The following is a 90,830-nucleotide window of genomic DNA, read 5'->3' as shown; positions in this document are numbered from 1 at the left end:
CTTAAGGTGGTTATTGCGGCGGGGCTCACCTCTTCCCATCCCGAACAGAGTAGTTAAGCCCGCCTGCGCAGATGGTACTGCAGTTATGTGGGAGAGTATGTCGTCGCCTTTCTTTTGAAAAACCCTTCATCATTCGATGAAGGGTTTTTTGTTACCAATATGCCATCCCTATGGGATTGAAAAGAGGATTACTATTTAGTAATCCTTTTTCAATTTTTAATTAACTCCGCTAGGAGTTGAATTTTGGTAGAATATTCATGAATGATATAGAGAAGTCCCGTAGGGACGAGATTATAGTTTTGCAGAGTAATTTAAGTTAATTAAAGCACGAGCAAGATGCTCGTACTAGCAGAGGAAAATTTGTTTGATATGCAAATTTTAGTTTAGAAAATAAAAGTCTATTCTAGCCCCGATAATAGCGACATCCTTTTTAGGCTTCCAGCCTTTTAAAGGCTGGAAGCCTAAAAAGATAAAGCGGATAGCGGGACAACTAGTGTTTAGCAAGTAAAATAGCTGCTACCAAAAATAATAAATACAAAATCCTCAATTAGCAGTAATTGAGGATTTTGTATTTATTGTCTAGTATAACTATTTTAGTCATTCACAATGACCCATTGGCCTGAAGATACTAAGCTTTCGGCTTTTTTGTACTTCATGGTTTCTGTTTTTCCAGTAGCTACTTCCTGAATCGTTACGGTATCGTTACGATTGATTTTAGGCATGTCTCTAACGATGGTTTCGGTTACTTGACGTTGTTGCGTTTGCTTCGCCTGTTCGCTAAAGCTCGAGCCACCTGCTTCATGGTTTAAACTTTCGCTGTTTGGACCCGAGGTCGAAGACCGAATAGGCGAAGCAATTTCGTCTTTGCTTAATTTATAGTTTTCTTTTTGACGAATTTCTTTGGCTTCTTCAATCTTAGGCGCATTTTGTTGTGCCGGTAAATCGCCTTTGAATAAAAACGAAATCACTTCTTTATTGACATTGTCTAACATCGCTCTGAACAAGTTGAAGGCCTCTAATTTGTAGATTAGCAACGGATCTTTTTGTTCGTGAACGGCCAATTGAACCGATTGTTTCAATTCGTCCATTTTACGTAAGTGTTTTTTCCAAGCTTCATCTACAATAGACAAGGTGATGTTTTTTTCAAAATCAGCTACTAATTGCGCTCCTTGGGTTTCGTAGGCTTTCTTCAAGTCAGTCACTACGTTCAAGGTTTTGATTCCGTCAGTAAAAGGCACTACGATACGCTCAAACTGATTGTTTTTGTCTTCGTATACTCCTTTAATGATAGGGAAGGCTTCTCTGGCACTTCGTTCTGTTTTTTCGGTATAGAATTCTAAAGTGGCTTTGTAAATTTTACCCGTCAATTCCATTTCGGATAATTTCGCAAACTCGGCTTCGGTTACTGGTGAAGTAATCGAGAAATAACGAATTAATTCAAATTCAAAGTTTTTGAAGTCATTAACGGCTTTGTTTGCTGACACAATTAGTTCGCAAGTGTCATACATCATATTCGCGATGTCTAGTTTTAGACGCTCTCCAAACAAGGCATGACGACGACGTTTGTACACTACTTCACGTTGTGCATTCATCACATCATCATATTCTAACAAACGTTTACGCACTCCAAAGTTGTTTTCTTCTACTTTTTTCTGTGCACGTTCAATGGATTTGGTCATCATTGAATGTTGAATTACTTCTCCTTCTTGCAATCCCATTCTGTCCATTACTTTGGCTACTCTTTCTGAACCAAACAAACGCATTAGGTTGTCTTCTAGCGAAACGTAGAATTGAGAACTTCCAGGGTCTCCTTGACGTCCTGCACGACCTCGTAACTGACGGTCTACACGACGTGAATCGTGACGCTCTGTTCCAACGATAGCTAAACCTCCAGCCGCTTTTACTTCGGGAGATAATTTAATATCCGTTCCACGACCCGCCATATTGGTAGCAATAGTTACTACACCTGGTTTACCTGCTTCTTCAACGATTTGTGCTTCTTGTTTGTGCATCTTAGCATTCAACACATTGTGGTTGATACCTCTCATTTTCAACATTCGGCTCAATAATTCCGAGATTTCAACAGAAGTAGTTCCAATTAAAACGGGTCTTCCTGCTTTTGATAATTCGGTTACATCTTCGATAACGGCATTGAATTTTTCACGAGTCGTTTTGTAGATGAAATCATCTTTATCGATTCTTGCAATTCCTCTATTAGTTGGAATTTCGACTACGTCTAATTTGTAAATTTGCCAAAGTTCGCCTGCTTCAGTAACGGCTGTTCCGGTCATACCTCCCAGCTTGTTGTACATTCTGAAGTAGTTTTGTAAAGTAACGGTAGCAAAGGTTTGCGTTGCCGCTTCAATTTTTACATTTTCTTTAGCTTCAATGGCTTGGTGCAATCCGTCAGAATAACGGCGACCATCCATAATACGACCTGTTTGCTCATCGACAATCAGGATTTTGTTATCCATAATAACGTACTCAACATCTTTTTCGAATAAAGTGTAGGCTTTTAAAAGCTGAGTTAACGTATGGATACGCTCGCTTTTTACTCCGAAATCTTGGAACAAACGTTCTTTGGCTTCCGCTTCTGCATCCGCTTCTAATTTTTGTTTTTCGATAGCGGCAATCTCAGTTCCAATGTCTGGTAAAACGAAGAAATCAGAATCAGTATCTCCGGATAAGAATTGGATTCCGTTATCTGTTAATTCCACTTGATTGTTTTTTTCCTCAATCACAAAGTACAAGGCTTCGTCCACCAAATGCATTTCGCGTTTGTTGTCTTGCATGTATTGGTTTTCTGTCTTTTGAAGCAATTGTTTTACTCCTTCTTCTGATAAAAACTTGATTAAAGCTTTGTTTTTAGGTAAACTTCTGTAGGCTCTTAACAATTGGAATCCTCCGTCTTTGGTGTTACCTTCTTTGATTAATTTTTTGGCTTCTGCCAAGAAACCATTCGCTAATTGACGTTGTAAGTTAACTAAATTTTCAATTTTTGGTTTTAACTCGTTGAATTCATGGCGATCTCCTTGCGGAACCGGTCCAGAAATAATCAATGGTGTTCTGGCATCATCGATCAAAACAGAATCCACCTCATCGACAATGGCGTAGTTGTGTTTGCGTTGCACTAAATCTTCTGGCGAATGTGCCATATTATCTCTTAGGTAGTCAAAACCGAACTCATTATTGGTTCCATAAGTGATATCGGCGTCATACGCTCTTTTTCTTTCTTCTGAACTTGGTTGGTAATTGTCAATACATTCTACTGTTAAACCGTGGAATTCAAACAAAGGTGCTTTCCAAGTACTATCACGTTTGGCCAAGTAATCATTCACAGTTACCAGGTGTACTCCGTTTCCAGTTAAAGCATTTAAGTAAATAGGAAGGGTAGCTACCAAGGTTTTTCCTTCTCCAGTTTGCATTTCGGCTACTTTTCCTTCGTGCAATACCATTCCACCAATTAACTGAACGTCATAATGAATCATGTCCCAAGTAATTTGTTTACCCGCAGCATTCCATGAATTAGCCCAAATGGCTTTCTCACCCTCTAAGGTAACGTAGGTTTTTGTAGCAGAGAATTCTCTGTCTTTTGGAGTAGCGGTTACTTCAATTTGAGTATTTTCTTTGAAACGTCTTGCTGTTTCTTTTACTACTGCAAAAGCTTCCGGCAAAATTTCCATTAAAGTTTTCTCCGAAATATCGTAAGCTTCTTTTTCTAAAGCATCAATAGCCACGTAGATATCTTCTCTTTTGTCGATATCTTCAATAGTTTCTACTTCTTGTTGTAAGGATGCAATTTTAGCATCTTTTTCAGCGCGTGCTTGTTTGATTTTTTCTTTGAAATAAACCGTACGCGCTCTTAATTCGTCATTAGACAATGCCATTAAGCTACTCTCGAATCCTTTGATTTTAGTAAGGTATGGTTGTAATGCCTTAACGTCATTTTGTGATTTATCACCGACAAAAATTTTAATAATGCTATTGATGAAACTCATAATTGTATTTGTATTGCTATATTTTGTGTAAATGTCTAATTTAACCAAAAAAAAAGCCTCTTTTGAGACTTTTTCTTTGGTTTATTTTTTAATATTCATCCTCATTCCAAAGGTAATCTTCGTCTGTAGGATAATCTGGCCAAATTTCTTCCATTGATTCATATATCTCGCCTTCATCTTCGATAGATTGAAGGTTTTCTACTACTTCTAATGGAGCTCCTGCTCTAATAGCGTAGTCAATAAGTTCGTCTTTGTTAGCAGGCCACGGCGCATCACTTAAATAAGATGCTAATTCTAATGTCCAATACATCTTTTGTCGATTTAGTTTAGTGCAAAAATAAATTTTTTACTGAAAAAGGCAAGTAAAAAATGATTTATTTTTATTAAAAGTTAAGAACGTTTTTTTATCTGTTTTATAATTTCATTTTTACCGAAAAAAAGGAAAAGAAAATAAGGGCTTACTTTCTCGGAATCCATTGTATTTCCTCGGCGTTTAAATCTTTAGACAACTTTCGTGCCAATACAAAAAGGTAGTCAGAAAGTCGGTTCAAATATTGGATTGCAATTTCAGAAACGGGTTCGTTATGACTTAAATGTACCGCAAGACGTTCGGCTCTACGGCAAACACATCGTGCAATATGACAATATGACACAGAAGTATGTCCGCCAGGCAATACAAAATGCGTCATTGGCGGAAGCGATTCTTCCATACTGTCAATTTCTTTTTCTAAAAATTCAATATCTGAATCAATGATGCCTAATTTTTTCAAGCGAGGCTCTCCGTTTTTCAACAATTCTTTTTCTGGTGGAGTAGCAAGCATAGCGCCCACCGTAAACAGTCGGTCTTGTACTTCAATAAGAATGGTTTTGTAATGCGAATGAATATCTTGGTCTCTAATCAAACCAATGTAGGAATTTAACTCATCAACAGTTCCGTAGCTTTCAATTCTGTCGTGATCTTTTGGAACTTTTTTCCCTCCAAAAAGAGCTGTAATCCCTCCATCTCCTGTTTTAGTGTATATCTTCATCGAGTTATTGCAGTTTATTTAGAGGTGTCGCTTTCAATTAATCCGTCTCTCAAACGAATAACGCGATTAGCATAAGCAGCAATTTCTTCTTCGTGAGTAACCAAAATAACGGTATTGCCACTGGCGTGAATATCGCTAAACAATTTCATAATTTCTACAGACGTTTTACTATCTAAATTTCCGGTTGGCTCATCAGCCAAAATGATTGAGGGCTTGTTAACCAAAGCTCTTGCTACGGCTACACGTTGTCTTTGGCCTCCTGAAAGTTGGTTGGGTTGGTGGTCCATTCGGTCCGCAAGATTGACTTGTTTCAATACTTCGGTAGCTCTTTCGTTTCTTTCGGATTTGGAATATCCTGCATAAATCATCGGTAAGGCTACGTTATCCAAAGCAGTTGTTCTTGGCAAAAGGTTGAAGGTTTGAAAAACAAAACCGATTTCTTTGTTGCGAATTTCGGCCAATTCATCGTCTTTCATTTGACTCACATCTTTTCCATTCAAAATATAGGTTCCAGAAGTAGGCGTGTCCAAACAACCTAAAAGATTCATTAAGGTTGATTTTCCGGAACCAGAAGGTCCCATTAACGCTACATATTCTCCTTTATTGATTTGTAAATCAATGCCTTTTAAAACATAAACAATTTCGTTACCGAGAACAAAATCGCGTTTGATGTTGGTTATTTTGATTAATGGATTTGCCATTGTTGCTATTGGAATTAAAATTCGTTGAATTCGGATTTAAAAGTACGAAAGACTTTTGAATAAATCCATAAGTAGTGGTAAAATGAATTTTGTTACACTATATAGAAATTAAGCTCGAAGAATAAAATGCTCTTCGACTTGTTCTTTTCTAAAAAAGACCAATCCAAAATGATAGGTGTCAATGGTTACGGTTACTTTTGGATTTTGTTTTAGTTTTTCCCAAAGTGTTTCTGTAGCTGCATTAGAATGAATGTTTTCTACAATCCAAAAACTATCGTTTTCCGTTGTGTTTAGCAATTGCTCAATAGTTGTATCGGTTATGGAAGGAAATAGTTGCGAATGGATATAAATGCAGTTGTAAATAGCAATATCAATATCAATGGTTGCTTTTGGATTTCCTAATGCAATGATTTCTTTTTCAAATGGGTTTGCACCAATAGTCAAAATAGATTTTGGTTCAAAATAACGAATGATTTTATAAAGTAACTGCTGTTTTTTTGAAACCCGTTCGTTCTGATTTGATAAATCATTTGCAGTCAATCGTATTTTTTTGTTGTACAAACCTTGCGTCAACAAAAGAAATACAAAAGGGGAGTGGACTCCATGTTCGTTTTTGGAGTGCCAAAGGAATTGTAAATACGATTGGATGCGGAATATCATTTTTTGTGATTATTACGATTCTATTTTGGCAGAAAGTTCAAACCAACGTTCTTCTTTTGTTTCTATTTTTTGGATGATTTCTTCTAAATCTTTTGCTTTTTTCTCAATGTCAGCATCGGCTACTTTTCCGTCAGAAAATAACTGTTCGATGGTCGCTTTTTGAATTTCTAACTCTTTGATTTCTTTCTCGATTTTTTGATATTCTTTTTGCTCGTTAAAGCTCAAATTACCGGTTGGATTATTTTGTTTCCAATCTTTTTTCTCTGCTTTGTTTTCTTCTTTTTGAGCTACATCCGCGCTGTCTTCATACGCTCTAAAATCGGAGTAGTTACCTGGAAAATCCTCGATAACACCATCGCCTCTAAATACAAATAAATGGTCCACAATTTTGTCCATAAAATACCTGTCGTGAGAAACTACCATCAAACAACCAGGATAGTCTAAAAGGAAGCTTTCTAAGACATTTAAAGTAACAATGTCCAAGTCGTTGGTAGGTTCGTCCAAAATCAAAAAGTTCGGATTTTGAATCAAAACGGTACATAAATACAAACGTTTTAATTCGCCACCGCTCAATTTTTCTACATAATCGTGTTGCTTTTTTCGGTCAAAAAGGAAGCGTTCTAACAGTTGTCCCGCCGAAATAATTTTCCCTTTTGCTAGCGGAATGTATTCGCCATATTCCTTGATGATGTCAATTACTTTCTGCCCCGGTTTTGGATTGATTCCGCTTTGGGTATAATAGCCTATTTTGATGGTGTCGCCTTTAATTACTTTTCCACTATCCAAAGGCAACGTGCCTGTCAATAGATTCAGAAAAGTGGATTTCCCAGTTCCGTTTTTACCAATGATTCCGATGCGTTCGCCACGTTGAAAATCAAAACTAAAATTATCTAAAATGACATGGTCTTTGAATTTTTTTGAGATTTTGTGTAGTTCGATAATCTTACTACCCATGCGCTCCATATTGATTTCGAGTTCTACTTTGTTTTCTCGGCGTCGGTTTTGCGCTTTTTCTTTGATGATGTAAAAATCATCTTGACGGGATTTTGATTTGGTAGTTCTTGCTTTTGGTTGACGGCGCATCCATTCCAATTCTTTTACAAATAGATTTTGCGCTTTGTCTACACTGGCATTTTCAGAAGCGATACGTTCTTCTTTTTTCTCTAAATAATAGGAGTAATTTCCTTTGTATTGGTATAATTTTCCATTGTCCAATTCAATGATTTCGTTGCAAACACGCTCCAAAAAGAAACGGTCGTGCGTCACCATAAATAAGGTAATGTTTTCTTTGGTAAAATAGCTTTCTAACCATTCAATCATTTCTAAATCCAAATGATTGGTTGGCTCGTCGAGAATCAATAAATCGGGACGATTGATTAGAATGATAGCTAACGATAAACGCTTTTTTTGCCCTCCCGAAAGATTCTTTACTTTTAGTTTGAAGTCTTCTAATTTTAGCTTGAATAAAATTTGCTTGTATTGGGTTTCAAAATCCCAGGCATTAAATTGATCCATTTTATCGAACGCTTTTTGATAGGCTTCTTCGTCTTCTGGATGTTCTAAGGCTTTTTCGTATTGTTCAATTACTTTCAAAATTTCGTTATCCGAAGCGAAAATACTTTCCTCAATGGTCAACTCGTCTTGCAAATTATGGTCTTGTGACAAAAACGCCATTTTGATTTCTTTTCGTAACACGACTTGTCCAGAATCGGGTTCGTCTTCGCCATTGATTATTTTCATAATACAGGTTTTTCCAGAACCGTTTTTGGCAATAAAAGCAATTTTTTGGTCTTTGTTGATACCAAAAGAAATGTTTTCAAAAAGAGTGCGTTCTCCAAAAGATTTAGAGATATTTTCGACTGATAAATAATTCACAAGTGTAATTTTTTTGCAAAAGTACTCTTTTGAAATGAAACAATGATTTTTGATTTGTTTTTCGCTACAATAATAGCTGTTTTGAAAAGTGTGTTTATTTGATTTAATCGTACCTTAAACTAAAAATATTTCCTAATTTTGCAATCAGAAAATCAAAATCACCTTTTACGTTAAGATTATGGCAAGATTTGAATTGAAACTTCCAAAAATGGGAGAAAGTGTAGCAGAGGCAACAATTACTAATTGGTTAAAACAAGTTGGTGATAAAATTGAAGCTGATGATGCTGTGCTTGAAATTGCTACAGATAAAGTAGATAGCGAAGTGCCAAGTGAAGTTTCGGGTGTTTTGGTAGAACAATTATTTGCTAAAGATGATTTGGTTCAAGTAGGGCAAACCATCGCCATTATTGAAACAGATGCGACTGCTGAGTCTACTCCTGCACCTGTAGAAAGCGTGACAATTCCTGTTGCCGTTGCTGAAATCGAAAAATCAGTTGAAGTCGCTCAAGCTATTGTTGCTCCAGCGGTAGATTTTAAAGGGACAGAAAAATTCCTTTCTCCATTGGTAAAAAATATTGCGAAAGAAGAAGGTGTTTCTGTGGCCGAATTAGAAAGTATTCAAGGTTCTGGAAAAGAAGGTCGTGTGACCAAAGAAGATATTTTAGCCTATGTAGCTGGAAGACAAAAATCACCAGTTGTTAATCCATCCACTCCAACGCCAACCATCGTTCCAAGTACGCAAGCAGTACCTGTATCTGTTAATGGCGAAGATGAAATTGTGGAGATGGACAGAATGCGCAAGTTGATTTCAGGGTATATGACGGCTTCGTTGCAAACTTCGGCACACGTTCAATCTTTTGTTGAAGTAGATGTGACTCATATTGTAAAATGGAGAGATAAAGTGAAATCAACTTTCGAAAAGAGAGAAGGAGAGAAATTGACTTTTACACCTATTTTTATGCAAGCAGTGGCAAAAGCCTTGAAAGATTTTCCAGGAATGAATATTTCGGTAGATGGAAATTTCATCATTAAAAAGAAAAATATCAATTTAGGAATGGCTACGGCTTTGCCTAATGGGAATTTGATTGTTCCTGTGATTAAAAATGCCGACCAATTGAATTTGGTAGGTATGGCAAAAGCGGTAAACGATTTAGGTAATCGCGCTAAAAATGGAAAATTAAAGCCAGACGATACACAAGGCGGTACGTACACGGTAACTAACATAGGTTCTTTTGGTAGTGTTTTTGGTACGCCAATTATCAATCAACCCGAAGTAGGAATTCTAGCTTTAGGAGCTATTCGTAAAGTACCTGCGGTAATTGAAACTCCTGAGGGTGATTTTATCGGCATTCGCCAAAAAATGTTCTTGACTCATAGTTATGATCACCGTGTAGTGGATGGTGCTTTAGGCGGAATGTTTGTAAAACGCGTTGCTGATTATTTAGAGGCTTTTGATGTAGATACAGATATTTAATTAGTACAACATACTATAAAACAACCCTTTCAGAGCAGGACTTTGAAAGGGTTTTCTTTTTTAAAATACATTCGCCACAAATTGATATATTTGTAATCTTATAAAATTATTAGATGGAACTTAAACTCAATAGACCAATTTGCTTTTTCGATTTAGAAACCACCGGAATTGACATTGGAAAAGATCGAATTGTAGAAATTTCAATTTTCAAAGTCTTTCCGAATGGGAACAAAGAAAGCAAAACCTGGTTAGTGAATCCTACAATTCCAATTCCACCACAATCTACAGCGGTTCATGGTATTGATGATGCAAAAGTAGCTAACGAGCCTACCTTTGCGCAATTGGCTAGCCAAATTCAAAATATGATTAAAGACAGTGATTTGGCTGGGTATAATTCAGATCGTTTTGATATTCCGTTGTTGGCTGAAGAAATGTTGCGTGTTGGAGTTGATTTTGATATGAAAAATAGGGTGTCGGTTGATGTACAAACTGTTTTTCATAAAATGGAAGAACGTACATTGAGTGCAGCACTTAAATTTTATTGTGGTAAAAGTCTTGAAAACGCTCATTCTGCTGAAGCTGATACCATGGCAACTTATGAGATTTTAAAAGCGCAATTGGACCGTTATCCTGAATTGGAAAATGATATGAAAACGCTTTCTGAGTTTACAACTCGAAAAAAGATTGCTGATTTTGCTGGCATGATTGCTTTTGACAAAGATGGAGAAGAGATTTTTACTTTTGGAAAACACAAAGGAGCCAAAGTGGAAAAGGTATTGGAAACTGAACCAGGTTATTTCAGTTGGATTCAAAATGCTGATTTTCCTTTGTATACCAAAAAAGTATTGACTGCTATTAAGCTTAGAAAATTAAATACTAAGTAATTTCATCAAAGACAAATTACTTAATTATAGTTCAATTTAAATTTTAAAACATGAATAAACACATTGTAGTATTGTTATTTATATTATTGTTTAACAGCAAAAATTATGGTCAATTAGTTGACACCTTTGAAAAAGGAAATGTTGAATTGTTGAATGGAGAAAAATATGAAGGGTTAGTAAAATTGGGCGATAAATTTGACATGTCCAAACAAATAATCTTTAAAAAGATTGGTTCTGTATCTGAAGTCTTGTACACTCCAATGGAAATAAAAAAACTAACTCTGAATAATGGAGAGATTTATGTAGCTTTAAATGTTAAGGTTAATAAAAATAAAACAGAATTAGCGCTTTTTGGGAAGCAACTAATTGATGGAAAAGCTTCTTTATATCAAGGAGTATATGAGGGTGATGATATTTTTATCATTAGGAATAATGACATAAATTATGTTCTTCAAAATGACAAAATTAAACAAACGGAATTAGCTAAATTTAATTATGAAGGCTATTTGAAATTAGCTTTAGAAGATATTTATGGTACTCAAAAAAAAATAAATTTTAATGAGTCAGAATTTGTTAAATTAGTTTTAGAATATAACAAGTCGAAAGGTATAGATAGTAAGATAGCCGATTATAAGACTAAACCTATTCACTATTATTTAGGTTTTTTAGGTATGGGAATTCCAAATAGAATGGGAGATAGTGAATTTTTTGTTCAAACTATGTATAGAACGTATTTTCCAAATTTTAGTAAAAGCACTTCATTGAATATGGGCTTCAGTTATTATAATTATAAATATTCAGAAGAATATTATAATATTTATGGTAATAAATTTCCTGTTGATTACAAAACTAGTTTGTTTTCACTTCCAATTCAAGTGCAGCAGAATATTCTTAATAAAAAAATCCGTCCCTTTTTCTATTTAGGAATCAATTTAAGTTATGTTAAGAGCGAAGATCAATTTGGTAATTCGCAAGTAAGTAATGGTTTGCAGAATAATTTTGGTATTGGATTGTTATATGGTGCAGGTTTAGAGTTTGATGTTTATAGAAGGTTAATGGTTAAAAGTGAATTAAGAAATGAAATTTTTGGGCATTTATTATTAGTAGGAATAGGGTATAATTTTTCAAAATAATATTTATAAATCAGATGAAAATAATTTGCATCGGTAGAAATTATACCAATCATATAGCCGAATTACAAAACGTGCGCCCTACGGAGCCAGTGGTTTTTATGAAACCAGATTCGGCAGTGTTGTTAAAACAACATCCTTTTGTGCTTCCTGAGTTTTCTAATGAAGTGCATCACGAAATTGAATTGGTTGTAAAAATCAACAAAGTGGGGAAATATATTGAACCTAAATTCGCGCATAAATATTATGACGAAATTAGTGTTGGAATTGATTTTACCGCCCGTGATTTGCAAGACCAATTGAAATCCAAAGGATTACCTTGGGAAAAAGCCAAAGCTTTTGATGGTTCGGCAGTAATTGGAGAATTTGTTTCCAAAGAACAATTTACTTCTTTAGACGATGTCAATTTTGAATTGCTCAAAAATGGCCAAGTGGCTCAAAAAGGGAATTCGAGTTTGATGTTGTGGAAAATAGATGAACTAATTGCTTATGTTTCTCAGTTTTTTACCTTAAAAATTGGCGATATTATTTTCACAGGTACGCCAGAAGGAGTGGCGGCAGTACAACCCAACGATGTTTTGGAAGGATTTTTAGAAGGACAACAATTATTTAGAATACAAGTAAAATAATGGCACTACACTACAACCTTTCGAAAGTGTACGCGCTTTCAGATAACGATACCGAATTTGTAAATCAAATACTGGTTTTGTTTGTCAATGAAGTCCCTAAAGATTTGTCGAAAATCAAAGCTGGAATCAAGGCGGAAATGCATAAAGAAGTGTATGCTTATGCTCATAAAATAAAGCCTACATTGGATTTGATGGGAATGCACGTAGCTTTTGAAGAGTTAGTGCTGATTGAAGCCTGGGCAAAAGCCGAAGGAAAAACAAAGAACATTAAAGAGACCTACAAAAGCGTAAAATCACAAGTTAAGGAAGCCATCAAGGAAATTAAGAAAGACTTTAATTTGTAAATCAATTCAAAAATGAAAGCAGCTATAGTTACTATTGGAGATGAGATTTTAATTGGTCAAATCGTTGATACGAATTCGGGTTTTATAGCCAAGTCATTGGATAAAATTGGAATTGAAACTCACGAAATGCTTTCTATTTCAGATAATAAACAGCATATTCTAGATACGTTTGCTTTGCTTCAAAACAAATTAGATGTTGTAATAATCACAGGAGGTTTAGGACCAACAAAAGACGATATTACCAAACATACACTCTGTGAGTATTTTGGAGATACTTTGGTTCGAAATACTGAAGTTGAAAATCATGTAATTGATTTGATAGAACGTGCTTTGGGTCGTGTGGCTTCTCAAATTAATAAGGACCAAGCTTTGGTGCCTTCAAGATGTACGGTACTACACAATCAGGTAGGAACGGCTCCGGGAATGTGGATTAAGAAAGAGAATACAGTTTTTATTTCCTTACCGGGTGTGCCTTATGAGATGAAATATTTGATAGAAAATCAAGTTATTCCTAAATTGGTTCACGAATACCAACGACCATATATAATTCACAAAACTATTTTGACTTACGGTCAAGGAGAAAGTCATGTGGCAGAACGAATTGAAGATTGGGAAAATCAATTGCCTGAATGCATTAAGTTGGCTTATTTGCCAAGTCCAGGGCGAGTGCGTTTGCGCTTGACGGCTAGAGGTGAGAACAAACACCAATTAGAAGAGGCGATTGCATTGAATCTGAAATCATTGGATGCAATCATTCATGATATTATAGTAGGGTTTGAAGAGGATGACACTATAGAAGTGGTACTTGGACGAATTTTAAAAGAAAAAAAACAGACTATTGCTACGGCAGAAAGTTGCACAGGAGGTAAAATAGCACAACTAGTTGCTTCTGTTCCTGGCGCTTCGACCTATTTTAAAGGAAGTGTAGTGGCGTATGCTACCGAGGTAAAGGTAAATGTGTTGGGAATTTCAGATGCATTTATAACAGAGCATTCTGTAGTTAGTAAAGAAGTGGCTTCGGCAATGGCTTTGAGTGTGCAGAAAATGATGCAAACTGATTATGCTATCGCAACGACAGGAAATGCAGGTCCGACAAAAGGAGATGCAGATGCCGAAGTGGGAACCGTTTGTATTGCTTTGGCAACACCTAATGGTGTAATTATTGAAGAATTTAATTTTGGTCAACCCCGTGAAAAAGTGATAGATAGAGCAGTGATTAAGAGTTTGGAAATGCTGCAAAAAGAAATTTTAAAAAATGTGCCTTAATTTTTTTGTTTGATCCGTTTATTTTTCTTTTCTTTGCACCCTGATTTTGAATAACGATAAAAGATAAAGAATAATGTCAAGAGTTTGTGACCTTACAGGTAAAAGAGCGATGGTAGGAAATAACGTTTCTCACGCTATGAACAAAACTAAGAGAAAATTTTCTGTGAACTTAGTTAAAAAGCGTTTTTATCTTCCAGAAGAAGATAGATGGATTACTCTTAGAGTAGCAGCATCTACGATAAAAACAATTAATAAAAATGGAATTGCTGCTGTTTTGAAAAAAGCACAAGCAGAAGGATTTATTAAATAATCTTTTCCTAAATAAATATACAGCAAGATGGCAAAGAAAGGTAACAGAATCCAAGTGATTTTAGAATGTACTGAGCACAAAACAACAGGTGTTGCAGGTACTTCAAGATATATTACAACTAAGAACAAAAAAAATACTCCAGATAGATTAGAGATTAAAAAATTTAATCCAATCTTGAAAAGAGTAACAGTTCACAAAGAAATTAAATAATAATTAGAGATTAGATACAATCTGTAGATAGTATTAATTTCAAATAACATTTGAATCATGGCAAAGAAAACCGTAGCATCGTTACAAACAGCTTCTAAGAGATTATCAAAAGCCATTAAAATGGTGAAGTCTCCAAAAACTGGTGCATATACATTCGTTGAATCTATTATGGCTCCTGAAGCAGTTGATGAATTCTTGAAAAAGAAATAATTTACTTTAACAGTATATAGAAAAGCTACTTTCAGTCGGAAGTAGCTTTTTTATTTTCTATATTTACCATTAGAAAATGCGTTCCATTTTCTGATCCTAAATCATTCATATATAATACTATTACAACATGAGTTTTTTCAAAAGAATATTTTCTTCCGAGAAAAAGGACGAAAGTCTTAACGAACAGGAGAAGCAATCCTTAGACAAAGGTCTTGAAAAGTCAAAAACTACTTTTTTTTCCAAGTTATCCAAAGCGGTAGCAGGTAAATCTAAAGTAGATGACGAAGTTTTAGATAATTTAGAAGATATCCTTATTTCTTCTGATGTGGGTGTGAATACTACGTTAAAAGTAATACAACGTATCGAAGCTCGTGTAGCTGCCGATAAGTATTTAGGTATAGGTGAATTGAACCAGATTCTTCGTGAAGAAATAGCAGGTTTACTTTCTGAAACCAATTCAAGTGAGGCTACAGAATTTGTTACACCAATACAAACTAAGCCTTATGTTTTAATGGTAGTGGGTGTGAATGGAGTAGGAAAAACGACTACTATTGGAAAATTAGCTTACCAATTTAAAAAAGCGGGTCATAAGGTAGTGTTAGGTGCAGCGGATACGTTTCGTGCAGCAGCTATTGACCAATTGCAAATTTGGGCCGATCGAGTTGGGGTACCAATTGTAAGACAAAATATGGGAAGTGATCCAGCTTCGGTAGCTTTCGATACTTTACAATCAGCCGTGGCACAAGATGCTGATATTGTGATTATTGATACAGCAGGACGTTTGCATAACAAAGTGAATTTGATGAACGAATTAACCAAAGTAAAACGTGTCATGCAAAAAGTGGTTGGAGATGCTCCTCATGATGTTTTATTAGTTTTGGATGGCTCAACAGGACAGAATGCTTTTGAACAAGCCAAACAATTCACAGCAGCTACAGAGGTGACTTCGTTAGCTGTAACCAAATTAGACGGTACAGCCAAAGGTGGAGTAGTTATTGGAATCTCAGACCAATTTCAAATTCCAGTAAAATATATTGGCGTAGGAGAAGGAATTGAAGATTTGCAAGTGTTCAATAAATTCGAGTTTGTAGATAGTTTTTTTAAATAATATACGATGAGTTCTTTTGGCAAATTAAGCCCAATGGCTTTTTATTTTATAAGTGTAATTGCTTTTGTTTTGGCGAATGTGATTCGGGAACAAAGTGTACCTGTTTATTATTTATCTCTAGTAATAGGCTTGGTGTTTTTCTTTTTGGGTTTGTATAAAAGAGTGAATACTAAAAAATAGCGGTATGAAGAATTTAGTTAAAGTAGTATTGTTTTCGTTCCTTTTTGTAAGCTGTAAGCAGCAAATACAAACTGCTGATATCCCTAAAATTAATGGGTATTGGGAAATCGAAAAAGTAGTTTTTGATCAAGGCGAAGACAAAGAATATGGTGCCAATCAAAATTATGATTACTTCCAAATCGATACGAATAATCAAGGTATCCGAAAAAAAGTAGCTCCTCAGTTGGACGGCACTTTTTTAGTAGATGATACGTATGAAAAGGTGCGTGTTCGTTTTCAAGATGACAAAGCCTATTTGGATTACGCGACACCTTATATGAAATACACTGAAGAGATTGTTGCTTTGACAGCGGATGAATTAGTGGTGTTGAATGCACAAAAAAAAGAATACCATTACAAGAAAGCAACGGCTATAAATATTTTGGGTGATGGCAAAAAGACTAAGTAATCAAAGTACTGTTGGCGATGTTTTAAAGCAAATTATCCAAGTGAATAAATTGCAACCCGGAATGGATCAGATTGATGTCAAAGAGGCGTGGCAAAACCTAATGGGCAATGGTGTTAACAGTTATACCAAAAATGTTGCCTTGCGAGGAAATACTTTATATGTTGAGTTAAGTTCTTCTGTTCTACGAGAAGAATTAATTCACGGAAAGTCCAAAATCATTGCAATGATTAATGAGGAATTGCAACGAGAAGTGATTAAGGATGTAGTGTTACGATAGATTATTTAGATAGTTAGACTTTTTTAGAAAATTAGATAATAAAAGAAAACCCATTTCGATTGAAATGGGTTTCTCTTTTTATAAAATCTAAGAAGTCTAATTTTCTAATAATCTAACTGTCTAGATTAAAATTGCTCTCTTCCAGCAAAGTGAAAAGCACCTTCAATAGCAGCATTTTCATCACTATCTGAACCGTGAACTGCATTTTCTCCCGTAGAAGTAGCATACAATTTACGAATGGTTCCTTCGGCAGCTTCAGCAGGGTTAGTAGCTCCAATTAAGGTTCTGAAATCACTTACTGCATTTTCTTTTTCTAAGATAGCAGCAACAATTGGTCCGCTTGACATGAACTCTACCAATTCTCCGTAAAAAGGACGTTCGCTATGTACTGCATAAAATGCTTGTGCATCAGCTACAGTTAATTGCGTTAGTTTTAAAGAAACAATTTTAAATCCGGCATTGGTAATCATTGCCAATATGTTTCCAATATGTCCATTTTTAACCGCATCGGGTTTAATCATGGTGAAAGTTCTGTTTGTTGCCATTTTTTATGTAATTATTATTTTGGAATTCAAAAATACTGATTTTTTGTTATTTATATAACAAAAGTGATAAAAAAATAGATTTTTTTAAATACGTAGATTAAACAATTAGTGTTTCAAAACATTGTTCCAAAGGTTGTAGTTTTGCTATTAAAGCGGGAATCAATGCTTCGCCATTTTCTAAATAAAACTCTGAGAAATTAGTCTGTCGTTCTTGTAAACTTTGGTTGGGAAATAATTCGTTTTGTAATTGAATAATTCGGTTTAATATGTCTGCCAATTTTTGTTTTTGTGCTTTGAGTAATCGTTTTTCTAGGTGTTCGATTCCTTTGGTCTGTTTGGTTTCTTGGGCTTTTAGTGCTCCAATGAAGGAATCGTCAGTTTGTTTTGCAATGCTATATAATGCTTCAAATTGTTTTTTTAGCTGTTCTTTTATATTCGATAAATCCAAGTCGATTTCAGAAAGTACTTTTGTTTTTTGGTTGACCAAATCATTCTGCTTACTGAACAAATCAGCCCAAGAAAGGTGTAAAGCATCTGCTTTTTTGATTTGCTTTTCAGTGGCCAATACAACAGAGTTACGAACCAACAACATAGGAAAACTAACTTTTGCAGCATTGAAAAAAGACTGTAATTCTAACCAATAGGCAATCTCGCCTCCTCCGCCAATATAGCATAGATTTGGCAAAAGAACTTCTTGGTACAAAGGGCGCAAGATAACATTCGGACTGAACTTTTCTGGATGGGTTTCGACCAATTCAAATAGCGCTTCTTTGGAAAAAGATAAATTAGTATGGTTGATTTTATAACTGCCATTTTCTAAAATAATTCGCTCCCGCAAGTTGTTTTCAATGTAAAATAAGTTGATTTCACGGGGGGTGACTTGAATGGAATATCCGTTTAGTTTTTCAATAGTTGCAGTAACTTCTTGGAAAGACGTTTGATTTTCTAGTTCGTCTTTGATGTATGGAATTAAAATGCGTTTCAACTCGGCAGCATCAGCGTCGATGATTACTAAGCCGTAGTCGCTAAAAAGTTCATTGGCTAGAAATCGAGTGGCCTCAGCCAAATTAGGGTGTTTTAAATACGATTTTTGAAAGAGTTCTTTGATTTTTTGTGCATGGCTACTTGAGCCTAATTCTTGTGCAAAAACTTCAAATACGGCATCCAATCCTTCAGTTGATAATCGGCCAACAGGTCCAGAACTGTCTTTGTTCCAATGGAATTTTTTGCCTTTGAAATTGAAATAGTTGATTTCTTCAAAATCATGGTCTTCGGTTGCCATCCAATAGATAGGCACAAAATTATAGTTGGGATATTTTGTTTTTAGTTCCGAAGCCAAATTGATAGTGGAAATGATTTTGTATAAAAAATACAAAGGACCGCTAAATAAATTGAGTTGATGTCCTGTTGTAATTGTAAACGTATTGGATTGTTCTAATGCAGCAATGTTATTTTGAGTAGCCTTAGAAATTTTGATGTTTTGATATTGCTTTTGTAAAACACTAACCAATAATTTTCGATTGTCATGATTGTAGTTTCCCTCTTTTTCAGCGATTTGCCCTTCGAAGTTTTCCATTGTTGGAAACCGATTGTATAGAGAATTTAGACTGGATTTTTGATCTAAATAGTCGTTGATTAAAGAGGAAAAATAGCCTGAATTTTGATAGGATATACAGTCAGTTGGCATGTTGGGTTTTGTTTGGAGTAAAAATACTAAAAAAATATTGGAACTAAATAGTTGCGGCTTTCGAAAAATAGTAGCATTTTTATACTCGTTTGAAAATATATTAATACCCAAAAATAAATGAACACAACACGGCAACCTGAGAATTCCTTACAACACGTACTCTTCGGAAGCTTAATTGGAACTACAATTGAGTTTTTTGATTTTTATATCTATGCTAATGCAGCCGTATTAGTGTTTCCACAATTGTTTTTTCCGGGAACGGATAGTACCACTTCAGTTTTACAATCTTTAGCGACTTTCTCTATTGCTTTTTTTGCACGTCCAATAGGGTCGGCAGTTTTCGGGCACTACGGAGATAAAATTGGGCGTAAAACAACATTAGTAGTGGCTTTACTGACGATGGGAATTTCGACAGTGAGTATAGGTTTTTTACCCAGTTATGCAAGCATCGGGATTGCGGCGCCTATTTTATTAATGTTGTGTCGTTTTGGACAAGGTGTTGGTCTTGGAGGCGAGTGGGGAGGAGCGGTGTTGTTAGCAATCGAAAATGCACCACCTCACAAACGTGCTTGGTATGGGATGTTTCCGCAATTGGGTGCGCCAATTGGTTTGGTACTTTCGGGAGGAACCTTTTTACTGTTGACAAATTCCATGAGTTCTCAAGATTTTTTAGAGTATGGATGGAGAATTCCTTTTATTGCTAGTTCGTTATTAGTTTTGGTTGGCTTTTATATTCGTTTAAAAATTACGGAGACCGCTGCCTTTGAAACTGCCAAAAAAGAGCAAGAAGAAGTGAAGTTGCCTTTTGTAACTTTATTGAAGTCGTACCGAAAAGAACTGCTATTCGGAACCTTTGCTGCAGTAACTACTTTTGTGGTTTTTTATTTAATGACGGTATTTATGCTGAATTGGAATACAAAAGAATTGAAATTCTCCAACAAAGAAGCCCTTTTGATTCAGCTGTTTTCAGTATTGTTTTTTGCGGCATTTATACCTGTATCTGCAGTAATTGCAGATAAAATTGGACGTAGAAAAATGTTGATTTATGCTTCCTTAGCGATTGCTGTTTTTGGTTTGTTCTTTTCTCCATTTTTAAATTCGGGAAGTACTATTTTAGTCACGTTCTTTTTGTGTTTGGGAATGGCATTAATGGGATTTACGTATGGCCCTATCGGAACCTTTCTTTCCGAATTGTTTCCTACTACGGTTCGTTATTCGGGAGCATCATTGACTTTTAATCTAGCAGGTATTATTGGGGCTGCATTTGCTCCTATGATTGCCATATGGATTGCTACTAACTATGGTTTGAACTTCGTTGGGTATTATCTTTCAGCGGCTGCCGTTATTTCTGTGATTTCTCTTTTGGTGATTAGCAAAAAAGAACATCAGTTTTAATGTAAAGACACAATATTAAACGATATTTGTTCTCCAAAATAATCCCCTTGAAAACAAAACTATTCCTTGTTACGCCACCGTTTACCCAGTTGAATACTCCGTATCCAGCAACGGCTTATATCAAAGGATTTTTGAATACCAAAAATATAGCGTCAGAACAAGCCGATTTAGGGATAGAAGTTATTTTAGCTTTGTTTTCGAAAAAGGGATTGCAAGATTTGTTTCAAGTCTCCAATTCCAAATTTCAAGAAGAAACATTTTCAGAAAATGCACAACGTATTTTTGCGCTTCAAGACGAATATATAAAAACCATAGATTCGGTTGTTGCTTTTTTACAAGGAAAGAATCCTACTTTGGCACTCCAAATTTGCCAAGAAGATTTTTTGCCAGAAGCGTCTCGATTTGCACAATTGGAAGAATTAGATTGGGCTTTCGGTACTATGGGAACACAAGATAAGGCAAAGCATTTGGCGACCTTGTACCTTGAAGATATTTCAGATTTTATTGTAGAATGTATAGATCCTAATTTTGGTTTCAGTCGCTACGCTGAACGTTTGGGGAGAAGTGCTAATTCATTTGATGAATTGTACGGAGCCTTACAAAATCAACCTACTTATATTGATTATATTTTGCTTTCGATTTTGGCAGCAAAAATAGAAACCATTCAACCTACAGTATTTTTAATTTCAGTTCCTTTTCCAGGGAATTTATACTCGGCTTTTCGTTCAGCACAATGGATCAAAGAAAATCATCCCGAAATTAAAATTTTGATGGGAGGTGGTTTTGCGAATACCGAATTACGTTCACTTTCGGATGAACGAGTTTTTGAGTTTTTTGACTTTATTACGTTGGATGACGGCGAATTGCCGATTGAATTGATTGTAGAAAATTTAGAATCCGGGTCAAATGCCGAATTCAAACGCACTTTTTTGCTGGAAAATAGCAAAGTGGTATATAAAAATGATTCCTCTCGACACGATTACAAACAGTCACAAGTGGGAACGCCAGATTATTCAGATTTACTGTTGGATAAATACATTTCAGTAATTGAAATTGTGAATCCGATGCATCGTATGTGGAGCGATGGACGTTGGAATAAATTGACCATGGCACACGGTTGTTATTGGGGGAAATGTACTTTTTGCGACATCTCTTTGGATTATATTAAAGTGTATGAACCGATTGCCGCTGGAATTTTGTGTGACCGAATGGAAGAAATGATGACCCAAACAGGTCAAACAGGGTTTCATTTTGTTGACGAAGCTGCTCCGCCAGCCTTAATGCGTGAACTGGCTTTGGAAATCTTGCGCCGTAAATTAGCAGTGACATGGTGGACGAATATTCGTTTTGAGAAAAGCTTTACCAAGGATTTGTGTTTGTTGCTAAAGGCTTCAGGTTGTATTGCGGTTTCGGGCGGACTCGAAGTGGCTTCCGACAGATTGTTGCAATTAATTGATAAAGGTGTAACAGTGGAACAAGTAGCCAAAGTAACGCGCAATTTTACCGAAGCAGGAGTAATGGTTCATGCTTATTTAATGTATGGTTATCCCACACAAACCATTCAGGAAACGGTGGATAGTTTAGAAATGGTACGCCAATTGTTTGAAGCTGGCGTGTTGCAATCCGGATTTTGGCACCAATTTGCTATGACCGCCCACAGTCCTGTAGGAATGTATCCAGAGAAATTTGGTGTTACCAAGGATACAAACGCAGTTGGGACTTTTGCCAACAATGATCTCACGTATACTGATAGTACAGGCATAGATCACGAACAATTTAGTTTTGGCTTAAAAAAATCATTGTTTAATTTTATGCACGGCATCTGCTTGGATTACGATTTGCAAGATTGGTTTGATTTTAAAATTCCCAAAACCACCATTCGTCCTGATTTTATTTATGATGCCTTAGAAGAAGAAACGAATTTTAATAGCAAACCCAATGCTAAAGTAGTTTGGTTAGGAGGGAAGCCTACTGTAAGGAGTTTTATAAAAACTAAAAAAGGAAACTCTTGGGATATGATGAGTTTGACATTTCACGACAAAAAAGAAACGTTTGTTATTCAAACCAATCAAAAAGAAGGGGAGTGGCTTGTTAATATTCTAGATATAATTTCGGTTTCCAATTCAAAAACGATACAATTTCAAGAACTAAAAGCTGATTTTGAAAGTGAATTAGCTGATTTTGAATTATTTTGGTTTTCAAAACCGATGAATTCACTAAAGGAATTTGGATTGTTGATTTTGTAGTATCTTTTTTCATTGTAGTAGCATACAATTTATAACCACCTTAATAGAGGTGGTTTTTTTATGTTCTAAAATCTGAATCTTGGTTTGTTGTGAATTTAATTATTTTTAAAATGTTAAAAAAAAACACGGGGGTATTTGTAATTTATGTGTGAAAAAATAGCTTAAAATAGGTCTTTTTAAGTTTTAAAAAATATAATACCCTAAAAAAATAGGGGTATTGTGTATTTTTATGTTATTAATGTCTTAATTAAACGGTGTTTTGAATTATGAATCTGTATTTTTTGCGAATTTTATTTTGAATTTGATAAAACTGCTTGAAATATTGAATAAAATTTATGTTTTTATCTTTTACGTTGATAAAAGTTGATATTTTTGCTTCAGGAAAAAGAAATAATTCAGTCTTTAATTGAAGATGATATTTCATCTGATTTCGATAAGCTGACTTGATTCTATTTCTTACAATAAATTAAATATTAAATTAAAATCGATTAAACATGAAAAAAGTAATTGCCATTTTAGCTTTAGTACTATCAAGTACATTTACATTTGCACAAGACACTCCATTAGAAATTTCAGGATCTGCTGATGCGTATTGGAAATATGATTTCGCAAAAACAGCTAATATCCCGACAAGTTTTGCTACAGATCAGAATTCACTTTCTTTAGGTATGATTGATGTAGTTTTGAAAAAGAAAACAGGAAAAACTTCATTTGTAGGTGAGGTCTCTTTCGGTCCTAGAGGAGCTGGACAATCTATACCAGACGTTGATGGACAGTCTTTTCACATACAAAATTTATATGCGACCTATGCGGCTTCTGAAAAGTTAAGTTTGACAGCAGGGTATATGGGGACATTCATTGGGTATGAAGTAATTTCTCCTTTGGCTAACTTTCATTATTCAACTTCGTATTTGTTTACAACGGGTCCATTTCAAAATGCTGGAATAAAAGCAAATTATGCTGTATCTAGCAAAGTGGGGTTAATGGTTGGTTTATTTAATGATCAATGGAATACCTATAAAGCTGTTCCGGAATTTGGATTGAATGCTTTTGGAGCACAATTGTCAGTAACTCCAGCTGAAGGATTAACAGCTTATTTTAATTTATTGACTGGGTCTGAAAGTGGTACTATTGTTGATTTGACTGCTGCTTACCAAATATCACCAAAATTCAAATTAGGTTTAAATGCAGCTGATTTTTCAGGACAGGTAACTGGTACAGGTTATTCTGGAGTAGCACTATATCCATCAGTTACCATTTCAGACTCTTTTGGTTTGGGATTACGTGCAGAATCATTTAAGTCTAAAACTACCGATACCTCAGTTTCAGCTTTTACATTATCAGCGAACTTAAAATCAGGAGGTTTGACTTTTATACCTGAAATCAGATTGGATAGCGCTTCTGAAGAAGATTTTTATACATCTAATGGGAATCCAACAAAATCAGCATCTCAATTTGCCTTAGCAATGGTGTATGGTTTTTAATAGAAAATAAAGTTGTGTGTTTATTGTTTCCTAGAAACAATGTGTTTTAAATAGTAAGGAACTGCTCAAATGCAAATAGTGTTTGGGCAGTTTTTTTAATAAATAACGGAGAGGAATTTATTGTTTTTTATAAATGGAATAAATCGTGTTGATGGTTTTCTCATTTAATACATCATCTACTTCGGTTTGAATATAATGTAGTTTAAATGCTTTAATAGCCGATGATAGATTACGAGTATCGTAACCAATAATTCGCAATCCTTGTTCAATATTGAAATTTTCAGAGGCTTTTTCTAAATTGGTGTCAGGCCAAAGGCCAAATCCTAATTCAGCTAAGTTTTTCCAAGGGAAGAAAGCGCTTGGGTCTGATTTACGTGTAGGTGCAATATCAGAATGCGCAATTATATTTTGAGTAGGGATATTATAATCCTTTTTTAATCGGGATAGCAAAGCCAATAGACTGTTGATCTGTGCTTCAGAAAAAGGTTCGCTACCGTTGTTATCCAATTCAATTCCAATTGAAGCAGAATTAATATCGGTATTTTTTCCCCAACTAGCATTTCCTCCGTGCCAGGCTCTAAGATAATCATTAAGCATTTGGACTACTGTTCCATTATCACTAATAACATAATGAGCGCTTACTTGTGTTTTTGCTAAGGTAAATGTTTTTACTGTTTGTTGTAAAGAATCTTGAGCGGTGTGGTGAATTATAATAAAATTCGGTTTGCGAAGATTGAAATTAACAGTACTAATCCATTGTGGTTCAATTCCGTTTTGCAAAGGTGTTGTATGGGTAATTGCAAGTGTTTTTTGGAATTTTTTCAGCTGTTTTTTATAAGATTTGTCGCTTAATCGATACGGATTAGAGCCGCATGAATAAATAGTTGTAATTACTAATAAATGAAACAAATATTTTTTCATGGTTTTCTAATTAGAATCGCTATCGTCTTTCTTTTTCTTTTTCGATTTTTTAGGATTTTTGGCGTCTTCCTGCATCGCTTTGTATTTGTCTTTTTGTGTTTGGGTCAATAATTGTTTGATTTTAGAATCAGTAAGTTCAGATAGTGTCTGTATTTCTTTAACCTTGTCGTCCTGACTAATTTCTTGTTTTATTATGGCGCCTTGAGATTTGATACTCTCTGTTAATATATTGGCAATAGCAATTTCTTGGAGTGCATCTAGTTTTAATTCTGGTTTTAATTGTTCCATAATTTTACCTACGGTAACTTCTACAGGGATTTCTTTTGGTTTTTCTTGGTGTTGATTCATGCCTCCCATACTTCCCATTTGACTCATTCTTCCACCGTATCCACCGTATCCACCTCCATATCCACCATAACCACCACCGTATCCGCCATATTGTGCAAAAATGGTGTTACAAGCAAATAGTAAAAAAAGGATGCTAAAAATGTGAAGTTTATTTTTCATAAAAGATTAATTTAGAATCAAATATAATAAAAGATGTGTAATTTAAACAGGTTCTCCGTACAAATCAAATTCGGTTGCTTCAATGATTTTGATAGTTGCAAACTCTCCTGTTTTTAGATAATGTTGAGTAGCGTCAATTAATACTTCATTATCTACATCAGGGCTGTCAAATTCGGTACGACCCACAAAGTGACCGCCTTCTTTTCTATCAATGATACATTTGAAAGTTTGCCCTACTTTTTCTTGGTTCAAATCCCAAGAAATTTGCGATTGTAATTCCATAATTTCGTTGGCGCGTTCTTGTTTTACAGTATCTGGAACATCGTCTTCAAGTAGGTAAGCCGAAGTGTTTTCTTCATGAGAATAAGCAAAACAACCCATTCTATCAAACTTCATTTCCTGAACAAAATCTTTTAAGATTTCAAAATCTTCTTGAGTTTCTCCAGGATACCCCACAATCAAAGTGGTTCTAATAGCCATTCCAGGAACAGCAGCTCTAAAATCCTTAAGTAATTGAGTCGTTTTTGCTTGAGTCGTTCCGCGTTTCATAGATTTCAAGATAGAATCGGAAATGTGTTGCAACGGAATATCGATATAATTACAAATTTTTGGCTCCCGTTTCATAATTTCCAAAACATCCATTGGAAAACCCGTAGGGAAGGCATAATGCAAACGAATCCATTCAATTCCTTCCACCTTTACCAAGGCTTCTAATAGCTCGGCTAGATTTCTTTTTTTGTAAATATCAAGACCATAATAGGTCAAATCTTGAGCAATCAAAATTAATTCTTTTACACCATCTCGGGCCAAACCTTCGGCTTCTTTAACTAATTTTTCAATAGGTTGCGAAACGTGTTTTCCTCGCATTAACGGGATAGCACAGAAACTACAAGGTCTATCGCATCCTTCGGCAATTTTTAAATAAGCATAATTTTTAGGTGTGGTAGTCAAGCGTTCGCCTAATAATTCGTGTTTATAATCAGCACCTAATGCTTTCAATAGTTGAGGTAATTCCGTGGTGCCAAAAAACTGATCTACATTCGGAATCTCTTTTTCTAAATCGGGCCTGTAACGTTCCGATAAACATCCAGTTATAAATACTTTATCTACTAATCCACGCTCTTTTTTATCAGCATACTCTAAAATCATATTTACTGATTCCGCTTTTGCATTGTCAATAAAACCACAGGTGTTAATTACAATAATATTACCTTCTTCTGCTTCAGGAGCTTCGTGTTCCACTTCTTTTCCGCTGGCACGAAGTTGGCCCATTAAAACTTCACTATCGTAGATATTTTTGGAACATCCAAGGGTAATCACGTTGATTTTATTTTTCTTTAAAGATTTCGTTCTCATAGTAGTAAACTTTCAATAGTTTGAAAGGTGGGCAAAATTACGTTTTTTATTTTTAGGAGCACAAATCTTTTGGCTTTTTATGGCGTTTACTCCCGCTGTCCGCTCTATCTTTTAAAGCTTCCAGCCTTTTGAAGGATAGAAGCTTTAAAAGGATGCCGCTTCCATCAGGGCTAAAAAAAACACCTTGTTTTTCAGTACAAGATGTTTTATTGAGTTTTTATTTTCTATCGTTTATAATTCAAACAAAAGAGTCAACGTGACTGTGCTGTTTTTTGTGTTGATAGCTGCACCATCAGTAAGTCCTTGTTCAAAGAATCCTTGTTTGGTATCTCTTTTGAATGTAGCATAGGAAAGGTCAAGTTTAGTTCCTCCAAAATTATATCCGATTCCTCCTGAATATCCTGTTGCATCTCCAATAGTAGTTTTGTTTTTATACGGGTTTTGTTCTTTGCGGTATCCTGATCGTAGGCTCCAAGCTTGTATTTTGTATTCGGCTCCAATTCGTAACTCATTAGTTTTGTCTAATAAATTAGTAAGGTTGCTGTTTAATCCTCTATAATAGGAATCGTTTGATGGCTTGAATTGGGTGCTGCTATAATCTTTTATAACATAGTCAAAACTGATCAGTCCTTTCTTGCCAAAAACATACGCCATACTTCCAGTCCATTTACTGGGAGTTTGTAATTTATATGGTTCGTAATAATTGGTTATATTTGGATTTACTACATCAGGAGCTAATTCACCTGAAGTGTTGGCGCTAACACCTACAAGTTGTTGTGTAAGTTCGTCGTTAAGTCTGTACCATGTAGGCGATTCGTAAGCTAATCCTAATCGTAATTCATTGGTAATCTTGGCAATTGTTCCAAATTGAAAAGAAAAGCCAGTACCATAAGTGTACAAATCATTATCAAATTGCACTCGTGAAATTGTATAGTTTGAAGTTAGCGGAGCATTATTGTCTTCATAAAACCGAGAAGATTGTCTAAAATCTACAAAATGTGAATTTAAGTTAAACCCAATATATAATTTGTCTTTGTAGGAAGTAGCAGCATTAAAAGATAATTTTCCGTTATATCCTTTTGCTGTAATAGTATTTTCGTGGTAGTAATTACCTCCTGATGGTATATTAGAATTATAAACTGTATTCGTTGAATTAGTACTTGCAGGGTTGATCACATAAGCTTGGTAGCCCAAAAAGGCTTGCTGTGCGGCATGACCTAAATCTTCATAATAAGAGTTCTCTAAAACACTCAAAGGGATTCCATTAGCATACGATAAGAAATAAGAATCAATTGAATGTGTTGGATTGGTTCCAGCAGAAAAAATAGAATTGTTTAAGTTATTTGTATTTTCAAAATTGATAGCGATAGAAAACTTTTTCCAATTACTTGAGCTGTTTTGATTTTTAAAAACAAAAACACCTCCCGCTTGATTCAAATCAAATGAATTGTCGGTTTCTTTTGTTGTATCTCCAAAATAGGTTGCATTGTTTGTTATGGAAGTGTTATTTAAAGTAAATCCAAGTTGATTGTTAGCAAAAATTACAGAACCTGCAGGATTTACATTAATAGCAGATAAATCACCACCAAGTGCTCCAAAAGCGCCACTCATAGCTCTAAAACGTGCTGTTCCGTTGGTGTTGTCTTGTGCGTAACGCAATGCGTCTCTGATTTCTTGTGCGCGAAGCTGACTCACAGAAAATGAAATTAATATAAGGAATATGTATTTTTTCATGATATAAGGTTTGAGATTTCTATTGATTAAATTCTTAGTAGGTGTAATTGGATTATCTTCCGCCTCTTCTTCCACCACCACCTCCTCCATAAGAGCTGCCACTACTAGAACGCCCATAGCTGGAGTCCGAAGAAGATCGAGAAGGAGAGTAGTTGTCATTATTAGTAGGAGTATAAGACCTAGATGGACTAGTATCATTATTGGTTCGGTTGTAAGTTCGTGTAGGAGTAGAGTTGTTATTAGTTGAATTTACTCTTGATCTACCGATGTTATTGTTCAGAAAATTTTGGTTTTGGGTGTTAATTGAATTCCTGCCGAAAGTAGGTGTTGAGCTACTTCGGTTATAGGTATTTCTGATAGAATTTTCAGAGGTGTTTTGAAGTGATGTTCTTCCGATGTAATTTGCAGAAGGATTTGCATTATTGTTATAGTTGGATCCTCTTCGGCTACTGTTATGAGAATAGTTTGTGCCTCTGTATGTTGCCCCGTAATTATAGTTATAACCTGAATATCCCCATCCGTAAATAGGATAATAATTGTAGCCATAGTAATCTAAATACCCCCATCCATAGTAAGGATTGTTCCAATAACCGTAAGGTGAATTCCAACCGTAGTATGAATTCCCCCATCCGTAGTTATAATAAGGATATCCAAATCCAAAAGATAATCCCCAATTGCTTGGGTAATAGTTAATGTTTATGTCTTGTGAGTTGCTTCCCCAACTAGCATAGCTTGAGCTGTTTTGTTGGTTAGCTTGACTGTTATAGTTGTTGTAATTATCTACATCTGTAAAAATAGCAGTGCTATCATTGGCATCTTGTAGTGAACTAAAGTAATTTTGGTAGGCTGTTGCTGATTCGTTAGGAATGACTCTTCTCTGAATTTTAGAATCAGTAGTACCGTAAATACCATCAGTATCGTAATACGAACTATTTTGGTACGAACCGCAAGAAGTTACAGCAAAAATGCTTAAAAAACCAATTATGGAATTAAGAGAGGGCTTTGGGAAAGAAATAAAATTAGTTTTCATATCTGTAGGTTTTTTTATTGTTGCACATTACAAAAATAGTTAGTTTTGCCAAACTATTGAGTTAATAATGAAGAAAACAAAATTTGTGCCAAACTATATAATATGAGTAAGAACCTTACTACACGATCAGAAGATTATTCAAAATGGTATAATGAGCTAGTTGTTAAAGCTGATTTAGCCGAAAATTCAGGAGTTAGAGGATGTATGGTAATCAAACCCTACGGCTATGCAATTTGGGAAAAAATGCAAGCAGAATTAGATCGAATGTTTAAAGAAACAGGACATCAAAATGCGTACTTTCCTTTATTTGTTCCTAAAAGTATGTTTGAGGCTGAAGAAACTAATGCAGAGGGGTTTGCTAAAGAATGTGCTATCGTTACTCATTATAGATTGAAAGCAGATGAAAGTCGCCCTGGAAAACTAATGGTAGATCCTAATGCTAAATTAGAAGAAGAATTAATTGTTCGTCCTACAAGTGAGGCCATTATTTGGTCAACTTATAAAGGTTGGGTACAGTCGTATCGCGATTTGCCGTTATTGATTAATCAATGGGCAAATGTAGTTCGTTGGGAAATGAGAACGCGTTTGTTTTTAAGAACTGCCGAATTTTTATGGCAAGAAGGGCATACAGCTCACGCTACACGTCAAGAAGCCATTGAGGAGTCAGAAAAAATGATGAATGTGTACGCTGATTTTGTTCAAGATTTTATGGCGATTCCGGTTGTAAAAGGATTGAAAACAGAGACCGAACGTTTTGCAGGAGCTGATGAGACGTATTGTATTGAAGCTTTAATGCAAGATGGTAAGGCGTTGCAAGCGGGAACTTCTCACTTTTTAGGTCAAAATTTCGCTAAAGCGTTTGATGTTAAGTTTGCTAATGCCGAAGGAAAACAAGAATATGTTTGGGGAACTTCTTGGGGAGTTTCAACTCGATTGATGGGAGCTTTGGTAATGACCCATTCGGATGATAATGGTTTAGTTTTACCTCCAAACTTAGCTCCAATTCAAGTAGTAATTGTTCCTATATATAAGTCAGATGAAGAGCTAGAGAAAATTACTTCGGTAGTGAATGATTTGATGGTTCAATTCAAAAAGTTGAAAATTTCAGTGAAGTTTGATAACAGAACTACTCAGAAACCAGGATTCAAATTTGCTGAATGGGAATTAAAAGGAGTGCCAGTTCGTATTGCTGTGGGGCCAAAAGATTTAGAAAACGGTACTTTTGAAGTAGCAAGAAGAAATACTTTAAGTAAAGAAGTGGTTTCAAAAGACGGAATTGTAAATTATATCAATGACTTATTAGAAACGATTCAGAATGATTTGTTCCAACGCGCATTCGATTACAGACAAAATCATATTACCGAAGTAAATTCTTTTGAAGAATTTAAAGAGGTATTAGAAAATAAAGGTGGATTTATTTCAGCACATTGGGATGGTACTCCAGAAACAGAAGAAAAAATTAAGGATTTGACTAAGGCAACTATCCGTTGTATTCCTTTAGATAGAGTAGAAGAGCAAGGGAAATGTGTTTTTACAGGATCGGAATCTGCTGGTAGAGTGTTATTTGCAAAAGCCTATTAAAAAAAATATTTTTTTTTCGCATCTACTCTTGTGCGTCTAAAAAATAGTTGTATTTTTGCATCCGCATTACAGAATTGAGGTCCGTTCGTCTATCGGTTAGGACGCCAGGTTTTCATCCTGGTAAGGGGGGTTCGATTCCCCCACGGACTACAAAATCTGATTAATGCTATAGTTATCCTGAACTTAGAAGGAAAATGGTCCGTTCGTCTATCGGTTAGGACGCCAGGTTTTCATCCTGGTAAGGGGGGTTCGATTCCCCCACGGACTACAAATTAGTTTTGAAATGGTTTTATGAAACAAATTTTGGTGTCTCCTTATTTGTTTTGTTAGTTAAAACTGAAGTGATTAATAATGATTAATTGTGGGAGGTTTTTCTAATTTTATTTCTAATATATTAATTAGTTATTTACATTTTAAAATATACACCAAATGGCAAATCATAAGTCAGCTTTAAAAAGAATTAGAAGTAACGAAAAGAAAAGAGTATTAAACAGATACCAACACAAAACTACTCGTAATGCGATTAAAGCTTTGCGTTTGGCTACTGATAAAGCAGATGCTTCATCTAAATTATCTGCTGTTATCTCTATGATTGACAAGTTAGCTAAGAAAAATATCATTCATGATAACAAAGCATCTAACTTGAAATCAAAGTTAACTAAACACGTTGCTAAATTGTAATTAAATACAATTGAAGATAGTAAAAGCCTCCTTTTTTAGGAGGCTTTTTTTATTACGTATTATTTTGGTGTTAAGTAATGAATAGAAACAATTTTTTATCTCAAAATAAAGTGTACCTTTGCACCCATTAAAAATCACAGATGGAATCTATTAGAAACATTGCAATTATTGCCCACGTTGACCACGGTAAAACGACTTTGGTTGATAAAATTATGTATCACTGTCAATTATTTCGTGATAACGAAAATACAGGTGACTTAATCCTTGACAACAACGACTTAGAGCGTGAAAGAGGAATCACGATTACTTCAAAAAACGTTTCTGTTGTTTATAAAGGAACAAAAATCAATATTATTGATACTCCTGGTCACGCCGATTTTGGTGGTGAGGTAGAGCGTGTATTGAATATGGCTGATGGAGTTTGTTTATTGGTAGATGCTTTTGAAGGACCAATGCCACAAACCCGTTTTGTTTTGCAAAAAGCAATTGATTTAGGTTTAAAACCATGTGTGGTTATTAATAAAGTAGATAAAGAAAACTGTACTCCTGAAGAAGTTCATGAGAAAGTATTCGACTTAATGTTTGAACTAGGAGCTACCGAAGAACAATTGGATTTCCCAACAGTTTACGGTTCAGCTAAAAATAACTGGATGTCAGATGATTGGAAAAATCAAACCGAAAACATTGAGCCTTTATTAGATATGGTAATTGCAAATGTGCCAGCTCCTAAAGTTTCTGAAGGAACACCACAAATGTTGATTACTTCTTTAGATTTTTCTTCTTTTACAGGACGTATCGCAATCGGTCGTTTAGAAAGAGGTGTTTTAAATGAAGGAATGCCAATCTCTTTGGTAAAAAGAGATGGTGCTATTTTGAAATCAAGAATTAAAGAATTACATACTTTTGAAGGATTGGGTCGTAAAAAAGTACAACAAGTAATTGCAGGTGATATTTGTGCTATTATTGGTGTTGAAGGATTTGAAATTGGAGATACTATCGCTGATTTTGAAAATCCAGAAGCATTACAAACTATCGCTATTGATGAGCCTACAATGAGTATGTTGTTTACCATTAACGATTCGCCTTTCTTTGGTAAAGAAGGAAAATTTGTTACCTCTCGTCATATCCGTGAAAGATTAACAAAAGAATTAGAGAAAAACTTAGCAATGAAGTTAGGTGAAACTGATTCAGCTGATAAATTCATGGTTTTTGGACGTGGAGTATTGCACTTATCGGTTCTTATCGAAACGATGAGAAGAGAAGGGTATGAGTTGCAAATTGGTCAACCACAAGTTATCATCAAAGAAATTGATGGTAAAAAATGTGAGCCAATTGAAGAATTAACAATCGACTTACCTGAGAATCTTTCTGGGCGTGCAGTAGAATTTGTTACTATTCGTAAAGGAGAAATGCTTTCTATGGAAGCTAAAGGGGAGCGTATGATTATTAAATTCAATATTCCATCACGTGGAATCATCGGATTGCGTAATCAATTATTAACTGCTACAGCGGGTGAGGCCATTATGTCACACCGTTACATTGGATATGAGCCTTATAAAGGTGAAATTCCAGGTAGAAATAATGGTTCATTGATTTCTATGGAAAATGGAAAAGCGATTCCTTATTCTATCGATAAATTACAAGATCGTGGTAAATTCTTCGTTAATCCAAATGATGAAATTTACGAAGGTCAAGTAATTGGAGAGAATTCTCGTAGCGATGATATGTGTATCAACGTAACGAAGGCGAAAAAACAATCAAATGTTCGTTCTTCTGGAAATGATGAGAAAGCTAGAATTATTCCACCAATTATTTTCTCTCTTGAGGAAGCGTTGGAATACATTCAAAAAGATGAATATGTTGAGGTTACTCCAAAAAGTATTCGTTTGAGAAAAATTTATTTGACAGAAACAGATAGAAAGAGATTTAAAATCTAAGGATAAAAAAATCTTAATTATAGAAAAAACCACCAATGAAAGTTGGTGGTTTCCTTTTTGAATTGATTATCGCTTCAAACTAAAATGTCCTTTAGCTTCTCTTCCGTCTTCTAATTTTACACTAAACCAATAATCATCAGCAGGCAAAAGTTCTCCATTGATTGTTCCGTCCCATCCTTGGCTAGAAGGTAAAATTTGTTTCATTAATTTTCCGTAGCGATCAAAGATGTAAATATTAGATTGTATTGTGACAGTTCCATTGTTACCCTTTAAATTCCAATAGTCGTTGAAACCATCTCCATTTGGGGTAAAGAAAATAGGTGCTTCTAGAATTACTAATTCTGAATCGATCTGACCACAACCATCAATATTTTTAATAATCAGTTGATGAAGTCCTCCGGGTATATTTTCAAATATGGGATTATTCTGAAAAGCTGTTTCTGTTCCGTTTTCGAAAATTATTTTGTAAAGATACCCTGTTGGGTTTTCGAGTAGTACAATAACTTGATTGTTTTTTTGTAAATCTTTAATTTGTAATGAATTGATTCTTGCAAGTTTAGATAAAGTAAGAGTTATATTTCGAGTTGCTTTACAGCCTAAATTATTAGTGACAGTTACATTATAATTTCCCGCTTTAGTTGTTCTGATTGTAGGAGAAGTTTCATTAGTATTCCATAAATAGGTGAAATCATTTTCAGTTGCAGGAAGAATGATACCTGAATCCAAAATAGAAAAGTTGTTAATACCTTCACAAAGTATTTTAGTCTCTTTTAGTTCGATTGCAGGACTTTGATCTACTATAATGTCAAATTGACCAGTTCCAAAACACCCTTCTGCATTTTCGGCTCTAATAAATAGAGTTTTTGAATTAGATAAGTACCTTTTACCTAATGGATTAGTTCCTAATTCTGCATCATTTTTAGTGTCGAAAAAGGTGAAGATTATATTTTGAGGTAAATTGAGTTCTGTTCGTATTTGAATTGTCTTTTTTTCTAAATCAAATTCAGCTTTGTTACTTGAAGTAGCACATTCATGCAAGGGACTTGGCAAAATTGAAATATTTGGATTTGCATGTAAAATAACTGTTTGTATGCTGTAACAAGAGCCTGAAGGAAGGACTAATTTGGCATATATAGTTTCATTAGGTACGGTATTTTGATAGATTAGTTCTAATGAATTTAAATTATTAATATCATTATTAGCATCAATAACGGATTTATAATAATAGATTTCAACATCTTTTTGACCTGCAAGTAATGTTTCTTTAGCTAAGTCTAAATTAAATTTTGCTAACCCATCTGTTGAATTACTATCTTCGGTATCGCACTGAATTATCTTGTATGGTGTAATGGATGTTTTTGGGGTTTCAAATATTGTAATATTTTTTTCAATAGGTTCTTTTTCTTCTCCATTAACTGTTTTTATTAAAGTTACTTTGTAATTTCCCGGTAATAAATAAGTATGAAATGTGTTTTTTTCTGTTGAACTGGATCCATCCCCAAAATCCCAAATTACAGAGTCAACCGTTTCGGAGGAGTTAAAATAAAAATGAGTTGGACTTCCTATGCAATTGGATTCATAATTGAAAGAATACAAGAATAACGAAGTAATAAACGGTGGTAATCCGAGAAAGACTTTATACCCCTTTAAATCTACTTGATTTTGAATAAAATTACAATCGGTCCCATTTAATTCAGGATTATTTATTACAGACAGTTTGTTAAACCCATTTTGAGAAGTAGGATAACCTGATCGATATATTTTTTCGTCTATACCTAATTGTAGTGCTCCAGCTACATTCGATGAAGTTAAAATTTCTGTTTTAGAACTGATAATATCATTGCTCTTTAAATTGTACTGTAATAAAGTACTTCCTTGACTAATACCTTCTATGTCAAACAGATTAGAAGTTATATATAATTTTTTTGATTTTGCTGAAAATTCTAGTCCATAAGGATTAATACCACTTATAATTGAAATTCCATTGAAAATTCTACCTGTGGTTGAATTAAAATCAAATAACCACACATTACCTGTATTTCTTCTAGTTTCACCTTTAGGTCCTAATTCATTACTAGTTTTTGATGAAGAATTTGCTATTGCTAATTTTGTTCCGTTTGGGGAAATTTTTAAGTATCCAATTGCGTTACTAAGATAACCACCAATAGGAACATTCAGTGGAGTAGAAGATAAAATAGGAGTTTTACTAACTCCATTATTACTAATTTTAAAAGCATAAAAATTATTTAAAAAATGGGTTATTACCCAATAAGAAATACCATCTCCATGTTGAACGGCTGTAATCTTTTCAGAACACTTGAAATTAACCTCTTCACTATTTTCTGTATTGTATGTAATTAAATGGATGTTTTTTTCATTAGCTGAAATATCTCCTAATCCATTATCTAATCTTAAATCAACTTGTGAGTAGTTTAGTCCATTATTAGGGGGGTCTTCATCGTTTAATAAATTATCATCTACATTGTCTGGTAGTGGTTGGTCTACTGTGAAAATATAATATACGTAAGGATTGTTTGGTTTTGGGACAATAATTGCAGATTGTGTACTCGATTTATGTCCTAAAAGACCGCTCCCATTAGGCATTATTTGGTGTAATTTATTATAAACAACAGAACCATCTGTATAAAAAAGAATATTACCATTTTTGTCGGAAATTGATGCACACCCTTCATTAGTAATAATTTTACCATTAGTTATACTTACAGGACTGCCTGAATTGAAATCTAGTCCTGCTTTTTCTCCAAAGTACCATATTGCAGCTTCTTTTTGACTAAAAGAAGTATTGTAAATTAGAATTGTAACTAAAAGTAAAAACTTTGCTTTCATATATTAAATAGAACTCAAATTTATGGAATTAGTTTAAGTATTACGGATAAATGCTATTATCGTTTCAAACTAAAATGTCCTTTAGCTTCTCTTCCGTCTTCTAATTTTAAGGTAAACCAATAATCATCAGCAGGCATTGGCTCTCCATTGATTGTTCCGTCCCATCCTTGACTGGAAGGTAAAATTTGTTTCATTAATTTTCCGTAGCGATCAAAAATATAAATAATAGATTTTGAACTAAAAATGTTATTTACTCCTTTTATATTCCAATAATCATTGTATCCATCTCCATTTGGGGTAAAAAACTTTGGAACACCAATCACAGCAACTTGTTTTGCAATTGTACCACAACCATTTGTATCTATAACGTATATGTCATGAATTCCAGCAGCTACGTTTTCAAACAAATTTGATGTTTGGAAAGGGCCCGAAGGGGCATCTAAACTATATTCGTAGAGACCTTTTCCAGAAGCGTTAACTGTAACAGAATTTACATCTGTTAAATCAATAATGTCAACGCTATTAATTGTTGCCACATCAGAAGCGGTTACTTGAACAGTTCTAGTTCGGAAACAGCCTGAATTTGTATTCACTGTAACAGAGTAGGTTCCTTTTGTATTTACATTTAGAGTAGGGTTGCTCTCTGTAGGTAAAACAATACCATCTTTTGTCCAAGTGTAGTTATAATTAGTTGTTGGTGATCCATCAGTAATTCCGGCATTGAGTTCCACAAAAAATGAAGGTAAATTAGAACATACCAATTTATTGTCATGCCCGTCTGCATTAGTGTCAATATTAGGTTTTGGATTTACGATTAATTTAATATGTGGTCCTAATCCGTAACAGGCATTATCTAAAATACTTTCCACTCTTACCCAGATATCTTGCTGATTAGGATAACCTGTATTTCTATAGCCGGAGGTATTTGTAATTTCATTAGTTTCGGCTAAAGCATCTACTTCATTAGGATAATATTTGATGGTATAATTTGTCAAAGGTGGAATTAAAAAACTTTGGATATCTGACGTAACACTACTAAAGTCGAATTTCGAAAATCCGTCTGTATCGGTACTTACAGTAGCAATATCATCATCACAATTTTGAAATTCTCTTTTAAACGTTGCTGGTATTTGAGTAGAAGAGACAATTAAATTGATTTCTGAAATGCTATAACATCCGTTTGTATTCTCCACTCTAACCCATATTTTTTTTGAATTGGTCGTAAATGCTAATGGATTAGCAATTAAAGTAGCCGTGTCTTTTGTTTGTGCTCCAATTAATGAAGTGTAATAGTTGAATGTTTCCGAAGTAGAATTAGCCGAGATAAAATTATTTTTTTCGGTTAAATTAAAATCAGAAATACCATCTGAATTATCGTCGCATTGTTTTAAATCTATTGATGTTACTAGAGTAGGGAGGGCATAAATAGTTAATGTAGCAGGGTTAGAAATCAATCCGCAACTATTTCCTGCTTTATTCAATTGAACACGATACTGAAAACCATTCATGGAATTACTAACTTGATGAATACTTAAGGTGTTTAATGTAACTCCAGAATAAGTAGTGTTATTAGTGATGTTGTTCCAATTAGTACCGTCTGTAGATAACTGCCATTGATAGGAGTTGCCACCATTGTCAGTTATTGTAACGGAAGTATTTTGAAGTTCACAAATTGGAGTTATTTGAGGTTGCGTACCGATGCTAATTGGGGCTGCTATGGTATAATTTATATTGGGATTGATATATCCGTTACCGCTGATTACTATTCCGTTAGAATTTACTATAGGAGGGATAGTACTACCAAGAGTGGCATTTGTATTGCCTAAATACCCTGCTTCAATTACATCAGAACAATAATCATTATCACTATCTAATTCTCTAAAATTTTTAATTCCATCGCTATCAATATCAATATTAGTGGCATTAGTTCCTGACTCATCTAGATCATAAATACCATCATTGTCAGAGTCTAAATCTAAGTAATCAGGAACACCATCGTTATCGGTATCTTGCGGAACGATTCCTGTGCTATAAACATCATAGATACCATCTTTGTTATTGTCCAAACTAGACGAGCTAACTACTGTGTTTTGCTGTGACTCGATTATATCTGTAATACCATCATTGTCACTGTCCAAATCGAGTTGATCAGCAATAGTATCATTGTCGGTATCTTTTGGAATACAAGTAGCTTTTATTGTGAAAGTAGCTTTGTTATCATTGGTATCCGACAAGTTTGTATGAACAAAAGAGAAAGAAGAGGTTAAGTACGATTGAAAACTAAACGTTCCTGTTCCGGCTGTAAGTGGAGTGGTACTATTTAATCTGAAGCGTATTTCGAAGGAAGAATATTCAGTGACCCCACTTTCAAAAATACCATCATAATTAGTGTCGATTAATAATTGATTGTTTGGATTTAATATAGTTATCGTTTTGTCAATATCCGACTTTACCATAAATTCTCCATCTGAATTAATTAAATCGGTACTATTAGCTGTACTTGTATATTCTAAAGCCAAGGAGATGGGATTAGTAAAATTGATTTTATATTCTAAACTATTTCCTTTTCCAGCAGGAACTTCACTGATGAAATCCCCATTTGTTTTTCCAATAAAAGGAGTAATGACAGCAGAATTATTTATAGATGTAGTTGTAATATTAGTTGAAAAAATATTGGAATAGGTTTGTTTAGTAATATTTGTGGAAGTAAGGTCTAAAGCCGAATTTCCAAATGATTCTGTACAATTTGTAATTCCATCATTATCATTATCTAAATCAATATTATCAGCTGCTAAATCATTATCGATATCTGTGGGACAATTACTAATTGGAATTTTATCGGATAAAGTATTTGTACTACAGCTTGGAATACTTCTTTTTACTTGATAATAGCCGGGTGCAGTTGGTAAATAACTGTTTCCTGTTTCACCAATAATATCAACTCCATTTTTAAGCCATTGATAGGTATAATCTACATCTGGTTCAGTTTTAAGTGTAATATTTGGAATACAACTACCTGATATAGAAGTTGAATTTTTTATTGTTAATTCAGGTTTTAAATCAAAACCAGAATAATATCCTCCGTAAGTTGCTGCAGAATTGGTTCCATAATAGGAAACATAAACCTGCTTTGTCGACTTAATACTAACATCTCCAGATAAAGAATTTACTGAATAGTATACAAATTTTGAGTTCCCATTGATTGCTATTGGTGTCATTCCAACCGGACTATCATTAATCAATAATGTTGCTCCATTTTCGGTTACTATATTGACGGTACCATTATAGTTTACATTTCCTATTTTGTTAATTTGAGGTATATTGTCAACAATTTTGGGTGTTGAACAATTGATTGGGGGAACAAAAAATAGATTTTGATTAGCATTGGAAGTTGTGCCTCCTATACTTTGATATGCAAAAACTTTTTTAGAACTAGTGATGTATAAATTATTATTGATAAATGCACTACCATCAAAAATATAATTTTGTCCAGCCTGAATTATGATTGGTGTAGTACTCCCATTGGCATAAATTTCGGTATTGTCTTCATCCGCTATTAATAAAACACGTTCGAGTACAGCTGAACCAAGTCCTTTTATAAATATGTATTCATTCCCAATTTTATCAGCTCCTACAATTTGATCAAACCCCACATCTCTACCGCCAGAACTAGAAGGGTCATTTGTTCCCCCAAAAGAACCGCTATTAACTACAACGTTCTTGCTAGATTCTATTAAAGCACCTATAATATTACCACCGATATTGCCATTTATTGCTAATATATAACTCTCGTTTTTATTTAAATTGATAGTAATTGGACCATTAAAGGTTGTGCCGTTCGCTAATAAAGTTCCAATTGGAATATTAGAAATGGTAACACTAGTATTGTTTTCTGTAGCTAAAACAGAGATAAAATTAAGTAATCCTGCAATAGCGGAATTATTTAGCATAGCACCAGCTCTAAATCGCTTTCCTAAAGCACTAATTCCTTTCGTAACCAATCCTCCTGCTTGCGCTCCACCTCCTGCATTGGTTCTTACACTAGTATAAATTAGTCCTTCACTTTCAATAATATACCCTTTGTTTGAAAGAATCCCAGTATTTAAACTTGGAGTGAATAGTTGAGTGTTTCCTCCTGAACCTATAGAATGAATATAAGGAGTGTTTTTGTTTACTGTGCGATTAATAATAGTTCCGCCAATTTCAATAATTTTAAAATTTACATCTGTAATACTAGGAGTTGAAATATAAATATAGTGATCTTGAGGATTTGTAGTTGATGCATTATTCCAAGTAATAGGTGGAATATAGTGTGTTTTGCTAAATTGAGAAAAACAATTCAGCGCAAATAGTAAAATGAAAAGGAATAGTATTTTTTTCATTTGTTAAAAATAGTAAAAATAGTTTACCTTTTTAAGCTAAAATGACCATTAACAATTTGATTGTCATTCAATACTAATCGAAACCAATAGTCATCTGCGGGAAGAGGGTAGCCATTAAATATACCGTTCCATCCGGTAGCACTTGATTCCATTTGCTTGAGTAATTTTCCAAAGCGGTCAAAAATTGAAATTGCAGCTTGTGGATACAAATCTAGTCCATCAATTTTCCACATATCGTTAGAGCCATCTCCGTTTGGAGTAAAAAAAGTTGGATAATCTAAAATGGTAAATGGGTACGTGGCATATTCACAATTAGCTGTGTTTCTAATGTAGGCAATATAATTTCCTTTAGGTATTCCGGTAAAAAGTGAACTGTTTTGGTAATTGATACCGTCAATAGAAAATTCATAGTTAATATTTGTTGAAGGAGTAATCAATTCAATCGAGTTTTTTCCTCCGGCAAACTCTTTTATAATTGGTGTGGGTAAGCTACCCAAATTTTGACTACTCGGTAATGTCCGTAATGTGATTTGAGCCGTTTCGGAACAGCTTAATTTTGAATTGATTCCTTTGGCAAATACTATTTGGTCTCCAAAATTGGTTTTTTCGAAAGCTGTTGGGTTGGTTATTTCAATAGTTTGGTTCCTATCTTCATAGTAATTGGAAATTGTAGTGCTTGAATCGTTGTTAGTAATGATAGATTGTACAGCCGTTAAATCGAAAAATGCGGTTCCTGTTCCATTATCATCGCATTTAGTAAGTTGTACGTCTTTTAAACCCATTCCTGTTGTGTATTCAATTTTGATTTCTCCAATATAATTACAACCACTAGAATCGGTAACTTCAACTTTATAACTACCCGCTTGAGTTACTATGAGTGAAGAATTTGTTTCTCCAATTAAAGGAATAGTTGCCCCATCTTTATACCATTTGTACGTATATGCTACAGGCATATTGGTTTGTATTTCAAATGTTTCTCCATTACAAATGGCAGTATTGTCTGCTACTAATCGATCTTTCCCTAAGTCAATTTTGGAAGTAAAACTGCCTGCTTCAACAAAGACTGCAGAATTATTGTCGTTATCTCTGTCATTGGCAATAACTAATTTAATATGGTAGGTATGACCAGCAATTAAAGTTGATTTTGCGGTTAATGGAATGGTTTGCCCTGCATAATTTATAGGACTTGAGCTTGGAGTGGAGGAGTTGAATTGGCCAAAAAAAGATTCGTTTTTCGCATCACATTTTGTGGTGGTAAATGTATCAGAATAATTAATTGCTGGATGAATGTTTTTTGAAGAAACAGTAGTCCCGTCAGGTAAAACAGCTAAATTAGTATAAGGACCTGCTAATGTTACATCTTTAATCAATAAAGCTAATCCATCTGAATATTTACAAGGATTGTCTTTGATGTATTCATTGGATGCAAAAATGTAATTGAAACTCAAAAAAGTAGTCTGGGCAATAAAATCAAATTCTAAAGAACTTGCATTTCTTGAACTTATTCCTAGAACTGAGTTAATATCTGAATCACCGTTCCAATTAGTACCTCCCCCAAGATTGGAGTAGGGACCTTCAGAATTTTTACTACTCCATGTACTTAAAACGATTCCTGAAGAAAAGGGAAAACTACTGTTGTTTTTAGTAAAAATACCATAACTGTTTTGGATTAGGTTCAAAGGATCTCCTTTGGCGGTTTCTCCTGAAACACTGATGCAAGAAGTATTATTCGTTAATTTTTGAACTAATGCGGTAGCATTTTTAGTATCGTCCACACTAATAAATTGTGCTGAAATCGCTAAAGGAAAACAACAAACGAATAGTACAAATAATATGGTTTTTATCCAACTCATAATGAAACAAAGATACTATAATTCTCTTTTGAGATGTACTAACGGAAAAGGAAACCAAAAATTATTTCCCAGTATATTTTTCAGTAAATTTGTTGTAAATACATTCCCAATGAGCGAAGAACCTTTGATGATATTTAAAAAACCGTCTTATCCTATTAATGAGGCGTTATTGGATTATCTTGAACGATTTGATCGAATTTCTAAATTCCCTATTTCGTATGACGATTTGTTGCGTTTTTCAGGATCTATTAACGTGTATGACAAAGAGGACCAAGATACACTATGGGTTAGAGTGTATTACAACGAATTTGAGCGTGAAGAAATTGATTTAACCTTAAAAAAAATCTATTCCTTATTGCACTCTGACGGTAATTTGGAGATAATCAAATTCTTGAATGTCGACTCTATTGACTATTGTACTTTTGGGAATTCAAAGCCTTTCAGAATTAAGGTTAGAAATATTCTTAACGACAATTACACGCATTTTTATATTAAAAAAGCTGATGCCTCAAGGGTATATGGGTTGGAACTGGAACATATTTTATCGCCTGATAAAATTAACTTTTTAGTTCATCAGGATACTTTGATTGAGGAACATATTATGGGGATTGCTGGGGATGTTTTTATTAATAATCATTTGAAGAATTGTACCGAAACGGAGAAGTCTCAAATAGCTAAGGAGTTTGTAAAGTTCAACGAACGTTCTATGATTCGGTTACTTGGCGATATGCGCGCTTATAATTATGTGGTGATTCCTATTCACGATTTTGACCAAGTAGTGTATCGAATAAGAGCCATTGATTTTGACCAGCAATGTTACGAAGGTAATTTTAAAGTGTATCGTCCTCAGTTTTTTAAGGAGAATTATCCGATGGTGAAATTGGTAAAAGATAAATTACAAGAAAGTTCTATTAACCAATATAAAAACGAAGAACGTTCCGTTTTGGCTAAACGAATCCATTCTGCTGAAAACAGAATTAAACGTTTGTTGAAAATTATGGGAGAAGATACGTTATCAACTTCTTCACATTTGGAACAATTGAAACTCGAATTGTATCGGTACACGAATGATTTGAATTTTAAGAAAGCCAAATCAATGGGTAATATTATGAGTGCGTCTTTTCAGTATATCACGCGAAATTTCAAAAACGTCAATCCATTTAAATCGTAGTAAGCAAAAATAAAAGCTTCTAAAAAAAGAATCTTGTCATTCCGAATTTATTTCGGAATCTATAAATTTTTATATGTCAATCTATTAATAGAAACTGAAACAAGTTCAGTTTGACAAGATTTTGACTTTCAAGTGTATTCTTATTTTAATTTTTCTCTTCTTTGTTGAAGTAGACCAAGTAATAATACATTTGTTTTTCTTCGTCCCAGCCTTTTTCTACAAATTTTTCGGCACTTTCTGGGTTGATGAAATCCATTTTAATTTGGATGTGCGTATCCAAATTAATCACGTTTTTGATGGACTTTCTAGCATCAGAAACCGCTGCGTTTGCAATAGGGAAGGTGGTAATGTCTTCAATACTGTATTTGTCTCCCTTGTCTACTTTATAATTTTTAAATTCAGGAATCAAATCAGGATTGTCCAAGACTTCGTTTAAGAAATTAGTTTCCTCAAACTGGTCGTTTTTGGCAAAATAATTCACAGAACGATTCATAAACATCACTTCTTCTTTTTTGTCTTCAGCAGGGAAAACTACGTCTTTTGCGAAGCCTTGACAGAATTTCAAGTATTTTTTAGTGATGTAATTTTCATCTTCAAAAGCATCTACAGATAAGAAGTGTTCTAACCAATACCGTGCATCGTAACGGTTACTGTCAACCGTTAAGATTTTATATCCTTCTTCTTTTTTGTAATTGAAGATTAAGCAGCCTTTGTCTAATTTATTTAAGCTAACTCCGTGTTGTAAAATCATTTCAAGGTGGGTATCTTTTTCTTCAAATTGTAGAAAATCAGCTTGGATTTCGCTTTTAAAAATTCCAATGGCATCGACTATATTGTTATCAATAGCAAGGTTGGTTAAATACGTAACATACACTTCACCATTCTTAATGTGTGGGTGATTGGATTGTTCAAACAAATGTTTGGTGATTTGCTTTGAAACCTCATGAACATTAGACGGATTCTCAAATATTTGAGAAGCAAATTTGTACATTTCATTGTAATCCAAATCCACTTCGTGCGCAAACTGAAAGTAATTTTCTTCTTTCTCTCTGAAAGGCTTGAAGAAAAATTCTTTTATCAAAGGAACAATTTCATCATTTAGATTGAATGGTTGTTCGGATAAAAAAATAGCTTCGTTACGGCTTTTATTTCCTACACGATGAATAGAAAGCGAATCAATATGGGTGTTGAATAAGTTAATCATAATTTTAGCCCCTCCCGTCCTCCCCAAAAGGGAGGTGCCAAGAATTGGGAAGTATTTTAGTTAATTTTTATTTAGAAATAGAATTTTTTAATCTTATTTTTAATCTAGTTTATGCTCCCTCTCCTTTGGAGAGGGTCGGGGAGAGGCCTAATTCCAATTTTCTTCGTAGCCAAAGTCTTCAAAGCTATCGTCTCCTTCAAACATATCTAGATCGTCTTCGTCTAAATCGTCTTCAAATTCGCCATAGATATCATCATGCATATCCGCCTCAAAGTTTTTTTCAATAGCTTCATCAGGCATTTCTCCATGAGAAAACAGCGTTTCAGGATAAAGAGCACCTGCTTGAGGTTCTTCAACAGCAGCTAATTCTACCAAGAAAGTCCACATATTGATAAAGTCATATACGTAGATGATTTTTGTATTTTCTTTGTCTAAAAGATCCGATAATTTGTAATCGCTCATGATGGTTTGTTCTCCAGGAACATCTCCTGCGTCAAACATTGGAATTTCATCTTCTTGATTCCAAGTATCATCACAAGTATAAAAAGAAGCCACTTCCATTCCGTCAAATCCAAAAGAATTGAAGATAGCATTGTGTAAATCTTCTAAAGTGTCTTCGGCAAGGATAGCAATATCTCTGAAAATATCTTCTTCTGCGTCTAGAATTACTCTGAATTTATAAACCATAATCGTTGTTTTTATAGAAAGTTCAAAGGTAAATTATTAATTACTAATTACGAATTGTGAATTACGTTTTGTTGAAAAGATTTTAAAATAATGACATTGAGGTTTTTATTCTAATTTCTTAATCACTTTCGCAGGATTTTCCACTGCCATAGAATAATCGGGAATATCTTTTGTAACTACAGAACCCGCACCAATGACACAGCCTTTGCCAATAGTTACTCCGGGACAAATAACAGCATTACCTCCAATCCAGCAATCGTCTCCAATACTAATGGGTTTAGAAACTTTATGGGTACGACGCATTTGCGATTCCAATGGATGCGATGCGGTATACAATTGAACGCCCGGACCAAAAAGCACATGAGAGCCAATAGTTACTTTATTTTCGTCGAGGACGACACAGTTTACATTGAAAAAGACATTATCGCCACAGCTAATATTGTATCCATAATCGCAGAAAAAAGGCGGTTCAATGTACAAGTTGTTGCCCGCATTTGGAAGTAATTCTTCTAAAATCAAACGTGCATTTTTTGTCATTCGGTATTCAGTTACATTGAGCCGATGCAACAAATTTTTTGCTTTTCGTCTGTCTTTTTTAAGCTCTAAATCGCCCAAAAGATAGGGTTCGCCATTAATTATTTTTTCTTTTTCGGGTTTCATTATTACTAAATTTAATAGATGTAAATATACACATTCTACAATTCATCTATGTTTTTTGATAATTTGATAATGAGTATGATGAATGGTTGGGTTAATTAGTTGAAATAGGTTTTTCGAATCCCAATCAAAATAAGTATCAGAACTGAATACGCTATAAAAAATGGAATGATCCATTCTATTTGTCCCAAAGGTAAAAGCACGGCAATAATCAGTAATTGGAATCCTAAACCATACAAGGAAACCAGTGTCATGAACCAGTTAGGGAATGTTTTAACTCGGTAAGCATCGCTATCTAAAGTATGTATGATTTTATCAAAACCACCATACACGATGGTGTAAATTTTAAATAGAATATTGACTGAATATTGAGTTTCTCCTGGCAAAGCTCTAGGTGTTTTGTATTCAAAAACCTTGCTGGTAGTATCCCCTCCAATAGACTTATTTCTCAAAATGACATAGTAATAATTGTATAGTGTGCCTTGCAATTGAATGCAAAAAAATGCGATTAAAGTAAGCCAAAACGAAGTTCGAGAAACATAACAAATTGTTATTAAAAATAGAAAATTTAAAACAATGTCAAACACACTATCAAGGTACCTGCCTACATAAGAAGGCGTGTTTTTTAAACGAGCCAACTCGCCATCAGCAGCATCAATTCCTGATTTTAGTACAATGAAAAAACCTGCCCATACATAGCTTCCGTTAAAAATACAATAAATCGCGATTAGTCCAGCAATCCCAAACAATAAAGTAACATGTATGGGAGTAAAGCGGGTGTTTTTTAAGTTATTGGCAAGCAATTTTCCAAAAGGTCTTCCATAATCGGATAAATCTAAAAATTTATCTTGTGCGGCCAGTTTAGACATTTATTATGTTTAAGACGATATTGTGACATTATAGTCGGGTATTATTGTTTATTTTTTTGAAGTTTTCCAAAACTAAATAGAATTGTAAGCCAAATAGAAGGGTAGCCATTACGATATGAATCGTTTGAGATCCAAATGGGAAATTAAAATAATACATCGCAATTCCAGAAAGAATTTCAATACAGATTATAGCAATTACCCCATTCATTTTAGTAAAACCTAAATCTAGTTTTCTATTTCTCCAAAACAAAAAGGAATTGGCACAAACAATTATGATTGAAAAACTTCGGTGGGTGTAGAAACCTCCTTTAGGGTTTTGCAACCAAACTTCTTTAGGTAAACCTGCTTCTACAATTGTATCAACTGATTCTCGAACTTGAGTTCCAAAAATGATTTGTATTATGGTTAAACCTAATGCTGCAATTAAAACCCATTTGAATTCAGCATCCAATGATTTTGTTTTTTGTTTTTCTTGAACAGAATAAATAACAGACAATTGAACAGCAACTATAAGTAAGGCTGCCAGCATGTGTGTTGTTATTTTATAAGGATTTAATACTGAGTCTACCACTGTTTTTCCTAACCAAGCTTGAAATCCCATTAAAAAACAAATGAGTAAACTATAGAAAAATAATTTTTTATTTTCTTTCCAATATCCTAAAGAGAAAAAAAGCGCAATGATACAAGCAATACCAGCTAATGCACCAACTAATCGATTGATATATTCTACCCAAGTATGGAATGGATTGAAAATGGCATAATCATGTTTGGTATATTTTTCCCAGTGTGTATTTTCAAAATTTGTGGGAGCTACAAAATGGTCTTTGGCAACTAAAAGTGCTTCATCTTTAATTATAACTTGTCCTTTTGAATATTCTTTTCCAATTGTGTAAAGCAGTTCTTTCTCTTCAGTAGGAGGGATGTAGTATCCAAAGCATTTCGGCCAATCTGGGCAACCCATACCCGAACCTGTCATTCGAACTAAAGCTCCAGCAACGATTACTAGATAGACTAAAACTAAAGCTGCTTTTGCGGAGGGTAGAAAATATTTTTTCATTTTTTTATTTAAGTTTCAAAGTAACTGAGTTTCAAGGTTACAAAGTATCTTTTATTTTGTTCATAAAAGAAGTTAACATTCTCTCAAGTTCTCGACTATCCTCATAAAGTTTATTGAACTTTTCTAAAGAAATGTATTTTAAATTATACGCAATTTCTATTTGTGTTTGAAATTCGAAAAGAGAACCCAAAGAAATGGTTAAAAATCTGTAATAATCTTTATTAGTTCCTCTTCCAAATCCCTCTGAAATATTACTTGGAATTGAGATTGAACATCTTCTAATTTGAGAAGTTAGTCCAAATTGTTCATTATTAGGAAAATCAGCTGATATAGTATAGCAATTTGTAACTAAAGCCATAGCTTTCTGCCAAATAAGTAGGTCTCTAAATGTCTTCATTGTATTAGTTTATCAAAATAACACTATTTAACTCAGTAACTTTGCTACTTTGCAACTTTACTTAATCCTAATTTTTCAGCTCTTTTCAAAACGAAATCATAAGCGGCTTGGTATTCATTTGGGATTTCTCCTTCCAAAATAGCTTCTTTTACCGCTTCTTTCAATACCCCAATTTCACGAGACGGTTTCAAATCAAAAATAGCCATAATCTCTTCACCAGAAATAGGAGGTTGAAAATTCCGAACGTGATCTCGAGCTTCTACTTCAATAATTTTCTTTCGAACAATATCAAAATTATTGTGGTATTTTTTGAATTTAGCTGGATTTTTAGTAGTGATATCGGCTTCGCAAAGGGTCATTAAATTATCGACATCTTCACCTGCATCAAAGACTAATCTTCGCACTGCTGAATCGGTTACAATCTCTTCTGCCAATACAATTGGTCGGGAACTCATCATGACCATTTTTTGAACAAATTTCATTTTTTGGTTCAACGGCATGTGCAAGCGTTCGAAGATTCTTTTAACCATTTTTCCGCCTAAAAATTCATGTCCGTGAAAAGTCCAACCTTGTTTTTTGTTGAAACGTTTGGTAGGTGCTTTGCCAATATCATGTAATAAAGCAGACCAACGTAACCATACATCATCGGTATTGGGACAAATATTATCCACCACCTCTAGTGTATGATAAAAGTTGTTTTTGTGCGTATGACCTTCTATTTCTTCTACCTGATTCAAAGCAGTCAGTTCAGGTAAAATAATATCCAAAAGTCCTGTTTTGTACAATAATAAAAATCCAATAGAAGGTTTTTCGGTAGATAAGATTTTATTCAATTCATCTACAATTCGTTCGCCAGAAATAATAGTGATACGTTCGGCATTTTTAGTAATAGAAGCCAAAGAATTGTTTTCAATTTCAAAACCCAATTGGGTTGCAAAACGAATAGCACGCATCATTCTCAATGGATCGTCAGAGTAGGTAATGTCTGGATCAAGAGGTGTTTTTATAGTTTTGTTTTCTAAATCCAATACACCATTAAATGGATCAACTAAATCACCATAAGTATCTGTATTTAAGGATAAAGCTAGTGCATTTATTGTAAAATCACGACGGTTTTGATCATCTTCTAAAGTTCCGTTTTCTACGACAGGATTCCGACTTTCAAAATGGTAGGATTCTTTTCGTGCGCCTACAAATTCGATTTCAGTATCCTCAAAACGAAGCATGGCCGTTCCATAAGTTTTAAAAACCTGAACTTTTGGTTTTTTAGGGAGTAATTCAGATACTTTCAAAGCGAGTTCGATTCCGCTACCTACAGCAACAATATCGATGTCTTTTTTAAAATCTCTTCCTAGAAGAAAATCTCTTACAAATCCACCAATAACATAGCTTTCTACATTAAGTTCTTGTGAAGCTTTAGCGATAACTTCGAAAATTCTATTATTTAAAGCAGATTTGTAATTCATGTTTTTTACCACCGCAGATTCGCAGATTTATTATTTAATTGAATTAACTATTCGTTTATATTCTAATGAAACTGAATTAAAATTTACCAGTAATGCGAGCTCATTATTAGATATTTTTAAATAGTTTAGACATTGATTATAATGATTTGCATTAAAACAATCTACAGTTTTTATTTCTAAAATTATTTTATTGTGTACTACAAAATCAGCATAAAATTTATGTTTTAGTATTGTGTTTTTATAATTAACACTAAATTCTTTTTCTCTTTCAAATGGAATGTTTAGTTGGGAAAATTCAAATTCTATGGCGTCTTTATATACAATTTCAGAAAATCCTTTGCCTAAATTCTTGTGAACTTCAAAAAGAATTCCAATAATTTGATATGTTTTATCTTTATGTAAATAATCTTCCATTGATTATATTTTAATCTGCGAATCTGCGGTAAAATTTAATTACTTCCTAATCACTTTTACCTGAGCATCATTTGTCAATTTTATAATTGTAGAAGGTTTTCCTGCAATTTTTTCGTGTGCCAAATTTACAACATAGTCCACACCTTTTATAATTTCGGGACTAATTTCTTTAAATGATTTTGGAGTAGGTTGTCCCGATATATTGGCCGAGGTAGAAACTAATGGCTTTTTCATGCGCTCCATTAATTTGAAACAAAAAGGCTCTTTAACTAATCGAATTCCTAAGGTTTTGTCAGGTGCAATTAAATTAGGCGCTACATTTCTTGGATTGTCAAGTACTAATGTCGTTGGATTTTCTGATAAATCTAAAATTTGCCAAGCTACTTCTGGAATTTCCTTAAAGACATTGTACATCATTTTTTCTCCATTCATGAGGCAAATCATACTTTGGGTTTCGGCTCTTTTTTTGAGTTGGTATATTTTCGCCACCGCTTCTGGGTTAGTGGCGTCACAGCCAATTCCCCAAACCGTATCAGTAGGATAAAGAATGATTCCGCCATTTTTTATGACTTCAAAAGCATTTAAAATTTCTTGATTGATGTCCATCATAATTTTAGTTTAGTTGATACGATAGCATAATACCCCCTCTATAAGGGAGCCATTCACCACTTTTATTATATTTTACGGCACTCTCGTATCGTTCGTTTGTACCAATGTAATATCCTTTGTAAAAGCCTTGGTGCGAGCCACCTCCTAAAAAACAGTCTAAATGTATTTTTTGATTAATTTTTGCTTTATAGCCCAATGTTATTCCCATAACATAACCTAATCCTTCTTCGTATTTGTTAGTGTTTAAATAATTCCATTTTTGGAAATTGAAAATGGTTGCTCCTAGATGTGCTCCTATGTAAAATCCATTATTTTTTTCTTTAAAATGGTAGCGGTATTCTGGTATAAAAAGATAAAATTCTCTAGGATTGCCTTTAACTGATTTCCAAAATGAGGCTGTAATATCAAATTGAAATGTAGATTGCTTACCAATACTTGTTTCGATACCTACATTTGGAATCGTCAATAATGTAGTAAATACATTTCCTTTTAAAAAGGTCTGGGCATTTGAATGGATACAACTAGAAAAGATTAGGATAACGAAAAATTTTTTCATGAAGTGGGGGGTGATTTGATTACGTTACTTAATTGATTTTAGGTGATTTTTTTTAGTAAGCTTAGAGCGAAACCAAAAAATGATATTATTGTTGTATTCAACAACGTTCTTCATTAACCTAGACTTTGATTTGTATTTGTCAGCAACAAAATGTACTGGGAGGTATTTTATTTTCAACTGATTGTGATATACATAAACATTAAGTAGTCTTTCAGACATAAAACCTAATACTCTTTCTTGATAAGGATTGTTAGAAATTTCAATTCGCTCCTCTACTTTTTCTAAAATTGAAAATAACCAATTGGAATAGTTGTCAATCAGGTCTTTTTTGGCAATGAACATATTAAAAGGAGAAAAAGAATTGTTTTCAAACATTATTTTTTGAAAACTTGCTTCGTATTCAGGGTATAACTCAACAACGGTTTGTGCCAAAATATCAAAATCTTGTGGTAAATGCGATAAGGAATAATGACTGTATAACGATCTTGTTTTAACTAGTTGATTTGGCAAAATAATATCATAGCCTTCCAAAAGACTTTCTTTATAACAGTAATTTTGAAAATTATTTGAAAAGTAATTCTCCGTTATTTCTGTTATTTCGTTTGCGGTTTTATTTCCAGAAAAGTCAAAAAATCGTCTGTAATGGCAAAGGCCCAAAGTATTTATGTCATATAAATTTTTCCACGCCCAATACAATGCTGTAAGTTCGCAATAGTTTTTGTTCTTTGAACTTATATTTATTCCAGAATTGTCCGATTGGTAAGGTAGATTTATTGTACTGATTTCTTTTCCAACATGAATAGGTAAGAAAGAGTTGTCAGGAATATAATTGAATTCTCTGTGTGTACAAATTAGAATTTTGGTACTCATAATAGTGTAATTTATATAGAATCTTTGCTTTTTTTCAAGGCAGACGCTATTATTTGATGCATATCATAATATTTGTATTCAGCTAATCGTCCACCAAAAATGACATTGTTGTCTTTTTCAGATAAGCTTTTATACTGATTATAGATTGCGTTATTCTTATCATCATTGACAGGATAATAGGATTCTTTTCCTAAACTCCATTCGTCAGGATATTCATACGTTATTACGGTTTTCTTTTGAGTGCCAAATTCAAAGTGTTTATGCTCAATGATTCGTGTAAAAGGAATTTTATTTTCAGTGTAATTGACTACTGCATTTCCTTGAAAATTACTTTGATCCAAAGTTTTGGTTTCAAATTTCAAACTGCGATATTCTAAGCTGCCAAATTGGTTATTATAATATTCATCAATTTTTCCAGTAAATACTATTTTGTCTGCTAATAGGGTCAGTTCTTCACGTTGGGCAAAAAAGTCCACATTAAGTCGAACTTCAATTCCGTCTAATAATCCATCAATTAATTTGTTATAACCCCCAATCGGTATTCCTTGGTATTTGTCATTAAAATAATTATTGTCGTAAGTAAATCGAACAGGTAATCGTTTGATAATAAAAGCAGGTAATTCAGTTGCTTTTCTACCCCATTGTTTTTCGGTGTATCCTTTGATTAGCTTTTCATAAATATCCATACCCACAAGCGATATAGCTTGTTCTTCAAGATTTTTAGGATTGGTAATTCCAGATGCTTTAACCTGTTCTTCAATTTTGTTTTTTGCCTCTTCAGGAGTTCTAACACCCCACAATTGGTAGAAAGTATTCATGTTAAAAGGCAAGTTGTATACTTCATTTTTATAGAAAGCAACAGGAGAGTTAGTGTATCTATTAAATTCAACAAATTGGTTCACATAATCCCAAATTTCTTTATCATTAGTATGAAATATATGGGCGCCATATTTATGTATATTTATGCCTTCAGTCTGTTCGCAATATACATTACCGCCTTTATGGTTTCTTTTATCAATGACTAAACACTTCTTTCCTTTTTTCTGAGCTTCGTGAGCAAAAACAGCTCCAAAGAGTCCAGAGCCAACTATTAAATAATCGTATTGTGACATTATTTGTGAATTTACCTAATGAGTAATTTTTATTTTTTTAAATAATCCATCGCACGAGGACTAGTCCAAGTATTGTTTTTTAGACTATTACAATAGTAATGAATTAAATGGCTTAGAATTAAAACATTTACTTTCAATTTTGGTACAAAAAAGAAAATAGTTCCTATAATGGCTAGAACTGTTTTTTCTATTAGGGTAGAGGTAATTAAAAGCAATTGAATGATAAAATTTTTAAAGCCATTAGTATGTTCATTAAAATAAACATGTTGCGAAATTAAAACTTCAGTCTTAGTCAAAGCTTTTGTTTTTATATTGATTCTAGAAGCTCCGCCGTGTTTATGAATGATAAAAGTACTTCGTATCAAGGCTATTTTACCTCCCAACTTATTTACCTTTTTGCAAAGATCAACATCTTCAAAGTAAAGCCAATATTTTTCAGTCCACCCATTTGCTTTTTCAAACCACGTTCTGCTCATAAAAATCACAGCCCCTGTTGCCCAGTCAGGGAAAATAGTTTGTTGTTTGGGGTTATAATTTATAGCAATAGTTCGTTTGTTTATCCATTTGTACCATGCTCTGAATGGCCCGAATAGAGTGGTAAGGCTTGGAAAGAAACGTATTTCATTGTATTTTTTGTCAGACTCATTGATTTGAGTACAACATACGATTCCTATGTTTGTATTAGTTCTAGCAGTGTGCCACAGTTCGTAAATAGCATCCTCCGTAATAATGGTATCAGGATTTAAAAAGAATAAATAATTTCCTTTTGCAGCTGATGCTCCTACATTACATCCATTAGCAAAACCGTTATTGCCTGAATTCTCTATAAAAAAAATGGAAGGAAAGAGTACTCTAAAATCCTCAATCCTTCCATCATTGGATTGATTGTCTATTACAATTGTTTCTATTGTAAATCGATTACTATGTATAGAAACGATAGACTGAAGACATTCTTTAAGGTCGTTCCAGCTTTTATAGTTTACAATGACAATTGAGATATCAACCATTTGATTTTTTTATTATACAGCTACGTCGTATTCTCTCAACGCATTGTTCAATGACGTTTTCAAATCAGTAGAAGGTTTGCGAGTACCAATGATTAAAGCACAAGGCACTTGAAATTCACCAGCTGCGAATTTTTTAGTATAACTTCCTGGAATTACTACAGAACGAGCAGGTACAAATCCTTTCATTTCTCTAGGTTCGTCACCAGTTACATCGATGATTTTTGTTGATGCAGTTAAACATACATTGGCTCCAAGAACCGCTTCTTTACCTACATGAACTCCTTCTACTACGATACAACGAGAACCAATAAAAGCACCATCTTCAATAATTACTGGAGCAGCTTGTAAAGGTTCTAAAACACCACCAATCCCAACACCACCACTTAAGTGAACGTCTTTACCAATTTGAGCACAACTTCCTACTGTCGCCCAAGTATCAACCATAGTTCCTTCATCAACATAAGCACCAATATTAACATAACTTGGCATCATGATAACGCCACTAGAAATGTATGAACCATAACGAGCAGAAGCTCCTGGTACCACACGTACTCCTTTTTCAGCATAGTTTCTTTTCAATTCCATTTTGTCATGGTACTCAAAAATTCCAGCTTCCCAAGTTTCCATTTTTTGGATAGGGAAATACATTACTACGGCTTTTTTTACCCATTCGTTTACTTGCCATTCGTCGCCTTTTGGTTCAGCAACACGTAATTTTCCAGCATCTAATAATGCAATAACTTCTCTAATAGCATTGGTTGTAGCCGTTTCTTGTAATAAAGCTCTGTTTTCCCAAGCTTGTTCTATTGTTGTTTGTAATGAATTCATGGTGTAGTTTGTATTAATTTTTGACAAAGATAGTTTTTTTGTGCAATTGTCAAAAGAGGAACTCTAGGATACATTGTTATCAATTAACTGAATTAATTCATCATAACAGGAAAGGATTTATGGTGAATTTTAAGTAAATTTACACTCTTCAATTTAAGAGATAAATTAATGCCAAGAATACTCGCTATAGATTACGGACAAAAACGCACCGGAATTGCAGTTACTGATGAGCTGCAAATCATTGCTTCTGGATTAACAACGATTCCTTCGGCAACGGCCATTGATTTTTTGAAAGACTATTTCCAAAAAGAAAAAGTAGAAGCAGTACTTATCGGCGAACCCAAACAAATGAATGGTCAGCCTTCTGAAAGTGCTTCAATTATTAAAGGTTTTGTGACTCATTTTACCAATCATTTCCCTGATATGAAAGTAATTCGAGTAGATGAACGGTTTACTTCTAAAATGGCATTTCAATCTATGATTGATAGTGGTCTGAGTAAAAAGAAACGTCAAGATAAAGGTTTGATTGACGAAATTTCAGCAACGATTATGCTGCAAGATTATTTGACCAGAAAAATGTAGTAGTTCTGTGTTTTTTGACTGGTTAATAATCCGTTTGTTTTCTTACGTTTAGATTTGATTTTGTTATAAATTTATAATGATTTTTGCAATTTTAAGGAGTATATTTGCACCTTAAAATTTTGAACCATGTCCGATACTACAATTCGAACCAATCCTGATGTAATCCTTATAGGTGCTGGAATTATGAGTGCCACGCTGGGAGTGATTCTCAAAGAATTACAGCCTAACATGACTATTGAAATATACGAAAGATTAGATAATGCCGCTTGCGAAAGTTCTGATGCTTGGAACAATGCCGGGACGGGACATTCTGCTTTTTGTGAATTGAATTATACTCCTGAGGCAGCAGATGGGACTATCAGTCCTAAAAAAGCTATTAGTATTGCAGAGTCTTTTGAGGTTTCAAGACAATTTTGGTCGTATTTAGTACAACAAAATAAAGTGGTTTCTCCTGATAAATTTATTAAAAGTGTACCGCATTTAAGTTTTGTTTGGGGAGATAAAAATGTAGCCTATTTAAAGAAGAGATTTGAAGTATTACAATCGAATCCATTATTTAAAGAGATGGATTTCAGTACTGAATTTTCAACATTACAAGAATGGATGCCTTTAGTAATGGAAGGAAGAGAACTTTCAGAACCGATGGCAGCTACTAAAATGGATATTGGAACCGATGTTAATTTTGGAGAGTTAACAAGAAGTATGTTCAATTATTTACAAACACTTGATGGTGTGAGTATGCATTTCAACAATGAAGTTAGAAAATTGAAACAACGAAAAGATGGCTCTTGGAGAATAAAAGTGAGTGACTTGACTACAGGACAGAAAAGAAGAGTATATCCAAAATTTATTTTTATTGGTGCTGGAGGCGGTTCTTTGCCGTTGTTAGAAAATGCCAATATTCCAGAAGGAAAAGGATATGGTGGTTTTCCTGTAAGTGGGCAATGGCTAAAATGTACTAATCCAGAAGTGATTGCGAAACACGAAGCTAAAGTATACGGTAAAGCTAGTGTTGGTGCTCCACCTATGTCGGTACCTCATATTGATTCCCGAATGATTAACGGAGAAAAGCAATTGCTTTTTGGACCTTTTGCAGGATTTTCTACACGTTTCCTTAAAAATGGTTCGTACTCTGATTTACCATTGTCAATTAAACCAGACAATATTATTCCGATGGTAATCGCTGGAATCAAAAATATTCCATTGACTAAATATTTGATTGAGCAAGTGCGTCAGAAACCAAAAGATAGAATGAATGCGTTACGAGAATATGTGCCTAATGCGAGGTCAAAAGACTGGAAGTTAGAGCGTGCAGGTCAGCGTGTCCAAGTCATTAAAAAAGACGAAAAAGAAGGTGGGGTTTTGGAATTTGGAACCGAAGTAATAACTACTAATGACGGAACTTTGTCAGTTTTGTTAGGGGCTTCTCCAGGAGCTTCTACTGCGGTAACCGTAATGTTAGATGTAGTGCAAAAATGTTTCAAGGACCAAATGAAAACTACAGAATGGCAGTCTAAATTAAAAGTGATGATTCCTTCGTATGGACAAGCGTTGAATACTAATGCAGACTTGTTAGCTGAAGTTAGAAAAAACACTGCTGAAACATTGAAATTGAACTAAAACAGTTTCATGACTCCTAATGAGCTAATAGTAAAAGGTATTGGGGATTAGACATTAATGTATATCGTAATTCAAATATCTTTTACTACTTTTGCACTCTAAACAAGAGAAAAATTGCCTTCATAAGGTAAATTGCTACTTAATATAAAACTATGATTTTACCAATTATAGGTTATGGTGATCCTGTTTTAAGAAAGGTTGGAGAGGCAATTACGCCTGATTATCCTAACTTAAAGGAAACTATTTCCAATATGTACGATACGATGTACAATGCTTACGGAGTTGGATTAGCAGCGCCACAAGTAGGTTTGCCTATACGTTTGTTTGTTATTGATACAACCCCTTTTAGTGATGATGAGGATATGTCTGAAGCCGATCAAAAAAAAATGAACGGATTCAAACGTACTTTTATTAATGCTAAAATTGTAAAAGAAGAAGGCGAGGAATGGAGCTTCAACGAAGGCTGTTTGAGTATTCCTGATGTGCGTGAAGATGTCTATCGAAAACCAACCGTAACAATTGAATATTGCGAAGAAGATTTTGTAATGAAAACCGAAGTTTTTGATGGTTTAATTGCAAGAGTAATTCAGCACGAATACGATCATATAGAAGGGATTTTATTTACAGATAAAATTTCGTCTTTGAAAAAACGTTTGATTCAGAAAAAATTAAAAAACATTATTGAAGGAAAAACATTTCAAGAGTATAGAATGAAGTTCTTTGGTAAAAAAGGAAGATAATTAAATAAAAACAGATACAATGAATATCGAAAAAATATTAGCTATTTCTGGGAAACCAGGTTTATACGAATTAAAAATCCAAACCCGTACAGGTTTTGTAGCCGAGTCATTATTAGATGGTAAAAAAATCACAGTAAATTTAAAAGCAAACGTAAGTTTGTTATCTGAAATTTCGATTTATACGTATGAAGCTGAGAAACCATTGGCTGAAATATTGAATACTATTGCCAAAAAAGAAAAAAATGGACCTGCTATTTCTCATAAAGAAGATGCAGCTACTTTAGCCGCTTACTTTAAAGAAATCTTACCTGATTATGATGAAGAAAGAGTATACGGTTCTGATATCAAAAAAGTATTGAATTGGTACAATTTGTTGCAATCAAAAGGTTTAGTTACTGATGAAGCGCCAAAAGCGTCAAGTAAAGAAGAATCCGTTACAGAAGAAAAACCTAAAAAAGCAAAAGCTACAAAAGCGTAATTGTTAATTGGAAAGTTATTTAAATCCTGCTGAGATGTATTTCTTAGCAGGATTTTTTTATTTTTACCAAAACCAATTTTTACAATGAATTCAAGAGAATCAAAACTTCAGGCATTCGATAGACTATTGACCATCATGGACGAATTGCGTGATCAATGTCCTTGGGACAAAAAGCAAACATTACAAAGTTTACGTCACCTAACTATTGAGGAAACCTATGAGTTGGGCGATGCGATTTTAGAAAATGATTTGGAAGAAGTCAAAAAAGAATTAGGCGACTTGTTATTACACATTGTTTTTTATGCGAAAATTGGAAGCGAAACCCAAGATTTTGATATGGCGGATGTATGTAATGCCATTTGCGAAAAGCTGATTCATCGTCATCCTCATATTTATGGTGATGTGGAAGTGAAAGATGAAGAAGAAGTCAAACAAAATTGGGAAAAACTCAAGCTAAAAGAAGGAAAAAAATCAGTTTTAGAAGGAGTGCCAAAAGGCCTGCCTGCTTTGGTAAAAGCCAGCCGAATTCAAGATAAGGTAAAAGGTGTTGGTTTTGATTGGGAAGAACCACATCAGGTTTGGGACAAAGTGCAAGAGGAATTACAAGAATTGCAAGTTGAGGTAGCTGCTGGAAACCAAGATAATATGGAAGCTGAATTTGGAGACGTGTTATTCTCAATGATTAATTATGCCCGATTCTTAAACATCAATCCCGAAGATGCTTTAGAACGAACGAATAAAAAATTCATCAGTAGATTTCAGTACTTGGAAAGCAAAGCAGCAGAACTTGGAAAGCCATTGATGGATATGACGTTGGCTGAAATGGATGTTTTTTGGAACGAGGCGAAGAAAATGTAGGAGCTACTCTGCCATTTTTTTTAATTTGCCAATTTCTTTTAGGGTGATTTTTTTACCAGATAATTCAATCAAACCTAGTTTATTGAAATCAGAAAGTAAACGAATACAACTTTCGGTAGCGGTACCAATCATGCTGGCGAGTTCTTCTCTTGATAATTGTACTTTTAGACTGTCATCTTCATTTTTACCGAAGGTATCGGCTAAATAAAGTAAGGTTTCGGCGAGGCGTTCTTTTACTGTTTTTTGAGCCATATTCACGGCATGGTCATCTGCTTCTTTTAAGTCGCCACAAATTGTTTTCATGACATTCATAGAAAACTGATTGTTTTTGTCAAAAAATCCCATGATTTCAGATCTTGGGATAAAACAAACTTCCATGTCTTCTAAGGCAACAGCACTTAAATTGACAGGTTCGTCACTAATGATGGAACGTTGTCCTAGTAATTCTCCTTTTTTGATGAGTTTAACAATATGATCTTTGCCATTGGCGCTCAATTTAGAGAGCTTACAAACTCCGTCTTTGATGCAGTAAATACCATTAATTGTTTCTCCTTCTTCAAAAATGACATCACCTTTTTTAATGGTATATGCTTCTTTGCATTCAGAAAGTTTTACTAACTCTTCTTTGTTTAAAGCCTTCAAAGAGCTGAATTCTCTAACGATACATTGTTCACATTTACTCATAGTACAAAAGTAGGGACTTTATTGAGCACAAATTTAATGATTATTATGACAAATGTCATATTTTTAATGCTAACAATTAGTGACTTTTGTTGCAGGTAAAATGAGCAAAGAGTATGGATACAAAAAACTGTTTCCATTGCGGTTTGGATATTGTAGAAACGGAAGAAATTATTTTTGATGACAAATTATTTTGTTGCACAGGTTGTAAGACCGTGTACGAAATTTTTAGTCTCAATGATATGACCTGTTATTATGATTTTGAAAAATCGCCTGGAGCAACTCCGCAAGATATTAATGGTAAATATGATTTCTTAGATAATGAAAGTATTGTGTCAAAACTGTTGGAATTCGAAGAGAATGCAACTGCTATTGTTTCACTTAACATTCCTCATATACATTGTAGCTCGTGTATTTGGATTTTGGAAAATTTACAACGTCTTCAAAAGGGAATAAGTACTTCTCAAGTTAATTTTCCTCAAAAAACAGTCCGTATTACCTACAAACCAGAAGAAGTTTCACTGAAAGAAATTGTCTATTTGTTGAGCGGTATTGGCTACGAACCTTATATAAGTTTAGAAAACTATGTGGCTGGCTCCAATAATGTTGACAGAAGTTTAACCTATAAATTAGGAGTCGCTTTCTTTTGTTTTGGCAATATCATGCTACTTTCATTTCCAGAATATTTTGAGGTAAAAGAATATTGGCTCGACCAATACCGTGGATTTTTCCGTTGGTTAATTTTTGCATTATCATTACCGAGTTTTTTATACTCGGCAAGTGGTTATTATGTGTCAGCCTATAAAAGTATCAAATCCAAAATGCTCAACATTGACATTCCAATCGCTTTGGGAATCATCGTCATGTTTGTGCGCAGTACCGTAGATATTGTAATGGATTATGGTTCTGGCTTTTTTGATAGCTTGACTGGATTAGTTTTTTTTATGCTTTTAGGTAAAATGTTCCAAATTAAAACCTATAGTTTTTTGAGTTTTGAGCGTGATTTTAAATCGTATTTTCCAATTGCAATTACCCGAATTCAAGGAAATCTAGAAGAAAGTGTACCAGTTTACGATATTCAAAAAGGCGATAGATTACTCATTCGCAATCAAGAATTAATTCCTGTAGATGGTATTTTAATCTCTGAAACAGCCGAAATTGATTATAGTTTTGTAACAGGAGAAGCTATCCCGATTACTAAAAAGTCAGGTGACAAAGTATTTGCAGGAGGAAAGCAAATAGGAAAAATGATTGAAATGGAGGTGTTGTACTCCGTCTCTCAAAGTTATTTGACACAGTTATGGAGTAATGATGTGTTTCAAAAAAATGTAGAGCAAAAACATAAAACCATTACCGATCAAATTTCACGTTATTTCACCCCAATTTTGCTTTTAATTGCTTTTGGAGGTTTTGGCTATTGGATTTTAAAAGATGCCAATACCGCTTTTAATGTATTTACGGCAGTATTAATAGTAGCTTGCCCTTGCGCCTTGGCATTAACTGCCCCATTTACTTTTGGAAATATTTTGCGAATACTAGGTAAGAAGAAATTCTATCTTAAAAATGCTTTAGTTATTGAACAATTAGCGAAAGTAGATACTATTGTTTTTGATAAAACAGGAACTATTACGACCAACAAAAAATCAAATATTTCCTATCAAGGTAAGTTACTTTCAGAAAGCGAAATTGTTTTAGTCAAAAATGTACTGCGCGCTTCTAATCATCCACTAAGTAGGATGTTGTATGACTTTTTGCCTGAAACTAAAATTCTTAAAGTGAGTGCTTTTGACGAAATTACTGGAAAAGGAATTCAAGCTCAAATAGATAAAACGATTATACAGTTAGGGTCAGCTTCTTTTGTGGGTTCGATAGAAGAAAATGAGGTTCAACAAACTTCAGTTCATATTAAAATCAACGGAAATTATTTAGGGAAATATGTTTTCAATAATCAATATCGCGAAGGTCTGGCAGCGCTCTTTACTAATTTGAGTCAGCAGTATCAATTGAAAATACTTTCAGGAGATAATGAAGGGGAACGAGATGCGTTGGAACAATTATTACCTAAAGGAACCGAATTAATTTTTAATCAAAAACCAGAACAGAAGTTAGAATTCATTAAAAATTTGCAAGAAAAAGGACAGAATGTAATGATGGTTGGGGATGGGTTAAATGATGCAGGTGCTTTGGCACAAAGCAATGTAGGGATTTCCATTTCGGAGAATGTGAATGTTTTCTCTCCAGCTTGTGATGCAATTTTGGATGCAAGTGTGTTTCAGCAACTTCATTCGTTTTTGAAACTTTCTAAAAAAGCGATTACAACTATTAAAATGAGTTTTACATTGTCATTATTATATAATGTGGTTGGACTCTCATTTGCGGTTACGGGTAATTTGCTGCCACTTGTTGCGGCTATCATTATGCCTTTGAGTACCATTACGATAGTGAGTTTTGTGACCTTAATGAGTAACTATTATTCTAAAAGAGTAGAAAGAAAATAAAAGGTTTTTGTATTCTTTTTTTGATTAATTTTAATCGAATTAGCCTTAGTATGATAAATGTCATATTTTTTGAGAATCACTAAAACTAACTTTGTTAACATAATTTTAAGGTATGAGTGTCATTTATTTATTAATCTCTATTAGTATCATAGTTGCAGTTGGATTTTTCATTGCTTTTATCAGAGCCGTAAAAACGGGGCAATACGATGATGATTATACACCGTCTGTCAGAATGCTTTTTGACGATGAACTCAAAATAAAACCAAATAAATCAGTACAAACAATAGAAGAAAAACAAATTTAATTATGGAAATGCAACAATTTTATTACGACAACAAAATTGTAAAGAAATTCCTTTATGCCACCATTGTTTTTGGTGTGGTAGGAATGTTAGTTGGACTTATTCTGGCTTTTATGTTTCTTTTTCCAAACATTACCGACGGAATTTCGTGGTTGAGTTTTGGTAGATTGAGACCTTTACATACTAATGCAGTTATTTTTGCCTTTGTGGGTAATGCCATGTTTGCCGGGGTGTATTATTCACTTCAACGATTATTAAAGGCAAGAATGTTTAGTGACTTCTTGAGTAATCTTAACTTTTGGGGTTGGCAATTGATAATTGTTGCAGCAGCCGTTTCTTTACCATTGGGATTTAGTACTTCAAAAGAATACGCTGAATTAGAATGGCCAATCGATATTGCGATTGCTTTAATTTGGGTTGTCTTTGGTATTAATATGATTGGAACCATCATAAAAAGAAGAGAGCGTCACTTGTACGTTGCGATTTGGTTTTACTTGGCTACATTTGTTACCGTAGCGGTATTGCATATCTTCAATAGTTTAGAGTTACCTATTTCTGCTTTAAAAAGTTATTCTGTATATGCAGGAGTTCAAGATGCTTTAGTGCAATGGTGGTACGGGCATAATGCGGTAGCGTTCTTTTTGACTACACCATTTTTAGGATTGATGTATTACTTTGTTCCAAAAGCGGCTAATCGTCCTGTATATTCTTATAGACTTTCTATTGTTCACTTTTGGTCTTTAATCTTTATTTATATCTGGGCTGGCCCACACCATTTATTATACTCTGCGTTACCAACTTGGGCGCAAAATTTAGGGGTAGTTTTCTCAGTAATGTTGATTGCTCCATCTTGGGGAGGTATGATTAATGGTTTGTTAACCTTAAGAGGAGTTTGGGACAAAGTACGAGTAGAACCTGTATTGAAATTTTTCGTAGTAGCTATCACAGGTTATGGTATGGCTACTTTTGAAGGACCAATGTTGTCTCTTAAAAATGTAAACGCTATTGCACATTATACGGATTGGATTATTGCTCACGTACACGTTGGTGCTTTAGCTTGGAATGGATTTATGGCGTTTGGAATGATTTATTGGTTGATACCGCGAATGACTAAAACTCCTTTGTATTCTACTAAATTAGCTAATTTCCACTTTTGGATTGGGACTTTAGGAATTATTTTATATGCACTTCCAATGTATGTTGCAGGTTTCTTGCAAGCGTCAATGTGGAAACAATTCAATCCAGACGGAACGTTAACTTACGGTAACTTCTTAGAAACTGTGACTCAATTGATTCCAATGTATTGGATGAGAGCGGTTGGAGGAACGATGTATCTTTCAGGAATGTTAGTGTTGTTATACAACATCATTCAAACGGTAAGAGTAGGTCAATCTATTGAAGATGAATTAGCGGAAGCTCCTGAATTACAACAAATCAGCAGTGGAAGATTAAAAGGAGAGAAATTCCACCCTTGGTTGGAAAGAAAACCAATACAGTTGACCATTTTGGCTACTGTTGCTATTTTAATTGGAGGGATTATTCAAATCGTACCAACGATTATGGTCAAATCGAATATACCAACAATTACGAGTGTTAAACCTTATTCTCCATTGGAATTAGAAGGTCGTGATTTATACATTCGTGAAGGATGTGTGGGATGTCACTCACAATCAGTTAGACCTTTCCGTAGTGAAGTGGAACGTTATGGACCACAATCTAAAGCTGGAGAGTTTGTCTATGATCATCCATTCCTTTGGGGATCAAAACGTACTGGACCAGACTTGTTGAGAGTAGGTGGGAAGTATAATGACAACTGGCATTTCAATCACTTTTGGAATCCACAAAGTATTTCTGCAGGTTCGATTATGCCAGGTTACAAATGGTTATTCGATAATGAGGCTATGGATATTTCTATGACTCAAAAGAAAATGGAAGCGATGAAAACGCTTGGAGTTCCTTATGATGAGCCAGGTCAGGCTCAAATTGTAAATGCTCAAAAAGATTTAAGAGCTCAAGCTATTACAATTGAAGAGAGCTTGAAAAATGATCCTGACTTTGTGAAAAGTTATGAGGAAAGTAAGAAAAAAGCAGCCGCTAAAGGTGAAAAATTTGTTCCAATGAATGAGAGAGAAATTATAGCTCTAATAGCTTATATGCAACGTTTAGGAACAGATATTAAAGTAAAAAAATAATATAGTAAGCTATGTTTGAACAAATAAAACACAATATGGAAACCATCGCGGGAGTTGCGATTTATCCAATACTATCATTGTTAATTTTCTTTTTATTTTTTGTAGGATTAGGACTTTGGGTATTCTCATATAAAAAAGAGAAAATAGACGAGTTAAGTCAGATTCCGTTGAATGAGAATCCATCATTATAATTTTTTAAACTTTTTAAAATGAAAAAATTAATCCCTGTATATGTAAGAGTTCCTCTTATCTTCTTTGCCGTTTTTGGTGCAATGGAGTTTTTTATTGACTCTGGAGACCGACCTGCTTTTGTAAAGTTTCCAATGGTTTCTGTATTCTTATTTGTTTTTCTATTTCTTTTAATTGCAATAGAAATTACAATAAGTGCAATTGATAAAATTACCTATCAACTATTAACAGAGGAGCAAAAATCAAAATTAGAAGCAGCAGCCCAAGTAAGTTTTAAAGATAGCCAATGGTATACTAAAATTGTCAAATCTTTGACGAAGTCAGAACCAATTGAAAATGAAAGCCAACTTTTATTGGACCACGATTATGACGGAATAAAAGAATTAGACAATAATTTACCGCCATGGTGGATTTACTTGTTCTATGCTTGTATTGTATTTTCGGTACTATATTTAGTGCGTTTTGAAATTTTAGGAGCGGATGATCAAGAGACGGAATTGAAAAAAGAATTGGCACAAGCCAAAATCGAAGTAGCTGAATATATGAAAACGGCTCCTGATTTGATGGATGAAAAAACAGTTACTCTTATTTCAGATGCACCTGCATTAGCGGAAGGTAAAACAATTTTTGAAACCAATTGTGCGGCTTGTCATAGAGCTGATGCAGGAGGGCAAATTGGACCTAATTTGACTGATGAGCAGTGGATTTTAGGAGGAGGAATTAAAAACTTATTTCACACCATTACTAATGGTGGTCGTGATGGAAAAGGAATGATTGCTTGGAAAGGTACTTTGAAACCAAAAGAAATTCAAAAAGTGGCGAGTTATATTATTTCTTTAAAAGGAAGTAATCCAAAAGATCCAAAAGCTCCAGAAGGGGAAGTTTGGTTAGAGGAAGCTGCTGCAACATCTGCAAAATAATTACACTAACTAAAAGACCAATTTCGATTTTGAAATTGGTCTTTTAAAATTTCGACCTAATGTCAAATTTATCAGACGAGTCTTTTAGAGATAGTATCGGTACCATAGACGAGGAGGGAAAAAGAAAATTTATTTTTCCTAAAAAGCCATCAGGTAAGTTGTATGAGTACAGAAAATTAGTTAGTTATTTTTTGTTAGCGATACTGATTGCCAATCCATTTATTAAAATCAATGGGAACCAATTCATGATGTTTAATGTCTTGGAACGTCGATTCAATATTTTTGGGTTTCCATTTTGGCCTCAGGATTTTTATTTATTCGTGATGTTCATGATTGTTGGGGTCGTTTTTGTCATTCTTTTTACGGTAATTTTTGGACGAATATTCTGTGGCTGGATTTGCCCCCAAACTATTTTTTTAGAAATGGTTTTTCGTCGAATCGAATTTTGGATAGAAGGAGATCGAGGGGCGCAGATTCGTTTGAGTAAACAAGAATGGAACACTGAAAAAATAAGAAAAAAAGGAATCAAATGGTTTTTGTTTTTGGTCATCTCTTTTTTCATAGCCAATGTCTTTTTAGCCTATTTAATCAGTAGTGATGAACTCTTTAAAATGATTGAAGAGGGACCCGAAAGTCATTTTAGTACCTTAATCGCGTTGTTCATTTTTACTGGAGTTTTCTATTTTGTTTTCGTTTGGTTCAGAGAGCAGGTGTGTATTATTGCGTGTCCTTATGGAAGATTGCAAGGTGTCCTTTTGGACAACAAATCCATTAACGTAGCGTACGATTTTGTTCGTGGCGAAAAAGAAGCAGGAAGGGCTAAATTCAATAAAAATGAAGATCGTGCTACAGCTGGAAAAGGAGATTGTATTGATTGCCACCAATGTGTGCACGTTTGTCCAACGGGAATCGATATTCGAAACGGAACGCAATTAGAATGTGTGAACTGTACGGCATGTATTGATGAGTGTGATACTATTATGGAAAGCGTTGGTTTACCCAAAGGATTAATTCGGTATGCCTCAGAAGACGAAATTGAGAAAAAATCTAAGTTTCAATTCACGGCAAGGATGAAAGGATATTCTGCTGTGTTGATTATTTTGGTAGGTGTTTTGACTGGTTTGTTGTTTTTAAGAACCGATGTAGAAGCATCTATTTTACGATTGCCAGGTCAATTGTACCAACATAAAGGTGAAAATATTAGTAATATCTATACCTTTAAAATCATTAATAAGACCAATGAAGAATTTAAGGATATTCACTTTAAATTGGTTGGAATTAAAGGAACTTTGAAGGTAGTAGGAAAACAAGATTTTAAAGTGCCAAAACAAGGTATGAACAGTGGAACTTTATTTGTTGAAATTAATCAGTATCTCTTAGAAACAGATAAAACCAAGTTAGAAATTGAGGTGTATAACGGAAATAAAAAAATTGAAACAGCAACGACTAATTTTTTAAGTCCGAGAAGTTTTGATTAATTACTTTTTAAAATAGTAAAACGATGAAAATCAATTGGGGAACAGGTATTGTAATAGCATTTGGATTATTCATGGCATTTATTTTGTATTTTGTAATTGAAGTACAATCGAATTCAAAATACGACAATGATTTGGTTGTAGAGGAGTATTACAAGCACGATGCGCAATTTGGAAAAGAAATGCAACGCACTCAAAACGCGCAGAATTTGGTCGAAAAACCAAAGGTTATAGTAACTCAGGAAGGAGTTTTGATTACTTTTCCATCAGTGTTTGTTCCAAAGAAAATTAAAGGAACAGTATCCCTTTATAGGCCATCTAACAAAAAAATGGATTTCGAAATTCCGATTTCTATTTCTGAACCAACTTTGCTCATACCTAAAAAAAGTTTGGTAGGTGGCCGTTGGGATATTAATATGGAATGGCAATACGAAGGGAAGTCGTATTTAACGAAAGAAACAATCTATATTAATTAGCTGTTTATGTTGTATTCTGCTTTTATCTTTGGTTTAATAAGTAGCCTGCATTGCATCGGAATGTGTGGGCCAATTGCTATGATGATTCCAGTAGATAGAAATAATCCAACAAAAAAAGCGAGTCAGATTATAACCTATCATTTCGGACGTTTGTCTGCCTATGCTACAATTGGTTTGGTTTTTGGTTTGGTAGGAAAAGGTTTTTTTCTTGCAGGAATTCAGCAAAAATTGTCTATATTTATAGGTGTAGCGATGATTATTACGATCCTAACACCGGAAAGAGTGTTGGCCAATTATAATTTCTCTAAACCCGTATTTCGTCTGATTTCGAAGATTAAAATAGCTTTAGGGAAACAATTTAAAAATAAAAGTTACCAATCACTATTTACCATTGGCTTACTGAATGGTTTTTTGCCTTGCGGAATGGTATATGTAGCTTTATTTGGCGCCATTGCGATGCAAAGTGTCCCTTTTGGAATAGTGTATATGTTGCTTTTTGGCTTGGGTACAATTCCTATGATGAGTAGTGTAACCTATTTGAATTCTTTTATGACACTTTCATTTCGTAATAAAGTTCAAAAAGCGATTCCTTATGTGGGTGTTACCATAGGTATTTTATTCATATTGCGCGGATTGGGATTAGGAATTCCCTACGTTTCACCAGCCAATATGAGTTTGTTTATTCAAGAAACTCCAAATTGTCATTAAAAATAGTTTAGAATTTAAAATTTGTAACAATGGAAAGACACGATTTATTACACGAATTACCAGAGTACCACGATAGAATTCATCAATTAAAAATTGAGGATGAACATTTCAGAAAAGTATTTGATGAGTATCACGAATTAGAACATGAAATTCACCGAATTAATATGGGTGTAGAAGTGGCTACCGACGAACACTTACATCAATTAAAAGCTAATTTACTGTTCATGAAAGACGAATTGGTATCGATTATTAAAAGTTAAATGGATTTATTTTAGAATCAATAAGCACACTTTAAAGTGTGCTTATTTTTTATACTGTCATCGAAAATAACGCTGTGTTTGGCGCTTTTCGTTTTAATAATAAATCAAAAGCCATACAAATATTTCGAACGAAGGGTTTTCCCGCTTCTGTTACTTGAATGCCTTCAGGAATGAAATTCACTAGTCCGTCTTTTTCCATTTCTTTTAATTGAATTACTATTTCAGGAATTTCATTAAAGTAGTTCTTTGGGTCTGCCCAAGAGGTTTTAAATTGGCACATCAAATTCAGAATGTGTCTTCTAATAGTTAAATCTTCCTCAGTCAATACATGTCCTCTAAAAACAGGAATGGTATTGGCGTCTAACAATTGATAATATTCCTCTATAGTTTTTACATTTTGAGCAAAGCTGTACCAGCTGTCACTAATAGACGAAACACCTAAACCAATCATTAATTGCGTTTTGGAAGAACTGTATCCCATAAAATTGCGATGCAGTTTGCCTACCTCAAATGATTGAAATAAACTATCACTTGTCAATGCAAAATGATCCATCCCAATCTCGTGATAGTCGTTTTCATATAACAATTGTTTACCGGTTTCGTATAATTCTCTTTTTTTATCATCTTTTGGAATGTCTTCATCATTAAACCCGCGCTGTCCATTTCCTTTAATCCAAGGCACGTGTGCGTAGCTGTAAAAAGCCAATCGGTCAGGTTGTAAGGATTTGGTCTTTTCAATAGTGTCAATCACATCCTCTTTTTCTTGAAAAGGCAAACCAAAAATAATGTCATGACCTATTGAAGTATAGCCAATTTCTCTCGCCCACAACGTTACTTTGGCAACATTAAGAAAAGGTTGAATGCGGTGAATTGCTTTTTGTACTTTTTCAGAATAATCTTGAACTCCAAAACTCACCCGTCTAAAACCTAAATCGTATAATTGTTGCAATTGTTCTCGCGTAGTATTATTGGGGTGTCCTTCAAAACTAAATTCATAATCAGGAGCTTTGTCTGCTTTTGCAAAAATGCCATTGATGAGCATTGCTAAATTTTCAGAAGAGAAAAAAGTAGGCGTTCCTCCGCCTAAGTGAATTTCTTTAATGTTAGGTCTTTCGTTAAGGACATCACAATACAAAGTCCATTCTTTTAAAATTGCTTGAATGTAGGGGTTTTCTACTTCGTGATTTTTTGTAATACGCTTGTTACATCCACAAAAAGTACACATGCTTTCGCAAAAAGGCAAATGGATATACAAACTAATTCCTTCTGTTGAATTACTTTCTATAAATGATTTTTTGAGTGTGTTTAACCAAATTTCATAAGTAAAATCAAGCTCATTCCAATAGGGAACTGTAGGGTAGCTAGTGTACCTTGGTCCAGGAACATTGTACTTTTGTATAAGAGAATTAGTCATAACAAAATCATTTGAATGTCCAAAAGTAAACCAGCTTTCAGTAAATTAAAATGATATTTATCATTCCTTCGATTTTTTGTATAAAAAAACCTCAATCTTTTGAATTGAGGTTTTAGGTATAAGGATAAAAATTATTCCTGCTTTAGGTTTCGTAATTGTTTCAATTTTTCTTTCCAAACTTCTAAACTTTCCTTGTGGATGGCGATGTTTTTTCGAACTTCCAACACAATTGAATTTTCTTTTTTTGCATTTTTAGTATTGGTGAAAAACTGAATATTATTTTCTAATTGGAAAATTTCATTTTGCACTTCTTCAATTTTACGAATTAAGAATATTTTCTCGCTTTCTATCTTACGCGAATCATTGCTTTCAGACAATTGATCCATTCGGTTCGCAAAACGCATCATATCCGAATCTTTTTTACTCAAACTTAATTTTTCAAAAAGAGCATCTAAAATTTTATTGAACTTTCCTTCGATGTGACGTCTGGCAAAAGGTACTTTTCCAAAAGCTTTCCAGTTTTGAATATGTAATTTAATACCCTCCAAATCCGTTTTATGATCACCTACTAATTGGAAGGCTCTTAATGTTTCTAAATAGGCTTTTTTGTTTTCAAAAGCAGCTACTTCTTCGCTGCTTTCTTCATTCTTTTGCTCTTTTAATTTGTCAAAATAATGATTACAAGCGTCTTTGAATTCTTTCCAAATACTATCTGAATATTTTCTTGGGACATGGCCAATTTTCTTCCATTCCTCTTGAATTTGTTTCATAATTGGAGTAGAAGTTGCAAAATCAGTACTTTCTTGTAATTCTTTGGCTTTAGCCACCAAAGCTTGTTTTTTACTTAAGTTATCGTTTTGATCTTTTTTGATGTCTTTATAAAACGAGTTTTTGAATGAATTGAAGTTACGCACTGCAGTTTTAAAAGCACTCCAAGTAGCTTCATTCACATCAGCTGGAACTTTACCTGCTGCGAAAAATGCGGCTCTTAAAGCTTCTACTTTTTCTATTTGCGCTAACCATTGCGTATGGGCATTGACTTTTTCAGTAGCCAAAACTTCAATTTGAGCAATGATTTCTTTTTTCTTAGCTAAGTTTTCAACTTCAGCACCTCTTAGTTTTTCAAATAATAGCTCGCGTTTGTCGTGCATTTGCTTTGTCAAATCACTAAATTGGTTCCAAATTTCTTCACGATATTCTCTAGAAACAGGTCCAATTTCTTCTTTCCAAATGCGGTGTAAATCTTGCAATTCACGGAACGCTTTATTGATATCTTCTTCTTTTACCAATTCTTCTACACGAGCTACAATTTTTTGTTTTTGCTCTAAATTGTGTTTGAAATCAATGTCTCTCGCTTCACGATCTAGGTGCAAATAGTCATAGAAATTTTCTACGTGAAAATGGTAGTTATTCCAAACGTGATTGTATTTGTCTTTCGGAATTGGTCCTGCATTTTTCCAACGCTCTCTTAAGTCATTAAAATGTTTTAAGATGTCTTTAATGTTGGCTTGCGGGTTAATTAATTCTTTTAACTCTTCAACAATGGCTAAACGATTCTCTAAATTGTTTTTTAAGCTCGTTTGTAAGCTTTTGAAGTGTTCATTTTTATGGTTTCTGTAAACAGAATAGATGTTGTCAAATTTTGACTTAAGAGGAAAGTGGTACTGAAATTCTTCATTTGGATCTTGATTTTTAGCAAGAAATTCTTCTTTTTTCTCCTCAATAAGGTGATTGTATTTAGCCAAAAAAGCCTTTTTGATTTCCTCAACATGGTCTTTAATGGATAACACTTTTTCGTTAGAAACTAAAGTATTTAATTCATCCACAAGTGCTTCCATAGATAAAGGATCATAATCTTGCATCGGAATATCGTGACGTTCTTTTAAGCTTTCGTCTTCGCTTTCCTCTGCATTGGTGTCTGCAATTGCCTCAATAATGGTTTGATTTACATTGGCTTCTGGAGCTACTGCTTCATTAGAGATTTCAGTTGTTTCAACTGGTGTTACTGTAGGTGTTGATTCTGTAGAATCAGTTCCATTTCCATCTGCTTCAAGCAGGTTATCATTCTTTTCTTCTAACATTTTTTCAATGTGTAAGGTTGCTAAATTATTCAAGTCGAAAGATACTAAACCCCTTTTGAACTACAAAATAAATCCCTTATTTATCATCGTTTTAGGTTAAAAAAAGGACCTTTTACATTATGCAATGTATTGGTGTTGTAACAAATTCAGATTTTTATTTATTCCAAATTGACCAAGCTTTCTCTGCTTGAAAAATAAGCATATCCAATCCGTTCTTAGTTTTAGCACCTTGGTGTTGTGCTTTTTTCAAAAATTGAGTTTCGGCAGGATTATAAATCAAGTCGTAAGCGATGTGTTTTTTGGTAAAAAACTCGTAAGGTATTTCAGGATAGGCATCGGTATTGGGACTTGTTCCTACTGGGGTGGAGTTAATCACAATTTGGTATTCGTCAAAGATTAAATCCGTAATTTGGTTGTAACCCAAAACGGTTTCACTGGCTTGTCTTGACACGAAAGTATAGTCAATTCCTAATTCTTCTAACGCAAAAGCCACTCCTTTGGAAGCGCCACCAGTTCCTAAAATCAAGGCTTTCTTATGGTGGGATTCTAACAATGGTTCTAGTGATTTTTGAAAACCGTAATAATCAGTGTTGTACCCTTTAAGTTTACCATTTTTGGTAAATTTAATGGTGTTAACGGCTCCAATTTTAATTGCCTTTTTTGATAATTTATCCAAAAAGGGCAGTACTGCTTCTTTGTACGGAATGGTAACATTCATTCCGCTTAAGTGGTCGTTGTTTTTTATTACATCCAAGAAAGACTCGATAGTTGGAATGTCAAAATTCTCATAAGTGTATCCTTCTAGTTTTTCTTTTTCAAATTTTTCCGTAAAATAACCTCTTGAAAACGAATAATTGATGTTGCGTCCCAGTAAACCGAAACGTTTCTTAATAGGTGGCTTCATGCTTATTTTTTGTGTTTTGCAATGTAGTTTTGAACTGTTTTTTCTTCCCAAATCATTGGAAATAAATCTTCAATAAGAATGTAGTTGTCAAAGTTCAAACGCAAGCCATTGCTCAAATGAAATTTTGCTTTAGTTTTATCTTGAATCATAAAATACAATCCAGCTAAGCGGTATTCAATTTCGTTTTCTTCAGGGAAATATTCAGTAGCTTGTAACAAAGTTTGAATAGCACTATCAAATTCCCCTAAAAACTGAAGAATATCGACCCAAAACAACCAAGTGTCTAATTGGTAATCACCAAATTCCACCGCTTTGCGGTAACCAAATTCGGCTTCTTCAAAGAAATTCATTTGTTTGTTGATGGTAGCATAACGCTTCCAATACATTTGATTTTGGTTGTCAATCGCCAAAGCTTTATTGACATAAAAAAGTGCTTTTTGATAGTTTTTTTCCCGTACGTAAAAATCAGTAATCGCAATCCATCCTTTGTCTAAAAGTGGATCTTCGTGAACGGTTTGGTTGTAGTATTTGATTGCTAAAGCGGTATTGCCCAATCGTTCGTGGCATTTTCCAATGCGAAGCAAAGCATACGAAGTAGCGTCGTCTAATTCGATAGTTCTTTCATAGCTTTCAATGGCTTCAGCATACTGTTTTAAACGCTCCAATGCTTTGGCTTTTTCCATAAAAGCGCCCATGAATTCGTCATCAATTAAAGTAGCATAGTTAAAAGCGCGAATGGCTTCTTCGTATTCTTTTAAACCATAGTGCAGGCGGCCTACTTGGTGCCAAGCAATTTCGCTGTACGGGTTTTTCTCGATGTATTGATTTAAATAGGCAATTGCTTCTTTATTTTGGTCCAAAAACTCAAAACAATAGACCACGTTATATAAGGCGGATTGGTCTTCTAAATCTTCTTCCAAACATTTGATGAAACTGTCTTTCGCCATTTCTAAATTGTCCATAAAAAGGTATTCCATCCCAATTAAGTTATAGACATCAGCATAATCATCAGTATATTGTAAGGCAATTTTTAAGAGTTCAACGGCTTTTTCGTGTTGGTCTCTTTTGGAACAAATATTGGCTTTTTGAATGTAAATTTCTTCGTTGTTCGGCTCAATGGCATACAACTCGTTTAGCATTTTATCTGCCAAATCCAATTGGTCTTCATAAACCAGCATTTCGACTTGAACCAATTTTAATCCAGTAGATTTTGGGTGTTGTTCTAAGGCTAATTTTAATGCTTTTTTTGCCAAAGAAGTTTTTCCCGAATCGATATAGTGAAGGATAATTTCTTCAAATTCCTCGGAGTCAAAAAACAAGACTTTATTGGTCTTTAACATCGACTCAAATTTGGAAAGAGATAAGTTGTAATCTTCTTCTTCGTTGCTTAATTGCATGCTGTTTTGTTTTTGAATTTGGCCTAAATAAAATTAGGAAAATAGAATTGTTGCGTGAGAAAAAGCAAGAATTGTTGTGAACAATTTAATTAACAAAAAGCAAGCTAAAATAGCGCTATATTTTTTGGGCTACTTCGTTCATTACTTCGAGTAAGATAGCGCAACCTTCTCGTATTTCATCTTCAGAAATAGTCAATGGAGGTGTAATTCGAATCGCGCAACCTTCAAAAAGTAACCAGAACAAAATTAAGCCTTTGTCTTGGCATTTTAAGATAACTTCATTGGTAATATCGGCGTTTTTTGTCATTGCTGCCAACATTAATCCTTTTCCTCTAACTTCCTCTATCAAAGGATGTACCAAGAGTTCTCGGAAGAGTTTTTCTTTGGCTAAGGCATCTGCCATCAATGAAGTTTCAGTAATTTCTTTCAAGGTAGCCAAACAAGCTGCCGCTATGACAGGGTGTCCGCCAAAAGTAGTGATATGTCCTAATTTGGGATTATTACTTAATAAATCCATCATAGTTGCCGAAGCGGTAAAAGCCCCAACCGGCATTCCGCCTCCCATACCTTTTCCCATCACCACAATATCAGGAACGACATCGTAATTTTGGAAGCCAAAAAGTTTTCCAGTTCGTCCAAAACCAGGTTGGATTTCGTCCAAAATCATTATCGCACCGACTTCGTCGCAACGTTGACGTACTTTTTTCAGAAAATCATTTTCAGGTTGGATGAATCCAGCACCTCCTTGAATGGTTTCAAGTAAAATTCCAGCTGTTTTAGTGGTGATTTTCTCTAAATCGGCTTCATTATTGAAAGTGATGAATTCGACATCAGGAATTAAGGGACGAAAAATTTGTTTGCGTTCTTCAAATCCCATGACACTCATAGATCCCATGGTATTGCCGTGGTACGCATTGTGACACGAAATCAATTGGCTACGACCTGTAACGCGACGGGCTAATTTTAACGCACCTTCAATTGCTTCAGTTCCCGAGTTAACTAGGTAGGTTTTGTTTAAAGGTTCAGGCAGGAGCGAAGCCATTAGTTTGCAATACTCCACTGCCGGACTTTGTGAATATTCGCCATATACCATCACGTGCGAATACAAATCCAACTGGTCTTTAATGGCTTGATTGACTCTTGGATGCTGGTGTCCCAATGAACAAGCCGAAACACCCGCTACAAAATCTAAATAACGGTTATTGTTGGTATCGTAAATGTACGACCCTATAGCATGGGATACCTCCATTCCTAAAGGATAAGGAGAGGTTTGTGCTTGGTATTGTATAAAATCGTTGTTCACTATTGTATTTTTAATTGCTCTTGAAATTGAAATTTGATTTTTGCGATTGCTATTTCAATGACTATTTCTTCTTCTTTTTATCGTAATCCAAGGTTTCTTTCCGCACTTTCATAGGTACATTTTTCTTGTCTTTTTGTGCCTTGGCTTGTTTGGCTATTTTTTCATTGTCCTCATTTTCTTCAGGAGGGAAGATGTCGTCTTTAGATTTGATTCGTTCTTCGCCTCGCCAAATGAAGCCTTTGAATTTTCTGTCATTTTCGGGTAAATCTTTTTCAGGGAATAAATCGCCATCTACTTGTTTGAAAAAGGTAATTTGATCCACCTCATTTTTATTGAACAAAATGTTGATTTTACTACTCTTATTCTTGTTGATGCCAATAAGTTCGTGAGCGTCATTCCGCATATAATAAATCACTTCAGTATTTTTGATAATGTCTACATCATGTAGTTTTCCTTCTTCAAATTTACCAAAGAGATTTTGCCCTTTAATTTGGTTGTATCCCGTTCCAAGAGTGTCTTTGGAGACGAGAAAGGTATTGTTAAGCACTTTGAGTGAGTCTAATTTTTGTGTTATGTTGTTGCCAATGAGGTGCATAACATCTCCTGTAATTTGGCTTTCTCCGTTCCAGAGAATGGGATTTCCAATTAATTTGGTCAAGGCAATTTTGGAATTCGAATGAATCGAATCGCACTTGCCACTCATATCTTTTTTGAAAAAACGCACATTGTTGAAAGCGCGAATGATTCGGTTTCCTTCTTTTCCTGTGACCATTAATTTTTTTCCGTGAATGTAAACGGAGTCATTTTCGACAAAGTTGATGGCAACGGCTCTTTTGGTTACAAAAAGAGAATCTTTTTTCTTGTACATTTCGGCATAATGTCCTTTTACAATACCACGATTGATGGAATCGGTGATTTTTACATTGCGGGAAGCCGAAGCAAATTCTTTGTTCCTGTCGTAATACAAACTATCGCCCCGAATGATTCTGTCGTCATATTTGATATACGATTTGTTCAAGAAATGCGCTTTGTTTTTCTTGGTGTCGTAAAATCCTTTTTCGGTATAAATATAATTGGCTTTACTGGTAATGGTGGAAGGACCTAACAAATAGGAGTGTCCCGAATTACTGTAATAATCTAAGTGATTGGACCTGATAACATAAGTGGGATTGGTTATCGTAACTTCAGTAAGGAATTGGAATTTTTTTTCAGGGACATAGTATTTTCCCGACTTACTCACTAAGGTGTTTTGTAAGTTAGTTATTGTTCCTTTAGTGTTATAAAAAACTTCTTGAGTATTTCGGTCAAAATTAATAGTATCTGTTACCAAAGTAGCTTCAGGTGAACTCATCACAGCATCGCCAGTTGCAAATGCTTTTTTTACATTGCCGCTATATTCGGCATATTTACTGTTTAAGAATAGAGTGTCACCTTGTACTAACTGTACGTTTCCAAAGGCTTTGATGTAGTTTTCTTTTTGAAAATAATAGGCTTTGTTACAGGTTAATACCACTCCGTCATGGTTGACACGTACATTTCCGGTTAATAAAAAAGCATCAGGAATTTCTACTTGGTTTACATCGGCAAAATCAGAATGTTCTACCATGATTTTTTTAGGTGCTTGTCCCATTACTTTTGGTACAAGTACTAAAAACAAAGCCAAATAGAGTGCAAATTGAAATTTTTTCAAGTCTAAATAATTTGGGCATAAAATTAATCAAATTGTGTGAAGAGCAAGGGTATTTAAGAAATATTTATAAACTAACGATGAACTATCTAATTCCTCTAAAAGTCGTTCTTGCCGATGTCTTAAAAATAATTATATTTGTCAATACGCTTAAATGCTAATCTACTATGAAACAATTTTTTTTTATTGCTGCTCTTGTTTTTTCTCTGCATAGTGGAGCGCAATCTCATCATAATAAAAGTAATACTCAAAAAATGAAAAATACCCCATCACATAAAGCCGTAGTATATCAAGTTTTTACTCGATTATTTGGAAATACAAACACCACTAACAAGCCTTGGGGTACGATTGAAGAAAATGGAGTAGGGAAGTTCAATGATTTTACGGACAAAGCGTTACTGGAAATTAAAAATTTAGGGGTAAGTCATATTTGGTACACTGGAGTCCCCCATCATGCTGTCATACGCGATTACACTCAATATGGTATTTCGAATGATGATCCTGAAGTGGTAAAAGGAAGAGCAGGTTCGCCGTATGCCGTAAAAGATTATTACAATGTGAATCCTGATTTGGCAGTGAATCCAGCCAATCGTTTGCAAGAATTTGAAGACTTAATAGCACGTACACACAAAGCGGGATTGAAGTTGATTATAGATATTGTTCCGAATCACGTGGCACGAAAATACGAAGGACAGAATAATCCAAAAGGGGTTAGAGATTTTGGTGCAGATGATGATGTTACGGTTGAATATCATAAGGACAATAATTTCTATTACATTCCGAATACCCGTTTCGAATTGCCTGATGGTATTACTCCTTTAAATGGAGAAGTGAATCCGTTGATTGATGGTAAATTTGAAGAATTTCCTGCAAAATGGACTGGGAATGGTTCACGTTTGGCTAAGCCAGACAAAAATGATTGGTACGAAACGGTAAAAGTAAATTACGGAATTCGTCCTGACGGAACTAAAGATTTTGCGGAACTTCCAGCCGGATTTGAAGCCAAATCGTGTCAAGAACATTTTGATTTTTGGAAAGATAAAGAAGTGCCAAGTTCTTGGAAAAAATTTCGCGCTATTGCCGAATATTGGTTGGCCAAAGGAGTTGATGGTTTTCGTTACGATATGGCCGAAATGGTACCTTATGAGTTTTGGAGCTACATGAATTCGGCGATTAAAGTAAAAAGATCGGATGCCTTTTTATTAGCAGAAGTGTACAACCCAAAAGAATACAGAAATTACATTCGTTTAGGTAAGATGGATTACTTGTATGACAAAGTGGAATTGTATGACAAGTTAAAAGAGATTGTACAAGGTAGAAGTCAAACAGATCCGATTACCGATATCCAAAAAGGATTGGCTGATATTGAGCACCACATGTTGCATTTCTTGGATAATCATGATGAACAACGTTTAGCAAGTCAAGAATTTGCAGGTTCAGCAGAAAAAGGAAAGCCATTAATGGTGGTTTCAGCTACTATTAGTACTTCGCCAACAATGATTTATTTTGGACAAGAAGTAGGCGAGGCAGGTAATGAAAATGGTGGTTTTGGAACCCATTCTAGAACCTCTATCTTTGATTATGTGGGTGTTCCAAATCATCAACGATGGATGAATGGCGGTAAATTTGATGGCGGGCAATTATCGTCTTCGGAGAAATCGTTACGTGATTTTTATAAAAGGGTATTGAACTTTACTTTAAAAAGCTCGGCTTTGATGGGAGAATTTCAAGAAATTCATGGATTAAACCGATATGCTACAGAGGGGTATTATCCTGAAGTATATTCGTTTGTGCGTTGGTCAGATACAGAAAAGTTGATTGTAATTTCTAATTTTTCATCTTTACATACCAGTCATTTTGAATTGAAAATCCCGGAAGATGTGATTCAGAAATGGCATTTAAAAGACGGAAAATATGCAATTATTGACCAGCTGTACCAAAAGAGTAGCTTGACTTTAGAAGTGCTTCACGGACAAGGAAAAGTACAAATTGCCATTGAGCCGTTGGAATCGTTTATTTATCAGTTGAAGTAATTAAAAGAATACTATTTTGAAATAGCTTCTTCGTAATTTTCTTCTACTTTTCTCCAGTTGATCACATTAAAGAAAGCATCAATGTAGTTTTTACGTTTGTATTGGTAATCCAAATAATAAGCATGTTCCCAAACATCTAAAGCTAAGATAGGTTTTCCTTGTACTTTTGCATTTCTCATCAAAGGATTGTCTTGGTTGGCAGTACTTGTGATTTGCAATTTTCCAGAACGATCTACAATTAACCAAACCCAACCTGAACCAAATACTTTAGTCGCTTCTCCTTTGAATTGAGTGGTAAAATTATCAAAAGATTCAAAATCTTTATCAATAGCGGTTGCCAAGGAATCCTTCGGTTGACCACCTGCTTTTGGTCCTATACATTTAAAATAAAGCGAGTGGTTGTAATACCCCCCTGCATTGTTTTTTTGTTCTTCATTACTAGTGTCTAATTGCGATACTACTTCTTCAATAGTACCGTTTTCTAAATTAGTTCCCGCAATAGCTTCATTCAACTTATTGGTGTATGATAAATAGTGTTTAGAATAATGATTTTCAAGTGTAATTGCGGATAGATTTGGCGCTAAAGCATCGTAGCCAAAAGCTAATTTTTCCAATTGGAAAGAGCCATCATTTGCTTTGACATCATCAGGAATTCCCATAGTGATTTTTTCTTCGGCACTTGGCAAAGGGACTTCAACTACTTCGGTGAGTTTTTTCTTGTTACAAGAGAATAAAATAAAAAAGAATGCTACATAAATTACTTTAAAAAAGTGTTTTTTCATGACTTGTTTATTTTTTCAATAAAGAATTGATGATTTCAATATACTGTTCTTTGGCTTCTTCAATAGAGATGTGACTGATTTGCATCCAAGCATTGGTTTTGAAAGCATTACGCAAATCAAAATTTTCAGATTGGTTGTATTGGGCAGAGCCAAAGGTTGCTTGTTTGTAAAAAGCATACAAGCGCAATTGTACATCTTGAGGTAAAGAGGCTTGCGTCATTTTTGAAGCTGCTTCAACGGCTTCGTCAAATCGTTTATCTAAATCGTTCTCAATCATTACGCTTTGGTTGCAATAACTGTTTTTCCGCCAATGGCTTTTTGATTTAATACTACATTAATTGGAGTTCCTAAAGGTAAAAATAAATCTACTCTTGAACCAAATTTGATAAAACCAGCATCAGTTCCCTGAATTACTTGCATTCCTTCTTCGGCGTAGTTTACAATTCGCTTGGCTAATGCACCAGCAATTTGTCTGTACAATACCTCTCCGAAAGATTTATTTTCTACTACTATAGTGGTTCTTTCATTTTCTTCACTTGCCTTTGGATGCCAAGCTACTAAAAATTTCCCTGGGTGGTATTTGCTAAATTTTACAACACCTCCCATTGGATAACGAGTAACATGTACGTTAATTGGCGACATGAATATAGAAACTTGTAGGCGTTTGTCTTTAAAATATTCCCCTTCATATACTTCTTCAATAACGACTACTTTTCCATCTACAGGAGAAAGAATTTGATCTTCGTTTAAGATGAAAGTGCGTTTCGGATTTCTGAAAAATTGAAGAATAATAATTAAAAAAAGGAGTGTGATGATTTGAATCGTCATCTTAATCCAATTAGTATCAATTAAATTGTCACTAGCTAATAAAACGATAGCGGTTATAAAAGTACCTAATAAAATTGACGGAGTTCCTTCTTTATGAAACATAAGATAAAATTTGATAAAATAAATATACAATTGGTGCTACAAATATAACACTATCTAGACGATCTAGTATGCCTCCATGTCCAGGCATTATTTTGCCGCTGTCTTTTACTTCGGCGATACGTTTGAACTTGGATTCAATTAAGTCACCAATAGTTCCAAAAACACCCACTATTAAAGCAATCATTGTCCAAATTAAAATGGATTTATCACTAAAATCAGGATTAGGTTTGATGTATAATTTAGAAATTAGGTAGCCTGCAAAAACAGCAAATACAACCCCACCAAGGAATCCTTCTATTGTTTTTTTAGGAGAAATGCGTTCGTATAATTTGTGTTTTCCGATTGATTTTCCAACCAAGTAGGCAAAGGTATCATTAGTCCAAATCAGTATGAATAGGCCGATGATAATTTTAGGATTATAATCGTTTATTCCAAAAGATATTTTCACAATAAAAATGAAGGGTAGCAGAATATACCCTATAAGATAGAGGTATTTCCAAAGTTTTGTAACGGTCAATTCTTTATTATCAAATAAAAAAACAAGACATTTTAGGAATACTAGAAGTGTAATGATTAATAGAACTACATTCAGTTGATCAATATCAATACCTAATTCTATTTGTTTTTCCCGAAGATTGGATAAATAATCGTCTGTTTTCTTTCCGTAGTAGCTGACTAAACTAATGATAGAATAAGACAACGTTACAAAAGAGAGAGGTAAAAGAGTGTTTATTTTTACCAAATTGCAAAATTCAAAAGTAGCAATCACTAAAAAAACACCAAACAAAAGGATAAAACTTTCAGTAGAATATAGAATGCAGGATAATAAAAGTGTAATGTAAATTACACCAGAAATCCCTCTTTTAAGCGTTTCATTCATTTTAAAGATCTTCTAAAAGCAATAAATACAAGTTCTTAGCAGAACTTCCGTATTGTGTAAAATCTTCTTCTTTTGCTTTTTCGAAATATTTTATAGTAGTAATGTTGGTAGGGTAGTCTCTTTCGTATTTCTTTTTTATAGCACTAAGTCCATCACTTTTAGCTCCAAGAATTTGGCTTGTAGTAGCAATAACGACAATGTTTACAGGTAATTCGTTAGGTTTTAGTTGCTTTATTTGCTTAGAAGAAAATAAAATAGAACCTTCTTCGGCGATTAAATTTTCACAGCTCGCCAATAGGAATGTTGGATTAGCTGGCTTTTCGTATGGTAATTTATTCTCGTCTAGTAAATGGAAAAGGTTTGGATCATAACATAAAACTTCATTTTCAAACCAATCGTTTTCTTCTAAAATATTTTCAAATTGTTCGCTTACTTCTTTTTTATTTTCACAGTATATAAATTTGCCACCATTCTTTTTGAAATGATAAATAAAAGCTTCGTCAACAGCCATAGTTACTTCAGGAAGAAATTGGCTTTGTTCGTTCTCTTTATCTTCCTCAGAAGCCGGATTACTGGAACTAAATAATTTTCTAAAAAGACTCATATTCTATTTGAACTACTTAAAATATTGTTTGAAAACGTTCAAAGATAAAAAAATCTTAATTCAAAAGTGATTTTTGAATTAAGATTTTATAAAATATTGATAATTTAAAATTAAGAGACTACTTCTTCTAAGTTTTCATCAAAGCTTCTTTTTCCGAAAATAGCTTCTAAATCATCTTTAAATATGACTTCTTTTTCGATTAAAATATCAGCTAATTGATTCAGTTTCTCTTTATTTTCTTTTAATATCTGAATCGCTCTTTGGTATTGACCTTCGATTAAAGTAGAGATTTCTTCGTCAATTACTTTAGCAGTTTCGTCAGAATATGGTTTTGAGAAACTGTATTCACTTTGACCTGAAGAATCATAGTAAGTAACGTTTCCAATTTTCTCATTTAAACCATAAACTGTAACCATTGCTCTTGCTTGGCGAGTTACTTTTTCTAAGTCACTTAATGCTCCGGTGGAAATTCTATTGAAGATTACTTTTTCAGCAGCTCTTCCTCCCATGGTAGCACACATTTCGTCTAGCATTTGGTCAGGACGAACAATTAAACGTTCTTCCGGTAAATACCAAGCAGCACCTAAACTTTGTCCTCTTGGTACAATGGTTACTTTGATTAGCGGTGCAGCATGTTCTAACATCCAACTTACGGTTGCGTGACCTGCTTCGTGAATGGCAATTGCTTTTTTCTCCTCTGGAGTTACAATTTTATTTTTCTTTTCTAAACCACCAATAATTCTGTCAACGGCGTCTAAGAAATCTTGTTTATCAACTGCAGTTTTATTGTTTCTTGCAGCAATCAAAGCCGCTTCGTTACAAACATTAGCAATATCAGCACCTGAAAAACCAGGAGTTTGTTTGGCCAAAAAGTCAACATCTAATCCTTCTACTTTTTTCAAAGGTGCTAAATGTACTTTAAAGATTTCTCCGCGTTCGCGAATGTCTGGTAAATCAACAAATATTTGTCTGTCAAAACGACCTGCACGCATCAATGCTTTGTCTAAAACATCAGCACGGTTGGTAGCCGCTAGTACAATAACATTCGAATTGGTTCCAAAACCATCCATCTCAGTTAACAATTGATTCAATGTGTTTTCACGTTCGTCATTACCACCTGACATATTGTTTTTTCCTCTTGCTCTACCTACCGCATCAATCTCATCGATAAAGATAATTGAAGGTGATTTTTCTTTGGCTTGTTTGAATAAATCTCTCACACGAGACGCTCCAACACCTACAAACATTTCTACAAAATCAGAACCTGATAATGAGAAGAAAGGTACTTGTGCTTCACCAGCAACAGCTTTAGCTAATAAGGTTTTTCCTGTTCCGGGAGGCCCTACTAACAACGCTCCTTTTGGGATTTTACCTCCAAGATTAGTGTATTTTTCAGGATTTTTAAGGAACTCAACAATTTCTTGAATTTCTTCTTTAGCTCCTTCTAAACCCGCTACATCTTTGAAAGTCGTTTTAATATCTGTTTTTTCGTCAAATAGTTTGGCTTTCGATTTTCCAATATTGAAAATTTGTCCGCCACCACCAGCACCGCCACCCGACATTCTTCTCATGATGAATATCCAAACAGCAATAATGACGATAATTGGCAATAAACTCACGAAAATGTCAGTCCAATTGCTTTTTTGTAAGAAGTTAAAATCTTTCAATTTTCCTTCTCCCACTGCTTTTTCTAATTTAGTTTGGAAGATTTGGTCATTACCAATTTCCAAAGTATAATGCGGTCCAGCGTTAGGACGATCAAAAACATCTTTAGCAACTTTTGAATGTGTTTTGTCTTTTAAAGCGGTCGCAGTTAAATACACTTCAGCTTCGCTTTTATTGTACACAATCACTTTTTCAATTTGTCCTTTCTCAAGGAAATTGTTGAATTTAGACGAGGTTAATTGCGCAGGCTCCTCAAAATTACTTCCGCCAGTTGCAAAACTGATGAAAAGAAAAATAAGAAGAATACCTGTGTATACTAACCAAGGACTTACTTTAAATTTATTCGGATTTGGATTATTATTCGCCATTACTAGTTTTTTTCTTTAGTATTTGTTTTCGATTGAAGTAATTTTTGCATCTCCCCAAAGGCTTTCGATGTTGTAATACTCACGGATGTGTTTTTGGAAAACGTGAACGACTACATTGACATAGTCCATCAATACCCACTCGGCATTATCAGTTCCTTCCACATGCCAAGGCTTGTCTTTCAATTCTTTTGAAACGGTTTTTTGAACGGAACTTACAATGGCGTTAACTTGAGTGTTAGAGGTTCCGTTGCAGATGATGAAATAATCGCACACTGCGGTATCTATTTCTCTTAAATCTAAGATGTCAATATCATTTCCTTTTACTTCTTCGATTCCCTTGATGATGTTAGCAATGAGTACATCATTATTTATAGTCTTTTTCGCCATGAATTATTTTTAATATAAGTTGGTAAAGTTACCATTTTTTGTGATTATTTTTGAACCATTAACAGAATATTAAGTTCTGTGTTGCAAATTATAGTTGTATGAAACTAATCAAACTCGATGCCATAGATTCTACTAACGAATTTCTTAAAGGAATATCGACTCAACCAGATCTTGAAAATTTCACTGTGGTTACTGCCGAGAACCAAACCAAAGGGAAGGGGCAAATGGGAGCTGTTTGGAATTCAGAAGTAGGTAAAAATCTAATAATGAGTGTTTTGGTTAAAGATTTCTTGAAAGATATCAACGAAATTTTCAACTTAAATATTGCCGTTTCCTTGGCGGTTATTACAGCTTTAAAAAAGAATAACATCCCTGATTTAAGTATCAAATGGCCGAACGACATTCTGTCAGCCAATAAAAAAATTGGTGGTATTTTGATTGAAAATAGCATTAAAAGTGATGGAACTATCTTGTCAATCGTTGGTTTAGGATTGAATGTCAACCAAACTAATTTTGAAGGATTGCCAAAAGCGTCTTCTTTGGCAGTGGTAACAGGAAAAGAATTCGATAAAGAAAAGTTGCTTTTGGATATTATTACAAACTTAGAAATGAATGTAGCTGAGAGCAAACTAAATCCAGCTTCGTTGCGGCAACAATTTGTGGACTTTTTATATAAAAAAGATATTCCAATGCCGTTTGCTAATTCGAAGGATGAAAAATTCATGGGAATGATTCAAGGCATATCCACAATTGGTAAGCTACAAGTCTTGTTAGAAGACGATTCTGTTGCCGAATTTGATATCAAAGAGATTCAAATGTTATATTAATAAAAAAGGGCTGTATAAAGTTTTTTTGTCAAACTGAACTTGTTTCAGTTTCTATAAATAATTAATGTTATAGATTCCGAAATGAATTCGGAATGACAAATCGAGTACTTTTTATACAGCCCTTTTTGTGTCGTATTTAAATATTATAATTTGTGCATATTCTCCACCAAGGTTTCGATGAATTTTTGAATAGGTCCTTTAATCATCATCGCCATCATTGGGTTAAAATCGCCTTCAAAATCCAATTTCACATCAGCACTATTTTCAGTAACCGCGTCAATGGAAGCGGTTAAAGTAAAAGGCAATTTATCGCTAGCAGCACCTAAAATTAGTTTGTTTGGAGCCAATTTTTCTTTAATTACTAATTTGATTTCAGGCATTCCTTTTAAACCAAAAATGAAAGCATCAGCGCCAATGACTTCAAATTTTGCAATATTTTCAGGCATTAATTGTTCAAAGTTTTTTACATCAGACAATAAATCAAATAATTCTTGAGCTGATTTTTGAACACTAACTTTTGGACTTTCTAAATTCATCTGGTTTTTATTTCAAATTACACATTCCAAGTCGAAGGATTCACGTTCCATTCGCTTAAGGTTTGTTGTTCTTCTTCGGTGATATAGGTTTTGGCTACAGCCAAGTTCAATAAGTTTTCGTAATTGCTTAAGGTGTATAATTCCACATTAGCATTTTTGAAATTTTGCTCGGCTAAATCAAATCCATACGTAAAAATAGCAGCCATTCCTTTGAGATTAGCTCCTGCTTCTTTCAAAGCTTCCACAGCAAGTAAACTACTGTTTCCGGTACTAATTAAGTCTTCCACCACTACTACATTTTGTCCTTTTTGTAAAAAACCTTCTACTTGATTTTGTCTTCCGTGTTTTTTAGGTTCTGGACGTACGTATACAAAAGGCAATCCCATACATTCGGCAACAAGAATACCAATTCCAATGGCTCCAGTAGCAACTCCTGCAATTACGTCTGGCTTACCAAATTGTTTTTCAATATTTTTGGCAAACTCATCGCGAACATAATTTCGGATGGCTGGAAATGAAAGGATTAGTCGGTTGTCGCAATAGATTGGCGATTTCCATCCAGAAGCCCATGTAAAAGGATTTCTTGGATTCAATTTAATTGCATTTATTTGCAAAAGCAATTCGGCTGTTTTTTCGGCTGTTTCTTTATTAAAAATCATAGTGCAAATGTATAAAGTTTTTGTGAACGACAAACCACTTTTTTTAACAAATCATATCTCTAAGGAGACCGATTTTCAATTGTTTTTGTTAGAAAGTATTGACATCGAACAGCTTATTGTAAAAATTTTTCAAAATAAAATTCAAAAAGCCTATTTGTATCATCCCGATGAAAAGGAAATTTTGAAAACGTTAAAAGAAAAAATTCCTGTAAATAAAGCGGGTGGCGGCTTGGTGTACAATAAAAAAGGGGAGGTGCTTTTTATTTTTAGAAATGGAAAATGGGATTTGCCTAAAGGCGGCACCAACAAAGGAGAAGAAATTGAAGACACCGCTATGCGCGAAGTAGAAGAAGAAACTGGTGTTGGAAAACTAAAAGTGACCAAAAAACTTCAAAAAACCTATCACGTTTTTAAGCGTAACGGTAAGTACCGACTTAAAATTACGCATTGGTTTGAGATGACTTCTGATTATGATGGGACATTGGTAGGGCAAGCCGAGGAAGGAATTGAGAAAGTAGCTTGGCTGAGTCCATTACAAATCAAAGAGGCCTTGAAGAACTCCTATGAAAATATCAAATTATTATTTGAAGAAGAAGTTATTTAAATCTACAAAATTTGTCATTCCGAATTTATTTCGGAATCTAAAATAATCATTACTTTAATTTTTAGAAGCTGAAACAAGTTCAGCTTGACATGAAAAGTTTTTCAGACAGATTTTTATTTAGTTATTCGGTACACAGGATACTGTAAATGCGCTTTTTCATAATAGACGGACTGTTTGTACATCCAATCCAGTTGCGCTTTAGGATTGTTCAAGAACTCGGGTTCCTTTTGTTTTTTTACTTCCAAATCACTTTTTAATTTCGGATTGTCTTTCAGCAATTGCGCTGCCGTATCTTCAAATACATAATCCGAATACCCTTCTTTTTGTTGTAAAATGGGATCAAAGAAATTCCAATTAAAATAGGAGTCAATCGCTTCGGGTTCGAGCGTTTCTAAAAGGTATTTGATGCCTTTTTGTTGGGTAGGAACAATATAATCTCCTTTGGCGAAAGCCAGTTTTTCGGTTTTTGATGCTACTACGGTATTTCGGTGAATATAATGTCCTTCGTAAGCCGAAGGCGTAGTTTTGTAATCTACAATTCGGTAGCTTTCTACTTCAATAGTCGTGTCTTTTGGAATGGGTTGACAGATAATGCCATTGCTTTTCAAAAGTTCAATCACCGGCCAAAATCCACGCGGAATGACATAGGCTTTAGGAATGGTTACGTCTTTTACTGATTTGTATTGCGGAAAGAAAGGCACTTCTTTTTTGAAGGGTTTGTTTCGGTCGTAAAACAAACGCTGTCCCGTAGTGGCCTCACTTTTTTTGTAACCCGCTTTATAACCCAAAAAAGTAAAAGGTTCTTTTGCACTATTGTCCACTTCCCATTGCAAAGTGTAGTTTTTATTGGGTTGGAATTGTGCTTCGTTTTCTTGTCTTTTTTGTTTGATGGTGGTAGCATTCGCATCGGTGAATTCCAAAGTAGATTTCATGAATTCGTAGGTGACTTTCACACGATCACTATATTTTTTCAGCATGTGTGTTTCTACCACAAATCCGATCGAATTGAATAGGGAAGTATACCCCGTTGTGTAACGCGGACTGTCATAAAACTGCGCAAATCCTTGGTCAGGTGTTTCGTGAAAGGTATTGACATAAGGAGTCGTTTCGATTTTTTTCTTCTTCAAATCCGAAACCAAGTTGGGCATCATTTCTTTTCGTAGATACGAACCCAAAACTGTTCCTAATTTACTAGGTTCTGTCATGATGTAGGTGAGTTTGTATTGGTAATCAGACCCATTGCTGACATGGTTATCAATAAAAACATCCGGATTAATTTGGTGAAAAATTTCGACAAAACTTTTGGTGTTTCGTGTATCCGATTTGATGAAATCCCGATTCAAATCATAGTTGCGGGCATTGCCTCTAAAACCGTATTCTTCTGGACCGTTTTGATTGGCTCTTGTAAAGCTGTTTCGGTTTAAAGCGCCGCCAATATTGTACACCGGAATGCACACGATTACGGTATTTTTAGGCGCTTTTATTTTGCCTAAAGCCAAATCTCTAAAGAACTGCATCGATGCATCAATCCCATCAGGTTCTCCTGCGTGAATTCCGTTGTTGATGAATAACACAGCTTTATTTTTTTGAATTGCTTCAAAGTCAAAAGTGGCATCCGAATTGAAAGTCACCATATGTAAGGGTTCACCACTATCGGTTAAGCCCATTGTTTTTATATCGATGGTTTTAAAATCATTCGCTAATAATTCAAAATAAGCGATTGTCTCTTGGTAAGTTGCTGATTGATTTCCGTTTCCTTTTTCAAAATAGGTATCGTATTTTGTGTGGGTTTGTGCCAAAATAGTCAAGGAACACAAAAGAAGTAGCGTCGTTAAAAATCTCATTTTCGGTAGTTTTTATAAAAATCAAATGTAGCTTTTTTTAAATTATCACTGAAAAAGAATCAAATAAAGACTTGGGTTTTCTTATTCGCCAACCAAAGCACTATCTTTGCGCCATGAATACACAA

At 34.3% G+C, this 90,830-nt stretch carries 84 protein-coding genes, 2 tRNA genes and 1 rRNA gene; 40 read left to right on the top strand and 47 right to left on the bottom strand.

Annotated features, from left to right (window positions below):
- Window positions 1-2 precede the first annotated feature (2 nt).
- A 5S ribosomal RNA gene (rrf, locus tag Q0L65_RS02305) occupies window positions 3-112 on the top strand.
- Window positions 113-593: 481 nt separating this feature from the next.
- Here rrf and secA read toward each other — a convergent pair.
- From secA to Q0L65_RS02275, 6 genes are all read right to left on the bottom strand, one after another.
- Window positions 594-3,998: a preprotein translocase subunit SecA gene (secA, locus tag Q0L65_RS02300; protein WP_296682951.1), complete on the bottom strand. Its 3,405-nt coding sequence runs from the start codon at window positions 3,996-3,998 to the stop codon at window positions 594-596.
- 88 nt (window positions 3,999-4,086) lie between these two features.
- Window positions 4,087-4,308, bottom strand: coding sequence for a DUF2795 domain-containing protein (locus Q0L65_RS02295; protein ID WP_007138072.1), 222 nt, complete (start codon window positions 4,306-4,308; stop codon window positions 4,087-4,089).
- Window positions 4,309-4,456: 148 nt separating this feature from the next.
- Window positions 4,457-5,026, bottom strand: coding sequence for a cob(I)yrinic acid a,c-diamide adenosyltransferase (locus Q0L65_RS02290; RefSeq protein WP_296682948.1), 570 nt, complete (start codon window positions 5,024-5,026; stop codon window positions 4,457-4,459).
- A 14-nt stretch (window positions 5,027-5,040) separates the two neighbouring features.
- Entirely contained in the window at window positions 5,041-5,727 is a 687-nt protein-coding gene (locus Q0L65_RS02285; RefSeq protein ID WP_296682945.1) for an ABC transporter ATP-binding protein, read from the bottom strand.
- Between the two features lie 108 nt (window positions 5,728-5,835).
- The gene (locus Q0L65_RS02280; RefSeq protein ID WP_296682942.1) at window positions 5,836-6,387 is read right to left on the bottom strand and encodes a hypothetical protein; all 552 of its coding nucleotides are present in this window, start codon (window positions 6,385-6,387) and stop codon (window positions 5,836-5,838) included.
- A 12-nt stretch (window positions 6,388-6,399) separates the two neighbouring features.
- On the bottom strand, window positions 6,400-8,262 hold the full coding sequence (locus tag Q0L65_RS02275; protein ID WP_296682939.1) for an ABC-F family ATP-binding cassette domain-containing protein: 1,863 nt from the start codon (window positions 8,260-8,262) through the stop codon (window positions 6,400-6,402).
- Window positions 8,263-8,440: 178 nt separating this feature from the next.
- Here Q0L65_RS02275 and Q0L65_RS02270 point away from each other — a divergent pair, with 178 nt between their 5' ends.
- From Q0L65_RS02270 to Q0L65_RS02210, 13 genes are all read left to right on the top strand, one after another.
- Window positions 8,441-9,736 carry a dihydrolipoamide acetyltransferase family protein gene (locus tag Q0L65_RS02270; protein ID WP_296682937.1) on the top strand — a complete coding sequence of 432 codons (1,296 nt, stop codon included), beginning with the start codon at window positions 8,441-8,443 and terminating at the stop codon, window positions 9,734-9,736.
- A gap of 113 nt (window positions 9,737-9,849) precedes the next feature.
- Entirely contained in the window at window positions 9,850-10,620 is a 771-nt protein-coding gene (locus Q0L65_RS02265) for a 3'-5' exonuclease (RefSeq protein WP_296682934.1), read from the top strand.
- A gap of 50 nt (window positions 10,621-10,670) precedes the next feature.
- Window positions 10,671-11,753 (top strand): hypothetical protein, encoded by a 1,083-nt coding sequence (locus Q0L65_RS02260; protein WP_296682931.1) that lies wholly within the window; start codon window positions 10,671-10,673, stop codon window positions 11,751-11,753.
- A 14-nt stretch (window positions 11,754-11,767) separates the two neighbouring features.
- Window positions 11,768-12,379, top strand: coding sequence for a fumarylacetoacetate hydrolase family protein (locus tag Q0L65_RS02255; protein WP_296682928.1), 612 nt, complete (start codon window positions 11,768-11,770; stop codon window positions 12,377-12,379).
- A complete protein-coding gene (locus Q0L65_RS02250; protein WP_296682926.1) occupies window positions 12,379-12,723 on the top strand; it encodes an Hpt domain-containing protein in 345 nt (114 codons plus the stop codon). The genes Q0L65_RS02255 and Q0L65_RS02250 overlap by 1 nt, the downstream gene beginning before the upstream one ends.
- Window positions 12,724-12,735: 12 nt before the next feature.
- Window positions 12,736-13,989 carry a CinA family nicotinamide mononucleotide deamidase-related protein gene (locus Q0L65_RS02245; protein ID WP_296682923.1) on the top strand — a complete coding sequence of 418 codons (1,254 nt, stop codon included), beginning with the start codon at window positions 12,736-12,738 and terminating at the stop codon, window positions 13,987-13,989.
- A 73-nt stretch (window positions 13,990-14,062) separates the two neighbouring features.
- Window positions 14,063-14,299 (top strand): 50S ribosomal protein L28, encoded by a 237-nt coding sequence (rpmB, locus tag Q0L65_RS02240; RefSeq protein WP_091259039.1) that lies wholly within the window; start codon window positions 14,063-14,065, stop codon window positions 14,297-14,299.
- A 27-nt stretch (window positions 14,300-14,326) separates the two neighbouring features.
- Complete coding sequence (gene rpmG, locus Q0L65_RS02235; RefSeq protein ID WP_007805817.1) at window positions 14,327-14,509, top strand: 50S ribosomal protein L33; 183 nt, start codon at window positions 14,327-14,329, stop codon at window positions 14,507-14,509.
- 57 nt (window positions 14,510-14,566) lie between these two features.
- Complete coding sequence (locus tag Q0L65_RS02230) at window positions 14,567-14,719, top strand: DUF4295 domain-containing protein (protein WP_066310049.1); 153 nt, start codon at window positions 14,567-14,569, stop codon at window positions 14,717-14,719.
- Window positions 14,720-14,846: 127 nt separating this feature from the next.
- Entirely contained in the window at window positions 14,847-15,827 is a 981-nt protein-coding gene (gene ftsY, locus Q0L65_RS02225; protein ID WP_296682914.1) for a signal recognition particle-docking protein FtsY, read from the top strand.
- Window positions 15,828-15,833: 6 nt separating this feature from the next.
- Window positions 15,834-16,007: a hypothetical protein gene (locus tag Q0L65_RS02220; RefSeq protein WP_296682913.1), complete on the top strand. Its 174-nt coding sequence runs from the start codon at window positions 15,834-15,836 to the stop codon at window positions 16,005-16,007.
- A 4-nt stretch (window positions 16,008-16,011) separates the two neighbouring features.
- Entirely contained in the window at window positions 16,012-16,455 is a 444-nt protein-coding gene (locus Q0L65_RS02215; RefSeq protein WP_296682911.1) for a lipocalin family protein, read from the top strand.
- Window positions 16,436-16,732 (top strand): DUF721 domain-containing protein, encoded by a 297-nt coding sequence (locus Q0L65_RS02210; RefSeq protein WP_296682908.1) that lies wholly within the window; start codon window positions 16,436-16,438, stop codon window positions 16,730-16,732. Before Q0L65_RS02215 ends, Q0L65_RS02210 begins: the two co-directional genes overlap by 20 nt.
- A gap of 125 nt (window positions 16,733-16,857) precedes the next feature.
- Here Q0L65_RS02210 and Q0L65_RS02205 read toward each other — a convergent pair whose 3' ends face one another.
- Both Q0L65_RS02205 and bshC read right to left on the bottom strand, forming a co-directional pair.
- Window positions 16,858-17,277: a nucleoside-diphosphate kinase gene (locus Q0L65_RS02205; RefSeq protein ID WP_296682905.1), complete on the bottom strand. Its 420-nt coding sequence runs from the start codon at window positions 17,275-17,277 to the stop codon at window positions 16,858-16,860.
- A gap of 97 nt (window positions 17,278-17,374) precedes the next feature.
- A complete protein-coding gene (bshC, locus tag Q0L65_RS02200; RefSeq protein ID WP_296682903.1) occupies window positions 17,375-18,964 on the bottom strand; it encodes a bacillithiol biosynthesis cysteine-adding enzyme BshC in 1,590 nt (529 codons plus the stop codon).
- Window positions 18,965-19,081: 117 nt separating this feature from the next.
- Here bshC and Q0L65_RS02195 point away from each other — a divergent pair, with 117 nt between their 5' ends.
- The 3 genes from Q0L65_RS02195 to Q0L65_RS02185 all read left to right on the top strand — a co-directional run bounded on the left by Q0L65_RS02195 (window position 19,082) and on the right by Q0L65_RS02185 (window position 24,089).
- Window positions 19,082-20,359 (top strand): MFS transporter, encoded by a 1,278-nt coding sequence (locus Q0L65_RS02195; protein ID WP_296682902.1) that lies wholly within the window; start codon window positions 19,082-19,084, stop codon window positions 20,357-20,359.
- Between the two features lie 47 nt (window positions 20,360-20,406).
- Window positions 20,407-22,605, top strand: a complete 2,199-nt coding sequence (locus Q0L65_RS02190; protein WP_296682900.1) for a B12-binding domain-containing radical SAM protein — start codon at window positions 20,407-20,409, stop codon at window positions 22,603-22,605.
- A 494-nt stretch (window positions 22,606-23,099) separates the two neighbouring features.
- The gene (locus Q0L65_RS02185) at window positions 23,100-24,089 is read left to right on the top strand and encodes an outer membrane beta-barrel protein (RefSeq protein WP_296682897.1); all 990 of its coding nucleotides are present in this window, start codon (window positions 23,100-23,102) and stop codon (window positions 24,087-24,089) included.
- Between the two features lie 117 nt (window positions 24,090-24,206).
- On the opposite strand, the gene Q0L65_RS02180 is transcribed toward Q0L65_RS02185, so the two are convergent.
- From Q0L65_RS02180 to Q0L65_RS02160, 5 genes are all read right to left on the bottom strand, one after another.
- Complete coding sequence (locus tag Q0L65_RS02180) at window positions 24,207-25,010, bottom strand: N-acetylmuramoyl-L-alanine amidase (RefSeq protein WP_296682895.1); 804 nt, start codon at window positions 25,008-25,010, stop codon at window positions 24,207-24,209.
- Window positions 25,011-25,016: 6 nt separating this feature from the next.
- A complete protein-coding gene (locus Q0L65_RS02175; protein WP_296682893.1) occupies window positions 25,017-25,517 on the bottom strand; it encodes a hypothetical protein in 501 nt (166 codons plus the stop codon).
- A gap of 42 nt (window positions 25,518-25,559) precedes the next feature.
- The gene (rimO, locus tag Q0L65_RS02170) at window positions 25,560-26,873 is read right to left on the bottom strand and encodes a 30S ribosomal protein S12 methylthiotransferase RimO (protein ID WP_296682891.1); all 1,314 of its coding nucleotides are present in this window, start codon (window positions 26,871-26,873) and stop codon (window positions 25,560-25,562) included.
- Window positions 26,874-27,104: 231 nt separating this feature from the next.
- Window positions 27,105-28,766: a transporter gene (locus Q0L65_RS02165; RefSeq protein ID WP_366051180.1), complete on the bottom strand. Its 1,662-nt coding sequence runs from the start codon at window positions 28,764-28,766 to the stop codon at window positions 27,105-27,107.
- Window positions 28,660-29,637, bottom strand: coding sequence for a hypothetical protein (locus Q0L65_RS02160; RefSeq protein ID WP_296682889.1), 978 nt, complete (start codon window positions 29,635-29,637; stop codon window positions 28,660-28,662). The genes Q0L65_RS02165 and Q0L65_RS02160 overlap by 107 nt, the downstream gene beginning before the upstream one ends.
- A 102-nt stretch (window positions 29,638-29,739) precedes the next feature.
- On the opposite strand from Q0L65_RS02160, the gene proS reads away from it, so the two are divergent.
- The 5 genes from proS to typA all read left to right on the top strand — a co-directional run bounded on the left by proS (window position 29,740) and on the right by typA (window position 33,836).
- On the top strand, window positions 29,740-31,218 hold the full coding sequence (proS, locus tag Q0L65_RS02155; RefSeq protein WP_296682887.1) for a proline--tRNA ligase: 1,479 nt from the start codon (window positions 29,740-29,742) through the stop codon (window positions 31,216-31,218).
- Between the two features lie 78 nt (window positions 31,219-31,296).
- Window positions 31,297-31,368 (top strand) — tRNA-Glu (locus tag Q0L65_RS02150).
- A gap of 46 nt (window positions 31,369-31,414) precedes the next feature.
- A tRNA-Glu gene (locus Q0L65_RS02145) sits at window positions 31,415-31,486 on the top strand.
- Window positions 31,487-31,647: 161 nt separating this feature from the next.
- On the top strand, window positions 31,648-31,899 hold the full coding sequence (gene rpsT / locus Q0L65_RS02140) for a 30S ribosomal protein S20 (RefSeq protein WP_229316328.1): 252 nt from the start codon (window positions 31,648-31,650) through the stop codon (window positions 31,897-31,899).
- Window positions 31,900-32,039: 140 nt separating this feature from the next.
- Window positions 32,040-33,836 carry a translational GTPase TypA gene (gene typA, locus Q0L65_RS02135; RefSeq protein WP_296682884.1) on the top strand — a complete coding sequence of 599 codons (1,797 nt, stop codon included), beginning with the start codon at window positions 32,040-32,042 and terminating at the stop codon, window positions 33,834-33,836.
- A gap of 66 nt (window positions 33,837-33,902) precedes the next feature.
- On the opposite strand, the gene Q0L65_RS02130 is transcribed toward typA, so the two are convergent.
- The 3 genes from Q0L65_RS02130 to Q0L65_RS02120 are packed head-to-tail and all read right to left on the bottom strand — an operon-like array spanning window position 33,903 to window position 42,918.
- Entirely contained in the window at window positions 33,903-36,683 is a 2,781-nt protein-coding gene (locus Q0L65_RS02130; protein WP_296682881.1) for a T9SS type B sorting domain-containing protein, read from the bottom strand.
- Window positions 36,684-36,739: 56 nt separating this feature from the next.
- Window positions 36,740-41,065: a T9SS type B sorting domain-containing protein gene (locus Q0L65_RS02125; protein ID WP_296682878.1), complete on the bottom strand. Its 4,326-nt coding sequence runs from the start codon at window positions 41,063-41,065 to the stop codon at window positions 36,740-36,742.
- Between the two features lie 23 nt (window positions 41,066-41,088).
- Window positions 41,089-42,918 (bottom strand): choice-of-anchor L domain-containing protein, encoded by a 1,830-nt coding sequence (locus Q0L65_RS02120; RefSeq protein ID WP_296682875.1) that lies wholly within the window; start codon window positions 42,916-42,918, stop codon window positions 41,089-41,091.
- A 109-nt stretch (window positions 42,919-43,027) separates the two neighbouring features.
- Here Q0L65_RS02120 and Q0L65_RS02115 point away from each other — a divergent pair, with 109 nt between their 5' ends.
- Window positions 43,028-44,089 carry a hypothetical protein gene (locus Q0L65_RS02115; RefSeq protein ID WP_296682873.1) on the top strand — a complete coding sequence of 354 codons (1,062 nt, stop codon included), beginning with the start codon at window positions 43,028-43,030 and terminating at the stop codon, window positions 44,087-44,089.
- A 145-nt stretch (window positions 44,090-44,234) separates the two neighbouring features.
- On the opposite strand, the gene Q0L65_RS02110 is transcribed toward Q0L65_RS02115, so the two are convergent.
- The 14 genes from Q0L65_RS02110 to Q0L65_RS02045 all read right to left on the bottom strand — a co-directional run bounded on the left by Q0L65_RS02110 (window position 44,235) and on the right by Q0L65_RS02045 (window position 55,822).
- Window positions 44,235-45,293 (bottom strand): nucleoid-associated protein, encoded by a 1,059-nt coding sequence (locus tag Q0L65_RS02110; RefSeq protein ID WP_296682870.1) that lies wholly within the window; start codon window positions 45,291-45,293, stop codon window positions 44,235-44,237.
- Between the two features lie 147 nt (window positions 45,294-45,440).
- On the bottom strand, window positions 45,441-45,980 hold the full coding sequence (locus Q0L65_RS02105; protein ID WP_229316334.1) for a plasmid pRiA4b ORF-3 family protein: 540 nt from the start codon (window positions 45,978-45,980) through the stop codon (window positions 45,441-45,443).
- A gap of 105 nt (window positions 45,981-46,085) precedes the next feature.
- Window positions 46,086-46,640 (bottom strand): sugar O-acetyltransferase, encoded by a 555-nt coding sequence (locus Q0L65_RS02100; RefSeq protein WP_296682865.1) that lies wholly within the window; start codon window positions 46,638-46,640, stop codon window positions 46,086-46,088.
- A 95-nt stretch (window positions 46,641-46,735) separates the two neighbouring features.
- Window positions 46,736-47,506, bottom strand: a complete 771-nt coding sequence (locus Q0L65_RS02095) for a CDP-alcohol phosphatidyltransferase family protein (RefSeq protein WP_296682864.1) — start codon at window positions 47,504-47,506, stop codon at window positions 46,736-46,738.
- A 28-nt stretch (window positions 47,507-47,534) separates the two neighbouring features.
- Window positions 47,535-48,563: a COX15/CtaA family protein gene (locus Q0L65_RS02090; RefSeq protein ID WP_296682862.1), complete on the bottom strand. Its 1,029-nt coding sequence runs from the start codon at window positions 48,561-48,563 to the stop codon at window positions 47,535-47,537.
- Window positions 48,564-48,600: 37 nt separating this feature from the next.
- Window positions 48,601-48,960, bottom strand: a complete 360-nt coding sequence (locus tag Q0L65_RS02085; RefSeq protein ID WP_296682859.1) for a four helix bundle protein — start codon at window positions 48,958-48,960, stop codon at window positions 48,601-48,603.
- Between the two features lie 44 nt (window positions 48,961-49,004).
- Window positions 49,005-50,426, bottom strand: coding sequence for an HD domain-containing protein (locus Q0L65_RS02080; protein WP_296682856.1), 1,422 nt, complete (start codon window positions 50,424-50,426; stop codon window positions 49,005-49,007).
- 30 nt (window positions 50,427-50,456) lie between these two features.
- Window positions 50,457-50,840: a GxxExxY protein gene (locus Q0L65_RS02075; RefSeq protein WP_296682854.1), complete on the bottom strand. Its 384-nt coding sequence runs from the start codon at window positions 50,838-50,840 to the stop codon at window positions 50,457-50,459.
- A gap of 39 nt (window positions 50,841-50,879) precedes the next feature.
- A complete protein-coding gene (locus Q0L65_RS02070) occupies window positions 50,880-51,446 on the bottom strand; it encodes an L-threonylcarbamoyladenylate synthase (RefSeq protein WP_296682956.1) in 567 nt (188 codons plus the stop codon).
- Window positions 51,447-51,453: 7 nt separating this feature from the next.
- A complete protein-coding gene (locus tag Q0L65_RS02065) occupies window positions 51,454-52,005 on the bottom strand; it encodes a DUF3575 domain-containing protein (protein WP_296682851.1) in 552 nt (183 codons plus the stop codon).
- Window positions 52,006-52,029: 24 nt separating this feature from the next.
- The gene (locus Q0L65_RS02060; protein WP_296682849.1) at window positions 52,030-52,875 is read right to left on the bottom strand and encodes a DUF4422 domain-containing protein; all 846 of its coding nucleotides are present in this window, start codon (window positions 52,873-52,875) and stop codon (window positions 52,030-52,032) included.
- 11 nt (window positions 52,876-52,886) lie between these two features.
- The gene (glf, locus tag Q0L65_RS02055) at window positions 52,887-53,987 is read right to left on the bottom strand and encodes a UDP-galactopyranose mutase (protein ID WP_296682846.1); all 1,101 of its coding nucleotides are present in this window, start codon (window positions 53,985-53,987) and stop codon (window positions 52,887-52,889) included.
- 29 nt (window positions 53,988-54,016) lie between these two features.
- Window positions 54,017-54,994, bottom strand: a complete 978-nt coding sequence (locus tag Q0L65_RS02050) for a glycosyltransferase family 2 protein (protein ID WP_296682844.1) — start codon at window positions 54,992-54,994, stop codon at window positions 54,017-54,019.
- A gap of 12 nt (window positions 54,995-55,006) precedes the next feature.
- Window positions 55,007-55,822 (bottom strand): 2,3,4,5-tetrahydropyridine-2,6-dicarboxylate N-succinyltransferase, encoded by an 816-nt coding sequence (locus Q0L65_RS02045; RefSeq protein WP_296682842.1) that lies wholly within the window; start codon window positions 55,820-55,822, stop codon window positions 55,007-55,009.
- Window positions 55,823-55,990: 168 nt separating this feature from the next.
- Between Q0L65_RS02045 and ruvX the strand changes: the two genes are divergently transcribed.
- The 5 genes from ruvX (at window position 55,991) to mazG (ending at window position 60,100) form a co-directional block, all read left to right on the top strand.
- Window positions 55,991-56,404 carry a Holliday junction resolvase RuvX gene (ruvX, locus tag Q0L65_RS02040; protein ID WP_296682840.1) on the top strand — a complete coding sequence of 138 codons (414 nt, stop codon included), beginning with the start codon at window positions 55,991-55,993 and terminating at the stop codon, window positions 56,402-56,404.
- Between the two features lie 126 nt (window positions 56,405-56,530).
- Complete coding sequence (locus Q0L65_RS02035) at window positions 56,531-58,024, top strand: malate:quinone oxidoreductase (RefSeq protein WP_296682838.1); 1,494 nt, start codon at window positions 56,531-56,533, stop codon at window positions 58,022-58,024.
- Window positions 58,025-58,176: 152 nt separating this feature from the next.
- Complete coding sequence (def, locus tag Q0L65_RS02030; RefSeq protein WP_296682836.1) at window positions 58,177-58,764, top strand: peptide deformylase; 588 nt, start codon at window positions 58,177-58,179, stop codon at window positions 58,762-58,764.
- A gap of 19 nt (window positions 58,765-58,783) precedes the next feature.
- Window positions 58,784-59,242 (top strand): DUF5606 domain-containing protein, encoded by a 459-nt coding sequence (locus tag Q0L65_RS02025; RefSeq protein ID WP_296682833.1) that lies wholly within the window; start codon window positions 58,784-58,786, stop codon window positions 59,240-59,242.
- Between the two features lie 84 nt (window positions 59,243-59,326).
- Window positions 59,327-60,100 carry a nucleoside triphosphate pyrophosphohydrolase gene (mazG, locus tag Q0L65_RS02020; protein WP_296682832.1) on the top strand — a complete coding sequence of 258 codons (774 nt, stop codon included), beginning with the start codon at window positions 59,327-59,329 and terminating at the stop codon, window positions 60,098-60,100.
- A 3-nt stretch (window positions 60,101-60,103) separates the two neighbouring features.
- Here mazG and Q0L65_RS02015 read toward each other — a convergent pair whose 3' ends face one another.
- The gene (locus tag Q0L65_RS02015) at window positions 60,104-60,784 is read right to left on the bottom strand and encodes a Crp/Fnr family transcriptional regulator (RefSeq protein WP_296682830.1); all 681 of its coding nucleotides are present in this window, start codon (window positions 60,782-60,784) and stop codon (window positions 60,104-60,106) included.
- Window positions 60,785-60,897: 113 nt separating this feature from the next.
- Between Q0L65_RS02015 and Q0L65_RS02010 the strand changes: the two genes are divergently transcribed.
- The 9 genes from Q0L65_RS02010 to Q0L65_RS01970 all read left to right on the top strand — a co-directional run bounded on the left by Q0L65_RS02010 (window position 60,898) and on the right by Q0L65_RS01970 (window position 69,800).
- A complete protein-coding gene (locus tag Q0L65_RS02010) occupies window positions 60,898-63,279 on the top strand; it encodes a heavy metal translocating P-type ATPase metal-binding domain-containing protein (protein ID WP_296682828.1) in 2,382 nt (793 codons plus the stop codon).
- Between the two features lie 112 nt (window positions 63,280-63,391).
- The gene (gene ccoS, locus Q0L65_RS02005) at window positions 63,392-63,583 is read left to right on the top strand and encodes a cbb3-type cytochrome oxidase assembly protein CcoS (RefSeq protein ID WP_296682826.1); all 192 of its coding nucleotides are present in this window, start codon (window positions 63,392-63,394) and stop codon (window positions 63,581-63,583) included.
- A gap of 2 nt (window positions 63,584-63,585) precedes the next feature.
- Complete coding sequence (ccoN, locus tag Q0L65_RS02000; protein ID WP_296682824.1) at window positions 63,586-65,772, top strand: cytochrome-c oxidase, cbb3-type subunit I; 2,187 nt, start codon at window positions 63,586-63,588, stop codon at window positions 65,770-65,772.
- An 11-nt stretch (window positions 65,773-65,783) separates the two neighbouring features.
- A complete protein-coding gene (locus Q0L65_RS01995) occupies window positions 65,784-65,963 on the top strand; it encodes a CcoQ/FixQ family Cbb3-type cytochrome c oxidase assembly chaperone (RefSeq protein ID WP_296682822.1) in 180 nt (59 codons plus the stop codon).
- A gap of 18 nt (window positions 65,964-65,981) precedes the next feature.
- On the top strand, window positions 65,982-66,881 hold the full coding sequence (locus Q0L65_RS01990; RefSeq protein ID WP_296682820.1) for a cbb3-type cytochrome c oxidase N-terminal domain-containing protein: 900 nt from the start codon (window positions 65,982-65,984) through the stop codon (window positions 66,879-66,881).
- A gap of 59 nt (window positions 66,882-66,940) precedes the next feature.
- Complete coding sequence (ccoG, locus tag Q0L65_RS01985; RefSeq protein ID WP_296682818.1) at window positions 66,941-68,359, top strand: cytochrome c oxidase accessory protein CcoG; 1,419 nt, start codon at window positions 66,941-66,943, stop codon at window positions 68,357-68,359.
- Between the two features lie 23 nt (window positions 68,360-68,382).
- On the top strand, window positions 68,383-68,832 hold the full coding sequence (locus Q0L65_RS01980) for a FixH family protein (RefSeq protein WP_296682816.1): 450 nt from the start codon (window positions 68,383-68,385) through the stop codon (window positions 68,830-68,832).
- 6 nt (window positions 68,833-68,838) lie between these two features.
- Complete coding sequence (locus Q0L65_RS01975; protein ID WP_296682815.1) at window positions 68,839-69,540, top strand: sulfite exporter TauE/SafE family protein; 702 nt, start codon at window positions 68,839-68,841, stop codon at window positions 69,538-69,540.
- 29 nt (window positions 69,541-69,569) lie between these two features.
- On the top strand, window positions 69,570-69,800 hold the full coding sequence (locus Q0L65_RS01970; RefSeq protein ID WP_296682814.1) for a DUF465 domain-containing protein: 231 nt from the start codon (window positions 69,570-69,572) through the stop codon (window positions 69,798-69,800).
- 49 nt (window positions 69,801-69,849) lie between these two features.
- On the opposite strand, the gene hemN is transcribed toward Q0L65_RS01970, so the two are convergent.
- The 6 genes from hemN to Q0L65_RS01940 all read right to left on the bottom strand — a co-directional run bounded on the left by hemN (window position 69,850) and on the right by Q0L65_RS01940 (window position 78,529).
- Window positions 69,850-71,214, bottom strand: coding sequence for an oxygen-independent coproporphyrinogen III oxidase (hemN, locus tag Q0L65_RS01965; protein ID WP_296682813.1), 1,365 nt, complete (start codon window positions 71,212-71,214; stop codon window positions 69,850-69,852).
- A gap of 131 nt (window positions 71,215-71,345) precedes the next feature.
- The gene (locus Q0L65_RS01960; RefSeq protein WP_296682812.1) at window positions 71,346-73,295 is read right to left on the bottom strand and encodes a DUF349 domain-containing protein; all 1,950 of its coding nucleotides are present in this window, start codon (window positions 73,293-73,295) and stop codon (window positions 71,346-71,348) included.
- Window positions 73,296-73,449: 154 nt separating this feature from the next.
- Entirely contained in the window at window positions 73,450-74,199 is a 750-nt protein-coding gene (gene aroE, locus Q0L65_RS01955) for a shikimate dehydrogenase (RefSeq protein ID WP_296682811.1), read from the bottom strand.
- Window positions 74,200-74,201: 2 nt separating this feature from the next.
- Window positions 74,202-75,596 (bottom strand): tetratricopeptide repeat protein, encoded by a 1,395-nt coding sequence (locus Q0L65_RS01950; RefSeq protein ID WP_296682809.1) that lies wholly within the window; start codon window positions 75,594-75,596, stop codon window positions 74,202-74,204.
- A 115-nt stretch (window positions 75,597-75,711) separates the two neighbouring features.
- Window positions 75,712-76,899 (bottom strand): aspartate aminotransferase family protein, encoded by a 1,188-nt coding sequence (locus tag Q0L65_RS01945; protein ID WP_296682808.1) that lies wholly within the window; start codon window positions 76,897-76,899, stop codon window positions 75,712-75,714.
- A gap of 61 nt (window positions 76,900-76,960) precedes the next feature.
- Window positions 76,961-78,529 (bottom strand): OstA-like protein, encoded by a 1,569-nt coding sequence (locus Q0L65_RS01940; RefSeq protein WP_296682953.1) that lies wholly within the window; start codon window positions 78,527-78,529, stop codon window positions 76,961-76,963.
- Window positions 78,530-78,840: 311 nt separating this feature from the next.
- On the opposite strand from Q0L65_RS01940, the gene Q0L65_RS01935 reads away from it, so the two are divergent.
- Window positions 78,841-80,619, top strand: a complete 1,779-nt coding sequence (locus Q0L65_RS01935) for an alpha-amylase family glycosyl hydrolase (protein WP_296682807.1) — start codon at window positions 78,841-78,843, stop codon at window positions 80,617-80,619.
- Window positions 80,620-80,630: 11 nt separating this feature from the next.
- On the opposite strand, the gene Q0L65_RS01930 is transcribed toward Q0L65_RS01935, so the two are convergent.
- From Q0L65_RS01930 to rsfS, 7 genes are all read right to left on the bottom strand, one after another.
- Window positions 80,631-81,401 (bottom strand): superoxide dismutase, encoded by a 771-nt coding sequence (locus Q0L65_RS01930; RefSeq protein WP_296682806.1) that lies wholly within the window; start codon window positions 81,399-81,401, stop codon window positions 80,631-80,633.
- 7 nt (window positions 81,402-81,408) lie between these two features.
- Window positions 81,409-81,678 carry an acyl-CoA-binding protein gene (locus tag Q0L65_RS01925; RefSeq protein ID WP_296682804.1) on the bottom strand — a complete coding sequence of 90 codons (270 nt, stop codon included), beginning with the start codon at window positions 81,676-81,678 and terminating at the stop codon, window positions 81,409-81,411.
- A complete protein-coding gene (locus tag Q0L65_RS01920; RefSeq protein WP_296682803.1) occupies window positions 81,678-82,331 on the bottom strand; it encodes a phosphatidylserine decarboxylase family protein in 654 nt (217 codons plus the stop codon). Before Q0L65_RS01920 ends, Q0L65_RS01925 begins: the two co-directional genes overlap by 1 nt.
- Window positions 82,321-83,211: a phosphatidate cytidylyltransferase gene (locus tag Q0L65_RS01915; protein WP_296682801.1), complete on the bottom strand. Its 891-nt coding sequence runs from the start codon at window positions 83,209-83,211 to the stop codon at window positions 82,321-82,323. Before Q0L65_RS01915 ends, Q0L65_RS01920 begins: the two co-directional genes overlap by 11 nt.
- Window position 83,212: 1 nt before the next feature.
- Window positions 83,213-83,815, bottom strand: coding sequence for a lactate utilization protein B/C (locus Q0L65_RS01910; RefSeq protein ID WP_296682799.1), 603 nt, complete (start codon window positions 83,813-83,815; stop codon window positions 83,213-83,215).
- Between the two features lie 110 nt (window positions 83,816-83,925).
- On the bottom strand, window positions 83,926-85,848 hold the full coding sequence (gene ftsH, locus Q0L65_RS01905) for an ATP-dependent zinc metalloprotease FtsH (RefSeq protein ID WP_296682797.1): 1,923 nt from the start codon (window positions 85,846-85,848) through the stop codon (window positions 83,926-83,928).
- 15 nt (window positions 85,849-85,863) lie between these two features.
- Window positions 85,864-86,235, bottom strand: coding sequence for a ribosome silencing factor (gene rsfS, locus Q0L65_RS01900; RefSeq protein ID WP_296682795.1), 372 nt, complete (start codon window positions 86,233-86,235; stop codon window positions 85,864-85,866).
- Window positions 86,236-86,333: 98 nt separating this feature from the next.
- Here rsfS and Q0L65_RS01895 point away from each other — a divergent pair, with 98 nt between their 5' ends.
- A complete protein-coding gene (locus Q0L65_RS01895; RefSeq protein WP_296682794.1) occupies window positions 86,334-87,062 on the top strand; it encodes a biotin--[acetyl-CoA-carboxylase] ligase in 729 nt (242 codons plus the stop codon).
- Window positions 87,063-87,205: 143 nt separating this feature from the next.
- Here Q0L65_RS01895 and Q0L65_RS01890 read toward each other — a convergent pair whose 3' ends face one another.
- Together Q0L65_RS01890 and pyrE are read right to left on the bottom strand one after the other, a co-directional pair.
- Window positions 87,206-87,598, bottom strand: a complete 393-nt coding sequence (locus Q0L65_RS01890; protein ID WP_296682792.1) for an SRPBCC family protein — start codon at window positions 87,596-87,598, stop codon at window positions 87,206-87,208.
- Window positions 87,599-87,615: 17 nt separating this feature from the next.
- Window positions 87,616-88,257 carry an orotate phosphoribosyltransferase gene (pyrE, locus tag Q0L65_RS01885; RefSeq protein ID WP_296682790.1) on the bottom strand — a complete coding sequence of 214 codons (642 nt, stop codon included), beginning with the start codon at window positions 88,255-88,257 and terminating at the stop codon, window positions 87,616-87,618.
- A gap of 7 nt (window positions 88,258-88,264) precedes the next feature.
- Here pyrE and Q0L65_RS01880 point away from each other — a divergent pair, with 7 nt between their 5' ends.
- The gene (locus Q0L65_RS01880; protein WP_296682789.1) at window positions 88,265-88,861 is read left to right on the top strand and encodes an NUDIX domain-containing protein; all 597 of its coding nucleotides are present in this window, start codon (window positions 88,265-88,267) and stop codon (window positions 88,859-88,861) included.
- Window positions 88,862-88,974: 113 nt separating this feature from the next.
- Here Q0L65_RS01880 and Q0L65_RS01875 read toward each other — a convergent pair whose 3' ends face one another.
- Complete coding sequence (locus Q0L65_RS01875) at window positions 88,975-90,705, bottom strand: M14 family metallopeptidase (RefSeq protein ID WP_296682787.1); 1,731 nt, start codon at window positions 90,703-90,705, stop codon at window positions 88,975-88,977.
- Window positions 90,706-90,830: the final 125 nt, after the last annotated feature.

Source organism: Flavobacterium sp. (assembly GCF_024642105.1).
Classification (GTDB): Bacteria; Bacteroidota; Bacteroidia; order Flavobacteriales; family Flavobacteriaceae; genus Flavobacterium.
The sequence above is the reverse complement of the archived record's forward strand: the minus strand, read 5'-3'. Positions and strand labels throughout refer to the sequence as shown.

Excerpts from the sequence above, each read along its gene's own strand:
- Q0L65_RS01935 (WP_296682807.1), top strand. The coding sequence starts at position 78,841 with ATGAAAAATACCCCATCACATAAAGCCGTAGTATATCAAGTTTTTACT.
- rimO (WP_296682891.1), bottom strand. The coding sequence starts at position 26,873 with ATGAGAACGAAATCTTTAAAGAAAAATAAAATCAACGTGATTACCCTT.
- Q0L65_RS02065 (WP_296682851.1), bottom strand. The coding sequence starts at position 52,005 with ATGAAAAAATTTTTCGTTATCCTAATCTTTTCTAGTTGTATCCATTCA.
- Q0L65_RS02205 (WP_296682905.1), bottom strand. The coding sequence starts at position 17,277 with ATGGCAACAAACAGAACTTTCACCATGATTAAACCCGATGCGGTTAAA.
- Q0L65_RS02010 (WP_296682828.1), top strand. The coding sequence starts at position 60,898 with ATGGATACAAAAAACTGTTTCCATTGCGGTTTGGATATTGTAGAAACG.
- Q0L65_RS01960 (WP_296682812.1), bottom strand. The coding sequence starts at position 73,295 with ATGTTAGAAGAAAAGAATGATAACCTGCTTGAAGCAGATGGAAATGGA.
- Q0L65_RS02285 (WP_296682945.1), bottom strand. The coding sequence starts at position 5,727 with ATGGCAAATCCATTAATCAAAATAACCAACATCAAACGCGATTTTGTT.
- Q0L65_RS02100 (WP_296682865.1), bottom strand. The coding sequence starts at position 46,640 with ATGAAACCCGAAAAAGAAAAAATAATTAATGGCGAACCCTATCTTTTG.
- Q0L65_RS02090 (WP_296682862.1), bottom strand. The coding sequence starts at position 48,563 with ATGAAAAAATATTTTCTACCCTCCGCAAAAGCAGCTTTAGTTTTAGTC.
- Q0L65_RS02115 (WP_296682873.1), top strand. The coding sequence starts at position 43,028 with ATGAGCGAAGAACCTTTGATGATATTTAAAAAACCGTCTTATCCTATT.
- Q0L65_RS02210 (WP_296682908.1), top strand. The coding sequence starts at position 16,436 with ATGGCAAAAAGACTAAGTAATCAAAGTACTGTTGGCGATGTTTTAAAG.
- Q0L65_RS01970 (WP_296682814.1), top strand. The coding sequence starts at position 69,570 with ATGGAAAGACACGATTTATTACACGAATTACCAGAGTACCACGATAGA.
- Q0L65_RS01895 (WP_296682794.1), top strand. The coding sequence starts at position 86,334 with ATGAAACTAATCAAACTCGATGCCATAGATTCTACTAACGAATTTCTT.
- aroE (WP_296682811.1), bottom strand. The coding sequence starts at position 74,199 with ATGAAGCCACCTATTAAGAAACGTTTCGGTTTACTGGGACGCAACATC.
- Q0L65_RS02280 (WP_296682942.1), bottom strand. The coding sequence starts at position 6,387 with ATGATATTCCGCATCCAATCGTATTTACAATTCCTTTGGCACTCCAAA.
- Q0L65_RS01980 (WP_296682816.1), top strand. The coding sequence starts at position 68,383 with ATGAAAATCAATTGGGGAACAGGTATTGTAATAGCATTTGGATTATTC.
- Q0L65_RS02035 (WP_296682838.1), top strand. The coding sequence starts at position 56,531 with ATGTCCGATACTACAATTCGAACCAATCCTGATGTAATCCTTATAGGT.
- Q0L65_RS02260 (WP_296682931.1), top strand. The coding sequence starts at position 10,671 with ATGAATAAACACATTGTAGTATTGTTATTTATATTATTGTTTAACAGC.
- Q0L65_RS02015 (WP_296682830.1), bottom strand. The coding sequence starts at position 60,784 with ATGAGTAAATGTGAACAATGTATCGTTAGAGAATTCAGCTCTTTGAAG.
- Q0L65_RS01940 (WP_296682953.1), bottom strand. The coding sequence starts at position 78,529 with ATGGGACAAGCACCTAAAAAAATCATGGTAGAACATTCTGATTTTGCC.
- rpmG (WP_007805817.1), top strand. The coding sequence starts at position 14,327 with ATGGCAAAGAAAGGTAACAGAATCCAAGTGATTTTAGAATGTACTGAG.
- def (WP_296682836.1), top strand. The coding sequence starts at position 58,177 with ATGATTTTACCAATTATAGGTTATGGTGATCCTGTTTTAAGAAAGGTT.
- Q0L65_RS02230 (WP_066310049.1), top strand. The coding sequence starts at position 14,567 with ATGGCAAAGAAAACCGTAGCATCGTTACAAACAGCTTCTAAGAGATTA.
- glf (WP_296682846.1), bottom strand. The coding sequence starts at position 53,987 with ATGTCACAATACGATTATTTAATAGTTGGCTCTGGACTCTTTGGAGCT.
- Q0L65_RS01880 (WP_296682789.1), top strand. The coding sequence starts at position 88,265 with ATGTATAAAGTTTTTGTGAACGACAAACCACTTTTTTTAACAAATCAT.
- Q0L65_RS02075 (WP_296682854.1), bottom strand. The coding sequence starts at position 50,840 with ATGGAAGATTATTTACATAAAGATAAAACATATCAAATTATTGGAATT.
- Q0L65_RS02180 (WP_296682895.1), bottom strand. The coding sequence starts at position 25,010 with ATGAAAAAATATTTGTTTCATTTATTAGTAATTACAACTATTTATTCA.
- Q0L65_RS01930 (WP_296682806.1), bottom strand. The coding sequence starts at position 81,401 with ATGAAAAAACACTTTTTTAAAGTAATTTATGTAGCATTCTTTTTTATT.
- Q0L65_RS01975 (WP_296682815.1), top strand. The coding sequence starts at position 68,839 with ATGTTGTATTCTGCTTTTATCTTTGGTTTAATAAGTAGCCTGCATTGC.
- Q0L65_RS02025 (WP_296682833.1), top strand. The coding sequence starts at position 58,784 with ATGAATATCGAAAAAATATTAGCTATTTCTGGGAAACCAGGTTTATAC.
- Q0L65_RS01915 (WP_296682801.1), bottom strand. The coding sequence starts at position 83,211 with ATGAATGAAACGCTTAAAAGAGGGATTTCTGGTGTAATTTACATTACA.
- Q0L65_RS02265 (WP_296682934.1), top strand. The coding sequence starts at position 9,850 with ATGGAACTTAAACTCAATAGACCAATTTGCTTTTTCGATTTAGAAACC.
- Q0L65_RS02045 (WP_296682842.1), bottom strand. The coding sequence starts at position 55,822 with ATGAATTCATTACAAACAACAATAGAACAAGCTTGGGAAAACAGAGCT.
- ftsH (WP_296682797.1), bottom strand. The coding sequence starts at position 85,848 with ATGGCGAATAATAATCCAAATCCGAATAAATTTAAAGTAAGTCCTTGG.
- Q0L65_RS02085 (WP_296682859.1), bottom strand. The coding sequence starts at position 48,960 with ATGAAGACATTTAGAGACCTACTTATTTGGCAGAAAGCTATGGCTTTA.
- Q0L65_RS02125 (WP_296682878.1), bottom strand. The coding sequence starts at position 41,065 with ATGAAAAAAATACTATTCCTTTTCATTTTACTATTTGCGCTGAATTGT.
- Q0L65_RS02050 (WP_296682844.1), bottom strand. The coding sequence starts at position 54,994 with ATGGTTGATATCTCAATTGTCATTGTAAACTATAAAAGCTGGAACGAC.
- Q0L65_RS01925 (WP_296682804.1), bottom strand. The coding sequence starts at position 81,678 with ATGATTGAGAACGATTTAGATAAACGATTTGACGAAGCCGTTGAAGCA.
- ccoN (WP_296682824.1), top strand. The coding sequence starts at position 63,586 with ATGGAAATGCAACAATTTTATTACGACAACAAAATTGTAAAGAAATTC.
- Q0L65_RS01990 (WP_296682820.1), top strand. The coding sequence starts at position 65,982 with ATGAAAAAATTAATCCCTGTATATGTAAGAGTTCCTCTTATCTTCTTT.
- ccoG (WP_296682818.1), top strand. The coding sequence starts at position 66,941 with ATGTCAAATTTATCAGACGAGTCTTTTAGAGATAGTATCGGTACCATA.
- Q0L65_RS02165 (WP_366051180.1), bottom strand. The coding sequence starts at position 28,766 with ATGACAACTACTCTCCTTCTCGATCTTCTTCGGACTCCAGCTATGGGC.
- Q0L65_RS02130 (WP_296682881.1), bottom strand. The coding sequence starts at position 36,683 with ATGAAAGCAAAGTTTTTACTTTTAGTTACAATTCTAATTTACAATACT.
- rpmB (WP_091259039.1), top strand. The coding sequence starts at position 14,063 with ATGTCAAGAGTTTGTGACCTTACAGGTAAAAGAGCGATGGTAGGAAAT.
- ruvX (WP_296682840.1), top strand. The coding sequence starts at position 55,991 with ATGCCAAGAATACTCGCTATAGATTACGGACAAAAACGCACCGGAATT.
- hemN (WP_296682813.1), bottom strand. The coding sequence starts at position 71,214 with ATGACTAATTCTCTTATACAAAAGTACAATGTTCCTGGACCAAGGTAC.
- Q0L65_RS02215 (WP_296682911.1), top strand. The coding sequence starts at position 16,012 with ATGAAGAATTTAGTTAAAGTAGTATTGTTTTCGTTCCTTTTTGTAAGC.
- secA (WP_296682951.1), bottom strand. The coding sequence starts at position 3,998 with ATGAGTTTCATCAATAGCATTATTAAAATTTTTGTCGGTGATAAATCA.
- Q0L65_RS02095 (WP_296682864.1), bottom strand. The coding sequence starts at position 47,506 with ATGTCTAAACTGGCCGCACAAGATAAATTTTTAGATTTATCCGATTAT.
- Q0L65_RS01890 (WP_296682792.1), bottom strand. The coding sequence starts at position 87,598 with ATGAATTTAGAAAGTCCAAAAGTTAGTGTTCAAAAATCAGCTCAAGAA.
- typA (WP_296682884.1), top strand. The coding sequence starts at position 32,040 with ATGGAATCTATTAGAAACATTGCAATTATTGCCCACGTTGACCACGGT.
- mazG (WP_296682832.1), top strand. The coding sequence starts at position 59,327 with ATGAATTCAAGAGAATCAAAACTTCAGGCATTCGATAGACTATTGACC.
- Q0L65_RS01875 (WP_296682787.1), bottom strand. The coding sequence starts at position 90,705 with ATGAGATTTTTAACGACGCTACTTCTTTTGTGTTCCTTGACTATTTTG.
- rsfS (WP_296682795.1), bottom strand. The coding sequence starts at position 86,235 with ATGGCGAAAAAGACTATAAATAATGATGTACTCATTGCTAACATCATC.
- Q0L65_RS02160 (WP_296682889.1), bottom strand. The coding sequence starts at position 29,637 with ATGAAAACTAATTTTATTTCTTTCCCAAAGCCCTCTCTTAATTCCATA.
- Q0L65_RS02120 (WP_296682875.1), bottom strand. The coding sequence starts at position 42,918 with ATGAGTTGGATAAAAACCATATTATTTGTACTATTCGTTTGTTGTTTT.
- Q0L65_RS02250 (WP_296682926.1), top strand. The coding sequence starts at position 12,379 with ATGGCACTACACTACAACCTTTCGAAAGTGTACGCGCTTTCAGATAAC.
- Q0L65_RS02290 (WP_296682948.1), bottom strand. The coding sequence starts at position 5,026 with ATGAAGATATACACTAAAACAGGAGATGGAGGGATTACAGCTCTTTTT.
- Q0L65_RS01995 (WP_296682822.1), top strand. The coding sequence starts at position 65,784 with ATGTTTGAACAAATAAAACACAATATGGAAACCATCGCGGGAGTTGCG.
- Q0L65_RS02195 (WP_296682902.1), top strand. The coding sequence starts at position 19,082 with ATGAACACAACACGGCAACCTGAGAATTCCTTACAACACGTACTCTTC.
- Q0L65_RS02220 (WP_296682913.1), top strand. The coding sequence starts at position 15,834 with ATGAGTTCTTTTGGCAAATTAAGCCCAATGGCTTTTTATTTTATAAGT.
- Q0L65_RS02080 (WP_296682856.1), bottom strand. The coding sequence starts at position 50,426 with ATGAATTACAAATCTGCTTTAAATAATAGAATTTTCGAAGTTATCGCT.
- rpsT (WP_229316328.1), top strand. The coding sequence starts at position 31,648 with ATGGCAAATCATAAGTCAGCTTTAAAAAGAATTAGAAGTAACGAAAAG.
- Q0L65_RS02060 (WP_296682849.1), bottom strand. The coding sequence starts at position 52,875 with ATGAGTACCAAAATTCTAATTTGTACACACAGAGAATTCAATTATATT.
- Q0L65_RS02110 (WP_296682870.1), bottom strand. The coding sequence starts at position 45,293 with ATGATTAACTTATTCAACACCCATATTGATTCGCTTTCTATTCATCGT.
- ftsY (WP_296682914.1), top strand. The coding sequence starts at position 14,847 with ATGAGTTTTTTCAAAAGAATATTTTCTTCCGAGAAAAAGGACGAAAGT.
- Q0L65_RS02255 (WP_296682928.1), top strand. The coding sequence starts at position 11,768 with ATGAAAATAATTTGCATCGGTAGAAATTATACCAATCATATAGCCGAA.
- Q0L65_RS02185 (WP_296682897.1), top strand. The coding sequence starts at position 23,100 with ATGAAAAAAGTAATTGCCATTTTAGCTTTAGTACTATCAAGTACATTT.
- Q0L65_RS01950 (WP_296682809.1), bottom strand. The coding sequence starts at position 75,596 with ATGCAATTAAGCAACGAAGAAGAAGATTACAACTTATCTCTTTCCAAA.
- ccoS (WP_296682826.1), top strand. The coding sequence starts at position 63,392 with ATGAGTGTCATTTATTTATTAATCTCTATTAGTATCATAGTTGCAGTT.
- Q0L65_RS02270 (WP_296682937.1), top strand. The coding sequence starts at position 8,441 with ATGGCAAGATTTGAATTGAAACTTCCAAAAATGGGAGAAAGTGTAGCA.
- Q0L65_RS02245 (WP_296682923.1), top strand. The coding sequence starts at position 12,736 with ATGAAAGCAGCTATAGTTACTATTGGAGATGAGATTTTAATTGGTCAA.
- Q0L65_RS01910 (WP_296682799.1), bottom strand. The coding sequence starts at position 83,815 with ATGAGTCTTTTTAGAAAATTATTTAGTTCCAGTAATCCGGCTTCTGAG.
- proS (WP_296682887.1), top strand. The coding sequence starts at position 29,740 with ATGAGTAAGAACCTTACTACACGATCAGAAGATTATTCAAAATGGTAT.
- bshC (WP_296682903.1), bottom strand. The coding sequence starts at position 18,964 with ATGCCAACTGACTGTATATCCTATCAAAATTCAGGCTATTTTTCCTCT.
- Q0L65_RS02070 (WP_296682956.1), bottom strand. The coding sequence starts at position 51,446 with ATGGACATCAATCAAGAAATTTTAAATGCTTTTGAAGTCATAAAAAAT.
- Q0L65_RS01920 (WP_296682803.1), bottom strand. The coding sequence starts at position 82,331 with ATGTTTCATAAAGAAGGAACTCCGTCAATTTTATTAGGTACTTTTATA.
- Q0L65_RS02105 (WP_229316334.1), bottom strand. The coding sequence starts at position 45,980 with ATGGTTTATAAATTCAGAGTAATTCTAGACGCAGAAGAAGATATTTTC.
- Q0L65_RS02175 (WP_296682893.1), bottom strand. The coding sequence starts at position 25,517 with ATGAAAAATAAACTTCACATTTTTAGCATCCTTTTTTTACTATTTGCT.
- pyrE (WP_296682790.1), bottom strand. The coding sequence starts at position 88,257 with ATGATTTTTAATAAAGAAACAGCCGAAAAAACAGCCGAATTGCTTTTG.
- Q0L65_RS02295 (WP_007138072.1), bottom strand. The coding sequence starts at position 4,308 with ATGTATTGGACATTAGAATTAGCATCTTATTTAAGTGATGCGCCGTGG.